Origin of the sequence: Staphylococcus parequorum (assembly GCF_039237145.1) — a bacterium.
Lineage (GTDB): Bacteria > Bacillota > Bacilli > Staphylococcales > Staphylococcaceae > Staphylococcus > Staphylococcus equorum_A.
Window position 1 is genome coordinate 2,709,800 of sequence record NZ_CP150682.1, and the last position, 115,343, is coordinate 2,825,142.

A 115,343-nucleotide genomic window follows, 5' to 3' on the forward strand; every position below is an offset into this window, starting at 1 on the left:
ATCTTTAAATAATTATCTTACATTGATTATAGGATAAGTTTATTGAGTTAAATATCCGTGAAACTGATAGTTAAAACATTCATTACCGATTATATCAAATTGACTTTCAATTTATTGTTCTTTCGAAAGCGATATCAGGGTTATTAGTTCCATTGATTTTTAGCCATTCATGAAAATCTCCTTGATACACAATACAACCATTATGAAGAAAGATAATGTTGGTTTTAATATGTTGTAAATCTTGTAATTGATGAGTTGATATTAAACATTGACGATTATGTCTAATTAAACTCTCTAATCTCTTCATTATTAATTTTCTTGATACTGGATCAACCCCGCTCGTCGGCTCATCAAATAAATATAGTTTTTTAGTTATTTTTGAGAATAATTGAAGGTATAGCCACTTCCTTTCTCCGACAGACATTTCACCCATATTTATATTCAACAAATGGTTATATTTTTCTTTCTCGTTTTCGCTCAAACTAGCTACAATCATTTCGTCAAAATTACCCACTACTTTTTTAGACAATAGTCCTTTTATTAAATTCTTCACATCTTTACCACTATTAGTAGGAGCAAAAAAAATATTTTGTGTCATATATAGTATTTCGTTTGTTTTGGGAAGATTGTTATCAAAATTTGAATTTAAACTTTTAGTAATACAATCCATTATAGTAGTTTTCCCTGAGCCATTTTCACCTACTAGCACATTCAACATTCCCGGTTTAATCTCAAAGCTCACTTTTTTTAAAGTCATTTCATTATTTTTTTTATATTTATAACTTAGATTTTCGACATAGTACATCACATTATCTACCTCTTTGTCTTTGAATTTATATCAATGTGTTTCATACAAATAATGCCTATAACTACATATAACGTATAGAATATTATAGGTACAATCGAAGAAATGAAATTAATAAAATTTGAGAATGTTAATAAATTAACTGCTATTTGTTGAAAAAAATATAGTGGGTTTAGCCATTCAAAACCCTTGAAATTATTTTGGGTGTTATTAGTCACATAAAATAATAGCAAAGTAAACATATTAACTATTGTTGATAGCGTATCTACTTTTACTGGTATGTACGATAAGACTATAAAAAACAAGGATAATGGAGCCACTATAATTATAAAAATCACAGGTTTAATAATTATACTAATTGTTAGTATGTTTAATAAAAAACCAAACACTATTGTAAATATAAGGATTGAAATCATCGATAACAAACACTGCGAAATTGCAATAGCAAGAATGAAAGGGTACTTTTTTCCAGTGATCATAACAAAAGTTTTCAATAGTCCTTCTTCTCGTATCCTAGAAATTTGCATGCCCACACCATTAAGGTATGTAATAGAAGCTATAAATGCCCAAAATGAAAAAATAAAAGTTTGCTTCTCTAAAATTGTATAGTTTGAAGGGCCATTAGGATAATAACTAATTAATGCTAAAATGATAGGTAGTATAATGGTCCATATCATTGTAATTTTATCGTTCAATAGCATTTTAAAATAAAACATTAGAAAAGACATTGTTTGATTCATCTTAGGTTTCTCCATTCTGAAAATTCCGACAACTTAATAATAAACATTCCCCTCTAATATTTCAACACTTATTTTTAATTAAAAACTAATTCTGCACAATTTAAAATTCCACTTTCTTATGTTAGATAAGTATCTAACATATAAAATATTATTCGTATATAAATTGTAAATTTATACACCCTTTTAAAAGACACTACCGTAAGTTATTAATATAAAAATTTAGATGTACAATCATTTTTAGCCCAAACATTCAAATTATTACTCAACAATTAAAATTTTCTATTTAATAGAAGGATAAGCTAGATAATGAAATGATTGATTTAGCAAGAGAATTTAATGCTTTCCAAAATATTATTTCTATCCTAGATACAAGGGAGTTAACAGAGGAGGTTATTATTATAAATTAAGAACGCAGCCTAATGAGAACTCTCATAAGACTGCTTTCTTAGCTTGTATGAACCGTCTATTGAAAACAATTCATTATTTAGTTACTGAAAATGAAAAGTATGATTATCTTAAGTCACCATACTAAAATAATCATAAGTTTATACAAATAAATCATAAAGGCTATTTGGTTATGCCTTTTTTAATTACTAGTAATTAAAAAATTGTAGGAATGAAACTAGGACAATAAAACAGATTCACTGTAATTAATTCGATGTCCTTCAGAATGTCGAAAAAAATCTAATATTATTCTTACACTGAATCATTAAAATTTAAATCTTTGTAGATGGTCAATTTCATTAAAATTGTTGACTATTTTCCCATATCTTTTCAATTTTATCCTGACTGTAACGCTTAGATAATGGTACAATTTCCCCTTTTTCATTAAATAATTTTCCAGTCGTTCTAGAAAGTGAATTATCTAATGCTAGTTTTAATCCTATTTTTGGATTTGGTTCTGATACCATATTGAAAATATATGTCAAAATTCTACCAAATACTTTATATACAAAACGACCTATTAAAGATGTAGGCATAGCATAATTAGAATCAGTAACATAGCCAGGATGAAATATATTAGCCGTTACAGAAGTTCCCTCTAACTTTTGAGATAATGCTAGTGTGTATAATACTTTAGAGGTCAATGCTTGCCTAACCTTATTGCTTTTACTATTACGTATTTCATCAATAGAAGGTAATTTAACTAACCCTCGATTAACCAAAATGGGCAATCCACCTACTGTTAAAATACGCCCTTGTTCAGCATTTTTTAACAATGGTAATAATTTTTCTGTAAGCCAAAAATGCCCCAAATAATTTACTACATAATTTTTATTATAATTATTTTCTGTTAATTCTTCTTTTTTTATAAGCGCTCCGGCAGCATTAACTAAAACATCAATTTTTGATTCTTGTTTTACAATTGTTTTTGCAAATTCATCAATTTCTTTTTTATTTGTTAAATCAACTGAATGAAATGTTATATTAACATTCCTTGTTAATTTAATGATCTCATCTACCGCTTTTTCACCTTTATCTTTGTTTCTACCAATTAATAAAACGGTCATATTTTTTTAGCTAAATCAATTGCTGTTTTTTTACCAACACCTGAAGTACCACCTGTAATTACTGCTATTTTTTCTAAATTCATTTTATTTCCCCCTCTTCTTTCTATTTTCATTTTTATAATTATTACTGTATACTATGGAGCCAACTCCATAGCAAGGGGGAATTAACATTGAACGCAAAATTTTATAAAACGAAAGAAATCGTTGAACATACAGGCTTTACGAAAGATACGCTCCGTTATTATGAAAAAATTGGTATTATTTCAAATATAGCACGAGACAAGAATAACTATCGTCAATATACTGAACAAAATCTTAATTGGTTGTTATTAGTAAAATATTTAAAAAAACTAGATATCGACTCAAACCAAATCATAGGTATGCAAAATTTAACTGTTGAAGAAAGTGAAAATTACATTAAACAATACCAACAAGAAATTAGAAATAAAATTCAAGAGTTATATGATATTGATGAGAAGCTTACCGCTAAGCTCAATTTTTTTAAGCAAGGTAATTTAACGATGATGAATTCAAACGAGTAATGTGTATGCATTTGTCTTCATAAATGAAGTTGTAGTGCTTTAAAGTCTATATATAAGCGCATTTTCAATTCAGTCAGCCACTGCCAATATAAAAAACTGAGGCTAAGACATATGATATGCCCCAGCCTCTTTAAACATTTTAAAATTAAAATACGTCTAGATTATAATTATTTTCTGTGCACTTTTGTTAAAAATAATCACGTTATAGCAAGCAACATTTACCTAAGGATTATAAACTTTTCTTCCGAGTTGAACTACTTTATCTGTTGAAAATTCATCTTTTGATAAGTTTTGAATCTCATTAATCATTTTCTCTCTTAAGAATGGTCTCTTCTCATTATCAGCGCGATCCAATGCTTGTTCTAATTCTTCTTTTGTTAATTCCGTACAATATGCAGGTGTGCCAGGTTGATGTCTCCAAGAATCTTTTAATGAGCCACTATCTACAGTATCAAAGCCTATTTCGCTAACTATATCCATAATAATTTCTTTATCTTTTTGATTATCACCTGCTATAGCCATAGCAATTCTATTTTCAGTATTTTCAGGAGCGCCTTTATCATCTAATGTCTCTTCTAATAAGTTATTAAATGCTTTAATAACTGGTTTTCCTAATTGTTGACTCACCCATACACTATCAGACATACCATTATCAAGTTCCTCAATATTTTTATCTCTAAGAATCGGAGCATAATTCGCAGTATCAACGATAATAACATCGTCATCAACTTGATTCATAAGATATTTCAAATCTGGTGTCGCAAGAAATGGAATTGCAATGATTAAAATATCTATATCTTTTATAACATCTTCTACTTCAACAGCTTGCCCTGAAAAGTTTTTGCTTTTTAATTTATCTATACTTCTTGCATCTGCTACTTTAACTTCATGACCATTATTCACTAATTTATGTGAAAGTACTGTTCCTATATTTCCAACGCCTATAATGCCAAAATTCATATTAATTCTCCTCCTAATAAACTATTTTTTATTTCAAATCTTGCATTAAATCATCAATAACTTCTTTTACACTTCGAATAGATTTGATAGGACTGATACCCGTACCCACAGAAACATAACCATTTTCTGTATCTCCTTCAACCATACCAAGTCTCATATTTCTTCCAGCACCCATATGTTGCCCAAGTTCTTCATTTGTTGCGCCTTCTTTATCCATTACTTCTAACTCTTTTGCTAATTTACCCGGAAGCGAACGATAATAAGCTGGAAGTGTTCTGAAAAGAATTAAATCTTCAGCTTTTGAATCAACAATGTACTGTTTTACATTTTCAGCAGCTGGGTTTTCAAAAGTAGGAATAAGGACACTACCAACATATACGCCTTCTGCACCTAAACTAAAGGAAGCTCTGACACCCCTTACGTCACCAATGCCTCCAGCAGCAATTACTGGAATGTTAATTACATCAGCAATCATCGGTACAATCGAAAAAGTGCCAATCACTCGTTCTGGTACTGTTCCACCTTCATCAAACCCAGTAGCTACAAATACATCTGCACCCATTGCTTCAGCAGCTTTCGCATTTTCAGTTGTAGGCGTAATTGGTCGGAATATAATTTTCATATTATTATCTTTTAACTTAGTAAATATTTCTTCATCTAATAGTCCATTGATCAATACAACTGGCACTTTTTCTTCAATAAGCATATCAACGATATATGCAACGTAAGTAAGATCTTCACTTACCATAATTGTTGAGGCAAAAGGTTTATTTGTGAGTTGCTTAATTTTTTTAATTTCTTTTCTCATACGCTCTGTCGTTTCAACTGGCGAACGTGTCACTCTTGCATCACCAGCATTAGGTCCCATTATTCCTAATCCACCTGCTTCACTCACAGAGGCAATAAACTTAGGGTTTGTTAATGAATTCAAAGGTCCTTGAATAATCGGTTTTTCTATATTAAATATTTCAGTCACTCTGTTTTTCATTATGTTACTCCTTTTCAATAAATATCATATGTAGTATATTAATACGAATGGCATCATTATTGAAGTAGGCAATAAATAATGACATAGTATTAAAAAATGTACTATTGTGATATGGAGGTGTTTAGATGGTTAAAATATGTAATTATGGTTTTGACGAAAACGTTATAGAAGAACATCGAGACGTTTATGGTATCGCTTATACCCAGAATATTTTGTCAGGTCGTTATAAGAATTTAATTTTATGGTATTTAAAAGAAAGTGATTATAGATTTGGAGAGATAAAGAAATTTTTAACAAGTATTTCTCAAGGTTCTTTAACGAAACAACTTAAAGAATTGGAAAATGATGGTCTTATTAATAGAACCGTTTATGCAGAAGTTCCGCCTAAAGTTGTGTATAGTCTAACAAACAAAGGTAAAGCTCTTATGCCAATTATAGATATGATGGAAGCCTATGGAAGAGAATATGGAGAGTATTAACTTCAATTAATAAACATAGTACAAAGGCACCTCTTTTAAAAAGTGCTCTTAACATTTCAAATTTTGTTTCAAAAAGGAAAACGCTTATGAAAGAAGGACCCTCACCAATTATCTAAAAAACCAAACACTGACTTAATTTCGATTGTTTTAATCATAGAATATTAATTTAATGCATTTCATATGTTTTAACTTTTTATTTTTGCTAAAATTAATCAATATCGTTAAGGAGGAATGAAATACATGTTCATAGCACAAGCTAATTTTACAGCTTCTTTAGAAGATAGAGCGATTTTGGATAACAAAATCAGCCATGCTAAAGAAGATTTTTCAGGATATGAGGGTTTAATAGACGTGGAAATTTGGAAAAATGAAACAAAGTCTAAAATTTCATACTCTATTGTATCGAAATGGAATGAAAAAAAGAATTTTCAAGCATGGGTATCACGTCCAGCGCATGTTGAAGAACATAAAAATATGCACAAAGAAGAAAAAGAAAATACTAAACCTACAAGTATTGAAAAACAAATAAAACAATTTGAGTTACTAGATATATAAAATGTAATCTGTAAACATCAGAAAAACAACTGAGACACTTCTTTTAAAAAGAAGTGTCTCAGAGTGTCGACAAAGTTTCCAACTGTGTCGGCATTTTTTTGCACGCTTTTCTTAGGACCAAATTCCGTAGTATTCGTATAGTAATTACTTTTTTAGATTTAATTTTTATTATTTAAAAAGTATATTTATCTCCATCGTTTGGTACTTTAAGTTGTGATGAAAATTGGTTTTCTTTTGCGAATTGCTTTAAGTAATCTCTCGAAAGGTTCCAATGATTTACAGCTTCCATATGAATGACGATAATCTCAGAGGATGTCATTAACTTGGCAACTTCATAAATATCATTTTCATCCATAACCAATGAACCCCCCTCATTAAATTGATTATCTCCACCATTAACCACTATAATTTCAGGGCTATAAGTTTTTAAAGTTTTTCCAACTTCATCATACCAAACTGTATCTCCAGCAATGTATAATGATTTTTCATTATCATGTTGGAATATCAAACCACAGACATTACCTGCACTTTTAACTATATCACCGCGACCGTGTTGACCTGGTGTTTTAATTACTTGGATATCTCCGAATTGATTTGTCTCTTTTAAAGCTTCAACATCTGTGAAACCAACATTTTTCACTTCTTCAGCATCTTCACTGTTCTGCGTGTAAATTTTAATATCTATTGGTAATATTTTTTGAGCTGCTTCATCGAAATGGTCTAAATGTAAATGTGTCAAAATGACTGCATCCACACCTGTAATGATTTCATTTACTGACATAGGTAATTCAACTAAAGGATTATTTTGATCATCTCTAGGTGCATTCGGAAATGGTGGAAATGAGCCTTTTTCTCCCAACATTGGATCTATTAAAAACTTTTTATCTGCATATTCAATAATAAGTGTCGCATTTCTTACATGAGTTATATTCATTACAATTCCTCCTTTATGTGATACTTTTATTCTATTAGTAAAGCCATGAATAATACATAACTTGGTGAAAAAGTTTTGCCGTATTTGCTTGATAAATGAAAAAGGAGTGACTTATATGGCTATCGATAATACTGATAAGATGATTATTAATGAACTTCAACAAAATGCTAAAATTACAATGAAAGATTTGGGTCAAAAAGTTAATTTAACTGGTCAAGCTGTGAACACACGAGTCTCTAAATTAGAAAGTGATGGTGTCATTCAGAACTATACAATTCAAGTGAACCAGGAAAGTTTAGATTGTGCTATTCATGCTTTTATACATATTTACATGAATAAAATATCGCACCAACCTTTTTTAACATTTGTCGATACAAAAGCCATTTATATACTACATAATTACAAAATAATAGGTGATGGTTGTTATTTGCTAGAATGCCGATTCCCTAATAATAAGCACCTGAATACATTTTTAGAAGATCTTAATGTTTTTGCTAACTATAAGATTTCTACTGTTCTTTAAAAAATAAACACAGAGTATAAATTGGAATTCAACAAATACCCTGAGTTAACAATTTTCTAATTGTTTCCTTATGCACTCTTTTTTAAATGTCAGTGATTTTGGCCGACTTCTGACTAGTTAATAAAATACCAACTATGCTCGCGTAAAGTCAGCACAAAAAAAGCGTCAACAAAGTTGAATACTTTGTTGACGCTTTGAGGGACACCTTATTGAAACAAAACGTCTCTTAATCAAGTTCATTTTATAAAATTAGTCTTCCTTTATAGCTTTACTTTCTTTAATCCAAAAGGATAGTACTAAACTGACAACAGCTACTACAATAATGGCAAAGTAAGCAATATTGATACCTTGAATATTTGCTAGAAGCATTAATTGTTCTTGAGGTTTAGATGTACTAGCATGATCGGTAATATAATTGTTTGAACCCATAGTCATAATTGTAACAAGCAATGAGGTGCCAATCGCGCCAGCAATTTGTCTGATTGTATTCCATACTGCTGAAGCATGCGCGCTTAATTCTTTTGGTATTACATTTAAACCAGCAGTTTGAATTGGTGTTAAAAGTAAGGCCATGCCAATTCTTCTTCCAGTACTTGCCGCTAATAAATAATAGTAATTCGTGTCTTGTGACAAGTCCATAAAAGGTATTGTTGAGACAATAGTTATGATAACACCTACGATAGTAATCCATTTTGCGCCAAATAAATCATATAATTTACCTGCTATCGGACTCATCGCAGCCATTAATACTGCACCAGGAAGCATGAAGACACCTGATTCCATAGCCGAATAGCCAAGTACATTTTGTAAATAGATAGGTAATAAAATCATATCGGCATACATAATAATCGTAACGCCTATATTAATAATATTCGTTAATGTAAATGTGCCGTATTTAAATACTTTTAGATCCAAGAATGGATTTGTAGCTTTCAATTGTCTTACAACAAATAGAATCAGTGAAATAATACCAACTACAAATGAAAACATCACGATATTACTTGTCCATCCCATTTCACCTGCGCTACTAAAGCCATATAATATAAGTGAAAATGCGATTGTTGATAATAACATACTCGTTAAATCAATTTTGTCTTTCTGTGTTTCAGTTACGTTTTCTAGGAAGAAATATCCTAATACAATAACGATAAGTGATACAGGTACTAAAATACCGAATAGTGAATGCCATGACAGTGCATCAATAACATAACCTGAAATAGTTGGTCCAATGGCTGGTGCAGATAATACTGCTAAAGAAACCATACCCATGACCGTACCGCGTTCAGACGGATGATATAAAATCATTACTACACTATACAAGAGCGGAATCATAATGCCTGCCCCTGAGGCCTGAACCATTCTTCCGACTAACAGAAATGTAAAATCAGTAGACATTGCTGCTATCAATGAACCAAGTAAGAATAAAAACATTGCACTCGTAAATAATTGTTTCGTCGTAAATCGTTTCATTAAAAATGCAGTAATTGGTACCAACACGCCATTGACTAACATATAGGCGGTTGTTAACCACTGCGCTGTAGCCGCTGAAACATTTAAATCTTTCATGACTTCTGGCGTTGCTACACTCATTACAGTTTGATTAAAAGCTGTTAAAAATGTTCCCAAAATTAAAATAGTGATAATTATTTTTTTAGGAAATTTATTTACATTAATTTGATTACTCACTATTAAGACTCCTTCATTTTTAAATTACACTTTGTTGTTTAATTAACAATGAACTATTATAATAGAGTTCAAACGGATAAACAAATTACAAAATATCGTTTTTTGTTGTTTAACTTACCTTTTAAATCATTACGTTTATTAAAGTTTTAATAAAAGACAAAAATCAAAAAATTGTTTGAGGTGCTATATTTATGAAGAAACATGATTTAAGAATAGAAAGAACACGTTACATGCTTAAAAATGCATTAATTGATTTACTAGAAGAAAAAAATGTTGAAAGCATTACAATCAATATGTTAAGTGAGAAAGCAATGATTAATAGAGTTACTTTTTATTCACATTATAAAGATTTAACTGATATGTTAGAGAAACTAGCAATTGAAACAGTGAATACAGTTCGTGAAAATTTATCTGCATATGAAGATGACTCACACAATTGGAACAATCTCATTAATTTTTTAACACACGTACAGAAAGAGAGCCGTCTCTATAAATTGATTTTAGTTTCTAATAAATTACCAGGCTTTAGAAATGAAGTTTTAAATATCATTGAAACAAAAATATATAACGGTATAGAGCAAAGCAAAGATACCAAAAACAAAGATATAAAATTATGGTACGAATCTTCCGCTATCATTGGAACAATTGTATGTTGGTTAAAAGAAGATATGCCCTATACTCCTAAATATTTAGTTGAAAAAATATCAGAAATACATTTCAGTAAATTTTAAACTTCATGAGTCTGGGACATAAATGTCTCATTCTCAAATGGAAAGCTCAATCTATTATTTTTAATGGATTGAATATTAACTGTCTGATCTCTAGTCATCCTTGTGGAGGCGGGAATGTGCAATCAAAATTTGATTGCACATTCCCGCCTTTTCTTCTTTTTAAATCTTTTTAAAACTTTAAAAGTTATGACACTTAATAGACTTTATTTATTAAGTGTTGATTGAATAATATATTTTTACCTGTTAATATAATTTATACATTGTTAAATAACAAACACTTTGTAGTTTAAAGAGTGAGCAATTAACTTTTGCAAAACACTTTAAATCATGTTGTTACCAGAATGTATTTTTTATATTAGGAGGAATTTTTGTGAAAACTAAAGTGATAGATAACTATAAACAGCTGATGCAGTTAACAGATAATGATAAAAAAGAAGGGTATTGGGAACAAACTTCAATCCTCTCAGATACTATTAAGCCTTTATTTGCTTCATTTCTATATGAAGTCCAAGGTTCAATAAATCAATCTTTAGAACAATTCAAAGCGGCTGTTCCCGCTATTAAAACGAGATTTGAAAATAGTCATATTTATATGAAACGTGAGCCTATCGAATATGACATTAATGAACGACACAACCAATTTTTAAGTATTGTACAGCCTATATATCCAGAATTAAACACACGCTTTCAGAATGTGCTAGAAACCTTCTTTTTTCCATTTTTTGAAAAAATAGATTATATGTTGGAGCAAGAAGTTACCTTTGATAGTGCGCAAACAATGCTCGACTACGTCATGGACATGTATCCTAAATCATTTACTTACCAATCAGAAATCATGTTACCTCATCACCAACTACATAAAGATTTGGAAAAACTTTATGCACAAGCAACTGATGATAAAGATGTCACTATTATTTATGACATGCTCATTGGCGTGTGGAATAAATCATTAGAAATAGATAAAGCACTTTCCAAACTATCACAACAAGTGAAAGAAGATGAAGATCTTAAGTTAAAATTCCAAACTGTTAAACCCACAGAACTATTAAATCACTTACATGAGATACCATCAGGAAGAAAATTCGAAAAAGATTTTCAAAAGTTCTTAAGTAACTATGGTAATAAAACCGTAAGATCAAGAGTATTAACAGATCAAACTTGGTTTGAAAAACCTTCCATACCTTTAACGACAATTGCTAGTTATATCAGTAGTAATGTAAATGTAGAACAACGTTTCCAAAAAGCTATAGAAACAAGAGTGCACAAATACGAAGCAGTCTTATCTTCTATACCAGAAGGTACAACAAAAGAACAATTTAAAACACATTATCAATGGGCACTAGATGCATCCAATCTTGATGATGACCACCACTTTTATATGGATGAAATGCCAACAGCAAAGACACGTTTATTACTCTTGCATCTAAGTAATTTCTTAGTGAATCAACAGATAATCAATGAAACTGAAGATATTTTTTATTTATATTTAGATGAACTTCAAGAAGTTCTAAAACATCCCGAACCACTAACAGAAATGATTTCCGAAAGAAAATTAGAGTATCAACATAATATAAATGAACAAAGTCCTTCATATTATGGCACCCCACCTGCTCATAATGAAAAAAACCTAGATATTATTTCTGAAAGAGCTACTGGCGACGCTTCAAACAATGAAGAGACAAACACTTCTCCTTCTGGATATATTAAAGGGCTAGCTGGTTCTAAAGGTATATATACAGGTGCTGTAAAGATAATTAATAATGAAGATGAATTTAATAAACTTGAAGATGGTGATATTCTTGTAACACATATGACTACGCCAGCTTGGTCTGTTCTATTTTTAAGAGCAGGAGCCATTGTGACAAATGTTGGAGGCATACTATCTCATCCAGGGATTAATGCACGTGAATATCAAATACCTGCAGTACTTGGGACTAAAAATGCTACGAGTGAGTTGAAAGATGGAGATATCGTGACTGTTGAAGGCACAAATGGGTGCGTAAAAATTGATGAGAGAGTGTAAATTTTTTATTGCTAGCTACGCTTTATAAAAATTTAAATATATAAAACACAAAGAGGGTTAACATATGTATACTCAGACGTTCGACAACGCAGAAAATATAACAAATTCTATAGGATCAAAGGCACTTAATTTAGTTAAACTTAAGCAAGCAAATTGGCCAGTACCAAATGGTTTTATTATTTTACCAAATACTTTCCAACAATTTGTTGAGTTTAATAAAATATCGCTTCATGATAGTAATATTCGTCAAAAAATTATTGAAGGTGAGCTACCTGAAAATACTCACTGTGAAATTATAGATGCTTTCAATTTAATTAAGAAAAACTTCAATGCAGTTGCTGTACGTTCATCCTCTAGCGCTGAAGATTTAGACAATGCTTCATTTGCAGGACAATATGAAACATACCTAAATGTTCAAACTAAAGAAGATCTTATTCAGAAAATCAAATTATGTTGGGCCTCTATTTTTTCAGAACGCGTCCAAAGTTATCTTAATACAATGGCTGTTGATACAAATAACTTATCTATGAGTGTTGTGATACAAGGACTTCTCATTCCTGAAACGTCTGGCGTTATTTTTAGCCAAAATCCAATTACTGATAATTTAAATGAATGTATAATCAATGTGAGTTATGGGTTAGGAGAAAGTATCGTATCAGGTATGGTTACGCCTGATACTTTTATTGTAAATAAATCCACTTTTGAAATAGATAAACAACTTGGGTTAAAAGAAATAAAAATGCTTGCTAGTGAAGAAGGTATATCTGAAGTCGAAACCACTGAAACGGAAAAAAACACTTATTGTATTAATGATTACATTGCGCAAGAATTAGCAAAGTATACTCAAAAATTAGAATCATCCTTTGGTTACCCTGTTGATATAGAATTTGGTATCCAACAAGATGAAATTTATATTTTACAAGTTCGTCCAATTACTACTTGAAATTAAATTTTATATTCAAGTTACTATGGTTATTAGTCGTTCTGTCCACATAAAAGGCACTACAAGTTTATAAACTGATTGCTCCCTTCAAAGTAGACACTTAAAAAGTGAAAACTTTGGAGGGTGTTTTTTGTATCTCGTAAATTTTAAGTTGAAAAACATTAGAAAAAATAGCAAAAAATAATCTTTATTTTTAAAGGTGTCTCTTAATCATTTAATATATCATTAAGCTTTTCAGAGAATATTGGTGTATACAAATATCGATAACCCTTTTGCGTTGGGTGAGCATCGTCCGCCATCATCGTGTTGTCATCTTTAGCTAGTTTATTTATTCTCTTGTCTCCCCATACATTAATAATATGAATATCCCATTTATTTTTTATTTCTAATAGTTTGTTAATCAAAAATTCATAATAAGGGTCTTTATCACGTATACAAGTATAAAATATAATAGGACAATCCCAATTTTCTTTAACATACGAAATAATAAATTCGATGGCACCTATGGTTGTTTCCGTATCAAAATCATTAATACTATAAGATTCACTGATTGATCCTATAGGTTTGTTGAATCTTCCGTCATTTGTGGATAACTGACATACAAAGCCATCTAATATATTTTCTGTAGAAACCTTACTTTTTAATCTTTCTACATAACTTGAATTTTGTTTACCAGCTAATGTCGTTCCTGATTGAGCTTCTTTAATTGTATCCACACCATATTCTTTATTTAAAAATTCTACAAATGAGTTTCCTTTAGATGCAGCACCATAAGTAATTGAAGAACCTAAAAACAATATTCTTTTATTATTCAAATTACTGTTTTTATCTAAATAACTTTCATTTGGTTCAAATTCATCTTTGTTACCTTTAATAATATTCGGTGTATTTTTGATTAAAGAGATTAATGTGCCTGTCCCCTGCAAAATTGTTCTGAGTTTATTCATCTTTATGCCCCCTAGGCATCATGCAGTTTGTTTATTGAAAATTAATAATACAACTGTAAAATTATTTAAGTAAAAAATAAAAATTTAACTAGCTTGTTATTTTAATCTGGTGTTCCTAAGACGATAATGTTCTTTTTATATTTAAAAATTTTTTGAGAGGCGCTTCTAGATTGTCCATCTGATTAAAGTTGATGCGTAAGCTAAGCCACCACCAAATCCAACTAATAAAATTAAATCGCCTTTTTTCAATTTATTCTCTTTAACTGCTAAGTCTATAGATAGAGGAATCGTAGCAGATGACGTATTGCCATAGTATTTAAGGCTCATCAATGCTTTCTCTTTTTCTATACCAGATTTATCACAAATTGATTCTATCATTCTAGCGTTAGCACTATGTGGGGCAAACCAATCTAAATCTTCTTTATTGATATCTGCTTTATTTAGAGTCTCATCAATAATTTTTGGTACATGACCAACTGCCCATTTATAAACACCACGGCCATTTTGAACAATATAACCTGGATTTTCTAAATCCTCATCAAACATTGCATCAGACAATTCTGAGCAATATAAGTTATGTCCTTTATCACCATCTGATCCAGCACTACTTGCTATAAAACTAGTGTCGTCTTCACTATATTCTACTAAAAAAGCGCCTGCCCCATCACCAAATAATATACACGTATTACGATCTGTGTAGTCAGTAATTTTTGATAATGTTTCTGACCCAATAACCAATACTTTTTTATTTTGTCCGGAAGTAATGAGCCCATTCGCTATATTAAGTCCATATGCAAATCCAGCACACGCAGCGTTAATATCCAGTGCACCTGCATTTTTCAAACCTAGTTTAGCTTGCACGTAAGATGCGACACTTGGCGTTTTATAATCTGGTGTTAATGTTGCATTTACAATCATATCTACATCTTTTAAATCTACTTGATATTTCTCTTGTAGATCAAGAATTGCTTTATAGCTGATATCACTTGTATACTCATCTTCATTTGTAATTCTTCTTTCTACAATACCAGTTCTTTGTTGTATCCATTCATCTGAAGTCTCTACAATTTTTTCAAAATCTTGATTATCCATGACTTTTTCTGGTACATATGAACCTTGTGCAGTTATTTTGGCAAGTGAACGCATCTAAACAAATCCTTTCATTGAATTTTTATTTAATTATAATATTTTATATTATTCATAATACTATTTTTATTTGTGAAATAAAATGATTTTACAATAAACTATTAGTGTAATTACATTTTTACATAAGCCATTTAATACAAAAAGGGAGTGGGGAAAGAAATCTAATTTTTCTAATAAGATTTCGTCGTCCCACCCCGGAAAGAATGACTAGAATAAGTGCATTTTCAATTCAGTCAGCCACTGCCAATTTAATTTATTAATAAGTACCCATGATAGAATCTTCGACTTTTTCTTTGTAAAAGTTTTTAATTTTTAGCTTTTCGTCCTCTGTGAAAGATTTAGTATCTAATGCCTCTAAATTTTGTTTCACTTGTGTCACATTTCTAAAACCTGGATTAATGCAAGATATTTCTTTAGCATCTAAAATCCATCTTAATGCTGCACTTGCCATAGAAGGTCGCCCTTCTTTAATCCATGTTAGTTGATCAGATAATTCTACCCCTTTTTGAAAACCTAGTCCTGAAAATGTTTCGCCTACATTAAAAGCTTCCCCATTTTCATTGAATTTACGATGATCATCTTCAGCAAATTGAGTTTTCGCTGTAAATTTTCCTGTCAACAATCCACTTGCAAGTGGCACTCTCGTAATGATACCTACACCTTGTTGGTAAGCTTTAGGAATTAATTCCTCTAATGGTTTTTGGCGGAACATATTAAAAATAACCTGCAAGCTTGCTACATTAGGATATTCTAAACATATTAAACCTTCTTCAACTGACTCAACACTCACCCCATAATGTCTTATGAGACCTTCTTCTTTTAATTGGTCTAATACTTTAAACACACTGCCTTCTTTTAAAATTTCAGTAGCAGGGCAATGGATTTGAAACAAATCTATTGTATTTCTGTTTAATCGACGCAGACTGTCTTCACAGTATGATTTTACCGTTTCATAACTATAATTTTGTGGGTCAGCAATATCTCCTTGTCGACAGAATTTTGTTGCAATATAAATTTCATCTTCTTTGCCTGCAGTCGCCTTGGCTAATAATTCTTCACTATGACCGTCTCCATAGACATCAGCTGTATCAAAGAAATTCACGCCTTGATTAATTGCATACTCTAAAGCACTTAATGCATCTTCATCATTTGTTTTACCCCAGGCACCACCTATTGCCCATGTACCAAAACTAACTTCACTGATCATCATGCCCGTATTACCTAACTCGCGATATTTCATAAAATTTTCCTCCCCTTAAAATTAAAAATAGCTTACCATTTCTATTTATATACTTAATTACATTTTTATATACTTCTATGTTTTACACATGTTCTTTACCCTTTATTCGCAAAAATAATAAACATTTACTGTTAATTTATATCTTTATATAAATTAAAGTTATATTGTATTTTTCAAAGTATGATACATTTCTTCTGTATAATCATCTAATGCTTCTTTTGACATTTGAAGGCGTTTTTTAGATGAGCCATATCCAATTTCATTCTTTCCTTGAACTAAACCATCAAAAATTTCATTAATAAAATCCACAGGATCCGCACCAGAAGTATGAATATTCTCCCCGCCTAAATCAGTATTTACTGCAGGAGGAATAACCTCATAAACACTTGTATTTGTGTTCGACAATTGATGTCTTAAACTAACTGTAAATGAATGTACTGCAGCTTTGGTCGCTGAATAGATTGGCGCAATTGCCATAGGTGAGAAAGCAAGTCCCGAAGAAACATTAATTATATTTGAATTTGTTGTTTTATCAGAAAAGTATTGGCTAAATAATGTTGAAAGTTGAACCGTTGCTTCAAAATTGGATTTTATTTCTGTATTTAAGTTCTCCCAATTCGTTGTAGCATTGGTTTTTAAAATATCAAAACGGTTTTGGATACCAGCATTATTTACGAGTACGTTAATATCTGAATAATTTTGAATTACCCAATGATATAAATCCAAACGTTCTTCAGCACTAGATATATCACATTTCTTCGTTGTTATTTCTGGAAATTGTTCTTGAATACTTTTTAATTTTTCAGTATTACGTCCACATATAATAATTTTATTATCATTTTCATAAAACTTTTTAGTGAACTGAAGTCCTATACCAGAAGCACCACCAGTGATAAGTATTGTATTATTCTTTATATCCATTTTGCACACTCCTCTACATAAGTTTAATCAGTGTAGTCGTTTTTTAAGCATACGTCTAACAATAAAATTTGTTTAGGAAAATGCGAAATATCATATTCTATCGTATCTAAATGGAGACAAAAATAAGCTTTCCAAGTATGGCTGACACAAACATCATATATTGAAAATCAGACAAAACAATTTGAATGACTAGATATATAAAACATAAAAGGCGCTTCTTTTAAAAAAGAAGCGCCTTTTGGTTAGCTATTAATATCTTGGTACTACGACTCTCCAACCTTGTGGGTCTTCAAGTTTACCGCTTTGGATACCAGTGTAGTTGTTATATAAGTCTTGCGTGATTTTACCAGTTTCATTATTATTAATCACAATTTCAGTTTCGCCATATTTCAATTGGCCTACTGGAGAAATAACTGCTGCAGTGCCTGTACCGAATACTTCAGTTAATTCACCTTTATTATGTGATTCAATCAATTCATCAATCGATACACGACGTTCTTCAACTTCATAGCCTAAATTGCCAGCTAATTCAATGACTGTTTTACGTGTGATACCAGGTAAAATACTACCATTTAATTCTGGCGTTACAAGTTTGCCATTCTCTACGAAGAAGATGTTCATACTACCTACTTCTTCTACATATTTTTGCTCTACACCATCTAACCAAAGTACTTGGTCGTAACCTTGTGCAGAAGCATTTGTTTGTGCTAATAAACTTGCCGCATAGTTACCTGCAACTTTAGCGTGACCTACGCCACCGCGAACAGCACGTACATATTCATCTTCTACATAAATCTTAGTTGGGCTTAATGACTCGCCACCATAATAAGAACCTGATGGTGATAAAATGATAAGTAATTTATAAGAGTATGAAGGACGTACGCCTAATATGCCTTCAGTCGCGAAAACGTACGGGCGTATGTAAAGTGATTGACCTTCACCCTCAGGTACCCAGTCACGTTCGATATCTACTAATTGTTTTAGACCTTCTAAAACAACTTCTTCATCAACTTTCGGCATATCTAAACGTGATAAAGAGTCATTAATACGTTTAAAGTTCTCAGACGGACGGAATAAATCAACATCGCCATCATGTTTATATGCTTTTAAGCCTTCAAATACAGCTTGCCCATAATGAAGTGCTTGAGCTGCTGGAGAAAGTTCAATTGGACCATAAGGCACAATCTTTAAATCATGCCATCCTTGATCAATATCGTAGTCGAAACTTAACATATAATCTGTGAAGTATTTTCCAAAACCTAAACCACTTGGATCCGGTTTTTCTTTAAGTGTTTCTCGTTGTACAAATTCAATTTTTTCTGACATGATTTTTTCCTCCTAATGCTATTTCCTAAAGTATTACTTTAAATTATACCAATCCACAGGGCACTGTTCAATAATTTTCAAATAATTTCAAATATACTAAAAATGCACACGATTTATTTTTAAAAGTATTTTGTGATTAATAATATCTCAACTTGTCTATAAAACACCCGAATATCAACAATACCTATGCACATATTGATAAATGGTTTGTTATTTTTGGTTTTAAAAAAGGCAGAGATTTGAGCCAACCCTAACTCGTTAATAAAACACGAGCCAAATACTACAGGATGAAGCTGTGCCGTGGAAAACGTGCACAAAAAATGTCAACAAAGCCTGAGACTTTGTTGACACTCTGAGCCCCACTACTGTATGAATGAGGGCTTTAGGTTAGATTATCTTACTGTTTCTTTATCTTCGATAGCCTTTAACATCGTTTGAGTCATTTTAGTTAAATCATATTGCGGATTAAATCCCCATTCTGCGCGTGCACAGCTAACATCTATACTATTTGGCCAACTATTAGCGATAGACTGTCGTACTGGATCCACATCATATTCCAATTGGAACTCTGGATAAAATTCTTGAATCGCTTCTTTTACCATTTCTGGTTCAATACTCATTGCACTTAAATTATATGCATTACGATTAATTAATTTAACGCCGTCCGCTTCCATAAGTTGAATGATGGCATCTATTGCATCTTCCATATACATCATATCCATATATGTGCTTTTTTCGATAAAGCTAGTATAATGACCTTCTCTCACAGCTTTAAAATAAATATCTACCGCATAGTCTGTCGTACCGCCACCTGGTTCTTTTATATGGGAAACTAAACCTGGGAATCTTACACTGCGTGTGTCGACACCAAATTTGTTGAAATAATACTGACATAATAACTCGCCAGCGACTTTATTCACTCCATACATAGATGTTGGTCGTTGAATCGTTACTTGCGGTGTATTTACTTTAGGTGTTGAAGGTCCAAATGCGCCAATTGAACTTGGTGTAAAGAATTGTAATTTGTATTCACGTGCTGTTTCTAAAGCGTTCATTAAACCACCCATATTTAAATCCCAAGCAAATAATGGATTCTTTTCAGCAACGCCTGACAATAACGCTGCCATATGCATCATTGTATCTGGCTTAAATGTCTCCACTAACTCAAACATACGCGCTTTATCAGTAACATCTAATATTTCAAACGGCCCATCTACAATCGCTGAATCTGTTTCTGGTTGTTTAATATCTGTAGCTAAAACATTATCATTTCCATATAACATTCTACATTTCACTACGAGTTCAGTTCCAATTTGTCCTAAAGCACCTGTAATCATAATTTTTTTCATATTTCTATCTCCCCTTGTGCATTACAGAAACTGTAATGTTTTCCTCGTGCGTACACAGTCCTTATTTCCAACTAAATTATACAATAAAAGCGCTTCATTGTATACATTGAGTGTACACTTTTTATATATTTTATTTTGTTAAATTTAAAAATGCGCTTATTTCAAGGTCGTAAAAGCGCATACCCTTTAGAATTAAATTATTTCAAATGTAAAAACCCCCTTGCTAACATTAATAGCGAGGGGGTTAGTGCATCAATGTACAAAACTTTTGCCAATATCGTTTTAATCACTTTAGCAATGAAAATAAAAGCGTCTTATAAACTATATTATTAGATTGAACGCACTGTATAATTGAGTTCCGTACATTAGCTATGCAAACATAGTATTTAGTATCTTGTTAATATAGATGCCTCGGTCCCTATACACCTTCACAAAATTTACTTCAATAACAAGTACTTTAATGTATATTTTGAACAATAACTGATATTATTAACAAATAAATATGCAGTGAGAGGGATGACATAATGACTTATTTAATCATTATTTTATTCGCTGTTTTAATCATGTCATTAGTTTTAAGTTATTTTTGTTTCAAAGAAAGTAAAGCTGAAATTGACCAAAGTAAACAAGCGAAACGTAGTGAAAACGAAAGAATAGGTGTAAAACAACAGTCACATAAAGTATTAACCTTAGGCATCGTGTTACTTGTTTTCAGTGTTCTCGTTTTAATAGGTATTATTTGGATTCTAATAGCAATGTAGGTTCATTTATCTAAACTTGAAATGATTTGAATATCCAAATATATTTAAAAGACGACCTTTTGTTTATAAGATCGTCTTTTTTGTATGCAATAAATAGCTCTTTTTACTTTTCATTTTCTAGCTTTAATTGCGCTTCAATAGTTTCATTCTTACTATCAAAATCATAATCTTGAGAATTTAGCGGTTTTCCTGTTTCTGCAATACTTTTTATACTTTCCATATGGAATTGCCAACCTGCAAAATCTAAGATGATGTGCGGAAATTCAAATGGTAAATATTCAATAAATGTAAGTTCCGTTTGCTGATTCTTTCTATTTAATTCAAACTTCACAGTACCAATGTCCCATGTAAAGCCAACAACCTTATTTTCTTCAAAATGTGTGATTGTCATTTCTAAATCATCTTCTTCCTCTAAATGAAAATACATTTTGCCATGCACTTCACGTGTTTCAAATGACAGTTGCGGAAACCATTGCTGTATGCCTTCAGTAGTACTCAGATAATTAAATATTGCTTCCTTATCTGCATCTATATTTATTTTCAATGTTTGATAAACTCCTTGTCCATCTTTTGAATACTGTGCTTCCATGTTTAAAGTTCCCCTCTCAATTTAAAAACCATTTAAGAAAACTGAAATTTGTAATCTTCCATGATAATTTATCTATGTTTATTTAATACATTTTACCCTTTTCCGTTATAAAATATTACTAATTTACATATATTTATTATATGTCTTAACAAAATTTAATATGGGTAAGAAAAACTGAAATGGCGCTATCCATGACCATTTAATTATCTGCAACAGCAAATTTAATTTACCTATGTTTTTCTCTTCAATCCCTTATTAGACGCATCTTTTGCGTTTTCAAATTTCTCATTATTTTAAATTTTTCAATTTTTTTGTATAAATGTTTGTAAATCGCTCTCTATTTATATACACTTAGTGAAATACTGGTGAGAGTATGTACTCTATTTTCAACTTATTCAGTAAAAGAAAGTTAGGTGTATATGGAAAAAGATAAGAAAAAGATGTTGAACAAAATGGTAAAACCTTTCGCAAAAACAAACTACACGAAAAGTACAATACAAATTATAAATACATTACTTCCCCTTATTGCAATTTTAGTAGTAAGTGGACTTTTATATAATGTGCATTGGTCATTAGCAATTATTAGTAGTATATTCGCATCAATATTTTTAATTAGAACTTTCATCATTTTTCACGATGCTTGTCATGGATCATATTTAAAAAAACAAAAGCACAATGATTTACTCGGAAACGTAACTGGTTTCCTTACACTCTTCCCTTATAGAAAATGGCGTAGAGAACATTTAATTCACCATGCTGGTAGTGGTAATCTAGAAAAACGTGGTATCGGTGATATCTGGGTTATGACGGTAGAAGAATATACAGAAGCATCTAAATTCCAACGTTTAACGTATAGAATTTATCGTAATCCACTTGTCATGTTTGTATTAGGACCGTTTTTCTTAGTATTTATTTCTAATCGATTTAATTCAAAAGACGCTAAAAAGAAAGAACGCATCAACACTTGGATGAACAATATTTTATTATTAGTCGTATACGGTGGTCTAATTTATCTATTAGGCGTAGGTCATTTCTTTGCAGTATTTGCACCAATGATCTTCATTGCTGGCATGTTAGGTATTTGGTTGTTTTACATCCAACATACATTTGAAGATTCTTATTTCGAAGAAGCTTCTGAATGGGACTATGTAAAAGCAGCCATCGATGGTAGTTCATACTATAAATTACCAAAAGTTCTACATTGGGTTACAGGAAACATAGGTTATCATCATGTACATCATTTGAATCCTAGAATTCCAAACTACTCTTTAGAGGAAACTCATGAAACTGTTACACCACTGCATCATGCAACATCTATTACGCTTAGAGAAAGTCTGACATCGTTAAAATTCAAATTATATGATAAAAGTCATAAACGCTTTATCACTTTCAAAGAATTTTCACTTAGAAATAAACAACCATCATAAACATTTAATATTCAAATAAACAATAAAGGAGAAATGCTTGTTAACCCAAGCACTTCTCCTTTTCTTATTTTGAAACTTTATTTTTGGTTAACTCATGCTATATTTAATCTTTTTAATGTCCTCTGGTGTTGTTTGACAACAGCCCCCTATAATTTGAACACCTTCCACTAACCACTTCGGAACTTGTTCAATAATTTCATCACTGTTAGCATTATTTTCCCATTCTTTGCTATCCGCATTATAATGAGAACCTCCATTAGGATATAGCGCAATTGTCTGACTCAAACTAGCTAATCCTTTGTCCAATGATCGATTGATTCCTTTAACTGAAGAACAATTAATACCAAAAATAGGAATAATAGATTGCTTATCTTTTATATAATCAATCAGCTGCTCAAAATCTGTTCCATCTGATAAATTTCCTGTGTCATCGACAGTTACAGAGAGCCAAAATGTTTGCTCCTCTGTATAACTCGGTATAATATTTTCTACAATTGCTTGAATCTCTTCAAAATTAGGAACAGTTTCAAACACAAAATCATTTATTCCTCTTGAAATCAAAGCGTTTATACGTTGTTCATGAAATTTAAAATAAGCTTCTTGGCTTATTTTATAATCCCCTGTATATTCAGAGCCATCGCTTAAATATGCACCATATGGACCTAAACTACCTACAACCACTTGATTATTATTTGTTGCATCCATAACTTGCTCTACCGCTACTGTAAAAAGGCCATCAATTTCCTCATCCTGCATCCCTATATCTTTAAATGTTTGGTAACTTGCTTGATATGTACTTGTTAAAATAATGTCGGCACCCGCATTTGTAAAACCTTGATGTGCTTGCTTTATTTTAGTTGGTTGATGTCTAAGTACTTCACTAGACCATAACGAAGAATTCAAATTACAACCAGCTTGTTCTAATGTAGTTGCTAGTCCGCCATCTAAGACAATTGGAGATTGTGTTTTTACTTTTTCTAACAGTCTCATCTATACTCCTCTTTTCTTATTAAATTTAATAAAGTAATAAATTAACGCAATCGCTGCAAATGGTAGCCCGAAATAAAGTGCAGGTGCTTGATTAGAATCAAAAAGCATTCCAACACAAGAAACTAAGCATAATATAAACCCAATAATTGGAATCGATTGATGTACTTTTAAGCTTTGGTCAATTTTTTTAGCATTAAAATATGCAATACAGATACTCATCCACACGATAACAACTGCTAAACCAGCAATTGAAACTAGAATTACATATAATGAATCTGCTACATACACGCTAGAAAGTAAAGCCAATAAGCCACCAATCATGCTAAATAATGTTGCATTCACTGGCATATGATGTTTATTTAGCTTTCCAAACCATTTAGGAAATACACCTTCATTCGATAAACTCCAAATCATTCTGCTCGCAGCATATAATCCTGAATTAGCTGCAGATAACAAAGCTGTTATAATCACTAAATTCATAATGTCGCCCGCATAAGGGATTCCCATTTTCTGAAAAATAACAACAAATGGACTTTCTAATGACTTCCCTTGATAGCTCGGTATTAAAATAGAAATAATAACCATTGTACCTATAAAAAAGATAATAAGACGCCATAACGTTGCTCTAATCGCTTTTGGTATTACTTTTTCAGGATCCTCTGTTTCACCAGCAGCAATGCCGATTAATTCAGTGCCACTAAATGCATAATTCACAGCTAGCATTGTTAAAAACACAGAACCAATACCATTAGGAAAAGTAGGATTTGTATATCTATGTGCAATTGTGTTTAAACCTTCATAACCATCGTAGTGAATAAATCCGATAATTACCAAAAGACCTAAAATAATAAATACGATAATCGCAATAACTTTCACTAAAGAAAAATAAAATTCAACTTCTGCATAAAAACGTGTCGATATAATGTTAAATAATAAAATTAATATAATTGCAATCGTAGCAAAAATATAAACCGGGGTTTCAGGCATCCATTTCTGCATCAAAATACCCACTGCTGTAAATTCAGAACCTAATGCTACGGTCCAAGTTAACCAATAAAACCATGCTACGATATATCCAACAGATGGATGAATGTAAAGACTTGCATATGTATGAAATCCACCTGTAACAGGATGTTTAATTGCTAATTGACCTAGACATAACATAACGAGATAAACTAAAATCGAACCAATTAAATAAGATAGTACCGTTCCAAATGGACCTGCTTGTTGCAAAGTATATCCAGAACTTAAAAATAACCCTGTTCCAATAACACCACCAAAGCTAAGTAACATAAGATGACGTTGTTTCATTGCACGTTTAAATGATGGTTGTTCCATTAATGTTCTCCTTATCTTCAAGTTCTACTCATTTTAAATATAATTATTCATTCTATTAATTTCTGAAAATTTAGTCAATGCATTTTTTCTCAATTCACTGTGCTTTCATACATTGCCTTTAATTATTCTTTAGTTTTTCAAAAGAATTTCACCTAATTATTCACTGAATTTTCAAACTTTTGTAAAAATTCAATCTCTAGTATTGATTTTCAGTCGTAAAGTCTATAACATTTATAGATAAGTAAGTATAAATATTATAAGTAATAGATAGAGGGGAAAATATAATGACAGAACATAACGACTTAGTGAAATCTACCCAAGAAATTACAAAAGAAGCATTACATAAATTAGGCTTTGACGATGGCATGTATGATTTAATCAAAGAACCTTTAAGAATACTGGAAGTCCGTATACCCGTCCGCATGGATGATGGCACTGTTAAAACTTTTACCGGTTACCGTGCGCAACATAATCATTCTGTTGGTCCTACCAAAGGTGGCGTACGTTTCCATCCTGATGTAAATAAAGAAGAAGTTAAGGCACTTGCAATGTGGATGACGATGAAATGTGGTATTACGAACTTACCATTTGGTGGCGGTAAAGGCGGCGTCATCTGTGACCCACGTCAAATGAGTAATCAAGAGCTTGAAAGCCTATCTCGTGGTTTTGTTAGAGCTATATCACAATTCGTAGGTCCTGCGAGTGATATCCCAGCACCAGATGTTTATACAAATCCACAAATCATGTCTTGGATGATGGATGAGTATAGTAAAATCAATCGCTCTAACGCTTTTGCATTCATCACTGGTAAGCCACTCTCTTTAGGTGGTTCAGAAGGTCGTAATCGTGCCACTGCGCTTGGTGCTGTGATTACTATTGAAGAAGCGACAAAACGTAGAAACATTGATATCAAGGGATCTCGTGTTGCGATTCAAGGTTTTGGTAATGCGGGTAGTTTCATTGCCAAAATTCTACATGATATGGGTGCAAAAATTGTAGCTATTTCTGAAAGTTATGGTGCTTTACACGATCCAAATGGTTTAGATGTCGACGAGCTTGTAGAGCTTAAAGAAAAACATGGCCGTGTTACGCACTTATTTGAGGACGTTATCCCAAATAAAGCATTATTTGAAGTCGACTGTGATATTCTTATTCCAGCTGCATTATCAAATCAAATTACTGAAGACAACGCACACAACATTAAAGCCAGTATCGTTGCAGAAGCAGCGAACGGTCCTACGACAAAAGAAGCGACACGTATATTAACAGAACGCGGTGTCTTACTTATACCTGATGTACTTGCGAGTGCTGGTGGTGTAACTGTTTCTTACTTCGAGTGGGTACAAAATAATCAAGGTTATTATTGGTCTGAAGAAGAAATAAACAGTCTTCTCCGTGAAAAAATGGTAGAAGCATTCAATAAAATCTATGATTTAGCCGAAAGTAGAAAATTGGATATGCGTTTAGCTGCCTATGTTGTAGGTATCAAACGTACAGCTGAAGCTACACGTTTCCGTGGCTGGGCATAAATTTTCATAATATATCAATATGATAAACATTGTCTTTTCAAAAGCTACACCTTCATTGGTGTAGCTTTTTTATTATTATATTTATCTATACAGCTTTCAAAAAATCCTTCCTCCCTCTTTTTATCCACCCTTTCGACTTCATAATCTAATAAAAATTTATAAATAATCCTCTCATTCATATATATTTTCAATTATTAAATCAGTGAATTTTCTGATTTATTTGAAAAATAAAAAAATACTCTATATAATTATTTACAATAAAGGGGAGGATATAAATTATGAAAAATAACATTTATGGTAATACACCATGTTTTTTAAATAGTAAAAATTTAAATCAATCAAATACTTTAGATACAGATGTAATTGTATATGGGGTACCTTTTGAAGGCGAAAGCACTTGGGGAGATTATACAGGCGTAGAACTTGGTCCAAAGCAAATTAGACTGTCCTCTGCACGTTACAGTCAATATCTACCTGAATTAAACCACATTGATATTAGTGAACACTTATCTATGGGAGATGTCGGCGATGTGCCATTTGTCGCTCATGACAATAAAGAAAGCTATGACAACATTACAGATTTCACTAAAAAACTCTGGGAAAGTGAAAAATTCTTAGTTGGCTTTGGCGGCGAACACGGTGTCACTTATCCTATTCTTAAATCATTAACAGAAACTGGTAAAAAAGTAGGTATCATTCATTTAGATGCACATTATGATAATATGCCAGATTATGAAGGTGAAGCTTATGCCCGTAATACACCTTTCATGAGACTTTATGAAACAGAGGGTGTACGTAACGAAAGTATTATTCACACAGGGATTCACGGCCCAAGAAATCATCCTGCAACAGGACGTTACGCTGAAGAAGCTGGTGCAGTAACGATAACAATCAATGATATTCGTGAATCAAATAATATAAAACAGTTTGCCCGTGACATTTACGCTCAAGCAAGTGCCGATGTAGATGTCGTGTATTTAACAATATGTAGTGATGTTTTAGATTTTGCTTATAATCCAGGCGGACCTGTTGATGGCAATGGTTTAACGTCCTATGAATTATTAACGATGATCCACGAATTTGGTGCGCTCGGCCTATGTGGTATGGATTATGTAGAAGTTTATCCTATGAAAGATGCCAATCAGAATTCTGCCCATTTCGTTTCTACAGCAGTATTATATGTACTTGCTGGCCACGTCGCTTATTTAAATAAATTAAAATAATCTGAGGAGTGGTTAAATGTTTAAAAACGCGGGTAAGATTTTACGATCACTTGGCCCAGGGATGATTATCACTGCTTCATTTATTGGCCCTGGTACAGTAACAACCATGACTCAAGGTGGCGCAGGATTCGGCTATAGTTTACTATGGGCTGTTGCCTTTTCAATCATTGCCACAATCGTGTTACAAGAAATGATTATCCGTTTGTCTCTCGTTACACGTGAAGGGTTAGGAGAAGCAATTCAAGATTTATTCTCTAATAAAATCGGTAAGCTGATCATCGTGTGGTTCACACTCATTGCTGTAACCATTGGGTGTGCTGCCTATATTAGTGGTGACTTGATTGGAACCTCACTTGGTGCATCTTACTTACTTAATTTACCTGAAAATTGGGTTGCTCCAGTTATCGGCGTTATTATATTACTCATTGGATTATTTGGTAACTATAAATTTTTAGAAAAAGTTATGCTTGTACTTATGGTTATCATGGGCGCAATATTTATCACTACCATGATTGCTATCAAACCAGATGTTATGGGTATTTTAAAAGGTGCTTTCATTCCAACGATACCAGATGGATCTATTCTTACTGTTATTGCTCTAATCGGTACAACCGTTGTGCCATATAACTTTTTCATTCACTCAACAGCCGTGCACGAACGTTTTAATGGTGTTAAGGAATTGAAATTTGCACGTTGGGATACAATTATTTCTATTACTGTCGGCGGTGTGATTTCAGCTGCAATCTTAATTTCAGCTGCCACTTTAATTAAAGGTGAAGAAGTTACAAGTGTCATACAACTCGCAGGACCATTAGAACCTGTACTTGGTGATGCTGCACCTATAGCAATTAGTATTGGTTTATTCGCTGCAGGTCTGTCATCAGCCATTGCTTCTCCAACGGGCGCTGCTGCAACAATTAGTAGTCTACTCGGTTGGAAAGGCGGCATGCAAAGCAAGAAGTATAAACTTGTCTTTGTTGTGATTATCATTATTGGAATTATCACTTCAGCACTTGGCTTTGAACCGCTTCAAGTCTTACTTATTGCGCAAGCATTAAATGGTATGATTTTACCTCTTGTTGCAATCCTTATCTTTATTATTATTAATAAGAAAAATTTAATGGGCCGCTTTACAAATACACTTTGGCTCAATATTATCGGAGGACTCGTTGTCTTAACTGTTTCCTTCTTAGGCATCTACAGTTTAATCGATGCCATAACAAGTTTCATTTCAGGCTAACTTTATAACAATAACCCAGAAGCAACGTATCATCACTGATATATTGTTTCTGGGTTATTTTAATTAAACATTTAATCTTCTTACATCAATTGTGCAACATCACGCATAATGCTCGCTTTTTTATAGCCATGTAGGTCATGCAATGATTGATATGCGTTAAATAACTTTTTATAGATTTCCACTTTATCTGCTTGAGGTTCAACAGTGTATAATACGGGTTCTTTCATTGCTTTGACCGCCTCACTAAAGTCCGTATGCGCTCCGCCACATATTGCACCTAAAATAGCCGCGCCAATTGCTGGTGCATATTCACTATCAATGACCGTCACACGTTTGTTCAGTACATTCGCATAGATATCCATGAGTAATGTATTCTTTTTAGGTATGCCACCACAAGCAAATACATGATCTACTTCCATATGCCATCCTTCATACTGTTGCATAATCATTTTAGTACCAAATGCAGTGGCCTCCATGTATGCACGATAAATTTCTTCATGTTTCGTATGTAATCCCATGCCAAATAAGCAACCTTTCAAATTACTATCACTGAGTACACTTCTATTGCCGTTGTGCCAATCTAGTGCAATAAGCCCACTTTCACCGGGATATAGCTTGCCTGCTTTTTCATTTAATAATTCAAAGATTGAAATGTCGCGTATCTTCGCTTCTTTGACATCATCATATGGCGACTGTTTCGCCACGTACTCAAATAAGTCTCCTACAGCAGTTTGGCCTGCCTCGTATGCATAAAGATCTGGAATAATAGCACCTTTAACTGAACCAGAAATACCAGGCACCTTATGTTGTTCTTTATTAAGCATTAAATGACATGTACTTGTACCCATAACCATAGTCATCTCTTTATCTCTTTCTGAACCTATCCCTAATAAACTTGCATGCGCATCAATGATAAACGGACTGACTTGTGTTTCTGGTGAAAGTCCTAGTTTTTCTGCCATTGTCTGGCTAACTTTACCTACAGTTTCACCAATATTAACGACTGGTGCTTCCACTTTCTCTTTTACAATTTTAGATAAATCATTATCTACTTTATCAAACAAATCATAATGGAACCCTGTGTCCGCTTCCCAAAATGATTTAAACCCTAAGCCACAATTTGATTTGACGTTTTGATCAGTGAGTCGATTGACAATCCAATCCCCCGCCTCCATGATATACGCACTCTCCGCTATCACTTCAGGTGCCTTATTGTTTACTTCCATAATCTTAGGTATCATCCACTCACTACTCACATTAAAGCCATAGTAGCCTAACCAACGATTTTTCTCTTCAAGCGCAGTCTTAAATAATACATCTGCCTCGTCTTGCGCACCATGATGCTTCCATAATTTGACGTAAGCGTGTGGATTATCTTTAAACCCTTGCTTATTATGAATGGGTTCCATATGTTCATCCACAAAAATCACTGTAGACGATGTGAAATCTATACCGATTCCGACAATGTCATTTGCAGCAATTTGTGCTTTCGCTAAAATAGCTGGGATGCCTTCTTCAATGACTTCCCAATAATCATTCGCATTTTGTAATGCGTAACTTTGAGGTAGTTTTTGACCACCAAGTGCTCCTTCTATCGTGCCGTGCGAATACGTTTTAATAAATTGCTCTACAATTTCACCATTCTCAGTATTTATAAGAAAGGCTCTACCTGAACCTGTTCCAAAATCTATTCCTATACTGTAAGCCATACTTTAACCCTCCAGATCTTTCTATACAACAGAAAGCGCTTTCTTAAATCATAATTAAGATTCTACAAAAATACAAGGGAGCGGGACAGAAATCAAAATTTGATTTCGTCTTCCCGCCCCCTTTAATACTCACTATTATGATCACGCTCAAACATTTTAAAATGTTTCAACTTCATTAAACTGAGATAAATAAAGTTGTTTATAATGTCCATCTTGTTGCATCAATACTTCATGACTACCTTCTTCTAAGATTTCACCATCTTTGATAAAGATAATACGGTCTACGTCTTTAATCGTTGATAAACGATGCGCAATAATGAGCGATGTTCTATTTTCTGACAGTTTTTTAAATGCCAATTGAATTTTATTTTCTGTTTCTATATCTAACGCACTTGTAGCTTCATCTAAAATAATAATAGATGGGTCTTTTAAAAACATTCTAGCGATGGAAATACGCTGTTTCTGTCCACCAGATAATTTCGTCCCTCTTTCACCTACGAGTGTATCTAAACCAAAGGGTAAGTCTTTGATAAATGTTTCTAATTGCGCATTTCTAACTGCGTCCCATATTGCAGTTTCGTCAGCTTCTAAATGACCATATACAATGTTATCTCTTAAAGTACCAGAGAATAGGAATACATCTTGCTGTACGACACCAATTTCTGCACGTAGTGAGGCTAACTGAATCGATTTGATGCTTTGGCCATTAATTAAGATATCACCATCATCTACTTCATAAAATCTTGGCAATAGAGAACTGATTGTCGTTTTACCACTACCACTCGGTCCAACTAATGCAATCTTCTCACCATGCTGAATATCTAGATTCAGTTTTTTAAGAATCGGTGTTTCGCCATATCCAAATGTTACATCTTTATATTGAATCGTCTTAGGATCACTCGGCATTTCAACCGCATCTGGTGTATCCTGTATTTCTGGATTAATGCTTAATATTTCGCTAAAGTTTTTAAATCCTGCAATCGCTTTAGGAAATAGCTCTATAATCATATTAATTTGTTGTAATGGTTTAAAGAGTACATTCGTAATCATGATAAATGCAACGATACCACCATAAGATAAATCACCATGCAACACAAAATAACTTCCGACTACTAACACAATAATTAATGTCAGATTTTGGGCAATATGACTAATTGTAATATTCCAAGACATATAATTATATGCTTTTAATTTTGTAGCTCTAAAATTATCGTTTATATTTCTAAATTTCGTTTGCTCATGATTTTCATTAGTAAAAGCCTGTACAAGTCTTATGCCACCCACATTATCTGCGATTAATTCATTAAACCGTGACACATTGGTAAATAAATTCTTAAATGCACGAGACATTTTTTGGCTGAAAAATATAGCCAAGATAAAAACAATAGGCACCACACAAAATGTAATGAGTGCTAATTTCACATCAATCGTTAACATGATGGCAAATGCACCAATTAGGGTCATGATAGATAAAAATACATCTTCTGGGCCATGATGTGCGGCCTCACCAATATCCATCAAATCATTCGTCAGTCGACCAATAAGTTTTCCTGATTTTTGGTTATCAAAATACTTAAAATTCAATTTCTGAATATGACTATATAAATCATTACGCATATCACGCTCTATATTCGTACCTAACTTATGTCCCCAATATGTGACGATAAATTTAAGTACCGCTACAATTCCAAAGACAAATAACAAAGCAATTCCAAAAATCACTATGAGATTCCACTGATTTGAAGGTAACAAACGATCAATATATATACTTGTAATAAGTGGGAAAATTAATTCCAACAAACCTACAACAATTGCCGAACCAAAATCTAAGAAAAACAAACCTTTATATGGTTTGTAATAGCTAAAAAATGCTTTCACAACACCCCACCTATTCTATAATTCAATATTTTAATTATTCTTTACATATGCTTTATATTATGGATTAATTGATATAGATTATCAATGTCATTCAACTCATAATTGTGACATTTGTAAAAATAAATTTATAATACTCAAATATTTTTTATTTCTTCTCTTTTATCTTCATCTTATAGAACAACAAAAATAAACTCCTTAATCAGAATTGATTTAAGGAGTTTATTTTAAAATTTATAGCTTTTTTATACGCCTGAGTAAGATGAGAAGCCGCCATCTACAGGAACAACGATACCTGTAACGAAGCCACTTAATTCTTTATCCATCAACCAATAAAGCGTGCCTAGAATATCTTCTGGTACACCAAAACGATTCATTGGTGTTTGTGATAGAATTTTTGAAGCACGTTCTGAATAAGAACCATCTTCATTTCTAAGTAAAGCTTTATTTTGAGCTGTTTCAAAGAATCCAGGTGCAATTGCATTCACTCGGATGTGACCGGCAAAGTAAGTGCTCAACCATTGCGTAAAGTTACTTACAGACGCTTTTGCGCCACTGTATGCTGGGATCTTAGTCAGTGGTGTAAATGCGTTCATTGATGAAATATTAATAATTGTACCTGCCTCAGATGAGACGACATCTTTACCAAATACTTGGGATGGTAAAAATGTACCTGTGTAATTTAATTTAAATACTTTATCAATACCATCTTCTGTTAAATCAAAGAACGTTTTATCACCATTTTCATCATACATTTCATCATTTGTTGTGGCATTCGGGTTATTTCCACCTGCGCCATTAATCAGAATTGTAACTGCACCAAATGTATCGTTAAATCTTAGTTTCGCTTGCGTTAAAGCATCTTTATCTAACACGTTCGCCACTAGTGCTACTGTTTGTTTTCTTTCTTTATCAATTTCATCTTGTAATTCAACAATTTTATCTTCAGAACGTCCTAAAATACCTACGTTGGCACCTTTTTCTACAAGTCCTTTGACGAACGTTGATCCAATCACACCTGTTGCGCCAGTGATTACTACATTGACTCCTTCAAATTGTCTTGTCATCATTTGCTCACTCCTTCAATTAAACCGTTAATATAAGTTGCGCCTAATGCTCTGTCGAACAATCCGTAACCTGCTTTACCTGTTTCGCCCCAAATCATACGTCCATGATCTGGTCTGATTGTGCCTTTAAAGTTAACATCTTGCAGTGCTTCTACCACAGCTTTCATATCAACTGAGCCGTTTTTAGATAAATGACCTGTTTCCAAGAATGAATGTGAATCTAGTCGTTTCACGTTACGCATATGCACGAAATGGATATGCGCGCCAAACGTTCTAATCATGCTTGGTAAATCATTTTCTGCTAATGAACCTAAAGATCCAGTACAGAAACAAATACCATTATTTTTACTATCATTTATAGAAAGTAAACGTTCATAGCTATCTTTATTTTTAATGATACGTGGAATACCAAATATAGGCCATGGTGGATCATCCGGATGTATCGCCAGATCAATGTCATGTTCGATTGCAGTTGGTAATACACCATCTAAGAAGTACTTCAAGTTCTCCCACAATTGCTCATCTGATATTTCACGATAAGATGTAATTAAATGATTCATTTCTTCTCTCGAATAACTTTCGTCCCAACCTGGTAAGTTTAAATCGGTTGTTAATGGATCAATATCTTTTAACTGATCATGTTTATAAATCAACGTATTAGAACCATCAGATAATTCATAGTCTAATTGTGAACGTGTCCAATCAAAGACAGGCATAAAGTTATATGTCACTGTCTTAACACCATTTTCAGCTAAATTCACTAATGATGTCTTATAATTTTCAATCAGTTCATCACGTTTATCTGTACTTAATTTAATTTCTTCACTTACAGGTAAACTTTCAACAACTTCAAATTTCAATCCTGCCGCTTCGATTGTTTGTTTTAATTTTGCGATTCTTTCTGTTGTCCAAACCTCACCTACAGGTACATCATAAATTGCAGAAACGATATGCTTCATGTCCGGAATTTGTTTAATGTTCTCTAATGTAACTGGATCATCTTCACCGTACCAACGAAATGATAATTCCATCGTTATACCTCCTTAACGCCTTCTATTTTGAATAAATTCACTGCATTGTTATAGCAAATATCTTTTAACATTTGTTCAATTGTTGCATCTGATAAGGCAATCTCACCTTTTTCAATCTTGTCTCCTAAGAAATTACATAAAATTCTTCTGAAATACTCATGGCGTGTATAAGAAATCATGCTACGTGAATCTGTCAGCATACCTACAAATTTAGCTAATAAGCCGACGTTCGCATAATCTACTAAGTGCTGTTCCATGCCTTCTTTCGTGTCATTAAACCACCATGCAGCACCTAATTGCACTTTATGCTCGCTGTTAGTAAAGTTACCTGCAGTAGCTTGAACCATAAGATGATCATTACCATTATTAGGATAAATAATCGTATCTGATAGGGCATTGTGTTGTTCAAGGTGATCTAGCATCGCGTTCAATGTTTTAGCGCTTAGTTGTTCACCTACACTATCGAACCCACTGTCAGTACCTGCGACTTCTAACATTTTCGAATTATTATTTCTAGTTGGTCCTAAATGGAATTGTACGACCCAATTTAATTCGTTATATACTTTACTAATTTCAGTTAGAATGTAACCCGCTAATTCGTATTGTTGCGTTTCGGAAACTGCTTCACCCTTCATCATGGACTCATAGATTGCCGTAGCTTCTTCTGTTGTCGCATACATTAATGGTGCTTTTTCAAAACTTTGGTCAGAACTTCTTGCACCTTGTCTATTAAAATAATGAACGCGTGTTTTAAGTGCTTCGATATAACTGTTTAAATCTTTAATTTCACCGTCAATCGTTTGATCAAGCTGCTTAATCTTGTCTTTAACTGTTGTTTCACTTAAGAATACGTAACTATCTGGTCTGAACGTAGGAATCACTTTAAATGTTACTTTTTTATCTTGATTTAATAATTTGTGATATTCCAAATCATCACATGGGTCATCCGTTGTACAAACTACAGAGACATTACTTTGTTTAATTAAGTTTTGAGGTGTATGTGATGATTTCGCTAATTTACGATTTAAAGATTTATATAGCTTTTTAACATTCACTTTATCTAAATCAGCTTCTTCGTTAAAATAGCGTTTTAATTCAAGTGAACACCAGTGATACATTGGGTTAACGATTGAATAAGGCAACATGTTCATAAATGCTTCAAATTTATCGAAATCATCTGCATCACCAGTAATTAATTCTTCTTCTATACCGTATGCTCTCATTAAGCGCCATTTGTAATGATCTCCGGCTAACCACAATTGCGTAATGTTTTCATAGTTTTTATTTTCATAAATTTCTTTTGGGTCTAAGTGACAGTGAAAATCATAAATTGGTAGATCTTTAACCTTTTGATATAACTTTACTGCTGTTTTATTATTTAATAAAAAATTGTCATTAATTAATGCCATGTTATTGCCCCTTTTCTATAATCCTAATAATTTAGGAAGGAATAATGAAATTTGCGGAATGAACGTTACGATTAACAATAAAATAATGAGTGCGATAAAGTAAGGCACTAAATATTTGAATACTGATTCCACACGAACACCGCCGACACTCGCACCAACAAATAATGCACTACCAACTGGTGGCGTGATATTACCAATACATAAATTAAATGCAATTAAGATACCAAAGTGAATTGGATCTAAACCTAAAACTTCTGAAATAGGTAAGAAGATCGGTGTGAAAATCAATACTGCTGGTGTTATATCCATAAATGTTCCGATGACTAATAAAATTACGTTCATCATCAGTAGTAAAATGATTGGATTATCTGTCATTGATAGAATGCCATTTGAAATGGCTTCAGGTAGTCCTGTATAACTCATTACGAGTGAAAATAGTGCAGAAGCTGTAATCAAGAACAGAATCATACCACTAATTTCTGCCGTTTCTTTGATGACGTTAGGTATTTGTTTGAGTGTCAGACTTTTATATATTAGTGATAACACTGTAGCGTATAACACTGCTACTGCTGCACCTTCTGTTGCTGTGAATATACCTGACACAATCCCGCCAATGACTACGATAATTAAAAATAGACTTGGCAAAGCATCTAATGTTAAAAATAATTTATCTTTCCAACTAATGCGTTCAGATACTCTGTAACCTTGTTTCTTCGCCATAACATAAGCCACGATCATACAAGCAACGCCCCATAAGATACCTGGTATATAGCCTGCGATAAATAGTGCTGCTATTGAGGTGCCACCACTCACAAGTGAATACACAATCAATAGTGAACTTGGTGGAATCAATAAACCAGATGGCGCAGATGCTATATTTGCCGCTGCAGAGTATTCTTTTTTATAGCCTTGTTTTTCTTCCATTGGTCCCATGATGCGTCCCATTGCGGCCGCCGCAGCGACACTAGAACCAGAAATAGAACCAAATAGCATATTACCTACAATATTCGTATGTGCCAGTGAGCCAGGTAATCTACCTACTAACACTTTGGCAAAGTTCACTAATCTAAAGGCGATACCACCGTTATTCATAATAATACCTGCCAAGACGAATAACGGAATGGCAAGCATTGTAAAATCATCAATGCCCGTAACCATACGCTGTGCTGCCGTTATAATCGTTACATCGAATGGTAATATCATTAATAACGTTATGATAGAACTCAAAATAATAGCCAATGCGATAGGCAAGCCGAATATCAAGAAAGCGAAGAATGTGATGAACAATACTAAACCTGCTGCAAGTGTCATACACGCTCACCCCCGTCTTCTTGATTGGCTTCTTTAACTGCTTCAAGTTCTCCTTTATCTAACAAGTTATATATTGCGTAGAAAATGATAAAGACGCCCGAAACAGGTAATGCGCCGTACATCGCTGCCATAGATAAGCCAGTAGATGGTGCAATTTGTGACCATGTTAAATTCACAACTTCATAGCCACCCCAAATCATGAGTACGAGTGCTACGATAATGATTATGATGTCTGAAGCTTTTTCTATAATAAGTTGTATTTTTTCAGGAAATCTTTCTCGAATAAATAAAATGGCTATATGTTGTTTTACACCAAATACATAACTGGCACTGAGCAAACCAAACCAAATCAATAAGAATCTAACGATTTCTTCACTCATTGTACTTGGACTATTCAAGATAAAGCGTGTAGCAACTTGATAAACGGATAATATAACCATTACAAAAAGTGCAATACCGGCTAACGTGAGGAGGAGTTTATCAATGATCTTTTTTGCTTTCTTCATAAAGCTGCTCCTCCTTCTCGATTAGTTTATAATCATCTTTTGTATCTGGGTTCTCTTTAAATTCATCTTGTAGAGGCTGAGAAGCTTTTTTGAAAGAAGATTTATCTACGTTATGGAATTTCACACCCATGTCTTCTTTGGCTTTCTTTTTAGCCTCTTTCACTTCTTTATCCCAAATTACTTCATGTTTTTCAGTAGAATAAGCTGCTGCATCTTTCAACCATTTCTGCTGTTGTTTCGTTAAGTCATCATACGTATCTTTGTTCATAATCAAGATATCTGGAACAATTGCGTGTTCCGTATAATGATAATTTTTAGCAACTTCACCGTGGTTGTTTGTTGTGAGTGAAGTTTCATTATTCTCAGCTGCATCAATCACACCCGATTGTATCGCTGTATATACTTCACCGTAATCCATTGGTGTCGGTGTGCCACCTAATGACTTAATTAAATCAACACTCGTTTTGCTTGGTTGAACTCTTATTTTCATACCTTCTAAATCACTATTATCTTCAATTTTTTTATCTTTCGTGTATATATTACGCACGCCAGCGTCATAGTATGTGATCCCTAGAAACCCCTTATCTCCAGTGGATTTGAAAAACGCATCTTGTACTTCTTGTTTTTTCATAACATGACGATAATTCTCTTCTGATTCAAATAGATAAGGCATGTTAAACAATGAATATGTTGGAGAAAAGCTTTCCAATGCAGCCGATGACACTTTAGTCATTTGTATTGCATTGGTCTGCGTCATTTCAATTGCTTCACGTTCACTACCTAATTGACCATTCGGATAAATATTAACTTTAAGTTGACCATGAGATGTTTCTTCTAATCTTTCTTTAAAAATCTCAAGTGATTTATGAACCGGATGGCTCGTCGGTTGATTATGCGCTAACATAATTTCTTTTTGCTTCTCTTCCGCATTAACATAACTATGAGGAAGTGATAAAGCTAACATTCCCGCTATAAAGAATGCGCTTACAAATAGTGTTAAAAATTTTTCCATATATCTCTTATGCCCCTTTGTTTAAGGTTCTATCGACTAAGCCCACCGAAATGAGAGGATAAATTATGCACATCGCTTTCTTCTACACTTAATGCATCCTCGTTTGTCGTATGTTGTAAGACTGAACATTTCGTCGCAAAATCTATAGTCTCGTCTAATTGCCAATTACGAATCAGTCCATGTAAGACACCAGCCATAAATGCATCACCGGCTCCAATGCGATTCAATACCGTATATTGATAAGCTTGGCCTTCAATATAGCTTTGTTTCGATAACATAATACCTTGTAATGTACTTTGCTCAATATCTCTATTACTGGAAGCCATTAATGGCATCTCATATTGTGATTGAATCGTTTCAGCACATGTCTTCATATCATCTTCTTCAGAATTTGTCTCAAGTAAATGTGTCGCATCCTTTTTACCAAAGAAGAGTACGTCAACAAGTGGCAGTATCGACTTGATTACTGGTACGGCTTCTTCTTTAGACCACAAGTTACTTCTGAAATTAATATCAAATATGATTTTAACGCCTTGTTGCTTTAATTTAGTTAGTGCATCAACGATATGTTGTCGTACTGTTGTATTAACTGCCAATGTAATACCAGTCAATACAAAGTAATCACCACTTTGTATTGGTAAGTCATCGATGATGCTTGACCCATATTCTGCGAAAGTTGAATGTTCGCGATCATAGATAACTTTACCACTTCGAAAGTCAAAGCTCTCTTCCATATAATATGTGCCTATTCTACCGTCTTGCTGTTTCAAAAATGTTGTACCTACTTGTGTCTGATACAGCTTTTTCATAGCTAAATTGCCTAATGCATGTTGTGGTAATACCGTTAACATTTCAGTAGCGTGCCCAAATTGAGATAAGGTCACGAGCGCATTTAATTCTGCACCTCCAACATTAACACCAAAGGTATTGGCATCTTTCAGTTGTTTGTAATCAGGTGGAGTATAGCGTAGTAATACTTCTCCAAATCCAAATACCGTCATAGTTATACCTCTCTTTTTAATTCAGAAATATATTGCACTAAAGCTTCTTGTCCTTGTTGTTGATAAATTTTTGTAATTTCACTGCCAATGCCTACTGCAAAACTACCTGCGTCTAACCATTCTTTTTGATTATCTTTACCCACGCCACCAGTTGGAACAATCTCAATTTGTGGTAATGGACCTTTGAAATCTTTGATAGATTTAGGTGAAAATTGTGTTGCTGGGAATAGTTTCAATACTTTACAACCATAGCGTAACGATTCAACCATTTCTTTAACCGTCATGCATCCTGGAATATAAGGAACGTCATACAAGTTAGCGATTTTAGCTGTTTCCTTATCAAAAGATGGACTTACAATAAATTTAGCACCGTTTAAAATCGCTGTACGTGCCGATACACTATCAAGTACAGTACCTGCACCAATGAGCGCATCTTCTCTCTTAGATAATTCAGCAATAATTTCTATCGCATTTGGTGTCGTTAACGTTACTTCGATAATATTAAGCCCTTGTTCTATAATTAGATTCGAAATATCTAAAAACGTCTCTGGGTTGTCTGTACGCATTACTGCAATGTGTTGACCTTCTTGAATATACTTCATCGTATCTCTTGAATTCATCTTTACATCTCCTTATAAATTTCATCTTTTGTGTTTGACCTCTGAAAATAACAACGTTGTTATTAAGATTCAAAAAAATATTCTAACGCTTATCTCTATGGTATAATTAATTCTAACTTAAATCAATCTATTTCAAGGAGAACTTTTATGGCTGTTACTTTAAAAGACGTTGCCGAAGCCTGTGGTGTCAGTTATTCCACGGTCAGTAAAGCATTAAAAAATTCCCAACTCGTTAAACCAAAAACAAAACAAATGATTCAACAAAAAGCGCTTGAAATGAATTACATACCTAATCATTCGGCTCGAGCACTCGTTTCTAAAAGAAGTGGCACGATTGGATTAATCTGGCCTTCCGTAGATCGTGTTGCCGTGACCCATCTCATTTCAGAAATTAATAGAGCCATTAAATCACTCGGTTATGTCATGTTTGTTTCAATCGATGACGTTGCGGCCGCTTCAAAGAAATTTGTTGAATTTGGCTGTGATGGTATCGTTATCTTTGATGAAGGTGACAATTCAAACTTACCGCCTGAAATTTATAATAACGTACCGGTAGTCGCATATGGTGTAGATAGAGATATTCCCTACCCGATTATCAATGTCAATCATGCAGAAGCGATGATTATGGCCATTAATGCCTTATTAGAACAAGGTATTCAAACGATTGATTACATAGGCGATATTAATACAAATGACGCCCGTCAAATCGCTAAAAAAGATGCGATTACTGATTACTGCAATGCACAAAACATTACCTATCGTATTATCGATTCTAATGGATTGAACGCGATAGAAGCAGAAGCATCCGTGAAGCAACATTTAAAAACCGACACGCTTTCTCCTGGCGTGATTTGCGGAAGTTACGATATTACTGTAGGGACGATTAATGCCATTGGACCTGAGAATCAACCAATGATTTACTCTTACGATAATATTCCACAAATTAAAAAATTAGATTATCCTGTCAATGCTATCGGTGTTCCTACATCTGAAATCGCTCAACAAATCGTGACTACGTTAGATAAAGTTATTAAAAATGAACCAACCCATGCAGCATATCATTTACATCCATCATTACAGAATAATATTTAATACATGCAAATTTCATTAAATTAACAAAGCGACCCTAGCTACATTGGACAGTGTAGTTAGGGTCGCTCTTGTTTGAGAGATATTTATCTAGAGGGTTATTACTTTTTAATATTACTTCAACTGAAGCATAAGCTTTCTTAAATATATGAAGGCATCTAACAAGTGATTTTTATAATCTAGAAATGCCATTACCAAATTGCATGGTGCCTGTCTTGTTGTCTGTTATACAACATCGCGTACACCTATCACTTTATAATGCAATGACATGCTACTTGCTAAAATACCGTTAATATAACGCGCGCTTTATATATTGCTTGCAAGTCACGTGTTACAACACATCTTGTTTGTACAGAAAAAAGTTAACCAATATTTAGAGAGATAGGGGTTGTTTTCAGTTTTTTAATGGGAGAACTGATGAATTTTATTGGTTTTAACTATAATTTCTAAAACACGCGACTGTGCAAGCATTGGTTAACATACGATACATTTGTATCTATATTACAAATGCATCACGTATCTAATCCTACTTTCATCTCTGATTAGTACGTTATGATTACCATCTTTATAAAATTTGAGGACTCCCTTAGTTATCTTCTGCCGTTATGAGTCCTGAGTTGAATTATCATTTATTATAAAAGCTATCATATATTGATTGTACGTGGATATTCATACATATTGAAAACTCAACTTATAATCATTTTGCAATGATCAGTTAATCAGTACTCATAACCCTCTACAACTTCTATTATATTACGCCTTTATCTATGATTAAAATACATAGTTGGAATATTTGACATTCCTTAGTGGAATACTTTAACTTTAATGACACTTTTTTATTTCAAATCCTTTAAAAAATTAATCCATTCATGCGTAACGTGATTCATATAACTTTCTTTCTTCCATATAACACCTAAATTCCACGCTACATCAGCACCACTTATTTCAATGCCGACAACACCATCATTTAAGATATTGACGATACTTTCAGGTAATATACTCACGCCAATACCATCACGAATCATATTTTCTATAAAAGTAATTTGAGACATTTTAGCTACTGTTTTAGGATGAAATCCTACTTTTCTACAGCTTTCTATAATTTGATCTTTCAGGTAATAGTCATCATGAAACATAATAAAGCTCTCATCTTTCAAATCACCTAAATAGATAGATGATTGTTGGGCTAACTCAGAATTTTTATCAACGATAAGTAATAACTTCTCCTTATATAGAGGTACCGCATAATAGATATCCTCATCCACTGGTAAAGTTGTAATACCGACGTCAATTTCATCGTTGTTCAAATAAAATTCGACTGCTTTCCCGCCGCCTTCAATGACTTCATATGTCACATTAGGATATCGGGAATGAAACTGGTTTAAACTTTCCGTAAACAACCTGACATTCATAATTGCCGATATGCCGATGCGGATATGACCTCTTTCTAAATTCGTGACGTCGCCCATTTCTAATGATAAATCATCTAAGACTGCTAATGCTTCCACACACTTATCATAAAAAATCTGTCCTATATCCGTTAGAATAATATGTTTTTTTCTTCTATCAAACAAAGTAATGTCAAATTCGTTTTCAATGCTTTTAATATTTTTACTAATTGTAGACTGTGCGATATATAAATGTTCTGAAGCTTGTGTCATTCCACCATTTCTCACAACTTCTACAAAATATTTCATTTGTTTTATTTCCATATTCTGCTCCTCTGAATAGCCCTATCATTTTATTACCTTAGCGTAATTGTGCAATTGCTTCTTCAGCAGCATCTGCGATCACTTTATCATCTGGCTGACCATCTTTATCATCTTGTTTTGTGTAAATTGCAAGAATGATTGGGTTTTTATGTTTATCTGGATAGATAAATGCCAAATCATTACGCGTAGCATATGTTAAGCCCTGACCACTTTTATCTCCGACGATATAGTTGTCTGATACACCTGCTTTAATTAAACTATCGCCTGTTTCATTTTCAATCATAACTTGTTTCAGTAAATCTAAATTTCCGTCACTTATTTGGTCACTTGTTAAAATTGTATTTAATGTCTGTGCTGCAGCTCTAGGTGTTGTAGTATCGGCTGTACTATTTGGATCATAGAGATTTAACTCCGGTTCTAAGCGTTTTGGATTAGAAATATTGTCACCCAATTGCTTCAACTCATGTTTAAAGGCTTTAACGCCACCAAGTTCTTCCATTATTTTATTATTAGCCGTATTATCACTTTGTAACATAGATGCTTTAATTAAATCTTTAAGTGTCATCTGTTTGCCTATGTAATTTTCAGTTACAGGTGAATATTCTACAATATCTGCTTCATTAATTGTTATTTTTTTATTTAAATCTTTTTCTGAATGATTATTTAATAACACACCGCTCGCGATAGCTTTAAAAGTAGAAGCAAATGCAAAACGTTCATTCGCATTATGTTGAACTTTTTTACCATTCTCAGTATTAATGCCATATACTCCAACTGTTGTATTATTATCTTTTTCTATTTTATCAAATTCATTCGCTGATACCGTACCATTGCTCATCATGAAAAATAATGCACTAAACACTAAACCCCAAAAAACTTTTTTCATAAATATCCATCTCCCCTTAATTTAAATATAACCTTATACTTAAGCTAACTATAATTATTATATTACAAAAATACAATTATTTATAAATCCTAAATTTTTGCTTCTACAATAAAAACCCCTCATTGTCATAATCACTAACAATGAGGAGTGAACGAGTCATACTTTATAATAACTGTAACTCATTATTCTGTATGGCTATTGGCTTATAGTCATTTCCATTAAATTATCTTTTGTATCAAAGAACGCTGTGTAGCTACCTTCATTTGTTTTATATTTTACAAACGTGCCATCCTCGTTACCAAGTTTTCCTTCTTCAGTTATTTCATTAGAACTGTGTGCATCTTTAAACGTATCCTTTGAAACTGAATCTGGTTTAGTGAAGAAAGTTGTTTGAACAACTTCATCATCTTTATTAAATGATGCTGTTGTATCATAAATTGTTTCGTTATATTCAACTTTAGAGTCTGCTTTTGGATCTACTTTATAGCCATCGATTGAGACATTATCATATTTTAACGCTCTTACAAAGTTGTAATCTTGTGTAAATGAAGCATCATATGTTGTATAACCTTCGTAGTTATACCATGGTGTTTCAGCTTTTAATTCTACACCGCTCGCACTACTTTCAGTGTTGGCACCACTAGCTCCACCTTCACCGTGTCCCCATTTCTGTACTTGCTCTGTCTGCGCTTTTACTTCTTGATTATTACTCGTTATATACGCTGCGGAAGAACCTACGACAAGTGTTGATACTATGACTGTTGAAGATAGTAACTTTACTACTTTATTCATAATAAATCACTCCTATTTTGTAGTTTCCCTTTTGGCAAGTGTAATTATTCAGCTTCATCATACTCCAAATCATGTTAATTGCAAGGATTTTCTCTTTTATATATTAAAATTATTATCAGAATTAAATTAGATTTTTTAACTTAATCAGGAGAAATTTTAACAGTATACGAATTAAACATGTATAGTGAATATATGATTATGAAATTAGAAAGGATGATTTTTTATGGTACATATCTTACAAGTCGATTTTCCTTTAGATGGTCCGTTTGGAGATGAAATGGCACGACAATTCGAGGATTTAGCAAAATCGATTAATGATGAACCAGGATTTTTATGGAAAATTTGGACCGAGAACGAAACAGCAAAAGAAGCAGGTGGTATTTACGCCTTCGACAGTAAAGCGCATGCTGAAAGTTACTTAAATATGCATAGCGAACGACTCAACACTATGGGAGTTACGGAAATCAACGCCAAAATATTCACTATAAATGAAGGATTAACACAGATTACAAACGGTCGTGTTGAGTAGATTTTTGACAATAGCGTATTAAAAATACCCCAGCAATAGCATCACCTAAAAAGTGTGCGTATTGTTGGGGGATTTTGTGTAAACTTTAAAATTTCCTGGGTAATCACTTTAATACATCTTTGCCATTTCTTCTGTAAATGTTTGGTAAGTTATCTCATTCTTAGATAATCGTGCTACTAACATATACATTTGTTCATTCTTTGTATATTCTTTTTTATATAATAAATGATCCGCTTTCTTTTCATCTGGTAACGGGTCTTTAATGTTGTCACCTTGTGAAAATGCTGCATAATATCGCATACCGAATAAGCGCTGTGACTGGGCATCGATATGAATCTCATCAGGATTGGCTGTTAAACCTTGTGCCGTTACATAGAAACAGTTATCTTTTGCTTCTGCTACAGTTGTAATCACTTCATTAATTTGAGTGTATTCTGATGCACTTTGACCAAATGCTGCTTTGCCTAAGAAGTCTCCTAGCAAGCCCATTACGAATGGCAGTTGAGGTGCATTAAGCGCTTGTCTAAAATGATCCACAACTTGATTTAACTTAATTTCGTAGTCAAGATGCTTACCCTCTAAACTATCACTTTCACCTTGATGCCATAATATACCGATAAGTTCACTGCTTTCCATCGCAAATTCAGCTTCAGAAATCGCATGTCGTGTTAACACTTGATCCTCTGACCAATCATCAATCGTTGTACCACCATCTGCACACGGGATTAAGCCAATTGTTTCATCTGGATGATCATCTAACCACAATTTAGCAAACGATGCTGCGGGGCCAATACCTGCAACAGAACGATCACTATGTATCGGCTCGTCCATCATTTGCCATCTACCATTTTTCAACACTTGAATGCGCTCATCTACGATTGGCTTCACGCTATCGATAAAGCCACGCCCGGCCATATTAGACTGCCCTATAAGTAAAATTGATTTCATATAAATTTCCCTTTCCGATTTTGGAATGTATGTACTATTAGTCATAAATATCATACCTTAAGTGTGAGTATTTATAAATTAATTTAATGATTCAATGATTTTATAAACTCATCTTTACTAATAGACCCAGCTTGTTGCAACTGTAATTGCAGTCGATCCTCTAAGTTTGATTTGTCTTCTATTACCTGTTTTAATGTATTACTTAAAGTTTCAGGGATTGCTTCATCAAATAGGTTGGCATCTGAAGTAACATCTTTATTATGGGCAGTTGTATTGTATCCTAATATTAATAAATTATAGTCAAATGCTGCACGAACTGCGTCTAGTATTTCAGAACCTTTATTTATATCTAAATAAATATCACATTGTTTATATAGAGAAATAAATTTTTCCCTTTTAGCATTTGGATATAAATTTACATTTGAATATTTATTCAAATGTAACAATTTCATAGACATTTCAGTTTTTGCCGCAACATGAAAGAATATATTGGGGTAATCTTGCACCATTTTTTCTAAATGCGGTAATTGATCAGAATTTGTTAATGTTAAAACCTTATTAGTATAATTATTGGATTTAACGAATTTATAAACATAACCAGATTGGAAGATTCGATTATGATATTTTTCATCAATTAAGTCTATTACATTTTGGTAAGCAGACTGACTTGGTATAATAATTTTATAAGATTTCTTCCCCTTTTCAAGCACATTTTCCATATGTTTAATAATATCATTTGTAATATCGCCTTGCCAAAAAATACTGTCGTTTCCTGAATTAGGCAATCCATTAAGGACTGCTGCAGGAACTAAAAATGAATTAATCAAAAAATCTTCAGTTTCAACTTGTGTAACATTAAGATAAAATTTAACAAACTGAATTTTAGAGTGGAAAAAGTATTCTTTATCATTCCAAAATAACATAATGTCATTTGTCACAAAATTCTCTACCATGAATTCTTCATTAGCATGGTTGAAATATCTTTTTAAAATTCTTCTTTGTGAATTCGCATCTAAAATTACTTGTGCATACTTCTTTCCTTGTTTATTGTAATAATCTATATATTGTGTATGTCCACGTTTATTCAACCATTCGACACGTTCAACAATTCTCTGTTTATAATTCTTTTTATAAATAATTCTTGCCTTAATTTCATCTGAGTTTTTGATGAATGCACCATTATTATTACCTTCTATCTTCCAAAATCTCGGTATTTTCACTTCATTAAAAAATAATGGGCGTGAGATTGTTTCATGGCTACCGGCGAAAAAGTTATACGGTGTTAGTACATCATCTGGTAAAAACCCATTCTCTTCTATAACAATTGTTTTTCTCTGTATACCAGCATGTTTGAACGATTTAAACAGCACAATTGCTTTTTTATCAAAAACTCCAAATAAATTAATCATACAACACCTCGTTAATTAAGTTATTCCATTTTTGTATTACAACAGTTTGCGTGAATTTATCTGCGATTTTATAGGACACTTCGTGAAATTGGCTAATATCACTTTCAAAAAATCGAACAATATTATTAGCTATATGATTTATAATATCGTCTTCAGCTTGTTCATTTAAATCAATAGGTATTAAATAACCATTTTTTTGATTTCTGATAAATGTCGGGTTCCCATAATTAACATCAAATCCGATTATACCTAAACCTGAGCCTATCGCTTCCATTAAAGTTAAACCAAAGCCTTCACTCGTAGATCCTGATAGAAACAGCTCATAGTCTTTATACACTTGATTTAAATTCACATGTCCTTTTAATTTGATATAGTCCCATGCATTATTCGTTTTAATCAAATCTGTTAATATTTGTTTTTGACCGCCTTCTCCATATATATCAAATGTAATTTGAGGAACTGATTTTTTAGCCTTCAACACAGCTTTTACTAACCAATCAACATGCTTTTCATGAGCTAATCTTGAAGCTGTAATAATTGAATAAGATTTTCTTTGATTAGGTTTAATTAAAGTATTCAAGCTACCAACAGGAATAGTATATATCTTGGGAACTTTATGATAATATTTTTTAAATTGCTCAGTTAACAGCCTATTTTGAATATCAGTCGCTGTAATAAAGAAGTCAATTTCATTTTCATTCATAAAAACATATTCATAATGATTATTCCATAGAATATAAGTTGAATTTGTTGATGACTGATTATAATGCTCAGCATGGATGACTATGCCTAAGTGCGCTTCACCTTTGTTTTGAATAATTGTTTGTCCGACATTTTTAGAACGGTCAACTATTATTATATCTTTACTAGTTAACTCTAGATTCTCTAAGAAATACGCTATAAATTCTTGCTTTGTATATAAGACTTTATTTTCAAAAACAAACATACTTTCATCATCGTTCACATATTCATTATATGCTATCGAGCCGTCCTCATTATAAAACGATCTCATATAGAGTTTCGCAACATTATCCTCTGGAGCGAAGTGTTCTGACAGTACACGAACATATGTGAAATAATCTCTTTTAAGCAGCTTTCCATTTGAATAGTACTCCACTCTGTCGACAACTTCGTTATCTTCATATTTCAAATAACAGACTGCATAATTTTTGTTGTTATTATAATATAATCGTCTCGTTTTGCCACTATTTTCGATCTTTGTTACTTCAGAATGCAATTGTTCTATTATTTCATCTATTGTGACACTTGTAGATGCTATTTTCACATTTGTAAAATATTGATATAACCACACTATTTCCTCATCATAAAAACCAATATTTTCAGTTAAAGTTTGAATATTCTCTTTATCAATAAAATCTAAAAAAACAAACTTAACTTTTTGGCTACAACTTCTTAATAACTGAGCTCTGTAAAATTGTGCATATTCAACACCACTACTCGCCCACCCAATTCCTAAATTAATATTATAAATAGTCACCTTCGCACCTCATTATAATTTACCTTTATATTAAATAAATACTTTCATTAAATTTATTATTATTAAAAGAACTAAAATAAATGTGGAAATAAACTGAAGTGTTAAAAATTGCTTTTTCTCTTTTTTTGGTTCTTTTTCAACATCGTAATCACTTAATTCTTGTTCGATTTCTTGATTCATTCTATCTAAAACATTATTTCCTATTTCATTGTTACTCATATTGATACCTTCTTACTTTTTTATGATTAGTTAATTTATTTTCATTTTTTCAATTAGCTTGGAGTTTCACATTTTCTGACTAATTCAGTTGTGTTTATAACTTATATCGTTGTATTATTTTCAATCTTCAACATACGTTATTACGTAAATTTACTTTTTACCAATAACTGACTTTTGGTCAGTTACTAATAAAAATTGTAACTCTTAATAATTTCGATTCTATTGCCATTGAACATTCCATCATAGAATATATCTTGCATACTTTTTGAAGATGTAATATAAAACAAGGTTAATATAATAATTTTAGCTTATTTTTTAATCTTTTAATTATTCTTGGAAATGCTGATTTGAAATTCCGTTAATACCGTCTGTTATCATTGTTATATAAGACGCTAACACCTTGCCATTGCTGCTACAATCATTTTCTAAAATGTCTTCTTTTATATAAAAATCAATAATACCTAAAATCATTTTTGCTTTAAAAACTGATACTTCTGATTCATCATTAAATAATTTCATAGCAATTATCTTTCTGAAAGGTTTATAACCTGTACGCACACCATTCATTACTGCACTTTCACTAGATGCTTCTATCAATCGATTTATCAACACGCTTTTTCCGACTGTAAAATTAATAAAAACATTAAATAAATCTCGAATGATTTCCTCTGTCTCCTTTTTATCATCCAAGTAGTTTATTTCGTATTCCATTGCATTTATCATTCTCATTCCAATAATATCTATTAATTGACCTTTATGTTCAAAATGGTAATAAAAAGTCCCTTTACCTAGTCCAGCCTCTTTACAAATATCAGCAATTTTTAATGAATAATATCCTTTTTCAATCAATAATTTCTGGCCTGTTTCTATAATTAAATCTCTTGTTTCCAATTTTTTAATTTCCTTTCTATACAGATTTTATATAATAATATAATTTATTCAATAGTTTTATTTATAAGCAAAACATCAAAATTCTTTCTCTACGCAAAACAGTTATAAAACCAGAATTTATAGAGTATTTATATACTATACAACATAAAGTACAATTATAGAAATTTTAAAAAAACGATAATTATAACTATTAATCAAAAATTAAGGGATTAGAAACTCTTTTACCAACCATATTTATTTTCCATAATTTTGACATATTCAAAATAAATACTGCTATCCAAAATACTATTTTAAAAGCAAATATAAACTGCATTTTAACTTTACGCAATAAAAAGCCAATCTCATTTTCAAATTATGAGATCAGCTCATTATTAACCGAAACTGATCTAGCTACTTGGTATTTTATGATTAAATAAATTATTAGCTAATTAATTGGTTTCAGTATTTTTTCTTCTTCGTTTTCTTAACAGAGCCATTCCTAAGAGAGCAGTTACAACAGCAATCAAACCATTATTTTTATTATTGCTCCCAGTATCTGGTAATTCTTTGTCTTCCGTTTTTTTGTCATCTATCTCTTCATATGTTTTATTCTTATGTCTTTCATCATTTGATTCACTTTCACTTAATGACTCACTTTCACTAATTGACTCGCTCTCACTCAATGATTCACTTTCGCTTAATGACTCACTCTCACTTAACGATTCACTTTCGCTCAATGACTCACTTTCGCTGATTGATTCGCTCTCACTTAACGACTCACTTTCGCTGATTGATTCGCTCTCACTTAACGACTCACTTTCACTTAATGACTCACTTTCACTTATTGATTCACTTTCGCTTAATGACTCACTCTCACTCAATGACTCTGAGTCACTTATTGACGTACTTTCACTCAATGATTCGCTTTCGCTTATCGACTCGCTCTCGCTTAATGATTCACTCTCACTTAATGATTCACTCTCACTTAATGACTCACTTTCGCTAATTGATTCGCTCTCGCTTAATGACTCGCTCTCACTCAATGACTCACTCTCGCTTAATGACTCGCTTTCGCTTAATGACTCGCTTTCGCTTAATGACTCACTTTCACTTATTGATTCGCTCTCACTTAACGACTCACTTTCACTTAATGACTCACTTTCACTTAATGACTCACTTTCACTTAATGACTCACTTTCACTTATTGATTCACTTTCGCTGATTGACTCACTCTCACTCAATGACTCTGAATCACTTATTGACGTACTTTCACTCAATGATTCGCTTTCGCTGATCGACTCGCTCTCGCTTAATGACTCACTTTCGCTAATTGATTCACTCTCGCTCACTGACTCCGAGTCACTTATTGATTCACTTTCGCTGATTGATTCGCTCTCACTTAACGACTCACTTTCACTTATTGATTGGCTCTCACTTAACGACTCACTTTCACTTATTGATTGGCTCTCACTTAACGACTCACTTTCACTTATTGACTCACTTTCACTTATTGATTCGCTCTCGCTTAATGACTCGCTTTCGCTTAACGACTCACTTTCACTTATTGATTGGCTCTCACTTAACGACTCACTTTCACTTATTGACTCACTTTCACTTATTGATTCGCTCTCGCTTAATGACTCACTTTCACTTATTGATTCACTCTCGCTCACTGACTCTGAGTCACTTATTGACGTACTTTCACTCAATGATTCGCTTTCGCTGATTGACTCGCTCTCACTTAATGACTCACTTTCGCTAATTGATTCGCTCTCACTTAACGATTCGCTCTCACTCAATGATTCACTCTCACTTAACGACTCACTTTCACTTATTGATTCACTCTCGCTCACTGACTCTGAGTCACTTATTGACGTACTTTCACTCAATGATTCGCTTTCGCTGATCGACTCGCTCTCGCTTAATGACTCACTTTCGCTAATTGATTCACTCTCGCTTAATGACTCGCTTTCGCTTACTGACTCAGAGTCACTTATTGACGTACTTTCACTCAATGATTCACTTTCACTAATTGATTCTGATTCTTCTTCACCTTCGCCTTCTGCCGAATTGTCTGTTAATTTGATAAAATTATAGTAATTTACATAATTATAAACACCATATTGACTTGTAGAATACATATCTACTGACTGTATTAAATCTTTTTTAAGTGATTCATTTTCCATAGATACTACTTTAATTACATAAGAATGTCCAAATAAATTACCAAAATCAATTCCAACTGCATTAAGATATTCTGTGAATTTAAATTGATTAGTTACATCTATAAGATTTGCTTCATCATTGTAGTAACTGTCATTTAAAGTAACTCCATTTCTTACTTTATAAATTTTAATCTGCGTATTTCTATTTATTTGAGCTGAACTATCACCTAATTTATCTTTGTAACCTTTAATAAGAACTTTTGAATTATACGCTGTTTTTTTCTTAGGATTAATATAAATAGTTTGTTCATATTTTTTTGTTTCACTATTATAATGTGTAAATGCTGAGCCAATATTCGATGATGCTTGCTCTTCATAGCCACTATCATAGATAACACTTATATTTTGTGAAACAATTTTGTCACCAAATGTATAAGTAATTCTTTCATTTGAACTATTACGAACCGTATCTCTATCAATATACTGTGAAAGTTTTATATTACAGCTGATATTCTTTTTGTTATCTGCAAAATCAGTAAAAGTATATGTATACTCTTTTGTTTTTGGATTATACACACCTAAGGCAATGATATTACCATCCTTATCTTTAATTGTTGGTGCGCTTGTATTGCCATGATTTAAATCATCACTGATGGTATTATAAGAACCTTTAAATTTAAAATAATCACCTGATTTAATTGCTGTTTTAGTTTTAAAAGAAATGGTTAATTTAAAACTTTCAGCATCAATAGGTCTAATTTTATTATTTTTTACGCTTATTGTTGTATTTGTAAAATCCACTTGATTGGTTACATCATTACCAGTGATTTTAGAATTCAAAATTTTTCTTGGTTTTGTATTTGAATCAGCTCTTTCAGTAGATCTTGCCGTTGCGATTGGTTTAGTTTTCTCTTAGAATATTATATCTCAACGCAAGCGCTAAAATTTGTTTTTTCACTTCTTCTGATGATAAATCATAGATATTTTCTGGTAAATATTTATTAAGCTTCTTTTGATCATTTTTTTCAATGTTATTCTCTATATAAAAATCATTTACTATTTTTTCATTTCTTTTAGTATTTTGAGGAATTGTTGCTTTCTTTGGTTTTAGTTGCTCTACATTAAATTGTTTGTTTTTAAGCTCTTTAGTTAATCTATTTTCCTCATTTTCATTATTTCTTGTATTGGACTGTTTTTTCAAATTCGTTTCTTCGTTCTTCTCTGATATAATTTTATCATTATATTCTGGTTGTTCTTTTGGTACTTCATTCGGAATTTCATTTGCTGAGCGTTTATCTCTTACATCATTTTTTTCTACTGGTGCTTCTTCTTTTACTTCATTTTTTTCTACTGGTGCTCCTTCTCTTACTTCACTGTTTTCTGCTGGTACTTCTTCTTTTACTTCACTGTTTTCTGTTGGTACTTCTTCTTTTACTTCACTGTTTTCTGTTGGTACTTCTTCTTTTACTTCACTGTTTTCTGTTGGTACTTCTTCTTTTACTTCACTGTTTTCTGTTGGTACTTCTTCTTTTACTTCACTGTTTTCTGTTGGTACTTCTTCTTTTACTTCACTGTTTTCTGTTGGTACTTCTTCTTTTACTTCACTGTTTTCTGTTGGTACTTCTTCTTTTACTTCACTGTTTTCTGTTGGTACTTCTTCTTTTACTTCACTGTTTTCTGTTGGTACTTCTTCTTTTACTTCGCTGTTTTCTACTTTTAATTCATTACTCATCATTTTTCGAGAAACATTAGCTACTTCACTTTCTCCACCATGCTTTAATTGAAGATTAGATTTACCTGTTTCACTAGTTTTATTAGCATTGTTGAATGATATTTCATTAGTAGTATTATTTTCCTCTGCGTCTGCTTCATGATTAACTATCCCAAAAATCAAAGTTGCTCCCAATAATATTGAAGTAGTACCCACACTCATTCTTCTTATTGAATATTTATTTTGCCTATTCGGTAAAAAATCGAACTTTTTCTTCATAAAATCCCACCTTAATATTTTATAAAATGATATTACCATAATACAAGACATTAATAAATATTTTTCATTATTTTTAGGTTATTTCATTGAACACCATATAGTTGCAATATTCTAATTAAACAGAATATTATTAGTATATATTATTCAATGTTTTATTTTACTAATCGAAATGATCATTTTGTCTTAATAATACAAAAAACCAAATGAGAAATCTTCTCTCATTTGGCTACAACTTATATTTAATTGATCATATAATAATGACCTACATAATCCTCTAATTAGAAAGTTTAAATTGTTCACATTATGGCTACATCCAAAGGTATAATTGATTGCTTATTATCTTAAGTCCACCACTTAATTGTACATTTGTTATAGTTACTTTATATATTTGATACAAAATAATACAAAAAGAATTTACTACTATTTTAAAAATAGAGTCATGTAAAGTATGTTTCGAAATAAAAAGTCGTTTAAAAATCATTAAAACATCAACCTTATATTGATAACTTACCAGAATCACATAGTATAGCTAACAGATCAATAGATAGGAGAGATCCAAATAACAGATGATAGACCTCATACTATCAACAAAGACCTAAATAACTTTAAACTGCCCTATTAGAATTATCATTTAATCATAATATCAAAGTTTTAGCCCTTTAATATACTCTTCAATTTCTGCTTTCATTCCACTGTCTTTCAAGGCAAATTCAATTGTTGTTTTAACAAATCCTATTTTTTCCCCTACATCATAACGTTCTCCTTCAAAATCATAAGAGTATACTTTATCATCTTTGTTTAAACGTTCAATAGCATCTGTAAGTTGAACTTCTCCGCCGCTACCAATTGTTTGGTTCTCTAGATAATCAAAAATACGTGGAGATAACACATACCTCCCCATAATCGCAAGATTAGATGGGGCACTACCCTGTTTCGGTTTTTCAACGAATTTTTCAACTTCATATAATGAATTTTCTTTTGATTTAGGGGAAATTATTCCATACCTATGAGTTTCACTGTCTTTAACAGTTTGCACACCTATAACAGACTTTTCCTTTTCTTCATAAATATCCATTAACTGTCGTATTGCTGGAGTTTCTGACTCGACAATATCATCACCTAATAATACTGCGAATGGTTCATTTCCTATGAATTGTTTAGCCGTATAAATTGCATGACCTAATCCTTTTTGTTCTTTTTGTCTCACATAAAAAATATTTGCTAAATCTGTTGAATATTTAACTTTATCTAGTAACTCCAATTTATTTTTTTCAAACAAATTATCTTCTAATTCTTTTTGTATATCAAAATGATCCTCAATAGCACGTTTGTGTTTCCCTGTTACGATTATTATATCTTCTATTCCAGCCTTTGCTGCTTCTTCAACAATATATTGAATTGTTGGTTTATCGAGTATTGGTAGCATTTCTTTTGGCATCGCTTTAGTAGCTGGTAAAAACCTAGTTCCTAAACCAGCTGCTGGTATTATAGCTTTTTTCACCTTGTTCATTTTATTTCTCCTTTTTATAGTTTTTGTATTTTAATTAACATTAATATTGAAATCTTTATAAAATATATTTCCATTTCTAAAAAGTATAGGTACAATTTTCAAATAATTACCGTCCAAGATAATAGTTTCATATTCAATATCCATCCATTCATCAAGTTGGTATTCTTTTAGTTGCATATACATATATTGATTTGCATCATTTTGTTTATATTTACTCTTTTGATCAAAAGATCGAACAGCAAGAATTCTTTTATCATCTAATTTTATTTTTGAGTCTATATATAATTTGAATTTTATTTTTATCGTTGTAAAAGGTGAAATATCAACAGGAATACTTGCGCATTGTTGATACTGATTATTCAAATTCCCTTCACTTTTAATATTTAAAATTCCTTTATCAAGTATTTGAACCTTATTAATAATTTGCCAATCTTTTATCCCTAAATTTTTAGATACTTCTTTTTCATTATTTTTTCTTTCATCATAGTCGTTAAGTTCACTTTTTATGATAATTTCATCTAATTTGTTTTTAAAATCAATATAGTATTGTTTTTCAAAGTGTACATAATGACTTCCCCATATATGATCTGGATCTAATTTATAATTATTTCTTTGGTCAATAAATAATACTTTATAATTATTAATAATATACTTATTCATATGATCCCATATTTCATTAAGAAAATTCACATCTTTATCTATTCCAATTTCATCTTTTATAAAATTAGTTACATTCCCTATTTTAAAACTATCAACGAATTCAGATTGATGTAGTATCAAATTAGTGTTTGGTAAATTAGTTTTAATGAAATCAAAAAAGCTATCAATTGATTCTTTCCATATTTTATAATAACTCTTTAAATTATTCTCAAATGATAAGGTTTGTCCCTTCTCTATATTATTGTTGAAAATATTTGTTCTTGAAAAAAGCCATCTTTTATTAGTTAAATAACCACCATTTATATCTTTAACGATACCAAAAAATAAATCTCCATAAAAATCGATTAATATATATTCTGGTTGATTTTCAATCAACTCATTTAATATACTTTTATTCATTTCTGTTTGAATTTGGTTAATTGAAAAATCATCCATATTTTTATATTCTGCATGCTTTTTATCATACTCAATCGGCCTACTCATTAAAGATGGAAAGGTTATTTGAGATTGATAAGATAAAACCTCGTAATTGCTTTTCCAATTTGTTACATGTTTGCTATTAAAAACATCTCTTGTTATACAACTTCCAATAATACTTAACGTTATCATCTAAATTCTCCTTATAGATTATTTAATAATAACATTATTAAAATAATCTATAATGTCATTATTATATGCATTAAAATCAAAATTTTTAAAGGGTATTTGAGCATGAATAAACTTATACATACCTATGTATATGTCATCAATATTAGTATTAATAAGCAGCCCATTTTCATTGCTAATTATTGATTTGATTCCCGTAACATCAGTAGCAATTATCGGCTTACGTAAGACTCTTGCTTCTAATAGAACCATACACTGACCTTCATAAATTGAAGGCATTATAACACAATTAGCGTCATTCATAAGTTTGAATGGATCATCTATAAAACCTAATAATAATACTTTGTACTCTAACTTCAAATCTTTGATACAGCTAATCAATTCTTCAAGTAGTGGTCCTTCGCCAATTATATATAATTTTACATTTTTATCTGATTGAATTAATTTATTAAAAGCTACGATTAACGCTTTTTGATTTTTTTCAGGTGACAACCTTCCTAAATTAATAAATGTAGTTACTTTTTTCTCTATGCTAACATTACTTTTAGTTACAAAATCATAATATACTTTCTCATGCCCTTGTGAAGCCTTTTCTAAAACATTATCTCCATCAATTATATTACTCAAAGTAAACATTTTTTTATAATCGTCAATATATGTTGGATATAAAAACTTTTTATTAACACTAGTTGCACTTTCAGAAACTGATATAATTTTATGAAATTTATTTAGGACTTCAAATGATATTTTCAAATTTGATTGGTGCTTATACTTGTTATCAATTATTTTATAAAATTCTCTCTCCATATCATTATGAAGAAATACAATTTTATTATTAACATCGGAGAATCCAATTAAACTAGTATAAAATGAGTTGTATGCCGAATAATCAATTATAGTATCTACTTCTATTTCGCCAAAAGTTCGTTTGAATTCTCTATTAAAATTCTTTTTAATTTTAACTTTATCGACAATTTTACTTCTATAACCTCTACTGAAATACATTTTTTCATTAAACATATCAAGGGCACTACTATAGGGTTTTGAAAAATTATAAAATATTTTCACATTAGAATTAAGTTTACCAATATTAGTAACTTTATCTTTAAATAAACGTTCGTTCTCTAAAATTATTACTTCATATAAATTATAATCAATATTATTACTGAGATTTAATAGAGATTTAGTAATGCCATTATTGTAAAAACCTCCACCATAAATAACTATAGTTTTTTTATTATTTTTATATAGCTTATTTTCGTTTTTTTCACCCAATATAAAATCTATTGCTCTCTCAGTCGCTCTTCCATCATCTAAATAACAATAAAGTTGCAAGAAATTAATTCTTTGCTTAATATATGTATTTTTATATTGAGTTTCCTCGATTAATATTGTATTAATTAAATCTGAAAAATCAAACGACGCATGGCCAGGTAATTTTTTAATATCAATATATATACCTCGTTTTTCAATATATTGGTTATGATTAGGTAAATAAAAATACACTGGTCTGTTAAGTGGTAAATAGTCGAACATAATACTAGAATAATCTGTGATTAACATATCGACACAAACAAGTAATTCATTTGTTTCAAACCAACTTGGTATAAGTATTTCATTATTCACATACTTTCTAATATTTTCATATAAAAAATAATGAGTTTTAAGATAAACTTTATAATCTTCCCCTAAAGTTTCTTGTATTTTTGAAACCTCTTCACTAAGCTTTAATGCATATTCTTTACCGTCCTCCAAGTTTTCTTCCCAAGTAGGGGCATAAAGCACAATTTTCTTATCTTCTTCTAATTTATATTTCTTTTGTAGATTATTTCTATCTCTATTAATCGTTAAATCCATTCTTGCGTTTCCATAGATACCAATATCTGCATTTAATATACCATTTAAATCTAAGCTATTAACAAAAGTGTCGCTCGTGAATTTATTAGGAAATATTAATTTATCAGCAGCAGCGATATTTCGTTGAATATTTTTATGGTTGTTTAAAAAATTAGATTCAATATCCTTTCCAAGTTTCTTTATTGGGGTCCCATGCCAAGTATTTACATATATTTGACTGTCCCTCTTTATAAAATAAGACATAAACGAAGTATCATTTATAAGATATTTAGATTTTGACAAAAGTTTAAAATATTTATAGCTTTCATATTTTACAAATTCCACATTTCTTTTATGTTCTTTTTCTATTTTTCTTCTTATAGGGTTATTTAAATCTTTTAGTACTATAAAATATTTGAAATCTAGATCTTTCTTCACCATGCTATTAAAAATAGAATAAATATTTCCTGTGAAATTTGATCCGTGATACGATTCAAATAAAATATATTTATCCCTAACCCTTATTTTTTCTCTCTTATTAATATAAAAAGCAATATTCCTCACTTTTTCATTTGTTAAATATAATCTAAAAATTTTATAAAAATATCTAACTATATATTTTACATTTATCAATAATATCACCTACATACATTTTATCATGTATAAAAAATATTTTATAGAATCATCTTACATTTAATTCAATATTTTAGTATAATGTTATAAGTCATAATATCATATTTATTATGTGGGTTTCATCAAAATATTATATGATTATTTTATTTAACATATTACAGTTAGTTTATGGGAGGATTTATGTTTAAATTCAGAAAGTTATTTAGGGAAAAAGTTTCATTAGAAAAAAGGGAGAAATTAAAAAAAGTCTTAAAATATAAAGGTTCTGTTCACTATTCTAAACCATATCTAAAAGGATTTTTAGAAGGTCAAAATGAGAAGATAAATAATAATGCTATATTGTTAGAAAGTCTACATGGAAAGAGTATCGATGGTCATATCTTTGCTATTGCTAAAGAACTAAATAATAGGAAAATCGATACTTATGTAGTAACAAAACATCCAGAAAAACTGAAAGTTCTTTTGCATAGTTATGAAATTAATAAGGTCAATATTATCGAACATCTATCTTACGATTATGGTTATTTACTTGCTACTTCCAAAGTACTAATTAATGACAACACTTTTTATCCATTCTTTTCAAAAAGAAACGATCAGAAATATTACAATTTTTGGCATGGTACACCGTTAAAAACTTTAGGAAAGCATATTGAAGGAGAATATATTCAATTTGGTAATATTTCACGTAACTTCATGATGGCAGATTCGTTATTTTTATCTAATGAATATACAATCGATAAACTTTTAAAAAGCTTAGATTTAGATAACGTTCTAAAATCCGATGTTTATTTGTCACCGTCTCCAAGAAATTCAAGTTTATTTAATAAAGACAGAGGCAATGAAATCAAACAGGGTTTAAACTTAGAGAATAAGAAAGTTTTTATTTATATGCCTACATGGAGAGGTAGTAAAAATGATAAAGATATCGATTTTAATGAATCTAACGTCTTAACAACTTTAGAACAAAATTTACCTGATAATATAATTGTATTTTATAAATTACATTCCATGGTTTCTAATAAATTTAAATTTTCAGGTCAAAAAATAAAACCTTTTCCAGAAGAATATGAATTATATGATTTTTTAAGTATGGTTGATGGCTTAATTACAGACTATTCTTCTATAATGTATGATTTTGCGACTCAAAATAAAAAGACTATTTTATTCACCTATGATATTGAGGAATACAGTAAATCCAGGGGTTTATATGAAGATCCAAGAAACTATCCATTTGAAATTGTTACGAATATCAACTCCTTAATGGAGTCAATAGTAGATAATACAGATGTTGATTATACTAATTTCATTAAGAAGTATGCACCATTAGATTCAATGGATGGTACTAAAAAAGTAGTAGACTTTTTGCTAAATGAAAATGAAAATGAGAGCATAATTAGATACCCTGTCTATAATAATAAGCCTAATGTCTATATGTTTGCAGGCCCGCTATGGGATACTGGTATAACAGCTGCTTTGAAAAATTTATTGCAAAATGTAAATCTAGAAAACAGAAATTATATAATATTATTTGAAAAAAACGCCTTAAATAGTAATAGTGTGGAAAATTTAAAATTATTACCTTCTAATGTGAAAATTTATCCTATCGAAGGAATTAGAATCTTATCTTCAGATGAAAAAGCATTGCACACTCAATATTCAATTGAAGGGAATTCTGCTGGATTCTCTGATAAGTTAAAAGATATCCAATACAGAGAAATCTCTAGAATTTTTGGTAATAACTTGCCTGAGTATTATATACATTATACTGGATTTGAAGCAAAATATTCAGAGTTAGTCGTATTTTTAAAAGATCTAGGGACTAATACTATGATTTATGTTCATACTGATATGTTTGAGGATTATAAAAACAAAAAGAATTATAATAAATTTTTAGTTTCAGATGCTTGGCAAAACGCCAATAATTTAGTTTTAGTTAACGATAATTTAAAAAAAGGGTTTTACAACCATTTTTCATACAATCTCAAAAATATTGTCGTGGCAAACAACTTCCTCGGATTAACAAGAATTAATGATTTAATGAATGAAAATTTTATGGATACTTTATTAAATGTTAGATTTCATTTTAGAACATTTGACACAACTCAATCTAACTTAGTACAATCATTGCCATTATTCTTTATAAATCAAGAGAGTATTAAAGATTCAGTGGTCCAGGATACTATAAATCAATTCAATAAATTACCTTTAGTTAAGTATGCTAATACAAAAGAAAAAAGACAGGTTTTAATTGAAAACGAAAATATTTTATATTTACTTTATGATCTGTATATAAAAAATGTATATACTTCTCATATCGAAGATGATTTTATAGATACTGTTCCTGATAAAATTGATAGAAGTAAATTGATTTTAAAATTATTAACAGAAGATATTAATAATGATTATTTATTAAGGAATACTGATATAGTTAGAGATTATATTAATTTTTATTCTTATGATTCTCAAACTGTTAATACTAATGATAATAGCAATAATTTAGATTTATTAAATTTACAACATTTCAAAAATACATTTGGTTTACGAAAATTACAGATCTTAAAAGAACTTGAGGATCCTAACATAAAAGTTTTCTTTAATATTGGACGCTTTGATCAACAAAAAGGACATGATCGACTAATTAAAGCATTTGAGAAAGTATATTCTGAAGATGAGAATACACGTTTATATATTTTATCTTCTTATGGTCCTATCAAAGATAAAACTCTTTCACAAATACACAACAGTAAAGCCAAAAATGCGATTACAGTTTTAGATCGGATGACTAATCCTTATTTGTTACTCAATAAAGTTGATGCTTTTGTATTATCTTCTTATTACGAAGGACTAGGTTTGGTAGTTTATGAAAGCATGTTTGTCGGAACTCCAGTCATATCAGTAGATTTAGATACAACAACTCAATTTTTAAATGATACAGATTTTATTAAAGTTGAAAATAGTGAAAATGGGATATTTATAGGTATGAAAAACTTTTTATCAGGAGAACGACCAACAACTAGATTTAATTTAGAAAAATATGAATACGATAGAATTAAAGAATTTGAAAATCTTTTTTAATTAAAATTTTATCCTCACATCAATTTTGATTAAACGTAAATATTTTTAAATTTGCCTTATTATCAAGTTTATTACAAAGAATATAAAAAGATGACTCTCATAGTTAAAGAGAGTCATCTTTTTATTTTTCATAACCTAAAATATAATCATTATATTCCAAAAATATTTTTATCAAATTGGTCTAATAACATATTTAAAATCATTAATTGCTCAGGCACACTATTTCTTGAAACATCTGGATGAATTTTAATATTATCATCTTTTAAATTTATAATACTAATATTTTCACCTGTAATCCTATTAGTTTGAGCAAAATATAGTGGCACATTCTCACTACAAATTATCACTTTTTTGCGCTTAGAACTATTTTCTAAGTTCTCATTAATACAAGGAACTAAATCATCTTTTCGAAGGTTTTTAAGAAAGCGCCTATCGTTATTTTCCAAATCCCCACCTATGTTTACAATTGGATCCACTGCCAGAGTTTTAAAGTCTAAAGCACTGCCGTGATAAATCGAACCAGCTCCTCCTTTTGAAACTCCATAAAAAACAATATTATCTTTTTTTATATTTAATTGTTGACTTAATTCAATTATAGCATCTCTAATATCTATTTCATAATTAGGATAATTAATAGTTTTAATATAATGAGATCCATGAGAAACGTTTAAGTCCATGATTCTCATTATATATACATTTTTCAGCAAATTTCTTTGTATACCATCAAAAAATTTGGGGAACATTCTATGCTGGACTAAAGAACTATCATAATGTTCCTTATCTGGCATACTAGTAAAAATAACAATTAATTTTTTGGACGTTTTAGGATTTACTTTGCGTCCTTCTGGTTTTTCCAGAGTATAAAAAACACCATTTTTTCTATATAAATCTTTCCTCAAAAATATATCTTTGAAACTTTCTCTTTTATAAAATTTAGAAATATTATCTTTATGTTGATAAAGTATATAATCATTTGATAATAATTCTTTATATTTTAGATAAGCAGTTCTTTCTTTTCTAGCTTTTTTTATCAAATTCTCACTACTGCCGGTATTTATCCAAATCTTTACCTGACACTCAAATTTTATATCATCATATAGCCCATAAATCATAATTAACTTCGTCCCCAATAATAAAATATTTTTATTTTCCATATAAGAATATCATATTTTCAATACTGTTATACTTAATTTTTAAAATGAATCTAATTAATTTAATTTTTATCGACTATTTCATTTATTCGTTTTGTTGTTTCAATAGTTTTTGATAAAAGTAATTGGCTACTACGATATCAACGATGGCTACGCCTACGGATTTGAAAATTGTAATTTCATCTTCTGATAGTCTGCCTTCTAATTTTGCAGAAACAATGTTCCCGAGTTCTCCGTATAAACCATCTGCTTTAAATACACCTTCTGCTACCGGGTTGATTAAGTCTCCTGTTTCTTCCATGGCCGCTTCTACGGCTTCTACAACAACCTTGTCTGCATCTGCAATGGTTTGAGATGGTAATTCTTGCATATCTGGTTTAAAGGAACCGACAGCATTTAAGTGAACGCCTGGCGCTAAACGCTTATGAAATACTGGTTCTGATGCATTGGTAGCAGTTACGATGACATCCGCGTCTTCTAAGGCTTCGTCGACATTATCAAACACTGCTAAATCTAGATTTGGATATTCACTTTCTACTTCTTCAGCAAAGGTCACAGCTTTTTCATACTTGCGATTGTAAAACTGTATACGATCAATTTGCCTTACAGCAAGGACTGCTTTAATAAGACCTTCCGCTTGATCTCCTGTGCCTATGACACATAATGTTTTAGCGTCTTCACGTGCAAGGTATTTCGTAGCAACACCTGATATCGCACCTGTACGTATCTTCGTTAAATAAGAGCCTTCGAGTACTGCTAGTGTTTCACCCGTTTCATAATCAGATAAAATAACAGATCCCACGATGGTTTTCTTACCGACTTTAGTATTATTTGGTGCCACGGTCACTGTCTTCAGTCCGACAATCTTCAATTCATCTGACAATGCCGGCATCACGAGATAACGGTTATCCTCGTTAAAAGGTAACGAATAGCGCAAAGGTGTATCAGTCTTGCCCTCTGAATATGCACGTAAAGATTCCGCTACTGCTTCAACAATTTCTGACATATCTAATAATTGTGCTTGTTCTTCTGCGCTTATAAAAAGCATAAAACACCTCTATTTCATATCATTTGTTTCAAGAATGTCGGTTTTCTTTTCAAATTTATTCTCAAATAGTATTAAGAGTCCAAATAAAATAACGATTATCAATAATATAAGCCACGCCAAACTATTTTTTATAAATAAAAAGTCAAAAAAGATTGCTGCCATCAGTACATAACCAATCATATCTTTAACGTATAAAATCCAATAGTCAGCTTTCACACTAATAAATGTGTTTATATTGTCATCTTGTGTTTGTATATCATATAAAGTCACTTTCAATCTACGAATTACAATAAAAATCAATATTAAAATCATAACTGCAGTAAGCATTTTATTATACAAACTATTTTCTAGTATTTCTGACATTGCAAGACAAGCAATGGTAAAAATAATAGATACCCAACTTGTATCATTTGCGTCTGGACCTTTCATCAGTAATTCACCCTCAAGTCATCAATATATTAAGTTATCTATAACGTAACATATTTTTATTGAAAATTATCACTGAATTAAGATTAAATATTATTTATATTTTTTTAATTATTGAACAGTATAACCACCATCTATTAAAATCGCTTGTCCGGTGACACTTTTAGCGCTGTCGCTACACAAGAATAATGCATAATCTGCGATATCTTTAATATCTAATAAACGTTTTTGTGGAATCAACGGATATAATACATCTTCTAACACTTGCTCTACCTCGACGCCTCTATCTTTAGCTAAATCTACCATTTGATTACGTACGAGTGGCGTATCTATGTAACCAGGACAAATCGCATTGACTGTAATGCCTTCCGACGCCGTTTCCAAAGCTGAGACTTTTGTTAAACCGATAATGCCATGTTTAGCGCTGTTATACGCTGCTTTTCCAGCAAAACCAATCACGCCATTAATTGAAGCCATATTTAAAATACGACCAAATTGTTGTTCTTTCATAATCGGCAATGCATATTTTGTACCAATAAAACTGCCAGTTAGCATGATATCAATCATTTGTCTGAACTTGTCAGTTGGGAATGATTCGATACTTTCAACATGTTGTAAGCCTGCGTTATTAAATAAAATGTCTAAACGACCATACTTTGCTACCGTTACATCTATCATATTCTTAACTGCTGCTTCGTCAGTGACATCTACTTGAACTGGCATGCAATCGTAACCTTGGTCTTTCAAATCATGTGTTTCCTGAGCTAATTTTTCATTGTTTAAATCAGCTAACACGACTTTAGCTCCATTTTCTAAAAATACTCTCGCAATCCCTAAACCGATGCCACTTGCTGCACCTGTAATAATGACTACTTTATCTTTGACCATTCTACACACCTACTTCAAATTATTTTCAAATTGTGCTTCTGTATTGGCTTCAACTTCTTCCAAAGTAACATCATCTTGTAATTCAACAAGCTTCATCACTCCGTTTTCAAATTGAAATACTGCTAAATCTGTAATTAATGTATTGACGACGCCAGCACCAGTGAGTGGTAATTCACATTGTGCTTTAATCTTAGATTCACCATGTTTATTCATGTGATCCATAATTACGACGACCTTTTGTGCGCCGACGACTAAATCCATCGCGCCACCCATACCTTTGACTAATTTACCTGGAATCATGTAATTGGCTAAATCTCCTGTTTGTGAGACTTCCATGCCACCAAGGATTGCTAAGTCGATATGTCCACCACGAATCATAGCGAAGGATTCCGCATTATCAAAATACGACGCACCTTTCGCAGCAGTTACTGTTTCTTTACCTGCATTGATTAAATCAGGATCCACTTCGGCGTCTGTTGGATAAGGTCCGATACCTAGCAATCCATTTTCAGATTGGAAAAAGACATTCTCTACATGGTCATTGATTTCATTCGCCACAAGCGTAGGCATACCGATACCTAAATTAATTACCATATCGCTTTTAATTTCTTGTGCGGCACGTTGAATAATCTTCTTACGTTGTAATTGTTTATCCATGATTAGCCTCCTTTACAGTGCGTTTCTCAATGCGTTTTTCAAAATGCTTTCCTAAATAAATATAGTCGATGTAAACGCCTGACATATGTACTTCATCCGGATCAATTTCGCCAACTTCAACTAATTCTTCAACTTCAACGACAGTCGTTGTGGCAGCCATTGCACATAATGGATTGAAATTACGCGCAGTTTTTTCAAAAACTAAGTTACCAAAGGTATCTGCTTTCTGTGCTTTTACAATACCTAAATCACCCTTAATCGCACGTTCCATGACATACGTTTCACCATCAAATTCACGCGTTTCTTTACCTTCAGCGATTAACGTACCGACACCTGTTTTCGTATAAAAAGCAGGTATACCTGCGCCACCTGAACGTAATTTCTCAGCTAATGTACCCTGTGGTGTTAATTCTACATCTAATTCACCATTAATTAATTGTTGTTCAAATATTTTATTTTCACCCACGTAGGAACTAATCATTTTATCAATTTGTTTTTTCTCTAATAAACGGCCTAAACCAAAATCATCTACACCACAGTTATTACTTACTACTGTTAAAGCTTTCGTACCCTTCATACGGATTGCTTCGATAGCATGTTCTGGTATGCCACATAACCCAAAGCCACCAGCAAGTACAGTCATGCCATCCTCTAATCCATCGAATGCTGTATGTATATCATTAATTACTTTCGACATAAATAAACCTCATTTCTATCTATTGTTTTAATACCTAGTACTAAAAACGATTATACTTGAAACTGCTAGTGAAGTCTTTTATTTATGTTTGCGGTTACATTAATTGTTAATTTAAAGCTTATAGTATTATAAATCAAAAAAAGTTGTCAGCACGTCGGCTGACAACTTTAAATCCCACATTTTTATTATTATGCTATCTCAATTTGGAAACGGCGTATTACTGTACCATCATCTAACGTGGATGGTTCGATTTCTTCGCCACCGTTGTGCTTAATTACTGCTACGGAAACTTCATTATCTTGATCACAAGTAATTAAAGCTTCTTGAACACCAATTCTTGATAAGTAGTCTAAAGATTTCTTCAACAACTTGTTGCCAAAACCTTTGCCACGGTATTTTTTGCGAATGCCGTAGCCAACATGGCCACCGACTTTTTTCAGTCTATCGTTTAAGTTATGACGAATATTGGCAGCACCGATGATTTCATCATCATCTATTAAAAACAATGTCGTATTATCTACAGTTTGATCGTGTGATTTGTTATCTGCTAATTCGTGAACTATTTCTTCAAAATTACTATATTTTGTAATATTTGTAATCTCGGGTACTACCTTTTCATCATGATCAATCCATTCTCTCATATAATCACAATATAATGCTTCGTCACCCATTGTTAATTCTCTAAATTCAACCATGTTGACACTCCTTCCTTTTAAGTTATTACTCATCTATGATTTCGTTGTGTGTATTTAAATAGTACACATAATGATCTGTCCATTCGCCATTCTCAAATATGAAACCTTTGCGCACACATTCAAATTGAAAGCCCACTTTTTCAATCAAACCAATTGAGGGCACATTATCTATATTGATATGTGCTTCAAGTCTGTGAAAATGCAGTGTATCTCGTGCTTGCTTAACTAATTCTGTCACTGCTTCATAAGCAAAGCCTTGATTCCAATACTGATTGTGAATAAAATAACCAATTTCAGCCCACTGAAAATTGTCGCGGCTCAAGTTCTTAATATCAAGCATGCCTAAATGATTCATCTCTTTATCAAAAATCCCAAAGATATATAAATCATCTGCTTCAATAGCTTGTTGTTGCCTTACTATAAGCGCTGCAAACCACGGTTCAGTCGATTCTGACATGTCTACTTGACCTTTATCATATTTAAATTGAGACGGCTTGCGGTTTACAAAACCACGCAACCATGTTTCGTAATCATTTTCTTCCAACGGTCTAATGATAAGGCGTTGTGTAGTAAAATGCAACCCTAAATTTTTCGTCATCTAAAATCCCCTTCATACCGCCATCTGTTATCTAAACTATAACATTTTTCACCATGAAAGCGTATCTTTCACTACGCTTTATACCTTAGTGCTTGTTCCGATATTAGCTCTATAGTTCGTTGTCTATTATTTTGATCATGATATTTGAAAAACATCGCACTTCTTCTTAAGTAAAACTTGCTCATTTTGAAGTTATTTTTTCTAACTTTAACAACTTCTTTTACTAATGAAGTTACATCATAAGTTACAGGACCAAACCCATTTTGTACATAGTTGAAATAGCCTGGAGTATAAACTGAATATGTATAAATTTCATCAATATCAAATTGATAATAAATGATTGGTTTTCTTAAATAAGCAATATCAAATGCGATAGACGATACATCTGTTATTAACAAGTTAGTGTTGCTAATGATATCTTTATAACTAAAGTGATTAGGGATGTTGATATATGTAATATGCTTAAAAAATTTCGAAAATCGGTCTTGCATTCTCGGATGTAAGCACAAATTAATTTTATTGTTTTTATGTTTGGCTATTTGTTGAATCTTAGGATGAGTTAAAAATGCATAAATGGATTTATAAAAATGACTTGCTACGAATTGTTTATCACTTACTTCAAGTAGATGAGGTCTCCAAGTAGGCATGACGGTTATCACTTGCTCAGTACTTTTTTTATTGTTACCTAATAAATCGAACCTAGATAATCCTGAAAGTATCACTTCTTGTTCACTAAAACCGTATTTTTCTATAATTTCTCTTTTCTCTGTTTCAGCACTTGTAATAAAATAATCTATTGGTTTGTTCCGTTTATGTAATAACGTAGATAAGTCATTCTGAATTACACCATGTTGTAAAAATATGAATTCAAAGTCTAAAAGCTCTCTGATAAATTTCCCATTGATGGCACCAAATGGATTAAACAGATATGCTTCTGAGTGTGATGTGAAAAGTTTGTTTGTTTTAAACATGAGTATATGGTGTCTTTTACTATTAAATGCGACAATCTTATCTCCATATTTTTCACGTAACTTTACAAAGTCTGGGCTAGAAGGATAAATAAGAAAATATGCTTTAACGTCAGGTTTGTTTTTTACCACAAAATCAAATAATGCTTCTGCGTTATCGCCTGCCTTATCTAATCTATCGACGAATAACCATACTTTGTCATTACTTCTTTTTTTATTAATAATGCCTATGATTTTATATATAGCTGACTTTCTCGTTTTTTTAGTTTTAAGTAGTCCAAGTATATTTTTCCATATAATAAACCGCTTCTTTTTGATATTGAGAATCTTCTTATTATCTTCAATTCTTAACGTTCTATTAGCATATTGTTTAAATGGAGTCCTCGTATTACTAAAATTCGTATGCCTTGTTTTACTGACTTGGTTAATCTTTTCTAAGCTGCTATGATTCACAAGATATTTTAATTCTATCTGCTTAATATCGTCATTTAAACTTATATCAAATCTGTAAAATTTATTATAACTGATGTTTTTATTCAAAAATTTTTGTGATGTTATTATCGATTCTTGAACAGGTCGAACAATTTCTTCTTTATTAATTATTGCTACTGGTATAACATCAATATTCATATTAATATTTGGTAAGCTATATCCGCATTTTAATAGTTTGTTTTTTTCATAAAGATATTCTGTCTTTAAATACATATCACTCACATTTTTAATAAAAATCTGGTTTGAATATATTTTATATTCTCCGTTTTCATGCTTTATATTTAAATTTGTCCCTTCATATTTCACTGATAAAATAGCGATTTGATACACAGCATTAATTTGCTTTAGATGGGCATTAGAGATTACGTCATCATCCATTCGTTTAAGTAACTGAATGATTTGGTTTGTATATTTTTCTAGTTGTTTACTGTTCAGAGTTGAAAGCGTAATATTTTGATAACTTAATCTATATTGTAAATCATATAAAATCATCATTTGTACGTACTTAGGAATATTATTGTCACGGTTGTCATTGATTAAGTAATTATGAAATTTTTCGATGGTTGGACTATAAAACGTTGGGTTAGATAATGCTTTATCTATAGCTGATGATTCGTCTCTTCTTTTTCTATACCAATAACAACCTTGCGTGTAACTCATTAAACCAATTTTAAAAGTTTGTTTAATGACATTGTAAACAAATTTAGCATCTTCACCATATTTTAATGAAGCATCAAAAGTTACACCTTTAATAGCTGACGTTCTAAAAAATACAGAAGCAACATTCATTTGAATATGATCATAATCTTGTTTTAAATCTACGACTTTATTTACTTTATTTTCATATTTAAAATTTAAGGGATGTTCTCCAACAATATTGTCAAAAAACCTTAACCTTGTAGAAATAACATTAAGCGTAGGATTCATTTCAAAATAATTATATACATGCTTTAAAGTTGTAAGTCCCCATTTGTCATCCGAATCAAGAAAGTTTACATATTTACCTCTTACATACTTTAACCCTGTATTTCTAGCGATAGAAACCCCTTCATTTTGTTTACTTATATAATAAATATTATTAGGATACCTATTTCTATATTTAGTTAATATAGCCTCTGAATTATCTGTCGATCCATCATTCACAAGAATAATCTGTATATCCTCTAAATTCATATTTTGTTTAATAATACTATCTAATGTTTCTTCAATGTATTGTTCTGTATTATATACAGGTATTACAATACTCATTTTAAAATCATATTTTTCATATAAAAGTTCATTTAAACTTATAATTTGAAAATCTTCAGTTTCAAATATAGCCAAGTCACTTAAATCTTTATATTTCAGTACGAGGTCAATACCATGACTGTTTTCAATATCAGCTTGTATCATAGATTTCATATGATAAGCTATAATAATTTTTTTATATTCATCTCTACAATGTGTTACGATTTCATCAACTTCATTCATTGATGAAAAACTACCATAAACCACTAATTTCTTCATATTTTAGCCGCTCCTGAAAATTCGACAATTGCTCCAATGTTTGATAATTGCACTTTAACAATTCATCATTAAGTAGAGCACAGTCTAATACAATATATTACAATTATATTAAGAAAAATATGTGTGGAGGTAAATATAAATTTATTAATATTTTTGTCTAAAAATCGACTCATTAATGCTAAAAGTATAGTTTTATTAATTATATTGAGAGTGATTCTTAAAAATTAATATTTAAAAGTACTTTTCTGTTATTAAAAAGACCATTAATCTATAGTGTAAAAATACCATTTTGTGGGTATATGAATAAGTGAAAGCATTGGATGAATTGTATTGTGCTTAGCCGTTTAGAATTACCTCTAGTAAAAAACACATCTCTTAACTATAAGATGACATGGGTTTGGTATCTTAAGGAGGTTGTTACTATGACTCATAATAGATCGAAAAAATTATTTCTGTTGTTTGGTGTACTGTCATGGTTATCAGTAATAATTTTATTCATTCTGCCAATCTTAGCACCCTATCAAAATTTTATTGAATCTGATACTGGTTTGGTGCTCGGTTGGATTATTGTACTACTTGCCTTTATCACTCTATTTTATGTGGCTATTGTCATACTAGATATATATAGCCCTATCGCAACACAAGTATTACAATTTGTACTGTTAACAGTAGTAATTATTTGTGCAGTACCGTCTATCACTGCGTTTATTCTGGCATCATTCGTTGTAGATATTAGTATAGTTGAAATATTTATTCCAATTGTACTTGTTATATTAGCAAGTATGCTTCATATCTTATGGTTCACAATTCCATTTATCCAAAATAAACAAGCACGTAAACGTTTAAAGTCTAAAGCAGGACTTTAAACAACAGTGAAAACCCTGCTCATTTTCACATAATTATGTTTAATAGCCATGTTGCTAAAAAGTATCATGGCTATTTTAGTTATGCACTATTTCTTCCCTTTTCTGGTCATAAAAAAACGGGAGTGAAAAAGAAATCAAAGTTTGATTTCATCTTCCAACTCCCATAATGGTTGAGTCTGAAACACGTGTTGATGTGTCAGACTCAAGTTTAAATCATTACTATTTAATTGTTCCTAGTTCTTTGCCTACTTTTTCATAAGCAGCTAGTGCTTGGTCTAACATTTCTTTCGTATGCGCAGCTGTTGGCATGTTACGCACACGTCCTGTGCCTTTAGGAACTGTTGGGAAGACAATAGACTTCACATAGATGCCTTCGTCTTTCAAACGACTACTGAACGCTTGTGTTTCCTTTTCATCGCCAATAATAACAGGTGTGATTGGTGTTTCTGAGTTACCAATATTAAATCCTAGATCTTTTAATCCAGCTTTTAAATAATTACCATTATCCCAAAGTTTATCGTGTAACTCTGTAGATGCCATTAATTTTTTCACTGATTCAGTGATTGCTTTCGTATCTCCAGGCGCTAATGATGTAGAGAATAAAAATGGTCTTGATTGTACTTTTAACCAATCAATTAATGATTGTGTTCCAGCTACATAACCACCTACAACACCAATCGCTTTTGATAACGTACCCATTTGGAAATCAATCTTGTCTTGTAAGCCAAAATGTTTTACTGTGCCTGCACCTTTACCCATCACGCCTGAACCATGTGCGTCATCAACATAAGTAATTAAGCCAAATTCTTCAGCGATTTCAACGATTTCTGGCAGTTTCGCAACATCACCGTCCATGCTGAATACACCATCAGTAATGTACATTACTTTATTATATTGACCCGATTCCACTGCTTCTTTTGCTTTTGCGCGTAAGTCTTCCATATCTGAGTGGTTTACACGAATAATTTTCGCTTTAGATAAACGACAGCCATCTATAATAGATGCGTGATTTAATTCATCTGAAAGTATCGCATCATGTTTATTCATAACAGCAGAAATTGCTGCCATATTACAGTTGAAACCTGATTGATACGCTACTGCTGCTTCTGTCCCTTTAAATTCAGCTAATTTTGCTTCTAATTCATCATGTAAATCTAATGTCCCATTAATCGAACGTACTGCACCCGCACCAACGCCATGTGTATCAATTGCATCTTTCGCAGCTTGCTTTAAATCTTCATCTGTTGCTAGTCCTAAATAATTGTTTGAAGATAAGTTAACGTAATTCTTTCCCTTGATATTAATTTCAGGCCCATTCGCACCTTCAATTGTATCGATTTCATTGTATAAACCGTTATCCTTTAAATACTGAATATTTTCATCTAAAAAGCCATGTAGTGATTGTACCACTGCAAGTCCCCCTTTGGATTGTCTTTGTGTTTAAGTTAATCATAACCTATTTTTAAAATACATGGAAGTAGAATAATAATCAAAAAGAAAGCGTTTTCTACAATTGAATTTGTCCGTTAATAATTGGTGGTACAGTTAAGTTATTTTAAATGGTATACTGGATAAAAATGACTAAGGAAGAAGGGTTGAAGTTGTTTGATTGGTTTCAACTAGCGCAAGAAAAAGAAAGTAAAATGATACAAGTACGTCGTTACTTACATCAATATCCCGAATTATCGTTCGAAGAATACCATACTCATGATTATATTCAAAATCAATTGAGTCAATTGTCATGTGAAATACGTACACCCGTAGGTCGCAATGGTATCGTTGCGACTTTTAAAGGTCGTGGCGACGGTCCCACTGTAGCATTACGTGCAGACTTCGATGCACTACCTATAGATGAACTTACAGAAGTCGATTACAAATCTAAAAATCCTGGTGCCATGCACGCATGTGGTCATGATGGTCACACCGCAACTTTATTAGGCGTGGCTGAAATTATAGAGCATCATCTACAATTTTTAAATGGTAACGTGGTGCTCATCTTCCAATATGGCGAAGAAGTAATGCCAGGTGGCTCTCAAGAAATGATAGACGATGGTTGTTTACAAGACGTAGACAAAATATACGCTAACCATTTATGGAGCGGTTATCCTACAGGTACGATTTATTCACGTGCTGGTGCAATGATGGCTTCACCAGATGAATTCAACATTACAATTCAAGGTAAAGGCGGACATGGTGCCAAACCACACGAAACCATTGATCCTGTAGTTATCATGGCTGAATTTATTATGAGTGCACAAAAAATCGTTTCAAGAACGATTGACCCTGTCAAACAGGCAGTGATAAGTTTTGGTATGGTCCAAGCAGGATCTGCAGATAATATCATCCCTGACACTGCATTTTGTAAAGGCACTGTACGTACATTCGATACAGAAGTTCAAACTCATGTTATGACTAAAATGGATAAACTCTTACAAGGGCTTGCTGTGGCAAACGACATCACATACACAATGGATTACATTAAGGGCTATCTACCTGTCCACAACAATCCAAATAGCTATGAAGTTGTTAAAAAAGCAGCAAACGATATTAACTTAAGATTCAACGAGTCAGAATTAATGATGATTGGTGAAGACTTCTCTCATTACTTAAAAGTCCGTCCAGGTGCTTTATTCCTAACAGGATGCGGTAATCCAGAAAAAGATACAACACACCCACATCACAGTCCAAACTTCAATATTGATGAAAAAGCAATGAAATACACCGTTAGCCAATTCCTCAAAATTCTAGAACTCGAAAATGTGATTGTTAAAACCACTTCGTAATTTTATTACGTTAGTGGTTTTTATGCATGAGCTTTAGCTCAGGTAATCCCTTATCACTTAGGAATGAAATGAGTTAGTGGCGCTTATGCATGCGTGTCAACGCAGGCGTTCCTCTCCCACTTCGTAATTTTATTACGTTAGTGGTTTTTATGCATAAAGACTTACTTTCCAATTCATTTGGATTAGTAAGTCTTACGCATATGCTTCAGCATATGTGATCTACTACAACAGCTCAGACGTCCTATTATTACTTATATGAAATATTGACTATGTAATAACTTTTCTATCTACCTATATAAACAAGCACAATGTCATTTTGGCATTGTGCTTGTTTGTTTTCATTATTATTTTTATTTTCATTAATTCAATTATACTATTTGCTTAAAACTGCAGTTATTTGCTCCCACACCTACGGGAAGACTACAAGATGAAGACTACAAGCTAGAGCGATGTCCGCGTATATAATGATAAAAAGTGCTAAAGACAATTATATTAAGAAGCCCTAATCCCTTGTTGTAATAAGGGCTTCTATATAAAAAAAGAGCCTCCATAAAGGAGGCTCCTAAAATATCTATCAAAGATAGAAATTATTTATTATTTAATAATTGAAGTTACAACGCCTGATCCAACAGTACGTCCACCTTCACGGATAGAGAAACGAGTACCATCTTCGATAGCGATTGGTGAAATCAATTCAACTTGCATTTCAACGTTATCGCCAGGCATAACCATTTCAGTACCTTCTGGTAAAGTAACAACGCCTGTTACGTCAGTAGTACGGAAATAGAATTGCGGACGGTAGTTAGTGAAGAATGGAGTATGACGTCCACCTTCTTCTTTTGATAAAACATAAACGTCTGCTTTGAAGTTAGTATGCGGTGTAATAGTACCAGGCGCAGCTAAAACTTGTCCACGAGAGATGTCATCACGTGATACACCACGTAATAAAGCACCAATGTTGTCGCCAGCTTCAGCGTAGTCTAGTAATTTACGGAACATTTCAACACCTGTAACAGTTGTCTTAGTTGATTCCTCTTGCATACCGATGATTTCAATTTCAGCACCGACTTTGATTTGACCACGTTCAACACGGCCTGTAGCAACAGTACCACGACCAGTGATTGAGAATACGTCCTCAACTGGCATCATGAATGGTTTGTCAGAATCACGTTCTGGTGTTGGGATAAATTCATCAACAGCGTCCATTAATTCTAAAATTTTGTTTTCATATTCTTCAACGCCTTCAAGCGCTTTTAATGCTGAACCAGCGATTACAGGAACATCGTCGCCAGGGAAGTCATATTCGCTTAATAAGTCACGAACTTCCATTTCAACTAATTCTAGTAATTCTTCATCGTCAACCATGTCAACTTTGTTTAAGAATACAACTAATGCTGGAACACCAACGTTACGTGATAACAAGATATGTTCACGAGTTTGAGGCATTGGACCATCAGCAGCAGATACTACTAAGATACCGCCGTCCATTTGAGCAGCACCAGTGATCATGTTTTTCACATAGTCAGCGTGACCTGGGCAGTCAACGTGAGCATAGTGACGTTTTTCAGTTTGGTACTCAATGTGAGAAGTATTAATTGTAATACCACGTTCTTTTTCTTCTGGAGCGTTATCAATCATGTCATATGATTGAGCTACAGCGTCACCATTTTTTGCTAATACAGTTGCAATTGCAGCTGTTAAAGTAGTTTTACCATGGTCAACGTGTCCGATAGTACCAATATTGGCATGGGTTTTTGAGCGGTCGAATTTTTCTTTAGCCATTATAAAATCTCTCCTATTCGTTAGAAAATTAATTTTTAAAATTTATCTCTCATGACAGTTACTCACTGTCACGAGAAGAATATTTGTTACTTGTAATAAAGGACTATATAGTACCTTTATAATGCATTTCAGCTAAAAAATCAATTGATAAAACTGTAAGCTACATAATTAAGCTTTACATGTAATTAACAGCTAGACTGTTATCTTACAAAATAAATTTAATTACTCTGCTGAATTACCACTGTTTTTCTTGATAATTGCTTCAGCAACTGATTTTGGAACTTCTGCATAGTGGTCAAAGTACATAGTATACGTACCGCGACCTTGAGTGTTAGAACGTAATGATGTTGCATAACCGAACATTTCTGAAAGTGGTACAAAAGCGTTAACAACTTGTGCATTACCACGAGGTTCCATACCATCAACACGTCCACGACGAGATGTTACGTCACCCATGATGTCACCCATGTACTCTTCAGGCATTTCGATTGTTACTTTCATCATTGGTTCTAAGATAACTGGATCACATTTTTTAGCAGCTTCTTTAAGCGCTAATGATGCAGCAATTTTGAAGGCCATTTCTGATGAATCGACATCATGGTATGAACCGTCATATAATTTAGCTTTAACATCAATTAAAGGATAACCAGCTAATACACCGTTTTCCATTGAATCTTTAAGTCCTGCTTCAACTGATGGAATGTATTCACGAGGAACTACACCACCAACGATAGCGTTTTCGAATTCAAAACCGCCACCAGTTTCGTTAGGCGCGAATTCAATCTTAACGTCACCATATTGACCACGACCACCAGATTGACGAGCGAATTTACCTTGAACTTGAGCTGATTGCTTAAATGTTTCACGGTATGAAACCATTGGAGCACCAACGTTACATTCAACGTTAAATTCTTTCTTCATACGGTCTACTAAGATATCTAAGTGAAGTTCACCCATACCACCAATGATAACTTGTCCAGTTTCATCGTCTGTGTGTGCATGGAATGTTGGATCTTCTTCTTGTAACTTAACTAAAGCTGTAGTCATCTTGTCTTGGTCAGCTTTAGATTTTGGTTCAACAGATAAGTGAATAACAGGTTCTGGGAAATCCATAGATTCCAAGATAATGTCATTCTTCTCACCACATAAAGTATCACCAGTAGCAGTATCTTTAAGACCTACCGCAGCAGCGATATCTCCTGAGTATACTGTGTCAAGCTCTTGACGAGAGTTAGCGTGCATTTGTAGTAAACGACCTACACGTTCACGTTTACCTTTCGTAGAGTTCTTAACGTATGAACCAGATGAAAGATGTCCTGAATAAACACGGAAGAATGTTAACTTACCAACATAAGGGTCAGTCATTACTTTGAACGCTAAAGCAGCGAACTCAGCATCGTCATCAGCTTTTGCGATAACTTCTTCTTCTGGCTCATCAGCACGGTGTCCAACAATTGGTTTAACGTCTAATGGTGATGGTAGGTAATCAATTACTGCGTCAAGCAATAACTGAACACCTTTGTTTTTGAACGCTGTACCAACAAGAACTGGATAAAATTCAATATCATTAGTTGCTTGGCGGATAGCATCTTTTAATTCAGCGACACTGATTGCTTCGTCAGCTAAATATTTTTCCATTAATTCATCATTACTTTCAGCTACTGCTTCAATTAATGCTGAACGAGCTTCGTCAGCTCTTTCTTTATGATCCTCAGGAATTTCAATTTCCTCAATTTCAGTTCCTTCGTTATTGTTATATTTGAAACATTTCATTTCAACTAAGTCAATGATTGCTTCAAATTGATCTTCAGCACCAATTGGTAATTGAATTGGTTGTGCATTAGCTTGTAAACGGTCATGAATAGTGCTAACTGCATATTCAAAGTTAGCTCCCATTTTGTCCATTTTGTTTACGAAGACAATACGAGGTACACTATAGTTTGTTGCTTGACGCCAAACTGTTTCAGTTTGCGGCTCAACACCTGATTGTGCATCAAGTACTGTTACTGCGCCATCAAGTACACGTAATGAACGTTCAACTTCAACAGTGAAGTCTACGTGTCCTGGTGTATCGATGATATTTACACGGTGATCAGCCCATTCTGCTGTTGTTGCAGCAGAAGTGATTGTGATACCACGATCTTGTTCCTGTTCCATCCAGTCCATTTGTGAAGCTCCTTCATGAGTTTCACCAATTTTGTGGATACGTCCAGTATAGTAAAGAATACGTTCTGTCGTAGTTGTTTTACCAGCATCGATGTGAGCCATGATACCGATATTACGAGTTCTGTCTAAACTAAAATCTCTAGCCATGTATTTTTCTCCTTCCAGTATAACTGCGAATAAATACTATAAATATGGCGATGCCCTAAGCACACGCCTTAGATAGTAAACTATCAATGTGGAACATGCTCAGGGATAAAGCTACTATCCTACCAACGATAGTGAGCGAAGGCTTTGTTAGCTTCAGCCATTTTGTGAGTGTCTTCACGTTTCTTAACTGCGCCACCTGTATTGTTGGCTGCATCTAAGATTTCGTTAGCTAAACGCTCTTCCATAGTTTTTTCACCACGGTGACGCGAATAATTAACTAACCAACGAAGTCCTAAAGTCGTACGACGTTCTGGACGAACTTCAACTGGTACTTGATAGTTAGAACCACCTACACGGCGAGCTTTAACTTCTAATACTGGCATGATGTTGTCGATAGCTTCATCGAAAACTTCAACAGCTTCACGACCACTACGTTCTTGAACTAAGTCGAAAGCAGAATAAAGAATTCTTTGAGCTGTCCCACGTTTACCATCTAACATGATTTTGTTGATTAATTTTGTAACTAATTTTGAATTGTGGATTGGATCCGGTAATACGTCTCTTTTTGGTACTGATCCTTTACGAGGCATAATGTAAATCCTCCCTTCCTATTATAGTATAATTTTTAATTTTATAGCGAAAATTTACGCAATCTTAAACTTATTTTTTAGGTTTTTTAGCTCCGTATTTTGAACGACTCTTTCTACGTCCATCTACGCCTGAAGTATCAAGCGCACCACGTACAACGTGATAACGTACACCAGGTAAATCTTTTACACGTCCACCACGTACAAGTACAACACTGTGTTCTTGTAAGTTATGTCCGATACCAGGGATATACGCATTAATTTCGATACTGTTTGACAAACGTACACGGGCATATTTACGTAACGCGGAGTTAGGTTTTTTAGGAGCCATAGTACCTACACGAGTACAAACACCACGTTTTTGTGGAGAGTTTAAACTAGTGTATTTTTTCTTTTTGCTGTTAAAGTTTCTGTTCAAAGCTGGTGAACCGTATGTTTTCGATTTGCTTTGTCTAGGTTTGCGTACCAATTGATTAATAGTTGGCATTGAATGTTTCCTCCTCTCATCATTTATAATCCCACACATCCAGGTGGTTCATTTCAAGGGCAAATAAAATTTAGTAAGAATAATTCTTACTAATCTCATTTTAATAACGCAACAATTGTTGCATTAACGTTAATACCTACATATTCTCCTAAAGCTTGTTTGCTTTTGAAAAATGAAACAGGTATCTGTTTATGATTGATTTGACTTAACACGCGAGTCAGTAAATGAACTTCAACGTCTTCAGCAATAATCAATGATGTAACTTGGTTCTTATCCAAAGCCTTAAGCGTTTGTTTAAGTCCAATAACATGATGTTGTTTGTTAAAGCGTGCAACTTTTTCATTAGACATTAAAATATCCTCCAAAGTTCTGCTTGCATCAACCTTAATAATAATAACATCTTAGCTACTGTTGAGTCAACTTTAAATACGATAAATTCTTCAAAAAACATAAAAAACAAGTGACCGAAATATAATATCTCGATCACCTTGTTTATTTAGTAAAAAGAATTACATCTTAGTTGTCTCTGATTCTTCTGTAACTTCTTTATTTGGTGCAACTGTGTCGTATTTAACATCTCTGTAACGTCTCATACCAGTACCAGCTGGAATTAATTTACCGATGATAACATTCTCTTTAAGACCAAGTAAGTTATCACGTTTACCTTTAATTGCAGCATCTGTAAGTACACGTGTTGTTTCTTGGAACGAAGCTGCTGATAAGAAGCTTTCTGTTTCAAGAGACGCTTTCGTAATACCTAGTAAGACTGGTTTAGCTGTTGCTGGACGTTTACGTTCTTTAAATGCGTCACGGTTTGCATCAGTAAAGCTATGAATATCTACTAATGAACCTGGAAGTAATTTAGTATCTCCAGCTTCGATAATGCGTACTTTACGTAGCATTTGTCTAACCATAACTTCAACGTGTTTATCATCAATTTCCACACCTTGCATACGGTAAACTTTTTGAACTTCTTTTAATAGATAACTTTCTGTTGCATTTAAACCTGATACAGATAAGTAGTTCTTAGGCTCGATTGAACCTTCAGTTAGAACTTCACCACGTTCAACGCCTTGACCAACTTCAACTTTCAATCTTGAAGTACCTGAAGCTAAATATGATTTAGATTCGTTAGCACCTTTAATAACGATTTCTTGTTGACGGTCTTTCGCAATCTTGATGTCATCAACGACACCTTCGATTTCTGTAATCACGGCTTGACCTTTAGGATTACGTGCTTCGAAGATCTCTTGAATACGTGGAAGACCTTGCGTGATGTCACTACCTGCTACCCCACCTGTATGGAATGTACGCATTGTAAGCTGTGTACCTGGTTCACCAATTGATTGTGCAGCAATTGTACCAACTGCTTCACCAACTTCAACTTTTTCACCGGTAGCAAGGTTTTTACCGTAACATTTTTCACAAACACCATGACGTGTATTACATGTAAATGCTGAACGTATATACATTGATTCAATACCAGCGTCTGTAATTTGTTTAGCAATGTCTGCAGTAACTAATTGATCTGGTTGTACAATTACTTCATCAGTCTCTGGATGACGGACAGTTTCTTTAGAATAACGTCCTTCAATACGTTCGATGAATGGTTCGATCATTTCTGTACCTTCTTTGATATCAGAAACAAGTAGACCACGGTCAGTGCCACAATCTTCATCACGAACAATAACATCTTGAGCAACGTCAACAAGACGACGAGTAAGGTAACCTGAATCGGCTGTTTTAAGTGCTGTATCGGCAAGACCTTTACGCGCACCATGGGTAGAGATAAAGTACTCTAATACTGTTAAACCTTCACGGAATGAAGAAGTGATCGGTAATTCAATAATCTTACCTGATGGTGCAGCCATAAGTCCACGCATACCTGCTAACTGTGTAAAGTTAGATGCGTTACCACGGGCACCAGAGTCACTCATCATAAAGATTGGGTTTGTTTTATCAAGTGAGCCCATTAATTTTTTCTGAATTTGGTCTTTTGCGTCAGTCCAAATTTCAACAACTGCGTTATAACGTTCAAATTCAGTGATTAAACCACGGTTAAATTGTTTAGTAATTCTCTCAACTAATTTTTCGTGTTCATCTAAAATTTCTTGCTTATCTGGTAATACTACGATATCAGATACACCAACAGTGATCCCTGCTTTAGTTGAAAACTTGAATCCTAAGTCTTTCATTCTGTCTAACATCATAGACGTATCTGTGATGCTGAAACGATTGAAGACTTCTGCAATAATATTTCCTAAGAAATTCTTATTGAATGGTTCAATTAATTCTTGATTATCGAAGTATTCTTTTAATCCGCCTTCTCCTAATTCAGTAGCAGATATGAAATATCTAGCTGGTGTTTTATTTTCTAAATTAGTTTGTGTTGGTTCATTAATATATGCAAATGAATCTGGAATGATTTCATTGAATATAACTTTACCAACTGAAGTTAACAAGAGTTTTTGGTTTTGTTCTTCAGTAAATGTTGGATTATTAAATGATTTAGCATGCACACCAATACGTGAATGTAAGTGTACGTAGCCATTAGCATAAGCTTTTAATACTTCATTTGTATCATTGAAAATCGCACCAGTATTCACTGATTCTTTACGCTCTAAAGTTAAGTAATAGTTACCTAGCACCATATCTTGTGAAGGTGTTACAACTGGTTTACCATCTTTAGGGTTTAAGATATTTTGTGCTGCAAGCATTAACATACGTGCTTCTGCTTGAGCTTCTTTAGATAATGGTACGTGAACAGCCATTTGGTCACCATCAAAGTCAGCGTTGTAAGCTGTTGTAGCAAGTGGATGTAGACGAATTGCACGACCTTCAACTAATGTAGGTTCAAATGCTTGAATACCTAATCTGTGAAGTGTTGGTGCACGGTTTAAAAGTACTGGGTGTTCTTTGATAACATCTTCCAATACGTCCCAAACTTCATCATCCATGCGTTCAATCTTACTTTTCGCATTTTTAATGTTTGTAGCAATTTCACGTTGAACTAATTCTTTCATGATGAAAGGTTTGAACAATTCTAATGCCATCTCTTTAGGTAGTCCACATTGATACATTTTCAAGCTAGGTCCAACTGCAATAACTGAACGACCTGAATAGTCAACACGTTTACCTAATAAGTTTTGACGGAAACGTCCTTGTTTACCTTTTAACATATGAGAAAGAGATTTTAATGGGCGGTTACCTGGTCCAGTAACTGGACGGCCACGACGACCATTATCGATAAGTGCATCAACAGCTTCTTGTAACATACGTTTTTCGTTTTGGACGATGATGCCTGGAGCACCTAAGTCTAATAAACGTTTCAAACGGTTGTTACGGTTGATAACACGACGATACAAATCATTAAGATCACTTGTAGCAAAACGTCCACCATCTAATTGAACCATTGGTCTGATTTCTGGTGGAATAATTGGAAGTACGTCTAACACCATCCATGCTGGATTATTACCAGAATGTCTGAATGATTCAACTACTTCTAAACGTTTAATTGCACGTGTAAGTCTTTGACCTGTTGCTGATTCTAACTCATCTCTTAGTTGTTTGAGTTCAGCGTCTAAGTCGATTTCTTGTAGTAATTCTTTGATACCTTCAGCACCCATCTTGGCGTTGAATTTACCTGGGAATTTATCATAGTAATCTCTGAATTCTGCTTCAGATAATAATGTCTTTTGCTCTAAACCAGTTGGACCTGGATTAACAACAACATAAGAAGCGAAGTAAATAACTTCTTCTAACGCTCTTGGTGACATATCTAATAAAAGACCCATACGACTTGGAATACCTTTGAAGTACCAAATGTGTGATACAGGCGCAGCTAATTCAATATGGCCCATTCTTTCACGGCGCACTTTTGACTTAGTTACTTCTACTCCACATCTGTCACAAACCATACCTTTATAACGTACACGTTTGTATTTACCACAACTACATTCCCAGTCTTTCGAAGGTCCAAATATTCTCTCACAGAATAGACCATCTTTTTCTGGTTTTAAAGTACGATAGTTAATTGTTTCTGGCTTTTTAACCTCACCAAAAGACCATGAACGGATTTTTTCGGGTGAAGCAAGTCCTATTTTCATATAATGGAAATTATTTACATCAATCAAGGAGCCTACCTCCTTCAATTTAGATTAGCTGTGCAAATTGATTGATTGCTCTATATCAATAATGGAATAACCAAGATTAAGGCAAATACAAACATGTATTGTACCTTAACTTGGTGTATTCTTTTATAAACTTAAATGCAATTAGTCTGTAATTTCTTTCTGTGATTGTGGCGCTTCTTTTTGTTGAAGATCCACTTTACGTTCAACGACATCATCATCTTCAGTGTCTTGCATGTCAATTTCATTGTCATGCTCGTCCATAATCTTAACGTCTAACCCTAAACTTTGTAATTCTTTCATCAATACTCTGAATGATTCAGGAACACCTGGTTTAGTGATGTTTTCACCTTTAACAATAGCTTCATATGTTTTCACACGACCTACTGTATCATCGGATTTGTAAGTTAAGATTTCTTGAAGTGTATATGCAGCACCGTATGCTTCAAGTGCCCATACTTCCATCTCACCGAAACGTTGTCCACCAAATTGTGCTTTACCACCAAGTGGTTGTTGCGTAACAAGTGAGTAAGGTCCAGTTGAACGTGCGTGTAATTTATCGTCAACCATGTGAGCAAGTTTCAGCATGTACATTACACCAACTGAAATTCTGTTATCAAATGGTTCACCTGTACGTCCGTCATATAATACCGTCTTACCGTCACGAGCCATACCAGCTTCTTCAATTGTTGACCATACATCGTCATCACTCGCACCATCAAATACTGGTGAAGCAACGTGAATACCTAAGTTTTTAGCAGCCATACCTAAGTGTAGCTCTAATACTTGTCCGATATTCATACGTGATGGAACACCAAGTGGGTTCAACATGATATCGATTGGCGTACCGTCTGGTAAATAAGGCATATCTTCTTCAGGAACAAGTTTAGAAATTACACCCTTGTTACCATGACGACCACACATTTTGTCACCAACGTGTATTTTACGTTTTTGAACGATATAAACACGAACTAATTGGTTAACACCTGGAGATAATGTGTCGTCTCCTTCTTCACGGTTAAAGACTTTAACATCTAGAACAATACCACCTGCACCATGAGGTACGCGTAATGATGTATCGCGAACTTCACGTGCTTTTTCACCGAAGATTGCATGTAGTAAACGTTCTTCTGCAGTTAATTCTGTTACACCTTTAGGCGTTACTTTACCGACTAAGATGTCACCATCATTAACTTCAGCACCTACGTATACAATACCGCGGTCATCTAAGTTTTTAAGTGCACTATCTGAAACGTTAGGAATATCACGAGTGATTTCTTCAGGTCCTAGTTTTGTATCACGTGCTTCAGATTCATACTCTTCAATATGAATAGAAGTGTATACGTCATCTTTAACTAGACGTTCACTCATGATTACAGCATCCTCATAGTTATAACCGTCCCAAGTCATGAAACCTACAACTAAGTTTCTACCTAATGCCATTTCACCAAGTTCCATTGAAGGACCGTCAGCTAAAATTTCGCCTTTAGTCACTACATCGCCAGTAGCAATGATAGGTCTTTGGTTATAACATGTACCAGTATTTGAACGTTTGAATTTTGATAATGGATAGCGATCTAATTCGCCTTCATATTCTTGGCCATCTTCTTCGATAAGTCGACGTACAAGAATTTCATTAGATTCAACGTGTTCAACACGGCCTTTATGTTTTGCAACAATTGCTGCACCAGAGTCACGTGCTGCCACGTGCTCCATACCAGTACCTACAAATGGTGATTCAGGATTCATCAATGGCACTGCTTGACGTTGCATGTTTGCACCCATCAATGCACGGTTAGAGTCATCATTTTCTAAGAAAGGAATACATGCTGTCGCAGCAGAAACAACTTGCTTAGGTGAAACATCCATGTAATCCATTTTTTCTTTAGCCATAACTGTGTTATTACCACGGAAACGACAAACAACTTCGTCTTCTACGAAACGACCATTTTCATCTAATACAGAGTTTGCTTGAGCTACTACATAGCTGTCTTCTTCGTCAGCAGTTAAGTAGTCAATTTGATCTGTGATTGAATGTGTTTCAAGATCTACTTTACGGTAAGGTGTTTCAATGAAACCAAATTCATTCACACGCGCGTAACTAGAAAGTGAGTTGATAAGTCCGATATTCGGACCCTCTGGTGTTTCGATTGGACACATACGACCATAGTGAGAATAATGAACGTCACGTACTTCCATTTGAGCACGTTCACGTGTTAAACCGCCGGGTCCTAATGCTGATAAACGACGTTTATGTGTTAACTCAGCTAATGGATTGGCTTGGTCCATGAATTGTGATAATTGAGAACTACCAAAGAATTCTTTAATAGATGCAATAACAGGACGAATATTGATTAGTTGTTGAGGCGTAACAGAATCAGTGTCTTGGATAGACATTCTTTCACGTACAACACGTTCCATTCTTGATAAACCAATACGGAATTGATTTTGTAATAGTTCCCCTACTGAACGTAGACGACGATTACCTAAATGGTCAATATCATCTGTAAAGCCAATACCACTTAATAAGTTAAAGAAGTATGACATTGATGCAATAATATCTGCTGGTGTAATACATTTCACTTCTGAATCAGGGAAAGCATTACCAATCACGGTAGTTGTACGTCCTTCTTCATCGTTCGGTACGTAAACTTTGATTGATTGAATCTCAACAGGTTCATCAATAACAGTACCTTCTAATTCAAAGACTTCACTATTTGCATTTGCTTCTAGTACATCCATAACTTCATCTAAATTACGACGATCTAAGACTGTACCTTCTTCAGCTACAATTTCACCTGTTTCAGTATTAACAATTGGTTCAGCTAATTTCTGATTGAATAAACGGTGTTTCAAGTGAAGTTTTTTATTCGCTTTGTAACGACCTACACTAGCTAAGTCATAGCGTTTCGGATCAAAGAAACGAGAATATAATAAGCTCTTAGCATTTTCAACTGTAGGCGGTTCGCCAGGGCGTAAGCGCTCATAAATTTCTAATAATGCTTGATCAGTATTTTCAGTACCATCTTTTTCTAAAGTATTACGTAGGTACTCGTTTTCACCTAAAAGATCAACGATTTCTTGATCAGTTGAGAAACCTAAAGCACGTAATAATACTGTTAATGGTAATTTTCTTGTTCTATCAATACGTACATAAACAACATCTTTCGCATCAGTTTCATATTCTAACCATGCACCACGGTTAGGAATAATTGTTGCATCGAAGTTTGTACGACCATTTTTATCTAGTTTTTCATTGAAGTATACGGATGGTGAACGAACTAATTGTGAAACGATTACACGTTCAGCACCATTTATTACGAATGTACCTGTATCTGTCATTAATGGGAAATCGCCCATAAATACTTCTTGCTCTTTCACTTCGCCAGTTTCTTTGATGATTAGACGTACTTTTACACGTAGAGGTGCAGAATACGTTGTATCACGGTTTTTTGATTCTTCTAAATCATATTTCGGTTCTCCGAGTCTATAATCTACAAACTCTAAAGAAAGATTGCCTGTGAAATCTTCAATCGGAGAAATGTCTCTAAACATTTCTAATAAACCTTCTTCTAAGAACCACTCGTAAGACTCAGTCTGAATCTCAATTAAATTCGGTAATTCTAATACCTCTGAAATTCTCGCATAGTTTCTACGTTTACGATGTCTTCCATATTGGACAAATTGACCTGCCAAACAGATTCACCCCTCAAAAATTGCGTGTTTACTTTTACTAAATGAGCCAATATAATGAGATAAAAAGAAAACGGTAGCATACCAAATGACACCATTTTCCATTTTACCTCACATACATTGTTCATTTACACGTAAAAGTACACACTTATTGAACATAAATTTTTACATTCTATTACTATATCAGATTGATACTTTTAAATCAAGCTTTCGTGCTTCTTAAAATGTAGTAACCTTTGTCTTTTGCTAAGACTTCTACATTGTTAAAAGTGTCTTGTATTTTTTGCTTTGCTGATGGCATGCCCTGCTTTTTTTGAATTACGACATAAAGCGCGCCACCTTGCTTTAATACCTTATATGCGTCTTCTAAAATGCTGTGAACGACTTTTTTTCCTGCTCTAATCGGTGGATTAGTCAGCATAAAATCATAAGCGTCAGCGTCTACCTGTGATAAACCATCACTTTCTTTGATTTCCACATTGTCTATACGGTTCTTTTTTCTGTTTTTTCTTGATAATGATAGTGCACGTTGATTAACATCAACCATCGTCACTTCATGATGCGGGGAAGTTTTTGCAATCATTAAACCGATAGGGCCATAACCACAACCAACATCCAAGATGCGTTTAGTAGGGCCAGGAGGATATGCTTTCAAAAAAGTTTTCACTAATAAATCGGAACCAAAGTCAATCTTCCCTTTTGAAAAGACGCCCGAATCCGTTACTAGCTCTAATTTACAGTTATCGTAGGAGTACGTAAAAAGCAACTCATCACTTTCTACTTCAGGATTTTCATCATAATAATGACTCATGACTACACCTCTTTTAATCTAATTATCCTTAGATTAATACTATACCCATTTCATAGGTCGCATCATGGTCTAGCCACTGTGCAAACCATAGATATAGATCAAATAAGATAAAACCCCGTTATACTAATAACGGGGTTTTCATTTCTCAAAGATTTCAGATAAAATACATTTCACTTAAAATCAGCGTACCGAAGTAGCGATGTATTAAGCTGCTTGTATCATCTTCAATATATAATTATTAACTGTTAGACAGCAAAAATTATTTGATTTCTACTGTAGCGCCAGCTTCTTCTAAAGTTGCTTTAAGTTCTTCAGCGTCTTCTTTAGCTAGTCCTTCTTTGATTACTTTAGGAGCATCGTCAACTAAACCTTTAGCGTCTTTTAATCCAAGACCAGTTGCTTCTTTAACTGCTTTAACAACTTTGATTTTAGATGATCCAGCTGAAGTTAATTCAACGTTGAATTCAGTTTGTTCAGCTTCAGCGTCGCCGCCACCTGCTGCGCCTGCTGCTGCTACTGGAGCTGCTGCAGTTACACCAAATTCTTCTTCAATTGCTTTTACTAAGTCGTTTAATTCTAAAACTGACATTTCTTTGATTGCTTCAATGATTTGTTCTTGATTAGCCATTTTAATATTCCTCCATTAATTGTTATTAGTTTATGCGCAATTATTCAGCGCTTTCTTCTTTTCCTTCTTTTTCTTCTCCAATTGCTTTAACCGCATAAGCGAAGTTGCGTACTGGAGCTTGTAATACTGATAAAAGCATAGAAACAAGACCGTCGTGTGATGGTAATGTACCAACAGTGTTAACTTGTTCTGCTGAGATAACATTGCCTTCCATAACACCTGTTTTAACTTCTAATGCTTTATGTTCTTTAGCGAATCCCGCGATAACTTTCGCTGGAGCAACTACATCTTCAGTTGAAGTTGCGATTGCAGTAGGACCTACTAAGAATTCATTTAAACCGTCAATACCAGCTTGTTCAGCTGCACGGCGAACCATAGTGTTTTTGTAAACTTTATACTCAACACCAGCTTCACGTAATTGCGAACGTAATTCAGTTACTTCAGCAACAGTTAGACCACGATAGTCAACGATAACTGTAGATACTGAGTTTTTAAGTTGTTCTGCAATGATATCAACTTGTTGTTGTTTTGCATCGATGATAGCAGACATTTAGACACCTCCATAGATTTAGTTTGGTGCTTTTTATCTTGAGTCACTGTCCTTACAAACATTACTCAATAAAAAAAGCACTTTCTACCCGTGGCAAAAAGTGCTTGAAAGATCTAAATTCTTCACGTTCAAGTCAATTTTAGCCTCGGCAGGATATAATTTTAAGTTATCACTAACTCCTACTGTCTTAGGTAAAATAATACATTAACCAATATAACTGGTTTCATGTGTTATGTCAATATTTATTTGAGGCTGAAAGCAATACTTTCAACCTCAAAATATTTTATGTTAATAATTATAGTTTAAAGCCTGATGTGTCAACTTTAACTCCAGGACCCATTGTTGTAGTTACAGCAACAGATTTGAAGTAAGTACCTTTAGCTGATGCAGGTTTTAATTTAGTTAAAACGTCTTGTAAAGTTCTGAAGTTTTCAACTAATTTTTCAGTATCAAATGATGTTTTACCAATTGATGCATGAACGATACCTGATTTTTCAGCACGGTATTCAACTTTACCAGCTTTGATTTCTTCAACTGCTTTAGTAACATCCATAGTTACTGTTCCAGTTTTAGGGTTTGGCATTAAACCTTTAGGTCCTAATACGCGACCAAGTTTACCAACTTCGCCCATCATGTCTGGTGTAGCTACTACTACGTCGAAGTCGAACCAACCTTGTTGGATTTTTTCTACGTATTCACCTTCACCAACGAAATCAGCACCTGCTGCTTCTGCTTCAGCTGCTTTTTCGCCTTTTGCGAATACTAATACACTTTGTGATTTACCAGTACCGTTTGGAAGCACTACTGCTCCACGGATTTGTTGATCATTTTTACGTGTATCAATACCTAAACGGAATGCTACTTCAACTGATGCGTCAAAGTTAGCAATGTTTGTTTCTTTAGCTAATGCAATCGCTTCTTCAACACTGTAGTGTTTTTCACGATCGATTTTGCTAGCTACTTCTTGATATCTTTTGCTTTTTTTAGCCATTTCATGTTCCTCCTTCAGTGGTTTTAGCGGAATTCCCTCCCACATTTACTTGTTTTCACAAGTTAAGAGCAGATAACAGAGAGGTTTAATTGTATTTTATCGTTGGAATGAACTTCCTTAATAAATGACATTTATTCCTCATATTACGACAATATTGAATGCTGTCATCATGTTTGTCTTTTCTGTCATCTGCTTCTATCGTCAATCTATGTTTTCATTACTCATTTTAATTATTGAACTGTAATACCCATACTACGAGCAGTACCTTCGATAATACGCATAGCTGCTTCTTCGTCTGCAGCGTTTAAATCTTGCATTTTTTGGTTTGCAATTTCACGTACTTGATCTTTAGTTACTGTTGCTACTTTGTTTTTATTAGGTTCGCCTGAACCTTTTTCAACGCCAGCAGCTTTTTTAAGTAGTACTGGAGCCGGTGGTGTTTTTGTAATAAATGTAAATGAACGATCTTCATAAACACTAATTTCTACCGGTATGATTAAACCTACGTCTTCTTGTGTACGTGCGTTGAATTCCTTACAGAATCCCATAATATTCACACCTGCTTGACCTAATGCCGGACCAACTGGTGGTGCTGGATTTGCTTTACCTGCAGGAATTTGTAATTTAACTACTTTTTCTACTTTTTTAGCCACGATGTGCACCTCCTTGATATCGTGATGTGGTCACAGGACTCAGTTTTGTCCTCCCACTCTTCTACATTTCGTGACGAAATGAACGCTCTATGAGCGCGACCACAGTATTATACCATTAACCCGTTTGATTACGCAATGGTAAAGTGTAACTTTTTTAAACAACATCTTATCACTTTAGTGATTAGATGTTGTTATGCATGAGCTTCAGCTCAGGTAATCCTTTTACTAAACCTTATCAATTTCATTGATTAGGTCTTCTTATGCATGTAAAGTGGCTCTTCTCGCTTTAGCGGGATTAGTGCCACTTATGCAAGTGCCTTAGCACTTGTAATCATTTATAGTTTTTCAACTTGATCAAATTCTACTTCTACTGGTGTTTCTCTACCAAACATGTCTACAAGAACAGTAAGTTTGAATTTATCAGCCTCAATTTCTTGAACTTCGCCAACTTGATTAGCAAATGGACCTGATTTAACTCTCACTTGTTCACCTAAATCCAATTGAACATCAATTGTTTTCTCTTTCATGCCCATTTGTTTAAGGATGAAACGTGCTTCATCTGGAAGTAATGGGTTAGGTTTAGATCCAGAACCAGCTGAACCAACAAATCCTGTTACACCAGGTGTATTTCTCACGATATACCATGATTCATCAGTCATCACTAATTCAACTAATACATAACCAGGGAATGTTTTTTTAGTTAATGTTTTGGCTTTACCATCTTTAACTTGTGTTTCTTCCTCTTCCGGTATAACAACTCTGAATATTTTTTCTGTCATATTCATAGATTCAACACGTTTTTCTAAATTCTTTTTAACTTTATTCTCATAACCAGAATAAGTATGCACAGCATACCAACGCTTTGCGTCAACTTCTTCAGACATGTCGTCACTCCTATCTATTTAATTAACTCTATAATTCTACCAATTCCTAAGTCTAAGGCATAGAAGAACACTAAGAAAAATACTACTGTACCTACAACAATGACTGTGTACTTAAATAATTCTTCTTTCGTCGGCCAACTTGTCTTTTCCATTTCTGATTTTACGCCTTGGAAGAAATTTTCTTTTTTAGCCATTAACAAGACCTCCGTATTATTTCGTTATTCCTTATTTGCTTATTCCATACAACAAATCAAGCAAATACAATACTCTCAACTTAGTTGGAAAGATATATTCACTCAACTGATTACTTAATATGTCATCTTATTATTTTGATTCCTTGTGCATCGTATGTGCATTACATCTCGGACAATGTTTTTTTAATGTCATTCTAGATGTAAGGTTACTTTGTTTCGGAACATTATAATTTCTACTGCCGCAGACTTCACAATTCAGTGGTACTTTTTTCATTAGACTTCACCTTACTCATTATAATACCAATCTACTATACAGAACTACTGAGTCAATTGTCAATTATCAACAATCCACTCAATCATGCTATTTTCGTGATACTGGCACGAGATATAGCTTGGTTTCAATACATATTTTCAATTTTCCAAACAACGTCTTATCTTTATTTTACAACGATGTATGGCATTGTAAACTACTTTGATGTTTAAATTTAAAATTTGTGCAATTTCCTGTGGTTTATAGTCTATTAAAATATAACTTATAATGCGTTGTTCTAAATCGGTCAGCCTTTTCAAGCACTGTTTTAATTGCGAAGATATTTCCCGTGCAATGATGTATCTGTCTATAGGTTGTTCAGATTTCGAATTATTATAAGCAACTATAAATTCATTCACAAGCATTTTCTGACGGCGTTGTGTATACATTTTTTTGCGTATATAATCATTTCTAACATTTTTTATAACGCAATTGACATAATGTTCTAAAGGCGTAGCTTCTGTAAAATCAAAACGGCTTAACACACCATACAATTTCAAAAGTACTTCTTGGCACAAATCTTCTTTGTCACTCGGATGAACTGAAAAATGATTTAATCTTTTATTAATCAATGGTGTGATTTCATCAATAATTTGCTCTACATCAGTTTCACTTTGTAATCGCTGCTTCGAATAGGTTGTACATTCATTGCTGTAAATTCTATCAAACATGTCCATTATCCTTTCCTTAAAGTAAGGATAGGATACAGAGTTTGCTATAAAAAAATCAAGAGTACGAAATAGTTATTTGTGATTATCTCCACGTCTTAATTTTTCAAATTCTTTAAGAATTTCATGAGAGAGCTCGATTCGTGTTCGTGGCTTTTGTTCGTTGAAGCCATCGAGCTTTTTAGATACAGAAACTTCATTCTCTCTTAAGTCTCTCCACATCTCTCTTGAAGAAATACGATAAGCTCCGGCACCGAATATTGCATGTTGTTCACTCATATCACTCGTAACAACCGTAATATGTCTTGTGTGTTTCTCATATAAATCATAGACGTAACGTTCTATATAACTGTCTGCCGTTTCTTTTTCTTTTGTGAATATCGTTTTAACCCCGTGGTACATATATTCTGAAGGTGGGCCGGATTGTTCATAAGCATCAAAAACGCAGACGACTTCATCAGCTATTACAGCATTGTAATTCGCTATAGCTGTAAGTAATTGATCGCGTGCTTCCTCGAGATTGTCCTTTGCTATACGACTTAAGTCCTGCGATTGTCCTATCATATTATAACCATCAATGATTAAATAACGATCCTTCATCTCTTATCTCCAATCTGATGACGTTTGCGGTAAACCTCATACATCATCAGACTTGCTGCTACAGACGCATTCAAACTATTAACATGACCGACCATAGGAATATTGATATAGAAGTCACATTTATCTTTTACTAAACGGCTCATACCTTGTCCTTCGCTTCCAATCACAATCGCTAAAGGCATAGCTGCATCCATTTCCCTATAATCCGTTGAATTCTCCGCTTCAGTACCAACAACCCAATAACCATTGTCTTTTAAAGCATCAATCGTATTCGCTAAGTTCGTCACACGAATCACAGGTATGTGCTCTATTGCACCTGTAGAGGCTTTAGCTACCGTTTGTGTTAATGCAACTGAACGTCTCTTAGGAATGATAACTGCATCCACACCTGAGGCATCAGCTGTTCTTAAAATCGATCCTAAATTATGTGGGTCTTCTAAACCATCTAGTATAAGTACTGTAGATAATTTGTCTTGTGCTTTTTGCTTAACCAAAAATTCGTCGAAATCAGCATATTCATATGGTGCAATATATGCTGCAATCCCTTGATGAGGTGACTCTGACAATCCGTCTATTTTAGATTTCGGCACTGTTTGTACAATGATTTTTTGACTATTTGCCTTTTTTAAAATTTCATTTATTTGACCTTTTTTGATAGTATCTTGAATTAAAATCTTATTAATTGTATGTCCTGAGACAATCGCTTCTTTTACTGCATGGCGACCGACTATAACTATCTCTTCCACAGTACCACTACCTTTCATCTACATTTTTCACGATACATTCTAACAATGATGTTAAACGTTCATGTTCTTTTTCCAGGTATAAAAAGCCAATGATGGCTTCTAGCCCTGAACTTTTACGATACGTTTGTATATCTGTATTCTTCGCTTTAGTATAACTTTTAGCATTTCTACCACGACGAACAATATCTTGTTCACTTTCAGTAAACCAATTGTTTTCCATTAAAAACTCAAGTGTTTCTGCCTGACTCTTAGCAGATACATAGCGTTTTGCTTCTTGGTGTAACCGGTTAGGTTTAGCTTTCAATTTCAACACGATATATGCTCTTACGTGTTGATCTAAAACAGCATCGCCCATATATGCCAATGTCAAAGGATTCAATAATTTATTATCCATATTAGCCACGTTTAAATCTCACACCCTGCGCAGTATCTTCTAAAATAATATTTTGTGCTTTTAAGTCATCACGAATTTCGTCTGCACGCGCAAAGTCTTTATTTTGTCTCGCCTTGTTTCTTTCTTCTATTAACGCTTCGACTTGTTCATCTAAAAGCATGTCGCTCTCTTTACTTTTAAGTGGCACACCTAGCACGTCGCTGAAAACTTTATACACTTCTTTAAAACGTTCAATTACTGTTGTAGAAGTTGTATTTTCTAAGATGTATTTATTTGCTAGTTTTGCTAAATCATACCAAGCAGTAATTGCATTAGCTGTATTAAAATCATCATTCATAACTGTTTCAAATTGTTTTAAAATATCATCAATTGCTTCTATATATGCAGATTGATCGTCAATATTAGTCGCAATCGCTTCACGTTCTTCAATCGCTTGGTAGCTGTTACGCACACGCTCTAACCCACTCTTAGCTGCTTCAACAAGTTCAACATTATAATTAATCGGGCTTCTATAATGTACACTAATCATGAAGAAACGTAATACATCAGGGTCAATTTGTTTTATAATATCGTGAACAAGCACGAAATTGCCTAAGGATTTACTCATTTTTTCATTATCAATATTGATAAATCCATTATGCATCCAATAGTTAGCGAAAGGCGCATGGTTATGTGCTTCTGATTGTGCAATTTCATTCTCATGGTGAGGAAATTGTAAATCTGTGCCACCTGCGTGAATATCAATTGTTGCCCCTAGTTCATGATATGCCATTACAGAACATTCAATATGCCAACCTGGTCTGCCTTTACCAAATGGACTATCCCAGCTTATTTCTTCTGGTTTCGCTTGTTTCCATAATGTGAAATCCAGTGCATCTTCTTTTTGTTCACCTTGTTCTATGCGAGCGCCTACTTTCAAATCATTCAATGATTGATGACTTAATTTACCGTAGTCTTCAAATTTACGTGTTCTAAAGTATACATCGCCGCCACTTTCATAAGCATTGCCTTGATCTACAAGTTCTTTAATAAACTTAATAATATCGTCCATATGGTTCATAACACGTGGATTAGATGTTGCTTTTTTAACGTTTAGCGCACCTACATCTTCGTAAAAGGCATCGATATAACGATCCGCTATCGTTTCTACAGATTCACCTAATTCTTTAGAACGCTTAATTAATTTATCGTCAACGTCAGTAAAGTTCGACACATATACGACTTCGTATCCTTGATATTCGAAATATCTTCTTACCACATCGTAATTAATTGCAGGTCTTGCATTACCAATATGAATATAATTATATACTGTTGGTCCACAAACGTACATTTTAACCTTACCTGGTTCAATAGGCTCAAACGTCTCTTTCTGACGTGTTAACGTATTATATAATGTAATCATCTTGTATCTCTCCATTTCTTGTTTTCTCAAGTTGTTTCTCTAATTCTTTTAATTGTTCATAAACAGGATCTGGTAAGTTACGGTGGTCGAACGTTTTACCAGTACGTCTGCCATCTTGCTTAACAATATGACCTGGTATACCTACGACTGTTGAATAACTTGGTACAGAATTTAATACAACTGAGTTTGCTCCTATGTTCACATTTGAATCAATTTTAATATCGCCTAGTACTTTAGCACCTGCAGCTATTAATACATTATCCCCTATATCAGGGTGACGTTTACCTCGTTCTTTACCAGTACCGCCCAATGTAACGCCTTGATAAATCGTGACATTATTTCCTATATTACATGTTTCACCAATAACGACACCCATACCGTGGTCAATAAATAAACGTTTACCTATTTTGGCCCCTGGGTGTATTTCAATACCTGTGAAAAAACGCGCAACTTGCGAAATCAATCTTGCTAATATATATTTCTTCTTTTTATATAGCTCATGCGCGATCAAATGACTCCATACTGCATGTATGCCAGCATAAGAAGTGACAACTTCCAATGTAGTACGCGCGGCTGGGTCTTGTTCAAACACCATGTTCACATCATCTTTTATTCTTTTCAATATCTTAAACAAGGTTGCTACCTCCTTATTAAAAAAGCACCTCTAACAGACTTGTTAGAGGTGCTTTGCACGGTTCCACTCTTATTTTTAAATATAAGTTGATTATCTTAACCATAAGTAGGGTTAAAAATCTAAAAGCAACTTATCTTCACTCATTAAAGTTTATTTAGTTCATTAACACAAAGGTGCATTCAGCAATTTCAGTGATGTGCTCACAGCAACCGCACACTCTCTTTACACATTTCATCGCTTACTAATCCTCTGGCTATTTCAATTTTAATAATAGGTGGTTCGATGTAATTTTTCAAGTATTTCCACCTTGAGACAATATCATCGTACGCAACCTTATTTATTTAACGTATTTTTTTAAACGTAATAACACTTTTTCTTTACCTAATACTTCAATTGTATTTGGTAATTCTGGTCCATGCATTTGTCCTGTTACAGCAACACGAATTGGCATGAATAGTTGTTTACCTTTAATACCAGTTTCTTTTTGAACTTCTTTGATTGTTTTTTTAATTTCTGCCGCTTCAAATGGTTCAAGTGCTTCTAATTTTCCATATAAGTGGTTCATTAGTTCTGGTACTTGTTCACCTTCGATGATTTCTTGTTCATCATCACCTAAAATTTGTTCGTCACGGAAGAATAGCTCAGATAAAGGAACGATTTCTCCGGCATAACTCATTTCTTTTTGATAAAGTGCAACAAGTTTACGACCCCATTCCAAATCTGCTTCGTTTGGATTTTCAGGAAGTAATTCTGCTTTGATAAGATGCGGTAAAGCTAATTCGAATACTGTTTCAGTATCTTTTTGTTTCATGTATTGGTTATTCACCCATGCTAATTTTTGCTTGTCGAAAAATGCAGGTGATTTAGATAAACGTTTTTCATCGAAGATTTTAATAAATTCTTCTTTAGAATAAACTTCTTCTTCACCTTCTGGCGACCAACCTAACAATGTAATAAAGTTAAATAATGCTTCTGGTAAATAACCTAAATCACGATATTGTTCGATGAATTGTAGGATTTGTCCGTCGCGTTTACTTAATTTTTTACGTTCTTCGTTAACAATAAGTGACATATGCGCGAATCTAGGCGCTTCCCAACCAAACGTTTCATAAATCATTAATTGTTTTGGTGTATTAGAAATATGATCATCGCCGCGAATAACATCTGAGATTTCCATATAGTGATCATCAATAGCTACTGCAAAATTGTAAGTAGGTACACCATCTTTTTTTACAATAACCCAGTCACCCATATTATCTGAATCAAATGAAATTTCACCTTTAACCATATCTTCAAAAGTGAACGTCGTGTCTTGAGGTACACGGAAACGAATAGCAGGTTGACGACCTTCTGCTTCGAATTGTTGACGTTCTTCTTCAGTTAAGTGTGCATGTTTTCCACCATAACGTGGCATTTCTCCACGTTTGATTTGTTGTTCACGTTCAGCTTCAAGTTCCTCTTCAGTCATATAACATTTATACGCTTTGTCTTCATCTAATAATTGCTGAATAAGCGGATTATAGATTTCTCCACGTTCTGATTGGCGATAAGGACCATAACCTTTATCTTTATCGACAGATTCATCCCAATCGATACCTAACCATTTTAAATTATCAAATTGTGAAGATTCGCCATCAGTTAGATTACGTTTACTGTCCGTATCTTCTATACGAATTACAAAATCTCCATCATAATGTTTAGCAAATAAATAGTTGAATAATGCAGTTCTTGCATTACCGATATGCAAATAACCTGTTGGACTTGGAGCATATCTAACTCTTACACGATCACTCATTATGTTCACTCCCGTTTTTAATATTAATTAGTAATGTTTTTGGCGTTTTATGTTTTATCACTTGTTACACTCACACATACACACATCAAAAAAACTGAACGTGTATCGACTTAACTTTATGTCGTTAACAATAATAATGACGCTCAGCCATTAATAAGTTTGTTATTCTACGCTTATTAATAATACCATAGCTTATAATTTTTAAAAGTATCACTATCCAAAAAACTGTGTACTTTCACACACTTGTAATTCCTTTATAGTAATACAATTTCGCTATCTATTGTAGCACTTTAAAGCTTAATATGAAATCACAGTGCTTAAATTCAAAGCGATGAGTACACAAATTTTATAAAAATAATATTCAAATATCAAAAAAAGTTTCATGTGAAACTGTAACAATTTTAGCTACATTTCCATATAAAACCTTTAGCAATTTATTTAATTAATCTTTTTGGCAAAAATAATTCTTCCTGATGATGTTTGTAATAAACTGATTACTTCTAAATCAATATATTCACCGATGTGTTTTTTGGCATTATCTACAACGACCATTGTGCCATCATCTAAGTATCCGACTGCTTGACCTGATTCTTTACCCATTTTAGTAAGTAATAAGTTAAAACGGTCACCTTGATGTACTGAAGGTTTAATCGCTTCGGATAAATCATTAACATTTAGCGCTTGAATACCCTGTACATGGCATACTTTATTGAGGTTGAAATCTGTAGTAATAATATGTGCTCTATAGTGTTGTGCTAACTTAATTAACATTGCGTCAATATCACTATGAGACTTCGTCGGATGTATAATACGCGTTGGATGATCAGTATCATATAGTGAATTCAAAATATCTAATCCTCGTTGGCCCTTTTCACGTTTCACACTGTCGTTTGCATCAGCAACAACTTGTAACTCATTGATGACACCTTGAGGTATGAGTATTTCGCCATCTATAAAACCACACTCTATAATATCTAAAATGCGACCATCTATGATTGCGCTTGTATCAATAATTTTTGGTACTGCGTTACGTGCGTTGATAGACATCGAGCGTGCCATATTTTCCGGGAAGAACAATAACATTTCATCACGTTTGCGTAAGCCAAATTGAAAACCGAAATAACCTAAAATAATTGTAACAATGATTGGCACAAAATGGTTCAACACATTATTACCTATTATTTGAAAAATAAATGATATCATAACAGAAATAACTAAACCGATCATCAGTCCAATTGTAGCAAACAAAATTTCTACAGCACTTTGACGCATTATTGTTTGTTCTAATTCTTTCAACGTTAATGTTGCTTTTTTAATAAACCAACCAAATATTAAGAAGAAAATAACAATACCAAGAAGTCCATTAAAATAATTATTCGTTAATAACATATACTTACTTAATCCAGTATCCACAGCAATTTCTGGAATAAGATATACGCCTAAACTAGCGCCTAAAATAATATAACACAAAATAACAATGATTCTTATTACGTTCAAGTTCTAACACCCCTTTCTCTAGAAAGTTATACAGATTAAATATTTTTTATCTGTATATTTTTGGAATTTAATTTAATGTTTTGTCAAAGCATATTTTAAGGCTTCATGAACACTTTTCACACCAATGACTTTAATATCACTAGGGAATTGCCATCCACCAATATTGGATTCTGGGATGATAATACGTTTAAATCCGAGTTTCTCTGCTTCCTGCACACGTTGTTCTATACGAGATACACGTCTCACTTCTCCAGTCAGGCCAACTTCTCCAATAAAGCAATCTAAACCATCTACCGTTAGATCTTTAAAGCTTGAAGCAGTTGCCACAATGATACCTAAATCAACAGCAGGTTCCGTTAATCTTACACCACCTGCAACTTTAATATACGCATCTTGTTGTTGAAGTAAATAATTTTCTTTTTTCTCCAATACTGCCATCAACAAACTCAAACGGTTGTGATCAATACCCGTTGCCATCCGTCTAGGATTATTAAAAGTAGTTGGCGTAACAAGGGCTTGAACCTCTATAAGTAATGGTCTCGTGCCTTCCATTGTAGAGACGATAGTCGAGCCAGGCACATTTGTCGAACGTTCCTCTAAAAACATCTCGGATGGGTTTTTAACACCTTTCAATCCGCTTTGTTTCATTTCAAAAATACCCATTTCATTTGTAGAACCAAAACGGTTTTTCACCGCTCTCAAAATACGATATGCATGGTGTTCGTCACCTTCGAAATAAAGTACTGTATCTACCATATGTTCTAGTAAACGTGGGCCTGCGATTTGTCCTTCTTTCGTTACATGTCCCACGATAAATGTTGCAATATTCATTTGTTTAGCGATGTTCATTAAACTTTGTGTACTTTCTCGTACTTGAGACACTGAGCCTGGTGCTGAACTAATTTCCGGATGAAATATCGTTTGGATTGAGTCAACTACAAGTAAATCAGGTTTTAATTGTTTTACTGTCTCGTGGATAACTTCTAAATCAGTTTCTGCAAATACATTGAGTTCGCTTGAATCTTCATCTAATCTTTCAGCTCTTAGCTTAGTTTGATTTAATGATTCTTCCCCTGTTATGTATAAGACATTATGTGATTGTGATAGTGCCGCACATATTTGTAATAGTAATGTTGATTTTCCTATACCAGGATCTCCACCAATCAATACGAGAGAACCATTGACGATACCTCCACCGAGCACACGATTAAATTCCTCTGACTTGGTTGTAACACGTGGTGTCGTCTCTTGTTTAATTTCGTTTAACTTCTGTACTTTTGAAACATTGTCGCGGTCACGACTGCGCACGCCATGTTTTGGACTTGCCGCCTTTTGCTCAACAATTTCTTCCATTTGGTTCCAGCCACCACAATTCGGGCATTTACCCATCCATTTTGCGGACTGATAGCCACATGCCATACATTCAAAAACAACTTTCTTCTTGGCCACGATTGCACCTCCATCTTTCATTGAACAAATCTATTTTATACCTCAACCTGTTTAAAAACAAATTTTAATCTTATTTAACTTACTACAACCTTTACGGTTGGTTTTTTTACACTTGTGTATAATCATACTTTGATCTAGCTGCGTTTATATAAAAGTTGTTTTTATAAAATACCATGCATAGATATATACTGCCAATAATATTATAAATTTATCGAATGAAAATGATATTCTAGTTTTTTTAAGAATGCTTTAAATTTTCTATTATTAAACAAAAAGCGCCTCTCAAAGGCGAACGAGCACATTTGAGAGGCACTATAATCTATAAAAACTCACTTGTAGTGATTAACTTATGATTCTGTTGTTTCTTTATCTTTCTTTTTTTCTTTTCTATCTTGAATATTATATTTATATTCTTTACCGTCATGATCAATTTCGACTTTTTTACCTTCAATTTGGTTACCATCTAAAATTAATTCACTTAAATTATCTTCTACTGTTTTTTGAATTGCACGAATTAATGGTCTAGCACCATACTCTGGATCGTAGCCTTCTTCAGCAATTTTTTCTTTTGCCGCATCTGTAACTTCGATATTGATATCTTGTTCAGATAAACGATTTGTTAGTTTGTTAATCATCATTGTTACAATTTCTTTCAATTCTTCTTTAGAAAGTTTGTGGAATACAATAATGTCATCAACACGGTTTAAGAATTCTGGACGGAAAGCATTTTTCAATTCTTTCATCATTGTATTACGAATTGTTTCGTAATCTTGGCCTTCTGATGCGCCACCGAAACCTGCAAAGCGTTGATCTTGTAATTCTTGCGCACCAACGTTTGATGTCATAATAATTACTGTATTACGGAAATCTACACGACGTCCTTTTGTATCAGTAAGATGTCCATCATCAAGCACTTGTAATAAGATGTTAAATACATCTGGGTGTGCTTTTTCAATTTCATCAAATAAGATAACAGAATAAGGTTTACGTCTTACTTTTTCAGTCAATTGCCCACCATCATCATGACCTACATAACCTGGAGGCGCACCAACTAGACGACTGACTGCATGTTTTTCCATAAATTCACTCATATCCACACGAATCATTGCGTCATCTTCACCAAACATAGACTCTGCTAAAGCACGAGCTAATTCAGTTTTACCTACACCTGTAGGACCTAAGAAGATAAAGCTACCGATAGGACGTTTAGGATCTTTCAATCCAGCTCTCGCACGTCTAACCGCTTTACTGATAGACGTTACAGCAGCTTTTTGTCCAATCACTCTGTTATGAAGTGTATCTTCTAAGTTTAATAAACGGTCTGATTCTGTTTCATTAATTTTCGTTAATGGAATTCCAGTCCAACCAGCGATAACTTCTCCGATATCTTCTTCTGATAAAGCAGTATTGTCGCCATTTTGCGCGTTCTTCCAATTATTATTAGCTTCTTCGTATTGTTTTTCTAATTTCGTTTGTTTATCACGAAGATTTGCTGCATTTTCGAATTCTTGTGAATGTACCGCAGCATCTTTTTCATTTTTAACTTGCTCAATTTCTTGTTCTAATTCTTTCAAGTTCGGTGGTGTTGTATGACTTCTAAGTCTAACTTTAGAACTTGCTTCATCGATTAAGTCGATTGCTTTATCAGGTAAGAAACGATCTGAAATATAACGGTGACTTAAAGTAGCAGCTGAGATTACCGCTTCATCTGAAATATTAATACGGTGATGCGCTTCATAACGATCACGTAATCCTTTTAAGATTTCAATCGTATCTTCAACTGTTGGTTCGTCAACTTGAACTGGTTGGAAACGACGTTCAAGTGCTGCATCTTTTTCAATGTTTTTACGATATTCATCTAATGTCGTTGCACCGATACATTGTAGTTCTCCTCGTGCAAGTGCAGGTTTCAAGATGTTTGATGCGTCAATAGCACCTTCAGCACCGCCTGCGCCTACTAATGTGTGTAATTCATCGATGAATAGTATAACGTCACCTGCTTGATGAATTTCTTCCATTACTTTTTTCAAGCGCTCTTCAAATTCGCCTCGATATTTCGTACCAGCTACAACTGTTCCCATATCAAGTGACATTACGCGTTTATTTTTAAGCGTTTCAGGTACTTCATTTTTAATAATCGCTTGAGCTAAGCCTTCTGCAATTGCAGTTTTACCAACACCTGGCTCACCAATGAGTACTGGGTTATTTTTAGTACGACGACTTAAAACTTCAATGACTCTTGTAATTTCTTTGTCTCTACCAATAACTGGATCTAGTGTGCCATCTTTTGCAATAACTGTTAAGTCACGTGCAAGGCTATCTAAAGTTGGTGTGTTATTAGATTTATTAGCTTGTGCATTTTTATTACTTAACTCTGGACTACCTAATGCTTTAACAACCTGTGCACGTGCTTTAGTTATATTTAAGTCTAAGTTTGCAAACACACGTGCTGCTACACCTTCATTTTCTCTAATTAAACCAAGTAAAATGTGTTCTGTTCCCACAAAATTATGGTGTAATTTTCTCGCTTCATCCATTGATAATTCAATGACTTTTTTCGCACGAGGTGTATAGTGTAAAGCGCCCATCTGTTCTTGACCATGGCCGATTAATTTTTCTACTTCTTCTACTACTTTTTCTTCAGTAATTTCAAATGATTCTAATACTTTAGCTGCAATACCTTCAGGTTCTTTCATCAAACCTAAAAGTAAATGTTCTGTTCCAATATTTGAATGATTTAAGCGAATTGCTTCTTCTTGAGCATGTGCTAATACACGCTGTGCACGTTCTGTCAGTCTACCAAATAGCATAGCATGACCTCCTAATTTATATGTTCTCTTAATATATCTGCTCTTTTTTCATTTACTACTCTGTCATCTTCATCATCTAATAAGAATGGCGATTGTATTGCTACCATTAACTCATTAAATTTGAAGTTTTCTAGTTCAATATAGCCTAAATCAATACCGAGTTTCACTTCACTTAATCTCAGTGATGCTTCCTCCATAGATATCAGTCTACTATATTTTAATATTCCTAACGAACGATATACTCGGTCCAATGTTTCAATGTGATTGTGACGGTTCATACGTTCGCGAATTTGCATTTCTTCATTAATAATTTGTTGTACAACTTCAGTTAAACTTTCAATGATTTCTTCTTCCGTTTTTCCCAAAGTCAGTTGATTTGAAATTTGATAAATATGACCATAAACTTGCGAACTTTCACCAAATATTCCTCTTATCGTAAAACCAAATCTGTTAATCGTTTGAGCGATGCGATTCATACGCTTCATAATTGTTAAACCTGGTAAATGTAGCATCACGCTCGCACGCATGCCAGTACCAATATTTGTCGGACAAGTTGTTAAATAACCTAAGGTTTCATCAAAACTTACATCCAACTCACTATCAAGTGTATCATCTATAGTAGAAGCATTCTCGTACAATGTTTGCAGTGATAAATCATTTCCCATAGCTTGAATTCGAATATGATCCTCTTCATTCACCATGATACTCAATGATTCATCCTCATTTAATAACACTGCTGAGGCAGGTTGTCTGATTAATTCAGGACTTATGAGATGTTTCGCAACGAGTTTATATTTGCTTTGCTGATCCATAGTATCTAAGCGCTGCATAAACAAGTTGGGAAGCGCATCCTGTACCTCATTAATCACTCTGTAACCATCCTGCTCTGACGGAAACATTAATGGATGGACATGATTTTCTAAGTTTCTAGCCAATCGGATTCTTGAAGACATCACGACAGGACTTTCTTCTTTATCGCGCATCCACTCACTCATGTATGCACTAATATCATTATCACTCATCATGTTTCACCTCGCCATCGTCATTCAGTGCTTTAATTTCGTCACGAACAATTGCAGCTTCTTCAAAATTCTGATCTTCAATAAGCTGATTTAAATATGAATTTTTTTCTTCAATTTGTTTTTTAAGCGCTAATTTTCTATGCGAAGATCGAGGTGTTTTTCCTGTGTGTTCAATTTGACCACCTTGCACACGACGCACAATGTCGACAATGTCATCTTTAAAAGTTGCATAGCAGTTTGCACAACCAAATTTACCAACATGTGCAATATCTTTTAACGTCATATGACAAGTAGGACATCTTTTTTCTTCTTTAAAAGCAATTTCATCAAAATCAATACCATGTTTAGCTGCTAAGTGCTGTAAAATTTGTTTTACAACAAATGCACCTTCAATATCATCTTGGGATTGTAACTGTTGGTTTTGTGTCCAAGGATTGCCACCCTGAGCACATGTCGAACAAACCCATTTTTCATTTACACCATCTTGTCCTTTTACTGCTAATTTAACTTCTGCTTCGTTTAAATGACAATTTTCGCATAGCACGACTAAACACCTCGCTTTAGTAATAATTTATTACAGGTAATAAACGTTTGATAATATTAGCCCGTATAATATCTCTCGATAATACATCCATTTTCAGTGTTTCTCTATCAATGACAGCATAAATCATTTTTGCTTCACGTTCATTGATATATTTTTTATCTAATAAACCATCTATGATGTAATACGCTTGTTGCTGAGAAATAGATGGTCCTATTAATTGAAGTAAGTGATTAATGTAACCTGTTTCGTCTTTATTTTCAATTTTGGTGATTCGGATGTACCCACCACCACCTCTTTTACTTTCAATCTCATAACCATGTTCATTTGTAAAACGTGTTTTAATTACATAATTCAGTTGAGAAGGCACGCAGTCAAAGCGCTGTGCAATATTTGCACGTTGAAGTTCTACAACGTCTTTATTGGTGTCTTCAAATAATTTCTTAATGTACTGTTCTATGATGTCAGACATATTGTGCATGATTATCACCTCTTTTGACCTTCTTTGACTATATTATATGACCAACTTTGACCTTTTTCAACCAATATGATTAAAAAATATTAGTTTATGGATGTAAGTGCTACCAGTTTTATTGTATTATAGATATTAAGAAAAAAATAAAAGGGATGAAAAATATGCATATTATTATCGGTTTAATTGGGATTGTAGTATTTATTGGGTTAGCCTTTCTTTTCAGTTCCGACAGAAAAAATATTCGTTGGCAATATGTTGGCTTACTACTTGTAATACAACTTGTCATGGCATTTATTTTGTTAAAAACAAAATTTGGGATTACAGTCATTGGTGGCATTTCAGTAGGCTTTAATTACTTATTAGCACAAGCAGCAGAAGGTGTGAACTTTGTATTTGGTGGCATTCAATACATAGATCCAGAAAATCCGCCTTTCTTCTTTAACGTATTATTACCAATTGTTTTCATATCAGCATTAATTGGTATCTTACAATATACACGTATTTTACCTGTAATTATTAATGTCTTAGGTTTAGTAATATCTAAAATTAATGGTATGGGTCGTTTAGAATCATATAACGCTGTTGCAGCAGCTATTTTGGGACAATCAGAAGTTTTTATTTCATTAAAAAAAGAACTTGCTCACATTCCAAAACAACGTCTTTATACATTAACTGCTTCAGCAATGTCTACCGTTTCCGCATCAATTATTGGAGCTTACTTCACATTAATTGAACCACGCTTTGTTGTTACGGCAGTTGTCTTAAATCTCTTTGGCGGTTTCATTATTGCTTCTATCATCAACCCTTACAAAGTTGAACCAAAAGAAGATAAATTAATAGTTGAAGAAAGTGAAACAGGCAAACAATCCTTCTTCGAAATGTTAGGGGAATACATTTTAGATGGGTTTAAAGTAGCAATCATTGTTGGGGCAATGTTAATTGGTTATATCGCTATTATCGCTTTACTAAATGGCGTAGTTAGTGCGATTTTCACTGGTATTTCAGGTGGTAGCATTACTTGGGACTTCCAAACACTAATCGGTTTCGTATTTGCACCATTCGCATTCTTAGTGGGTGTGCCATGGCATGAAGCTGTACAAGCTGGTTCTATTATGGCAACGAAATTATTATCAAATGAATTTGTTGCAATGGAAAGTCTAAGTAAAGTTAAAGATATGAGTGAACATGCGAAAGGCGTTATCTCAGTATTCGTAGTATCATTCGCAAACTTTAGCTCTATCGGTATTATCTCTGGCGCGATTAAATCGCTTAACAACGAAAAAGGCGATGTAGTAGCACGATTTGGTCTAAAATTATTATTCGGTGCTACATTAGTTTCATTTATTTCTGCAGCCATTGCAGGATTCTTTATTTAAAAATTAATATTTAAAAGAGCGACAAGGTATCAATACCTTATCGCTCTTTTTTTATACTTTTTCAGTTACGGTCGGTTTAACTATTGATTCAATGAAATATTGTGTGACTCTGTAGTCATCTGTTAATTCAGGATGAAATGAAACGCCTAAATAACATCCTTGTTGAACAGCTACAATTTTATCACCAACTGTGCTAAGCACACTCGCTTCTCCATGCACACTTTCTATATGAGGTGCTCTAATAAATACGCCTTCAATATCTTTGGCAATTCCTTTCACATCTAACTCACTTTCAAAGCTATCAACTTGTCGGCCAAAAGAATTTCTTTGAACAGTGATATTCAGTTTATCTAAATAACCTGCTTCCCCAACAATGTTCGTTGCTAAGATAATTAAGCCAGCACAAGTACCAAACATAGGTAATGTGGATTGTTGCAAAGCATCTTTGAATCCATAAAGATTCATTAAGCGACGTAGCGTAGTAGATTCTCCGCCTGGTATAATCAATCCATCGATGTCATCCAACTGTTCGACACGCTTAACTGCTACGCCTTCGTGACCACTTAGTGCAATATGACGTATATGTTCTCTCACTGCGCCTTGTAAGGCTAAAACACCAATTTTCATATTACCATCCACGCTCTTGCATACGATCTTCTAATGACAACTCATTGATATCTAAACCTTTCATTGCTGTGCCTAATTCTTTAGCTAAACGTCCAATTAGTTCATAGTCTTGGTAATGTGTAGTTGCTTGTACAATTGCTTTAGCAAATTTTTCTGGATCTTCTGATTTAAAAATACCCGATCCAACAAACACGCCGTCTGCACCTAATTCCATCATTAAAGCAGCATCTTGAGGCGTTGCTACCCCACCAGCTGCAAAATTAACTACTGGTAATTTACCATTTTCTTTAATAGATTTTAAAATCTCGTATGGTGCACCAATATTTTTAGCCTCAGTCATAATCTCATCGTCATGCATAACTGTTAAACGACTCACTTCTGAATTGACCTGGCGCATATGTCTTACTGCTTCTACGATATTTCCAGTACCTGGCTCACCTTTAGTACGTAACATTGCAGCGCCTTCACCAATACGACGTGCAGCTTCACCTAAATTACGGCAACCACATACAAATGGTACAGTAAATGTATCTTTACGTAGATGAAACTCTTCATCAGCTGGTGTTAATACTTCAGATTCATCGATATAGTCAACACCCATAGATTCTAATACACGAGCTTCAGTTATATGACCAATGCGGCCTTTTGCCATAACTGGAATAGAGACAGCATTCATAACCTCTTCTACAATTTTAGGGTTAGCCATTCGTGCAACGCCACCTGCTGCTCTAATATCAGAAGGCACGCGCTCTAATGCCATTACTGCAACAGCACCGGCATCCTCAGCTATCTTAGCTTGTTCTGCGTTTACAACGTCCATAATGACGCCACCTTTTTGCATTTCCGCCATTCCTCTTTTAACTCTTTCAGATCCAATTACTTTAGACATATTTATTTAACCCCTTTGCTTAGTTGATTAAATTCATTTTAAAAGATAAACTGGTATTTAAAAAGGGACAATTCTAGATTAATTTAGGAGGTCAGTTGAAATGACGAAAGAGCATTTATACATCAATCTGTACGAGAATCTAAAAAAACAAATCATAGAAGGCCAATATAAATCAGGTGATAAATTTCCTTCTAAACGAGCGTTAGGACAACATTTATCTGTAAGTAATACAACAATCGAACACGCTTATCAAATTCTATCGGATGAGGGGTACATATACGCCAAACCACGATCAGGTTATTTTGTATCTGATGTAGAAACCTTACCAATTATTACTAGAGATTTACACACATCAAACACAAATTACGAACAAAATAATAACAATCAGACTCAACAAACATATGAATTTGCCTTCAATTTATCAGAAATAGATGCAGAATATTTTCCTATGCAGCAATTTAGAAAATATGCGCGCGATACTTTTGAAGATGGTCAATTGAACTTGCTGCAACATACAAATCCCAAAGGAGAATGGACACTGCGCCAAGAAATAGCACATTACTTATTTAATAGTAGAGGCGTCGCATGTCATCCTCAACAAATTATTATTGGTTCTTCTACAGAACAACTTATTAATTTATTAACTGACATTTTGAATAAAGGACGCTTTTTAATTGAAAACCCTAGCTATCCACCAATCAAACAAGTTTTAGACAAAAAACAAATTACTTATCTCCAAGTTCCTGTGAATAATACAGGAATTGAGCTAGAGTATTTCAATGAATCTCATAATAATATCGCTTATGTTACACCTTCTCATCAATTTCCTACTGGATATGTGATGAATTTAAAAAAGCGTACCCAACTTATTCACTGGGCACAGCAATTTGAAAATAGATACATTATTGAAGATGATTATGATTCGGAATTCCGTTACTTTGGAAAGCCTATTCCTGCATTACAAAGTTTAGATACTAAAGATAAAGTCATATATATTAGTACATTCTCAAAATCTTTATTCCCAAGTTGCAGAGTTGCTTACCTAGTATTACCTAAAAAACTATTGGAATTATATAACTCACTAGAAAATAAAGAAGGTAATACAGTACCCGCACATATACAAAAAATGGTGGCAAGTTTTATGCAATCAGGTAGTTTTGAGAGGCATTTAAATAAAATGAGAAACGTTTATAGAGAGAAACTTAAGTTTATATTAGGTGCACTCAAACCCTATCAAGAACAATTAGAAATTGATGGTGCGTTAGCAGGTATGCACTTTACACTAACTGTAAAAAATGGTTTAACTATGAAACAATGTTTAAAAAATGCTGAAGAAAATAATTTAAAAATCATTCCTTTTAGTAAATATGATAAGTCACAACAATCTGTAAAATTCATTTTAGGTTTTGGGGGTATACCTTTTTCACAACTAGAGGACCACACCAATGCACTAATTCGTTCATTGACAATGTGAATAATAACTAATCTCTAAAAAGCATTACTTTCTTGCCTGCAAGATTAGTAGTGCTTATGCATGTAAAGTGTCACTTTTAATTTATAAAGAACCACTTTTTCGCTTGCGAAATTAGTAGTTCTTATACAAGAGCACCAGCTCTTGTAATCCTTAAATTATAACCATCTCTATTGGAACATTCTCACTTTTTTTGCGCATAAAAAAAAGAGACCTCTCGGTCTCGGGCTCATCGCATCTATAATACTGCCTGTAAAGCCTCACTTCTCAATTTATTGAGATTAGTGGGCCTTACACATGAGCTAAAACTCATGTATCTCTTTCCCTACTCTCTTACCGCTTGTAAGCTCGTTGCGTCTTTCACTCAGTTCGTCAGCTTCTAAAGAACTACTTCTCAAAATCATTGGGATTAGTAGTTCTTACACATGAGCTTCAGCTTATGTGGTCATATCTTAAACCAGTTGTTTTTGGAAGTTAAGCTCCTTTTGCGCATAAAAAAAGAGACCTCTCGGTCTCGGGCTCATCGCATCCTATAATGCTGCCTGGCAACGTCCTACTCTTGCGGAACGTAAGTCCGACTACCATCGGCGCTAAGGAGCTTAACTACTGTGTTCGGCATGGGAACAGGTGTGACCTCCTTGCCATTGTCACCAGACAATGAACTGTATAAAAAATTATACATTCAAAACTAGATAGTAAGTAAAATTTGATAATGCCAAACAAAACACTTTTAAATTTGATTAAGTCTTCGATCGATTAGTATTCGTCAGCTCCACATATCGCTATGCTTCCACCTCGAACCTATTAACCTCATCATCTTTGAGGGATCTTATAACCGAAGTTGGGAAATCTCATCTTGAGGGGGGCTTCATGCTTAGATGCTTTCAGCACTTATCCCGTCCATACATAGCTACCCAGCGATGCCGTTGGCACGACAACTGGTACACCAGAGGTATGTCCATCCCGGTCCTCTCGTACTAAGGACAGCTCCTCTCAAATTTCCTGCGCCCACGACGGATAGGGACCGAACTGTCTCACGACGTTCTGAACCCAGCTCGCGTACCGCTTTAATGGGCGAACAGCCCAACCCTTGGGACCGACTACAGCCCCAGGATGCGATGAGCCGACATCGAGGTGCCAAACCTCCCCGTCGATGTGAACTCTTGGGGGAGATAAGCCTGTTATCCCCGGGGTAGCTTTTATCCGTTGAGCGATGGCCCTTCCATGCGGAACCACCGGATCACTAAGTCCGTCTTTCGACCCTCGCTCGACTTGTAAGTCTCGCAGTCAAGCTTCCTTATGCCTTTACACTCTATGAATGATTTCCAACCATTCTGAGGAAACCTTTGAGCGCCTCCGTTACTCTTTAGGAGGCGACCGCCCCAGTCAAACTGTCCATCTGACACTGTCTCCCACCATGATAAATGGTGCGGGTTAGAAATCCAACACAGCAAGGGTAGTATCCCACCAACGCCTCGACGTAAGCTGGCGCTCACGTTTCAAAGGCTCCTACCTATCCTGTACAAGTTGTACCGAATTTCAATATCAGACTACAGTAAAGCTCCACGGGGTCTTTCCGTCCTGTCGCGGGTAACCTGCATCTTCACAGGTACTATGATTTCACCGAGTCTCTCGTTGAGACAGTGCCCAAATCGTTACGCCTTTCGTGCGGGTCGGAACTTACCCGACAAGGAATTTCGCTACCTTAGGACCGTTATAGTTACGGCCGCCGTTTACTGGGGCTTCGATTCGTAGCTTCGCCGAAGCTAACCACTCCTCTTAACCTTCCGGACACCGGGCAGGCGTCAGCCCCTATACATCACCTTACGGTTTAGCAGAGACCTGTGTTTTTGATAAACAGTCGCTTGGGCCTATTCACTGCGGCTCTCCTGGGCGTTAACCCTAAAGAGCACCCCTTCTCCCGAAGTTACGGGGTCATTTTGCCGAGTTCCTTAACGAGAGTTCGCTCGCTCACCTTAGAATTCTCATCTTGACTACCTGTGTCGGTTTGCGGTACGGGCACCAAAATTCTAGCTAGAGGCTTTTCTTGGCAGTGTGAAATCAACGACTCGAGGAAACAATTTCCTCTCCCCATCACAACTTGACCTTAAGAGTGCCGGATTTGCCTAACACTCAGTCTCATTGCTTGGACGTACAATCCAATAGTACGCTTCGCCTATCCTACTGCGTCCCCCCATCGCTTAAAACGAAATTTGGTGGTACAGGAATATCAACCTGTTATCCATCGCCTACGCCTATCGGCCTCAGCTTAGGACCCGACTAACCCAGAGCGGACGAGCCTTCCTCTGGAAACCTTAGTCAATCGGTGGACGGGATTCTCACCCGTCTTTCGCTACTCACACCGGCATTCTCACTTCTAAGCGCTCCACATGTCCTTGCGATCATGCTTCAACGCCCTTAGAACGCTCTCCTACCACTGTCCTTACGGACAATCCACAGCTTCGGTAATATGTTTAGCCCCGGTACATTTTCGGCGCAGTGTCACTCGACTAGTGAGCTATTACGCACTCTTTAAATGATGGGCGCTTCTAAGCCAACATACTAGTTGTCTGGGCAACGCCACATCCTTTTCCACTTAACATATATTTTGGGACCTTAGCTGGTGGTCTGGGCTGTTTCCCTTTCGAACACGGACCTTATCACCCGCGTTCTAACTCCTAAGATAAAATTGATTGGCATTCGGAGTTTGTCTGAATTCGGTAACCCGATAAGGGCCCCTCGTCC

97 protein-coding genes, 2 rRNA genes, 1 pseudogene and 1 other annotated feature (1 of these 101 cut by a window edge) are annotated in these 115,343 nt (G+C 33.5%); of the genes and pseudogenes, 20 read left to right on the forward strand and 80 right to left on the reverse strand.

The features are described from left to right. Positions 1-106: 106 nt before the first annotated feature. Positions 107-805, reverse strand: coding sequence for an AAA family ATPase (locus tag AAA453_RS13395; RefSeq protein WP_427707077.1), 699 nt, complete (start codon positions 803-805; stop codon positions 107-109). A gap of 1,131 nt (positions 806-1,936) precedes the next feature. Between AAA453_RS13395 and AAA453_RS13400 the strand changes: the two are divergent. Further along, a pseudogene (locus AAA453_RS13400) lies at positions 1,937-2,077 on the forward strand (IS110 family transposase); the annotation flags it as partial. A 211-nt stretch (positions 2,078-2,288) separates the two neighbouring features. Here the strand turns inward: AAA453_RS13400 and AAA453_RS13405 are convergent. After that, positions 2,289-3,056 carry an SDR family NAD(P)-dependent oxidoreductase gene (locus AAA453_RS13405; protein ID WP_427705399.1) on the reverse strand — a complete coding sequence of 256 codons (768 nt, stop codon included), beginning with the start codon at positions 3,054-3,056 and terminating at the stop codon, positions 2,289-2,291. Positions 3,057-3,226: 170 nt separating this feature from the next. Here AAA453_RS13405 and AAA453_RS13410 point away from each other — a divergent pair, with 170 nt between their 5' ends. Further along, positions 3,227-3,598: a MerR family transcriptional regulator gene (locus AAA453_RS13410; RefSeq protein WP_427705401.1), complete on the forward strand. Its 372-nt coding sequence runs from the start codon at positions 3,227-3,229 to the stop codon at positions 3,596-3,598. 222 nt (positions 3,599-3,820) lie between these two features. On the opposite strand, the gene AAA453_RS13415 is transcribed toward AAA453_RS13410, so the two are convergent. Both AAA453_RS13415 and AAA453_RS13420 read right to left on the reverse strand, forming a co-directional pair. Continuing rightward, on the reverse strand, positions 3,821-4,558 hold the full coding sequence (locus AAA453_RS13415; RefSeq protein ID WP_427705404.1) for an NADPH-dependent F420 reductase: 738 nt from the start codon (positions 4,556-4,558) through the stop codon (positions 3,821-3,823). Between the two features lie 28 nt (positions 4,559-4,586). Beyond that, entirely contained in the window at positions 4,587-5,546 is a 960-nt protein-coding gene (locus tag AAA453_RS13420; protein WP_285323519.1) for an NAD(P)H-dependent flavin oxidoreductase, read from the reverse strand. A gap of 125 nt (positions 5,547-5,671) precedes the next feature. Between AAA453_RS13420 and AAA453_RS13425 the strand changes: the two genes are divergently transcribed. Together AAA453_RS13425 and AAA453_RS13430 are read left to right on the forward strand one after the other, a co-directional pair. Further along, a complete protein-coding gene (locus AAA453_RS13425) occupies positions 5,672-6,025 on the forward strand; it encodes a winged helix-turn-helix transcriptional regulator (RefSeq protein ID WP_069816957.1) in 354 nt (117 codons plus the stop codon). A 240-nt stretch (positions 6,026-6,265) separates the two neighbouring features. Beyond that, on the forward strand, positions 6,266-6,580 hold the full coding sequence (locus tag AAA453_RS13430) for an antibiotic biosynthesis monooxygenase family protein (RefSeq protein ID WP_427705406.1): 315 nt from the start codon (positions 6,266-6,268) through the stop codon (positions 6,578-6,580). A 172-nt stretch (positions 6,581-6,752) separates the two neighbouring features. On the opposite strand, the gene AAA453_RS13435 is transcribed toward AAA453_RS13430, so the two are convergent. Continuing rightward, the gene (locus tag AAA453_RS13435; protein ID WP_427705408.1) at positions 6,753-7,514 is read right to left on the reverse strand and encodes an MBL fold metallo-hydrolase; all 762 of its coding nucleotides are present in this window, start codon (positions 7,512-7,514) and stop codon (positions 6,753-6,755) included. 115 nt (positions 7,515-7,629) lie between these two features. On the opposite strand from AAA453_RS13435, the gene AAA453_RS13440 reads away from it, so the two are divergent. Continuing rightward, on the forward strand, positions 7,630-8,037 hold the full coding sequence (locus AAA453_RS13440; RefSeq protein WP_285323515.1) for an Lrp/AsnC family transcriptional regulator: 408 nt from the start codon (positions 7,630-7,632) through the stop codon (positions 8,035-8,037). A 249-nt stretch (positions 8,038-8,286) separates the two neighbouring features. Here the strand turns inward: AAA453_RS13440 and AAA453_RS13445 are convergent, their stop codons facing one another. Continuing rightward, positions 8,287-9,723, reverse strand: coding sequence for a DHA2 family efflux MFS transporter permease subunit (locus tag AAA453_RS13445; protein ID WP_427705410.1), 1,437 nt, complete (start codon positions 9,721-9,723; stop codon positions 8,287-8,289). Between the two features lie 191 nt (positions 9,724-9,914). Between AAA453_RS13445 and AAA453_RS13450 the strand changes: the two genes are divergently transcribed. From AAA453_RS13450 to AAA453_RS13460, 3 genes are all read left to right on the forward strand, one after another. Beyond that, complete coding sequence (locus AAA453_RS13450) at positions 9,915-10,454, forward strand: TetR/AcrR family transcriptional regulator (RefSeq protein WP_285323514.1); 540 nt, start codon at positions 9,915-9,917, stop codon at positions 10,452-10,454. Between the two features lie 370 nt (positions 10,455-10,824). Further along, on the forward strand, positions 10,825-12,477 hold the full coding sequence (locus tag AAA453_RS13455) for a PEP-utilizing enzyme (protein ID WP_427705412.1): 1,653 nt from the start codon (positions 10,825-10,827) through the stop codon (positions 12,475-12,477). A gap of 64 nt (positions 12,478-12,541) precedes the next feature. Continuing rightward, on the forward strand, positions 12,542-13,420 hold the full coding sequence (locus AAA453_RS13460) for a PEP/pyruvate-binding domain-containing protein (RefSeq protein ID WP_427705414.1): 879 nt from the start codon (positions 12,542-12,544) through the stop codon (positions 13,418-13,420). Positions 13,421-13,626: 206 nt separating this feature from the next. Here AAA453_RS13460 and AAA453_RS13465 read toward each other — a convergent pair whose 3' ends face one another. The 6 genes from AAA453_RS13465 to AAA453_RS13490 all read right to left on the reverse strand — a co-directional run bounded on the left by AAA453_RS13465 (position 13,627) and on the right by AAA453_RS13490 (position 20,349). After that, the gene (locus tag AAA453_RS13465; RefSeq protein WP_069832582.1) at positions 13,627-14,367 is read right to left on the reverse strand and encodes an SGNH/GDSL hydrolase family protein; all 741 of its coding nucleotides are present in this window, start codon (positions 14,365-14,367) and stop codon (positions 13,627-13,629) included. A 165-nt stretch (positions 14,368-14,532) separates the two neighbouring features. After that, positions 14,533-15,513 carry a ketoacyl-ACP synthase III gene (locus AAA453_RS13470; protein WP_427705416.1) on the reverse strand — a complete coding sequence of 327 codons (981 nt, stop codon included), beginning with the start codon at positions 15,511-15,513 and terminating at the stop codon, positions 14,533-14,535. A gap of 256 nt (positions 15,514-15,769) precedes the next feature. Continuing rightward, positions 15,770-16,753 carry an aldo/keto reductase gene (locus AAA453_RS13475; RefSeq protein ID WP_427705419.1) on the reverse strand — a complete coding sequence of 328 codons (984 nt, stop codon included), beginning with the start codon at positions 16,751-16,753 and terminating at the stop codon, positions 15,770-15,772. Between the two features lie 159 nt (positions 16,754-16,912). Then, positions 16,913-17,674, reverse strand: coding sequence for an SDR family oxidoreductase (locus AAA453_RS13480; RefSeq protein ID WP_427705421.1), 762 nt, complete (start codon positions 17,672-17,674; stop codon positions 16,913-16,915). 249 nt (positions 17,675-17,923) lie between these two features. After that, on the reverse strand, positions 17,924-19,000 hold the full coding sequence (locus AAA453_RS13485; protein ID WP_427705424.1) for a branched-chain amino acid aminotransferase: 1,077 nt from the start codon (positions 18,998-19,000) through the stop codon (positions 17,924-17,926). Between the two features lie 392 nt (positions 19,001-19,392). Beyond that, positions 19,393-20,349 (reverse strand): NAD-dependent epimerase/dehydratase family protein, encoded by a 957-nt coding sequence (locus tag AAA453_RS13490; protein ID WP_427705426.1) that lies wholly within the window; start codon positions 20,347-20,349, stop codon positions 19,393-19,395. A gap of 524 nt (positions 20,350-20,873) precedes the next feature. Between AAA453_RS13490 and AAA453_RS13495 the strand changes: the two genes are divergently transcribed. Further along, positions 20,874-21,110: a hypothetical protein gene (locus AAA453_RS13495; RefSeq protein WP_046465040.1), complete on the forward strand. Its 237-nt coding sequence runs from the start codon at positions 20,874-20,876 to the stop codon at positions 21,108-21,110. 103 nt (positions 21,111-21,213) lie between these two features. Here the strand turns inward: AAA453_RS13495 and AAA453_RS13500 are convergent, their stop codons facing one another. After that, a complete protein-coding gene (locus AAA453_RS13500; protein ID WP_069832574.1) occupies positions 21,214-21,699 on the reverse strand; it encodes an SRPBCC domain-containing protein in 486 nt (161 codons plus the stop codon). Positions 21,700-22,118: 419 nt separating this feature from the next. Between AAA453_RS13500 and AAA453_RS13505 the strand changes: the two genes are divergently transcribed. Next, positions 22,119-23,126, forward strand: coding sequence for a fatty acid desaturase (locus AAA453_RS13505; protein ID WP_002508485.1), 1,008 nt, complete (start codon positions 22,119-22,121; stop codon positions 23,124-23,126). An 87-nt stretch (positions 23,127-23,213) separates the two neighbouring features. Here the strand turns inward: AAA453_RS13505 and mmuM are convergent, their stop codons facing one another. Both mmuM and AAA453_RS13515 read right to left on the reverse strand, forming a co-directional pair. After that, the gene (mmuM, locus tag AAA453_RS13510; protein WP_427705429.1) at positions 23,214-24,116 is read right to left on the reverse strand and encodes a homocysteine S-methyltransferase; all 903 of its coding nucleotides are present in this window, start codon (positions 24,114-24,116) and stop codon (positions 23,214-23,216) included. Continuing rightward, entirely contained in the window at positions 24,117-25,454 is a 1,338-nt protein-coding gene (locus AAA453_RS13515) for an amino acid permease (RefSeq protein WP_427705431.1), read from the reverse strand. It lies immediately after the preceding gene. A gap of 284 nt (positions 25,455-25,738) precedes the next feature. Here AAA453_RS13515 and AAA453_RS13520 point away from each other — a divergent pair, with 284 nt between their 5' ends. From AAA453_RS13520 to AAA453_RS13530, 3 genes are all read left to right on the forward strand, one after another. Continuing rightward, on the forward strand, positions 25,739-26,983 hold the full coding sequence (locus AAA453_RS13520; RefSeq protein WP_427705433.1) for a Glu/Leu/Phe/Val family dehydrogenase: 1,245 nt from the start codon (positions 25,739-25,741) through the stop codon (positions 26,981-26,983). Positions 26,984-27,261: 278 nt separating this feature from the next. After that, a complete protein-coding gene (locus AAA453_RS13525; RefSeq protein WP_427705435.1) occupies positions 27,262-28,206 on the forward strand; it encodes an agmatinase family protein in 945 nt (314 codons plus the stop codon). A 16-nt stretch (positions 28,207-28,222) separates the two neighbouring features. Continuing rightward, positions 28,223-29,446, forward strand: coding sequence for an Nramp family divalent metal transporter (locus AAA453_RS13530; protein ID WP_069832569.1), 1,224 nt, complete (start codon positions 28,223-28,225; stop codon positions 29,444-29,446). A gap of 80 nt (positions 29,447-29,526) precedes the next feature. Here the strand turns inward: AAA453_RS13530 and AAA453_RS13535 are convergent, their stop codons facing one another. From AAA453_RS13535 to eda, 10 genes are all read right to left on the reverse strand, one after another. Further along, positions 29,527-31,155, reverse strand: a complete 1,629-nt coding sequence (locus AAA453_RS13535; protein WP_427705438.1) for a ribulokinase — start codon at positions 31,153-31,155, stop codon at positions 29,527-29,529. A 156-nt stretch (positions 31,156-31,311) separates the two neighbouring features. Then, positions 31,312-33,033, reverse strand: coding sequence for an ABC transporter ATP-binding protein (locus AAA453_RS13540; protein ID WP_081325295.1), 1,722 nt, complete (start codon positions 33,031-33,033; stop codon positions 31,312-31,314). Between the two features lie 242 nt (positions 33,034-33,275). Continuing rightward, positions 33,276-34,097, reverse strand: a complete 822-nt coding sequence (locus AAA453_RS13545; protein WP_069817766.1) for an SDR family oxidoreductase — start codon at positions 34,095-34,097, stop codon at positions 33,276-33,278. Further along, complete coding sequence (gene uxuA / locus AAA453_RS13550) at positions 34,097-35,128, reverse strand: mannonate dehydratase (protein WP_427705441.1); 1,032 nt, start codon at positions 35,126-35,128, stop codon at positions 34,097-34,099. Before uxuA ends, AAA453_RS13545 begins: the two co-directional genes overlap by 1 nt. A 2-nt stretch (positions 35,129-35,130) precedes the next feature. Beyond that, on the reverse strand, positions 35,131-36,537 hold the full coding sequence (gene uxaC, locus AAA453_RS13555) for a glucuronate isomerase (protein ID WP_002508523.1): 1,407 nt from the start codon (positions 36,535-36,537) through the stop codon (positions 35,131-35,133). Positions 36,538-36,552: 15 nt separating this feature from the next. Further along, positions 36,553-37,848 carry a TRAP transporter large permease gene (locus AAA453_RS13560; RefSeq protein WP_002508524.1) on the reverse strand — a complete coding sequence of 432 codons (1,296 nt, stop codon included), beginning with the start codon at positions 37,846-37,848 and terminating at the stop codon, positions 36,553-36,555. After that, complete coding sequence (locus tag AAA453_RS13565) at positions 37,845-38,354, reverse strand: TRAP transporter small permease (RefSeq protein WP_427705443.1); 510 nt, start codon at positions 38,352-38,354, stop codon at positions 37,845-37,847. Before AAA453_RS13565 ends, AAA453_RS13560 begins: the two co-directional genes overlap by 4 nt. Beyond that, positions 38,329-39,366: a TRAP transporter substrate-binding protein gene (locus AAA453_RS13570; protein ID WP_069828368.1), complete on the reverse strand. Its 1,038-nt coding sequence runs from the start codon at positions 39,364-39,366 to the stop codon at positions 38,329-38,331. The genes AAA453_RS13565 and AAA453_RS13570 overlap by 26 nt, the downstream gene beginning before the upstream one ends. A gap of 29 nt (positions 39,367-39,395) precedes the next feature. Further along, positions 39,396-40,367 (reverse strand): sugar kinase, encoded by a 972-nt coding sequence (locus AAA453_RS13575; RefSeq protein ID WP_427705445.1) that lies wholly within the window; start codon positions 40,365-40,367, stop codon positions 39,396-39,398. 2 nt (positions 40,368-40,369) lie between these two features. Beyond that, a complete protein-coding gene (gene eda / locus AAA453_RS13580; protein ID WP_002508528.1) occupies positions 40,370-40,987 on the reverse strand; it encodes a bifunctional 4-hydroxy-2-oxoglutarate aldolase/2-dehydro-3-deoxy-phosphogluconate aldolase in 618 nt (205 codons plus the stop codon). Between the two features lie 147 nt (positions 40,988-41,134). On the opposite strand from eda, the gene AAA453_RS13585 reads away from it, so the two are divergent. Beyond that, positions 41,135-42,079: a LacI family DNA-binding transcriptional regulator gene (locus AAA453_RS13585; protein WP_427705448.1), complete on the forward strand. Its 945-nt coding sequence runs from the start codon at positions 41,135-41,137 to the stop codon at positions 42,077-42,079. 833 nt (positions 42,080-42,912) lie between these two features. On the opposite strand, the gene cidR is transcribed toward AAA453_RS13585, so the two are convergent. The 3 genes from cidR to isaB form a co-directional block, all read right to left on the reverse strand. Beyond that, the gene (cidR, locus tag AAA453_RS13590) at positions 42,913-43,788 is read right to left on the reverse strand and encodes a cidABC operon transcriptional activator CidR (protein WP_071664897.1); all 876 of its coding nucleotides are present in this window, start codon (positions 43,786-43,788) and stop codon (positions 42,913-42,915) included. A 37-nt stretch (positions 43,789-43,825) separates the two neighbouring features. Next, a complete protein-coding gene (gene bla / locus AAA453_RS13595; RefSeq protein WP_427705450.1) occupies positions 43,826-44,674 on the reverse strand; it encodes a class A beta-lactamase in 849 nt (282 codons plus the stop codon). Between the two features lie 195 nt (positions 44,675-44,869). Beyond that, positions 44,870-45,466, reverse strand: coding sequence for an immunodominant staphylococcal antigen IsaB family protein (isaB, locus tag AAA453_RS13600; protein ID WP_107510447.1), 597 nt, complete (start codon positions 45,464-45,466; stop codon positions 44,870-44,872). A gap of 223 nt (positions 45,467-45,689) precedes the next feature. Here isaB and AAA453_RS13605 point away from each other — a divergent pair, with 223 nt between their 5' ends. Beyond that, entirely contained in the window at positions 45,690-45,995 is a 306-nt protein-coding gene (locus AAA453_RS13605) for a monooxygenase (protein WP_107510448.1), read from the forward strand. A gap of 108 nt (positions 45,996-46,103) precedes the next feature. Here the strand turns inward: AAA453_RS13605 and AAA453_RS13610 are convergent, their stop codons facing one another. The 10 genes from AAA453_RS13610 to AAA453_RS13655 form a co-directional block, all read right to left on the reverse strand. Continuing rightward, positions 46,104-46,943 (reverse strand): sialate O-acetylesterase, encoded by an 840-nt coding sequence (locus tag AAA453_RS13610; protein ID WP_069821030.1) that lies wholly within the window; start codon positions 46,941-46,943, stop codon positions 46,104-46,106. 83 nt (positions 46,944-47,026) lie between these two features. Next, entirely contained in the window at positions 47,027-48,352 is a 1,326-nt protein-coding gene (gtfB, locus tag AAA453_RS13615) for an accessory Sec system glycosylation chaperone GtfB (protein WP_069821031.1), read from the reverse strand. After that, entirely contained in the window at positions 48,345-49,850 is a 1,506-nt protein-coding gene (gene gtfA, locus AAA453_RS13620; protein ID WP_427705453.1) for an accessory Sec system glycosyltransferase GtfA, read from the reverse strand. The genes gtfB and gtfA overlap by 8 nt, the downstream gene beginning before the upstream one ends. A 30-nt stretch (positions 49,851-49,880) precedes the next feature. Continuing rightward, positions 49,881-50,069, reverse strand: coding sequence for a hypothetical protein (locus tag AAA453_RS13625; RefSeq protein WP_069821032.1), 189 nt, complete (start codon positions 50,067-50,069; stop codon positions 49,881-49,883). A gap of 327 nt (positions 50,070-50,396) precedes the next feature. Further along, positions 50,397-50,960, reverse strand: a complete 564-nt coding sequence (locus AAA453_RS13630; protein WP_069821033.1) for a TetR/AcrR family transcriptional regulator — start codon at positions 50,958-50,960, stop codon at positions 50,397-50,399. A gap of 428 nt (positions 50,961-51,388) precedes the next feature. Next, positions 51,389-53,944, reverse strand: a complete 2,556-nt coding sequence (locus AAA453_RS13635) for a fibrinogen-binding adhesin SdrG C-terminal domain-containing protein (RefSeq protein WP_427705455.1) — start codon at positions 53,942-53,944, stop codon at positions 51,389-51,391. A gap of 61 nt (positions 53,945-54,005) precedes the next feature. Then, on the reverse strand, positions 54,006-55,094 hold the full coding sequence (locus tag AAA453_RS13640; protein WP_340719232.1) for a YSIRK-type signal peptide-containing protein: 1,089 nt from the start codon (positions 55,092-55,094) through the stop codon (positions 54,006-54,008). A 643-nt stretch (positions 55,095-55,737) separates the two neighbouring features. Beyond that, positions 55,738-56,604 (reverse strand): UTP--glucose-1-phosphate uridylyltransferase GalU, encoded by an 867-nt coding sequence (gene galU, locus AAA453_RS13645; RefSeq protein WP_069821231.1) that lies wholly within the window; start codon positions 56,602-56,604, stop codon positions 55,738-55,740. A gap of 30 nt (positions 56,605-56,634) precedes the next feature. Next, positions 56,635-57,873 carry a DUF6270 domain-containing protein gene (locus tag AAA453_RS13650; protein ID WP_069821232.1) on the reverse strand — a complete coding sequence of 413 codons (1,239 nt, stop codon included), beginning with the start codon at positions 57,871-57,873 and terminating at the stop codon, positions 56,635-56,637. Positions 57,874-57,891: 18 nt separating this feature from the next. Beyond that, positions 57,892-60,339, reverse strand: coding sequence for a glycosyltransferase (locus AAA453_RS13655; protein ID WP_325972063.1), 2,448 nt, complete (start codon positions 60,337-60,339; stop codon positions 57,892-57,894). 180 nt (positions 60,340-60,519) lie between these two features. Between AAA453_RS13655 and AAA453_RS13660 the strand changes: the two genes are divergently transcribed. Further along, positions 60,520-63,414 (forward strand): CDP-glycerol glycerophosphotransferase family protein, encoded by a 2,895-nt coding sequence (locus AAA453_RS13660; protein WP_427705458.1) that lies wholly within the window; start codon positions 60,520-60,522, stop codon positions 63,412-63,414. 149 nt (positions 63,415-63,563) lie between these two features. On the opposite strand, the gene AAA453_RS13665 is transcribed toward AAA453_RS13660, so the two are convergent. From AAA453_RS13665 to AAA453_RS13705, 9 genes are all read right to left on the reverse strand, one after another. After that, positions 63,564-64,568, reverse strand: coding sequence for an accessory Sec system protein Asp2 (locus tag AAA453_RS13665; protein WP_081333678.1), 1,005 nt, complete (start codon positions 64,566-64,568; stop codon positions 63,564-63,566). An 82-nt stretch (positions 64,569-64,650) separates the two neighbouring features. Further along, complete coding sequence (locus tag AAA453_RS13670; RefSeq protein ID WP_069821066.1) at positions 64,651-65,613, reverse strand: ornithine cyclodeaminase family protein; 963 nt, start codon at positions 65,611-65,613, stop codon at positions 64,651-64,653. Between the two features lie 9 nt (positions 65,614-65,622). Beyond that, positions 65,623-66,042: a hypothetical protein gene (locus AAA453_RS13675; RefSeq protein ID WP_069821067.1), complete on the reverse strand. Its 420-nt coding sequence runs from the start codon at positions 66,040-66,042 to the stop codon at positions 65,623-65,625. A 108-nt stretch (positions 66,043-66,150) separates the two neighbouring features. Further along, on the reverse strand, positions 66,151-66,927 hold the full coding sequence (locus tag AAA453_RS13680; protein ID WP_069821068.1) for a 3-hydroxybutyrate dehydrogenase: 777 nt from the start codon (positions 66,925-66,927) through the stop codon (positions 66,151-66,153). Positions 66,928-66,936: 9 nt separating this feature from the next. Continuing rightward, on the reverse strand, positions 66,937-67,584 hold the full coding sequence (locus AAA453_RS13685; RefSeq protein ID WP_069821069.1) for a 3-oxoacid CoA-transferase subunit B: 648 nt from the start codon (positions 67,582-67,584) through the stop codon (positions 66,937-66,939). After that, entirely contained in the window at positions 67,577-68,281 is a 705-nt protein-coding gene (locus tag AAA453_RS13690; protein WP_427705460.1) for a CoA transferase subunit A, read from the reverse strand. Before AAA453_RS13690 ends, AAA453_RS13685 begins: the two co-directional genes overlap by 8 nt. A gap of 188 nt (positions 68,282-68,469) precedes the next feature. After that, positions 68,470-68,976, reverse strand: coding sequence for a GNAT family N-acetyltransferase (locus tag AAA453_RS13695; protein WP_056935259.1), 507 nt, complete (start codon positions 68,974-68,976; stop codon positions 68,470-68,472). Between the two features lie 25 nt (positions 68,977-69,001). After that, positions 69,002-69,574: a GNAT family N-acetyltransferase gene (locus AAA453_RS13700; RefSeq protein ID WP_064783197.1), complete on the reverse strand. Its 573-nt coding sequence runs from the start codon at positions 69,572-69,574 to the stop codon at positions 69,002-69,004. A 71-nt stretch (positions 69,575-69,645) separates the two neighbouring features. Further along, entirely contained in the window at positions 69,646-72,540 is a 2,895-nt protein-coding gene (locus AAA453_RS13705) for a bifunctional glycosyltransferase/CDP-glycerol:glycerophosphate glycerophosphotransferase (RefSeq protein WP_427705462.1), read from the reverse strand. A gap of 422 nt (positions 72,541-72,962) precedes the next feature. Here AAA453_RS13705 and AAA453_RS13710 point away from each other — a divergent pair, with 422 nt between their 5' ends. Next, complete coding sequence (locus AAA453_RS13710) at positions 72,963-73,406, forward strand: hypothetical protein (protein WP_427705464.1); 444 nt, start codon at positions 72,963-72,965, stop codon at positions 73,404-73,406. Positions 73,407-73,625: 219 nt separating this feature from the next. On the opposite strand, the gene AAA453_RS13715 is transcribed toward AAA453_RS13710, so the two are convergent. After that, complete coding sequence (locus AAA453_RS13715) at positions 73,626-74,816, reverse strand: glycine C-acetyltransferase (RefSeq protein ID WP_002508561.1); 1,191 nt, start codon at positions 74,814-74,816, stop codon at positions 73,626-73,628. A gap of 191 nt (positions 74,817-75,007) precedes the next feature. On the opposite strand from AAA453_RS13715, the gene AAA453_RS13720 reads away from it, so the two are divergent. Further along, positions 75,008-76,189, forward strand: a complete 1,182-nt coding sequence (locus AAA453_RS13720; RefSeq protein WP_037539624.1) for a M20 family metallopeptidase — start codon at positions 75,008-75,010, stop codon at positions 76,187-76,189. A 594-nt stretch (positions 76,190-76,783) separates the two neighbouring features. Here AAA453_RS13720 and tuf read toward each other — a convergent pair. From tuf to AAA453_RS13860, 28 genes are all read right to left on the reverse strand, one after another. Continuing rightward, positions 76,784-77,971: an elongation factor Tu gene (gene tuf, locus AAA453_RS13725; protein WP_069833279.1), complete on the reverse strand. Its 1,188-nt coding sequence runs from the start codon at positions 77,969-77,971 to the stop codon at positions 76,784-76,786. 222 nt (positions 77,972-78,193) lie between these two features. Continuing rightward, entirely contained in the window at positions 78,194-80,284 is a 2,091-nt protein-coding gene (gene fusA, locus AAA453_RS13730) for an elongation factor G (protein WP_427705466.1), read from the reverse strand. Between the two features lie 119 nt (positions 80,285-80,403). Continuing rightward, a complete protein-coding gene (gene rpsG / locus AAA453_RS13735) occupies positions 80,404-80,874 on the reverse strand; it encodes a 30S ribosomal protein S7 (protein WP_002508565.1) in 471 nt (156 codons plus the stop codon). 70 nt (positions 80,875-80,944) lie between these two features. After that, complete coding sequence (gene rpsL, locus AAA453_RS13740) at positions 80,945-81,358, reverse strand: 30S ribosomal protein S12 (protein WP_002508566.1); 414 nt, start codon at positions 81,356-81,358, stop codon at positions 80,945-80,947. A gap of 95 nt (positions 81,359-81,453) precedes the next feature. Next, positions 81,454-81,708: a ribosomal L7Ae/L30e/S12e/Gadd45 family protein gene (locus AAA453_RS13745; protein ID WP_002508567.1), complete on the reverse strand. Its 255-nt coding sequence runs from the start codon at positions 81,706-81,708 to the stop codon at positions 81,454-81,456. 159 nt (positions 81,709-81,867) lie between these two features. Next, the gene (rpoC, locus tag AAA453_RS13750; protein ID WP_176723006.1) at positions 81,868-85,464 is read right to left on the reverse strand and encodes a DNA-directed RNA polymerase subunit beta'; all 3,597 of its coding nucleotides are present in this window, start codon (positions 85,462-85,464) and stop codon (positions 81,868-81,870) included. A gap of 168 nt (positions 85,465-85,632) precedes the next feature. Further along, positions 85,633-89,184 (reverse strand): DNA-directed RNA polymerase subunit beta, encoded by a 3,552-nt coding sequence (gene rpoB, locus AAA453_RS13755; protein WP_069833283.1) that lies wholly within the window; start codon positions 89,182-89,184, stop codon positions 85,633-85,635. A 199-nt stretch (positions 89,185-89,383) separates the two neighbouring features. After that, complete coding sequence (locus AAA453_RS13760; protein ID WP_427705468.1) at positions 89,384-89,992, reverse strand: class I SAM-dependent methyltransferase; 609 nt, start codon at positions 89,990-89,992, stop codon at positions 89,384-89,386. 259 nt (positions 89,993-90,251) lie between these two features. Beyond that, complete coding sequence (gene rplL, locus AAA453_RS13765) at positions 90,252-90,620, reverse strand: 50S ribosomal protein L7/L12 (RefSeq protein ID WP_002508571.1); 369 nt, start codon at positions 90,618-90,620, stop codon at positions 90,252-90,254. Positions 90,621-90,660: 40 nt separating this feature from the next. Further along, complete coding sequence (rplJ, locus tag AAA453_RS13770; protein ID WP_069833285.1) at positions 90,661-91,170, reverse strand: 50S ribosomal protein L10; 510 nt, start codon at positions 91,168-91,170, stop codon at positions 90,661-90,663. 62 nt (positions 91,171-91,232) lie between these two features. After that, positions 91,233-91,380: a sequence feature (ribosomal protein L10 leader region), on the reverse strand. Between the two features lie 85 nt (positions 91,381-91,465). After that, complete coding sequence (rplA, locus tag AAA453_RS13775; protein WP_069817721.1) at positions 91,466-92,161, reverse strand: 50S ribosomal protein L1; 696 nt, start codon at positions 92,159-92,161, stop codon at positions 91,466-91,468. 230 nt (positions 92,162-92,391) lie between these two features. Then, positions 92,392-92,814 (reverse strand): 50S ribosomal protein L11, encoded by a 423-nt coding sequence (gene rplK / locus AAA453_RS13780; RefSeq protein ID WP_002508574.1) that lies wholly within the window; start codon positions 92,812-92,814, stop codon positions 92,392-92,394. Between the two features lie 335 nt (positions 92,815-93,149). Continuing rightward, entirely contained in the window at positions 93,150-93,698 is a 549-nt protein-coding gene (gene nusG, locus AAA453_RS13785) for a transcription termination/antitermination protein NusG (RefSeq protein ID WP_002508575.1), read from the reverse strand. 14 nt (positions 93,699-93,712) lie between these two features. Further along, the gene (secE, locus tag AAA453_RS13790) at positions 93,713-93,892 is read right to left on the reverse strand and encodes a preprotein translocase subunit SecE (RefSeq protein WP_069833287.1); all 180 of its coding nucleotides are present in this window, start codon (positions 93,890-93,892) and stop codon (positions 93,713-93,715) included. Between the two features lie 130 nt (positions 93,893-94,022). Further along, positions 94,023-94,166, reverse strand: coding sequence for a 50S ribosomal protein L33 (gene rpmG, locus AAA453_RS13795; RefSeq protein WP_002508576.1), 144 nt, complete (start codon positions 94,164-94,166; stop codon positions 94,023-94,025). 137 nt (positions 94,167-94,303) lie between these two features. Next, positions 94,304-94,873: a sigma-70 family RNA polymerase sigma factor gene (locus AAA453_RS13800; RefSeq protein WP_427705470.1), complete on the reverse strand. Its 570-nt coding sequence runs from the start codon at positions 94,871-94,873 to the stop codon at positions 94,304-94,306. A 72-nt stretch (positions 94,874-94,945) separates the two neighbouring features. Further along, entirely contained in the window at positions 94,946-95,470 is a 525-nt protein-coding gene (locus tag AAA453_RS13805) for an NYN domain-containing protein (RefSeq protein WP_069833289.1), read from the reverse strand. Then, the gene (rlmB, locus tag AAA453_RS13810; RefSeq protein ID WP_069817717.1) at positions 95,467-96,216 is read right to left on the reverse strand and encodes a 23S rRNA (guanosine(2251)-2'-O)-methyltransferase RlmB; all 750 of its coding nucleotides are present in this window, start codon (positions 96,214-96,216) and stop codon (positions 95,467-95,469) included. The genes AAA453_RS13805 and rlmB overlap by 4 nt, the downstream gene beginning before the upstream one ends. Before the next feature lie 7 nt (positions 96,217-96,223). Further along, a complete protein-coding gene (locus AAA453_RS13815) occupies positions 96,224-96,610 on the reverse strand; it encodes a Mini-ribonuclease 3 (RefSeq protein WP_069817716.1) in 387 nt (128 codons plus the stop codon). A gap of 1 nt (position 96,611) precedes the next feature. After that, entirely contained in the window at positions 96,612-98,012 is a 1,401-nt protein-coding gene (cysS, locus tag AAA453_RS13820) for a cysteine--tRNA ligase (RefSeq protein WP_285324401.1), read from the reverse strand. Continuing rightward, a complete protein-coding gene (cysE, locus tag AAA453_RS13825) occupies positions 97,996-98,637 on the reverse strand; it encodes a serine O-acetyltransferase (RefSeq protein ID WP_069833298.1) in 642 nt (213 codons plus the stop codon). The genes cysS and cysE overlap by 17 nt, the downstream gene beginning before the upstream one ends. Before the next feature lie 346 nt (positions 98,638-98,983). After that, positions 98,984-100,441: a glutamate--tRNA ligase gene (gene gltX / locus AAA453_RS13830; RefSeq protein WP_285324402.1), complete on the reverse strand. Its 1,458-nt coding sequence runs from the start codon at positions 100,439-100,441 to the stop codon at positions 98,984-98,986. 438 nt (positions 100,442-100,879) lie between these two features. Beyond that, the gene (locus AAA453_RS13835; protein WP_285324403.1) at positions 100,880-101,938 is read right to left on the reverse strand and encodes a PIN/TRAM domain-containing protein; all 1,059 of its coding nucleotides are present in this window, start codon (positions 101,936-101,938) and stop codon (positions 100,880-100,882) included. A gap of 72 nt (positions 101,939-102,010) precedes the next feature. Further along, entirely contained in the window at positions 102,011-103,387 is a 1,377-nt protein-coding gene (gene radA, locus AAA453_RS13840) for a DNA repair protein RadA (RefSeq protein ID WP_069817712.1), read from the reverse strand. 347 nt (positions 103,388-103,734) lie between these two features. Next, positions 103,735-106,197 carry an ATP-dependent Clp protease ATP-binding subunit gene (locus tag AAA453_RS13845; RefSeq protein WP_069833293.1) on the reverse strand — a complete coding sequence of 821 codons (2,463 nt, stop codon included), beginning with the start codon at positions 106,195-106,197 and terminating at the stop codon, positions 103,735-103,737. Positions 106,198-106,208: 11 nt separating this feature from the next. Beyond that, the gene (locus AAA453_RS13850; protein WP_427705472.1) at positions 106,209-107,219 is read right to left on the reverse strand and encodes a protein arginine kinase; all 1,011 of its coding nucleotides are present in this window, start codon (positions 107,217-107,219) and stop codon (positions 106,209-106,211) included. Next, complete coding sequence (locus tag AAA453_RS13855; protein ID WP_427705474.1) at positions 107,212-107,763, reverse strand: UvrB/UvrC motif-containing protein; 552 nt, start codon at positions 107,761-107,763, stop codon at positions 107,212-107,214. Before AAA453_RS13855 ends, AAA453_RS13850 begins: the two co-directional genes overlap by 8 nt. Positions 107,764-107,779: 16 nt before the next feature. Next, positions 107,780-108,241 carry a CtsR family transcriptional regulator gene (locus AAA453_RS13860; protein ID WP_002508589.1) on the reverse strand — a complete coding sequence of 154 codons (462 nt, stop codon included), beginning with the start codon at positions 108,239-108,241 and terminating at the stop codon, positions 107,780-107,782. A 155-nt stretch (positions 108,242-108,396) separates the two neighbouring features. Here AAA453_RS13860 and AAA453_RS13865 point away from each other — a divergent pair, with 155 nt between their 5' ends. After that, positions 108,397-109,611, forward strand: coding sequence for a NupC/NupG family nucleoside CNT transporter (locus AAA453_RS13865; RefSeq protein WP_427705476.1), 1,215 nt, complete (start codon positions 108,397-108,399; stop codon positions 109,609-109,611). A gap of 51 nt (positions 109,612-109,662) precedes the next feature. Here AAA453_RS13865 and pdxT read toward each other — a convergent pair whose 3' ends face one another. Together pdxT and pdxS are read right to left on the reverse strand one after the other, a co-directional pair. Beyond that, positions 109,663-110,238, reverse strand: a complete 576-nt coding sequence (gene pdxT / locus AAA453_RS13870; protein WP_069817708.1) for a pyridoxal 5'-phosphate synthase glutaminase subunit PdxT — start codon at positions 110,236-110,238, stop codon at positions 109,663-109,665. Position 110,239: 1 nt separating this feature from the next. Further along, the gene (gene pdxS / locus AAA453_RS13875; RefSeq protein ID WP_069833295.1) at positions 110,240-111,127 is read right to left on the reverse strand and encodes a pyridoxal 5'-phosphate synthase lyase subunit PdxS; all 888 of its coding nucleotides are present in this window, start codon (positions 111,125-111,127) and stop codon (positions 110,240-110,242) included. Between the two features lie 100 nt (positions 111,128-111,227). Between pdxS and AAA453_RS13880 the strand changes: the two genes are divergently transcribed. Next, positions 111,228-112,601 carry a PLP-dependent aminotransferase family protein gene (locus tag AAA453_RS13880; RefSeq protein WP_427705478.1) on the forward strand — a complete coding sequence of 458 codons (1,374 nt, stop codon included), beginning with the start codon at positions 111,228-111,230 and terminating at the stop codon, positions 112,599-112,601. Between the two features lie 537 nt (positions 112,602-113,138). On the opposite strand, the gene rrf is transcribed toward AAA453_RS13880, so the two are convergent. Continuing rightward, positions 113,139-113,253, reverse strand: a 5S ribosomal RNA gene (gene rrf, locus AAA453_RS13885). An 81-nt stretch (positions 113,254-113,334) separates the two neighbouring features. Beyond that, positions 113,335-115,343 (reverse strand): 23S ribosomal RNA (locus AAA453_RS13890) (it continues 917 nt past the right edge of the window).

What these genes read in the sequence shown, in the direction of transcription:
- AAA453_RS13440 (WP_285323515.1), top strand. Translation starts at nt 7,630, where the DNA reads ATGGCTATCGATAATACTGATAAGATGATTATTAATGAACTTCAACAA.
- AAA453_RS13625 (WP_069821032.1), bottom strand. Translation starts at nt 50,069, where the DNA reads ATGAGTAACAATGAAATAGGAAATAATGTTTTAGATAGAATGAATCAA.
- AAA453_RS13465 (WP_069832582.1), bottom strand. Translation starts at nt 14,367, where the DNA reads ATGAATAAACTCAGAACAATTTTGCAGGGGACAGGCACATTAATCTCT.
- AAA453_RS13525 (WP_427705435.1), top strand. Translation starts at nt 27,262, where the DNA reads ATGAAAAATAACATTTATGGTAATACACCATGTTTTTTAAATAGTAAA.
- AAA453_RS13640 (WP_340719232.1), bottom strand. Translation starts at nt 55,094, where the DNA reads ATGAAGAAAAAGTTCGATTTTTTACCGAATAGGCAAAATAAATATTCA.
- AAA453_RS13700 (WP_064783197.1), bottom strand. Translation starts at nt 69,574, where the DNA reads ATGACGAAAAATTTAGGGTTGCATTTTACTACACAACGCCTTATCATT.
- AAA453_RS13610 (WP_069821030.1), bottom strand. Translation starts at nt 46,943, where the DNA reads ATGAAATCAATTTTACTTATAGGGCAGTCTAATATGGCCGGGCGTGGC.
- AAA453_RS13505 (WP_002508485.1), top strand. Translation starts at nt 22,119, where the DNA reads ATGGAAAAAGATAAGAAAAAGATGTTGAACAAAATGGTAAAACCTTTC.
- AAA453_RS13850 (WP_427705472.1), bottom strand. Translation starts at nt 107,219, where the DNA reads ATGAGTGATAATGATATTAGTGCATACATGAGTGAGTGGATGCGCGAT.
- AAA453_RS13495 (WP_046465040.1), top strand. Translation starts at nt 20,874, where the DNA reads ATGACTTATTTAATCATTATTTTATTCGCTGTTTTAATCATGTCATTA.
- AAA453_RS13425 (WP_069816957.1), top strand. Translation starts at nt 5,672, where the DNA reads ATGGTTAAAATATGTAATTATGGTTTTGACGAAAACGTTATAGAAGAA.
- AAA453_RS13675 (WP_069821067.1), bottom strand. Translation starts at nt 66,042, where the DNA reads ATGAAAGGTCCAGACGCAAATGATACAAGTTGGGTATCTATTATTTTT.
- AAA453_RS13415 (WP_427705404.1), bottom strand. Translation starts at nt 4,558, where the DNA reads ATGAATTTTGGCATTATAGGCGTTGGAAATATAGGAACAGTACTTTCA.
- AAA453_RS13405 (WP_427705399.1), bottom strand. Translation starts at nt 3,056, where the DNA reads ATGACCGTTTTATTAATTGGTAGAAACAAAGATAAAGGTGAAAAAGCG.
- AAA453_RS13435 (WP_427705408.1), bottom strand. Translation starts at nt 7,514, where the DNA reads ATGAATATAACTCATGTAAGAAATGCGACACTTATTATTGAATATGCA.
- AAA453_RS13710 (WP_427705464.1), top strand. Translation starts at nt 72,963, where the DNA reads ATGACTCATAATAGATCGAAAAAATTATTTCTGTTGTTTGGTGTACTG.
- AAA453_RS13605 (WP_107510448.1), top strand. Translation starts at nt 45,690, where the DNA reads ATGGTACATATCTTACAAGTCGATTTTCCTTTAGATGGTCCGTTTGGA.
- AAA453_RS13860 (WP_002508589.1), bottom strand. Translation starts at nt 108,241, where the DNA reads ATGCACAATATGTCTGACATCATAGAACAGTACATTAAGAAATTATTT.
- bla (WP_427705450.1), bottom strand. Translation starts at nt 44,674, where the DNA reads ATGAAAAAAGTTTTTTGGGGTTTAGTGTTTAGTGCATTATTTTTCATG.
- secE (WP_069833287.1), bottom strand. Translation starts at nt 93,892, where the DNA reads ATGGCTAAAAAAGAAAATTTCTTCCAAGGCGTAAAATCAGAAATGGAA.
- AAA453_RS13815 (WP_069817716.1), bottom strand. Translation starts at nt 96,610, where the DNA reads ATGGATAATAAATTATTGAATCCTTTGACATTGGCATATATGGGCGAT.
- pdxT (WP_069817708.1), bottom strand. Translation starts at nt 110,238, where the DNA reads ATGAAAATTGGTGTTTTAGCCTTACAAGGCGCAGTGAGAGAACATATA.
- AAA453_RS13450 (WP_285323514.1), top strand. Translation starts at nt 9,915, where the DNA reads ATGAAGAAACATGATTTAAGAATAGAAAGAACACGTTACATGCTTAAA.
- rplA (WP_069817721.1), bottom strand. Translation starts at nt 92,161, where the DNA reads ATGGCTAAAAAAAGCAAAAGATATCAAGAAGTAGCTAGCAAAATCGAT.
- cidR (WP_071664897.1), bottom strand. Translation starts at nt 43,788, where the DNA reads ATGGAAATAAAACAAATGAAATATTTTGTAGAAGTTGTGAGAAATGGT.
- fusA (WP_427705466.1), bottom strand. Translation starts at nt 80,284, where the DNA reads ATGGCTAGAGATTTTAGTTTAGACAGAACTCGTAATATCGGTATCATG.
- AAA453_RS13500 (WP_069832574.1), bottom strand. Translation starts at nt 21,699, where the DNA reads ATGGAAGCACAGTATTCAAAAGATGGACAAGGAGTTTATCAAACATTG.
- AAA453_RS13460 (WP_427705414.1), top strand. Translation starts at nt 12,542, where the DNA reads ATGTATACTCAGACGTTCGACAACGCAGAAAATATAACAAATTCTATA.
- uxuA (WP_427705441.1), bottom strand. Translation starts at nt 35,128, where the DNA reads ATGGAATTATCATTTCGTTGGTACGGTGAAGATGATCCAGTTACATTA.
- AAA453_RS13845 (WP_069833293.1), bottom strand. Translation starts at nt 106,197, where the DNA reads ATGCTATTTGGTAGACTGACAGAACGTGCACAGCGTGTATTAGCACAT.
- AAA453_RS13470 (WP_427705416.1), bottom strand. Translation starts at nt 15,513, where the DNA reads ATGCGTTCACTTGCCAAAATAACTGCACAAGGTTCATATGTACCAGAA.
- AAA453_RS13670 (WP_069821066.1), bottom strand. Translation starts at nt 65,613, where the DNA reads ATGCTTTTTATAAGCGCAGAAGAACAAGCACAATTATTAGATATGTCA.
- eda (WP_002508528.1), bottom strand. Translation starts at nt 40,987, where the DNA reads ATGAATTCAAGAGATACGATGAAGTATATTCAAGAAGGTCAACACATT.
- AAA453_RS13430 (WP_427705406.1), top strand. Translation starts at nt 6,266, where the DNA reads ATGTTCATAGCACAAGCTAATTTTACAGCTTCTTTAGAAGATAGAGCG.
- AAA453_RS13745 (WP_002508567.1), bottom strand. Translation starts at nt 81,708, where the DNA reads ATGTCTAATGAAAAAGTTGCACGCTTTAACAAACAACATCATGTTATT.
- rplJ (WP_069833285.1), bottom strand. Translation starts at nt 91,170, where the DNA reads ATGTCTGCTATCATCGATGCAAAACAACAACAAGTTGATATCATTGCA.
- galU (WP_069821231.1), bottom strand. Translation starts at nt 56,604, where the DNA reads ATGAACAAGGTGAAAAAAGCTATAATACCAGCAGCTGGTTTAGGAACT.
- AAA453_RS13865 (WP_427705476.1), top strand. Translation starts at nt 108,397, where the DNA reads ATGCATATTATTATCGGTTTAATTGGGATTGTAGTATTTATTGGGTTA.
- AAA453_RS13880 (WP_427705478.1), top strand. Translation starts at nt 111,228, where the DNA reads ATGACGAAAGAGCATTTATACATCAATCTGTACGAGAATCTAAAAAAA.
- AAA453_RS13665 (WP_081333678.1), bottom strand. Translation starts at nt 64,568, where the DNA reads ATGGAAAATAAAAATATTTTATTATTGGGGACGAAGTTAATTATGATT.
- AAA453_RS13530 (WP_069832569.1), top strand. Translation starts at nt 28,223, where the DNA reads ATGTTTAAAAACGCGGGTAAGATTTTACGATCACTTGGCCCAGGGATG.
- AAA453_RS13490 (WP_427705426.1), bottom strand. Translation starts at nt 20,349, where the DNA reads ATGAAAAAAATTATGATTACAGGTGCTTTAGGACAAATTGGAACTGAA.
- gltX (WP_285324402.1), bottom strand. Translation starts at nt 100,441, where the DNA reads ATGAGTGATCGTGTAAGAGTTAGATATGCTCCAAGTCCAACAGGTTAT.
- tuf (WP_069833279.1), bottom strand. Translation starts at nt 77,971, where the DNA reads ATGGCTAAAGAAAAATTCGACCGCTCAAAAACCCATGCCAATATTGGT.
- nusG (WP_002508575.1), bottom strand. Translation starts at nt 93,698, where the DNA reads ATGTCTGAAGAAGTTGACGCAAAGCGTTGGTATGCTGTGCATACTTAT.
- AAA453_RS13760 (WP_427705468.1), bottom strand. Translation starts at nt 89,992, where the DNA reads ATGAGTCATTATTATGATGAAAATCCTGAAGTAGAAAGTGATGAGTTG.
- AAA453_RS13570 (WP_069828368.1), bottom strand. Translation starts at nt 39,366, where the DNA reads ATGGAAAAATTTTTAACACTATTTGTAAGCGCATTCTTTATAGCGGGA.
- AAA453_RS13685 (WP_069821069.1), bottom strand. Translation starts at nt 67,584, where the DNA reads ATGGATAAACAATTACAACGTAAGAAGATTATTCAACGTGCCGCACAA.
- AAA453_RS13395 (WP_427707077.1), bottom strand. Translation starts at nt 805, where the DNA reads ATGTACTATGTCGAAAATCTAAGTTATAAATATAAAAAAAATAATGAA.
- AAA453_RS13475 (WP_427705419.1), bottom strand. Translation starts at nt 16,753, where the DNA reads ATGAAATATCGCGAGTTAGGTAATACGGGCATGATGATCAGTGAAGTT.
- rpsG (WP_002508565.1), bottom strand. Translation starts at nt 80,874, where the DNA reads ATGCCTCGTAAAGGATCAGTACCAAAAAGAGACGTATTACCGGATCCA.
- rpmG (WP_002508576.1), bottom strand. Translation starts at nt 94,166, where the DNA reads ATGAAAAAAGTACCACTGAATTGTGAAGTCTGCGGCAGTAGAAATTAT.
- AAA453_RS13565 (WP_427705443.1), bottom strand. Translation starts at nt 38,354, where the DNA reads ATGAAGAAAGCAAAAAAGATCATTGATAAACTCCTCCTCACGTTAGCC.
- AAA453_RS13575 (WP_427705445.1), bottom strand. Translation starts at nt 40,367, where the DNA reads ATGACGGTATTTGGATTTGGAGAAGTATTACTACGCTATACTCCACCT.
- AAA453_RS13800 (WP_427705470.1), bottom strand. Translation starts at nt 94,873, where the DNA reads ATGTTTGATAGAATTTACAGCAATGAATGTACAACCTATTCGAAGCAG.
- AAA453_RS13560 (WP_002508524.1), bottom strand. Translation starts at nt 37,848, where the DNA reads ATGACACTTGCAGCAGGTTTAGTATTGTTCATCACATTCTTCGCTTTC.
- AAA453_RS13420 (WP_285323519.1), bottom strand. Translation starts at nt 5,546, where the DNA reads ATGAAAAACAGAGTGACTGAAATATTTAATATAGAAAAACCGATTATT.
- rpoC (WP_176723006.1), bottom strand. Translation starts at nt 85,464, where the DNA reads ATGAAAATAGGACTTGCTTCACCCGAAAAAATCCGTTCATGGTCTTTT.
- AAA453_RS13705 (WP_427705462.1), bottom strand. Translation starts at nt 72,540, where the DNA reads ATGAAGAAATTAGTGGTTTATGGTAGTTTTTCATCAATGAATGAAGTT.
- mmuM (WP_427705429.1), bottom strand. Translation starts at nt 24,116, where the DNA reads ATGAGACTGTTAGAAAAAGTAAAAACACAATCTCCAATTGTCTTAGAT.
- AAA453_RS13805 (WP_069833289.1), bottom strand. Translation starts at nt 95,470, where the DNA reads ATGAAGGATCGTTATTTAATCATTGATGGTTATAATATGATAGGACAA.
- cysS (WP_285324401.1), bottom strand. Translation starts at nt 98,012, where the DNA reads ATGATTACATTATATAATACGTTAACACGTCAGAAAGAGACGTTTGAG.
- gtfB (WP_069821031.1), bottom strand. Translation starts at nt 48,352, where the DNA reads ATGATTAATTTATTTGGAGTTTTTGATAAAAAAGCAATTGTGCTGTTT.
- isaB (WP_107510447.1), bottom strand. Translation starts at nt 45,466, where the DNA reads ATGAATAAAGTAGTAAAGTTACTATCTTCAACAGTCATAGTATCAACA.
- AAA453_RS13680 (WP_069821068.1), bottom strand. Translation starts at nt 66,927, where the DNA reads ATGGTCAAAGATAAAGTAGTCATTATTACAGGTGCAGCAAGTGGCATC.
- AAA453_RS13695 (WP_056935259.1), bottom strand. Translation starts at nt 68,976, where the DNA reads ATGGTTGAATTTAGAGAATTAACAATGGGTGACGAAGCATTATATTGT.
- AAA453_RS13585 (WP_427705448.1), top strand. Translation starts at nt 41,135, where the DNA reads ATGGCTGTTACTTTAAAAGACGTTGCCGAAGCCTGTGGTGTCAGTTAT.
- AAA453_RS13485 (WP_427705424.1), bottom strand. Translation starts at nt 19,000, where the DNA reads ATGTCAGAAAAAATTGAATTTGTACAACGAGAAACACTTAAAGAAAAA.
- AAA453_RS13515 (WP_427705431.1), bottom strand. Translation starts at nt 25,454, where the DNA reads ATGGAACAACCATCATTTAAACGTGCAATGAAACAACGTCATCTTATG.
- rpsL (WP_002508566.1), bottom strand. Translation starts at nt 81,358, where the DNA reads ATGCCAACTATTAATCAATTGGTACGCAAACCTAGACAAAGCAAATCG.
- pdxS (WP_069833295.1), bottom strand. Translation starts at nt 111,127, where the DNA reads ATGTCTAAAGTAATTGGATCTGAAAGAGTTAAAAGAGGAATGGCGGAA.
- uxaC (WP_002508523.1), bottom strand. Translation starts at nt 36,537, where the DNA reads ATGGCATTAATTAATGACAATTTTTTATTAAATAATAAAACAGCAGTA.
- AAA453_RS13650 (WP_069821232.1), bottom strand. Translation starts at nt 57,873, where the DNA reads ATGATAACGTTAAGTATTATTGGAAGTTGTATAACAAGAGATGTTTTT.
- rplL (WP_002508571.1), bottom strand. Translation starts at nt 90,620, where the DNA reads ATGGCTAATCAAGAACAAATCATTGAAGCAATCAAAGAAATGTCAGTT.
- AAA453_RS13480 (WP_427705421.1), bottom strand. Translation starts at nt 17,674, where the DNA reads ATGGATATAAAGAATAATACAATACTTATCACTGGTGGTGCTTCTGGT.
- AAA453_RS13520 (WP_427705433.1), top strand. Translation starts at nt 25,739, where the DNA reads ATGACAGAACATAACGACTTAGTGAAATCTACCCAAGAAATTACAAAA.
- AAA453_RS13545 (WP_069817766.1), bottom strand. Translation starts at nt 34,097, where the DNA reads ATGACAAGACAATTTGAAGGAGTCAATGTAGTAATCACTGGCGCAACA.
- AAA453_RS13535 (WP_427705438.1), bottom strand. Translation starts at nt 31,155, where the DNA reads ATGGCTTACAGTATAGGAATAGATTTTGGAACAGGTTCAGGTAGAGCC.
- AAA453_RS13660 (WP_427705458.1), top strand. Translation starts at nt 60,520, where the DNA reads ATGTTTAAATTCAGAAAGTTATTTAGGGAAAAAGTTTCATTAGAAAAA.
- AAA453_RS13690 (WP_427705460.1), bottom strand. Translation starts at nt 68,281, where the DNA reads ATGTCGAAAGTAATTAATGATATACATACAGCATTCGATGGATTAGAG.